Genomic DNA, 113,668 nt, shown 5'->3' with positions numbered 1-113,668 from the left:
GTCGAGATCGAGCAGCCAGCGCAAGGTTTCGCTGGCGATCGCGCGGGCCAGGCCGCGGTCGCTCGGCGTCAAACCCTTGGCATACTGGCCTTCCGCCAGATCGAGCGATTCGCCCCGGCGCAGCACGGCGTCGAGCATCCGCAGCGCCGCGGTGCGCGCGGCCAGTCCCTGAATTTTCGCGCCTGCTGTTTTCGCCATGCCGCGCGCCATATCGGCGATTGCAACCGAGCGCCAGCGCACCCATTTCGGGCGCCATGGAACGAGCCACCAAGCGCCCCGAGAAATTCGACAAGCCGGCCCACTGGACCAACGCGCCCGCGCCCGAACCCGCGCCCGCCACGGAGGAGGAGGTACTCAGCCCCACCCGCTATGGCGACTGGGTCAAGGACGGCGTGGCGATCGATTTCTAGCGGACGCGTCTACAGCGGCCGGAAGGTGACCTTCAGCCCGTCCTTGGGCTTGGGGATCGGCCACGGCTGCCACTCCGGATCATACCCCTCGGCAATCTCGATCCGGTAGCGCTGCAGCAGCTGCGCCATCAGGATCTTCACCTGCATGTAGGCAAAGTGCAGTCCCAGGCACATGTGCGCCCCGCCGCCGAACGGGATCCAGGCGTACTTATGCCGCGCCTTCACCTTGTCGGGGGTGAACCGCATCGGGTTGAAGGTTTCCGGGCTGTCCCAGTATTCTTCCATGTGATGGGTCAGGTGCGCATTGAACCCGCACTGCGCACCGGCCGGGATGCGGATGCCGTTGAATTCGAAGCTTCTCAGCGCGCGGCGCGGGATCGACGGAACCGGGGCGATCAGCCGCAGCGATTCCTTGAACGCCATCTCCATCAGTTCGAACTTGCCAAGGTCGTCGTAGGTCGCGCCGCGCGGAGTGCCGCTGGCGTCGGGACCGCCGGTGACCGCGAACACCTCCTGCCGCACTTTCTCCTGCCACTCGGGGTTCTGCGCGAGGTGGAACACCAGGCTCGTCGCGCTGGAAGTGATGGTGTCGTGCGCCGCCATCATCAGGAAATTCATGTGGTCGACCACCTCGTCGACCGGCAGCAGGCTGCCATCGTCACGGGTCGCGGTGGCGAACTGGCTGAACATGTCCTGCCCCACGCCCTCGCCCGCGCGGCGTTTCAGCGTTTCGCGGGTGAAATACTCGACCAGGAATTCACGGCCCTTCACCCCGTTGCGCATCTGGGTGAACGGCAGGGGCTTGCGCACCGGGGTGATCGAGGCGGCGACCATGTCGACGAACGCCTGGTTGATCTTGTCCGCCTCCGGCCCCCACGGCACGCCGATGAAGCTGTCGGCGGCCAGCTCCAGCGTGAGCTGCTTGATCGCCGGGTAGAACAGCATCGGGCCGGTCCACTTGGCGACTTCGGCGGCGATCCCGCGGTCGAGCGCGCCGGCATAATGGCGCATCGGTTCGGGCTTGAAGGCGATCGACAGCGCGCGCCGGTCCATCCGGTGGTGATCGAAATCGAGCAGCATCAGCCCGCGCGGGAACAGCTTGTGCAGCGCCGGGCTCCACCCCTGTTCGCTGGAGAAGATCTTGTCGCGATCGAACAGCAGCAGTTCGTTCGCCTCCGCCCCGATCAGCGAGACGTGCCAGTGGCCCAGGTTCCGGTTCTTGTAGACCGGGCCGTACGTGCGGAACATGCGCCAGGCGAACCCGTGCGGGTCCTTCAGCATGTTGAACAGGTTGCCGATCACCGGCGGCCCCGCCTCGCCCGGAATGTGCGCCACATCGGCATCGGACAGCCGGCCTTCCGACCAGTGGGAGGGCGAAGTTTCCTCGCTGACGTGCGGCGATGCGACAGGCTTGGCAAGCGTGGCCATGGCAGGCTCCTGATAATTGACAGGAGTGTAAGTGAGCTACACCCAGCCTGCAAGTTCGCGCCGTACCAGCGCCTCCAGCATCGCCATGCCTGGTTCGCGGTCGTTCAGGCAGACCAGGGTGGTGAACTCCTCGCCGCCGGCTTCCAAGAACGTCTCACGCCCCCTGATCGCCAGCTCCTCGAGCGTTTCCAGGCAATCGGCCGAAAAACCCGGCGCGGCGATCGCCAGCCGCTTCGTGCCGCGGCGAGCCTCATCCACCAGCACGACGTCGGTTGCCGGTTCCAGCCACTTGGCCCGGCCGAAGCGGGACTGGAACGTGGTCACGATCCGCAAGTCCGGCCGGCCCAGCTTCGCTTCGAGCAGCCGCGCGGTCTTGCGGCAATGGCAGTGGTATGGATCGCCCAGTTCAAGCGTGCGCTGCGGCATTCCGTGGAAGCTCAGCAGCAGGACCTCGGGCGAAATGCCAGGTTGCATCAATTGTGCGCCGAGATCGGCCGCCAGAGCGTCGATATAACGCGGGTCGTCGTAGTATGCGGGCAGCGTGCGCAGCGCCGGTTGCCAACGCATTGTCCGCAGCTTGTCCGCAGCCTTGTCCACCACCGTCGCCGTAGTCGCGGCGCTGTATTGCGGATAGAGCGGGGCGAGCAGGATCCGGTTGCAGCCGGCATCCATCAGCGCCTGCAAGGCCACCCCGATCTCCGGCTTGCCGTACCGCATGGCATGGCTGACCGTAACGGTTTCCCCTAGCCTTTCCTGAAGCTTAGCCGCCTGCGCAGCGGTGATCGCCGCCAAGGGAGAGCCGTTCTCGGTCCACACCTGGGCATAGGCATGCGCGCTCTTTTTGGGCCGCGTCGTCAGCACCGCGCCGCGCAGGATCGGCTGCCAGATCAGCGGCGGGATCTCCACCACCCGCCGGTCGGAAAGAAATTCCGCGAGGTAACGCCGCACCGATCGGGCATCGGGCGCGTCCGGGGTGCCGAGATTGACCAGCAGCACCCCGACTTTGCCGGTTTCAACCCGGGGATGTCCCGCTGGCTGGTTCATATTCCCTCCGATAGCAATGGCAGGCGGCGCAAGCGCAGTCCGGTCGCAGAGTGCAGCGCGTTGGCGATCGCGGGAGCGGCGATCACCGCGCCGATTTCGCCGGGGTCGGCCGGCTCGCCGTCGCCGGCGATGATCTCGACTGAAATATCAGGACAATCCGCGAGCCGCGGCAGGGCCAGCGCGCCAAGGCTGCTCTCGGTCGGCAGCCCGTCGGAGAACGAAATCGCCGACCCGGTGGCAAGGCTGGTGCCGAACACCAGCCCGCCTTCGATCTGCTGGCGGGCAATATCCTGATTGACCACCCGCCCCAGGTCCACCGCAGCGGACAGCTTGCTCACCCGCACGCCGCCCTCGCCAGCCCGGGCGGTGGCGACGCAGGCGATGCGTGCGACCGCCTCGCCAGTCGCAGGATTGCCGATCCGCCAGCACGCCAGCCCGTTTCCGCTCTGCCGCGCACCGCCGTCCCATTGGGCCAGGCGAGCCGCCCGCTGCAGGCATTCGGCCAGCCGTGGATCCTCACCCAGCAGCGCCATGCGAAACGACAGCGGCTCGCGCCCCACGCGGGTGGCGAGTTCGTCGATGAAGCTTTCAACGATGAACGCAAGATACCCCGCCGCATTGCCGCGCATGCGCCCGGTCGGCAGGCCGATATCGACCGGCACGTGATCGATCGCGACGGCCGGAATCGCGTAAGGGCTGAGCGCGCCTTCGAACGCCAGCGGATCAGGGTCCTCCGCCGCATCCAGCGCGGCGAAGGCGGTCTTGTTGCCGAACAGGCGCTCGCCGAATTCGCGCGTCGTGGCGGGCATCGCTACCCGCAGGCGCAGCGCGCCGGGCGTGCCGTCCTCCCGCGCGGTCCACGCGCTGGCCAGGCAAGCAAGCGGCGACCGCGGGCGCCCCGCCACCATCTCCTGCCAGCGCGACCATACGAGTTGAACCGGTGCGCCGACTTCGGCGGCGATGACCGCCGCCTCGATCGCGTGGTCATGCTCCAGCCGCCTGTCGAAGCTGCCCCCAGCGCTCATCGGATACAGCACCACATCGGCGGCGGAGAGCCCGACCGCCTTCGCGGCCGCAGCCTTAGCAGCGGCGGGGGCCTGGCTTGCAAGCCAGAGCTCCAGCCGCCCGTCGGCGACCCGCGCGGTCGCGCTGGCGGTTTCAAGCGTGGCGTGAGTGGCCGGCGCAATTTCATAGCGGTACGTAACAGTGGGCTCGCCGAGATCGCGGTCGCCCTCGCCGCGCGTGGCGATCCGCCTGGCTTCGCCGTTGGTAAGCGCTTCGTCGAGCCGCTGGTCAATGATTCCGCTGTCGGCACGGTTCTCTGTCCGCCAACGCGGACGCAGCGCCGTCAGCGCCTGTTCGGCAGCCCACCAGGTATCCGCCACCGCGGCGATCCAGCGGCGCGATTTGACCACCTGGCGCAAGCCCAGGGTACGGGCGCCAGCCTTGCTGTCATAGCCGCTGAGCACGGCGTCACCCACCGGGCCGTGACGTATCGCGGCATAAAGCATGCCAGGCAGGCGCACGTCGCCCGCGAACTGGAAACCGCCGTCCACCTTGGCGGGCAGATCGAGCCGCGGGTAGGCAAGGTCCTGCGACACCCCCATCGCGATCGGCCGTTCGCTGTAGGGAGCAGGTCTCAGCGGCGGCGGATCGGGGGCGTCGAACCGCGCTGCTTCCTCCGCCAGCGTGGCGAACGAGAGCTGCCTGCCGCCGTGCAGAACCAGCCCCCCTTGCGCCTCGCACTCCTCATAATTCACGCCCCAGCGCTCGGCCGCGGCCATGCACAGCATCGCGCGCGCCGCGGCGGCCGCTTCGCGCGCCGGGCGCTCGTAAGCGGCGAGGGAGGTGCCGTCCGCCGTAGCCATGAACCCGTTCTCGCCCGCCCAGCGACGGGTGACGAGATCGCCGGGCTCATCCGCAAGCCCCGGTGCAAGGGGCAGCCATAGCGGCGCCCACTTCGCGGCCAGCGGCAGGTTGGCATACGCGCCCGAGACCGGCGCCGGCTCCACCGCCACCTGCCGCCAGTCGGCGCCCATTTCGGCAGCGACGATCTGCGGGATCAGGGTGGTGATCCCCTGCCCCATCTCCAGCTGCGGGACCGCCACCGTCAGCACCCCGTCGCGGGCCAGTTTGAGCCAGGCGCCGAACGCCCATTCGCCCCGCCCGGGGGTCAGCGGCACGCCATAGTCGCGCGGCCACAGTCCCCAAGCCACGAGCAACCCGCCGCCGACCGCGGCTCCCGCGAGCAGGCCCCGGCGGCTTAACTGCATTGTCAGGCGGAACCCGGCCCGGCCCGCTGATCGAGCCACTGACCCAGCTTGGCGGCGATCGCATGGAACGCGTCCGCGCCCTCTCCGTCGCCCGCGGCGGGAGGCGTTCCGGCATCGCTCGCCTCGCGCACCACCAGGCTCAGCGGAATGCGTCCCAGGAACGGCAGGCCCGCCTCCGCCGCCGCATCCTCGACCCCGCCGCGCCCGAACGGATCGCTCGCTTCGCCGCAATGCGGGCAGACATAGCCGGACATGTTCTCGACCAGCCCGATGATCGGGACGCCGCCCTTGCCGAACAGTTCGGCTGCGCGCTGGGCGTCGATCAGCGCCAGGTCTTGCGGCGTGGAGACAATGACCGCACCTGCAGGCTTGTGCTTCTGCAGCATGGTGATCTGCACGTCGCCGGTGCCGGGCGGCAGGTCGAGCAGCAGGACTTCTGTATCGCCCCAGTGGGCGTCGACCAGCTGGCCGAACGCGCCGCTCGCCATCGGACCGCGCCAGGCGAGCGCCTTGCCCGGCTCCACCAGATGGCCCATCGACAGCATCTTGACCCCGAAGCGGCTGTCGATCGGGATCAGCTTGTCGTTTTCCGCCTGCGGTCGCTGCCCTTCGGTGTCGAGCAGCGTCGGCTGGCTGGGACCATAGACGTCTGCATCGACCAGCCCGACCCTGCGGCCGCTGCGCGCCAGCGCCACCGCCAGATTGGCGGTCAGCGTCGACTTGCCGACCCCGCCCTTGCCCGACCCCACGGCAACGATCACCGGGCCGCTGCGCACCGGCTTGTCCGCCATGATTGCCACCCGCACCTCGGCCACGTCCGGGGCCGAGCCGAGCACATCCTTCACCGCCGTCTCCAGCGCATCGCGCTCGGCTGCGCCCAGCCCCGATCCATCGAGGATCGCGGTCACCCTGCCATCGGTCCACTTCAGCGACTGCACGCGGGCCGCGACGGGTTGCGGCAGGCGCGCGGTCAATGTTGTCTCGTCCATCAGGGCCGGCGCACTAGCACCAATTTCGCCGTCACCACCCCTGTTTTTCCGGCCGATGCTACCTATAAGTGGAAGCATGGACATCAAGGATGGGATGGGGCGCCTGGTCGGCCTCGCCATGGCTGGAAAAAGCCCGTGGGGCGGAAAGCAGCCGGGGGACAAGCCTGAGCCGGACAAAGGCGGCCCCGGCGAGACGGCGGGATCGGGCGATGGTCCGCCGAAAGCGAAGGGTCCGCGCAACCCGTGGTTGCCTTCGGCCGATGAGCCGCGTCGCTCCGCGAGTATCGAGGACATCTTCAAAAACCGCGGTCCCGAAGGTCCGCGCCGCACCGGCGGCGGCGGTCCGGGCTTCCGCCTTCCCGAGCGACCTGGCGGTAAGAGTTGGTTCCCGCTTGCCGTCGGGGCGATCGCGCTGGTGTGGCTGGGCATCTCGGTCGTCCATCAGGTGGGCCCCAAGGAACAGGGGATCGTCACTACGTTCGGAAAGTATTCCAGCACCATGCAGCCGGGCCTGAATTTCTCGTGGCCCTGGCCGATCCAGCAGGTCGACATCGAGGAGGTCAGCGAGTTCCGCATCGAGCAGATCCCCGAGGGATCGGCGCAGAAACTGATGCTGACCGGCGACCAGAACCTGGTGGATCTCAGTTACATCGTCCGCTGGACGATCAAGGATCTGAAGCAGTTCCGTTTCCAGCTCGATGCGCCTGAGGAGACCGTCCGCGAGGTGGCCGAGGCGGCCATGCGCGCGTCGGTCGCACAGAAGACCCTCAACGATGTGCTGTCCGGTTCGGGTCGTGCCGACATCGAGCAGAGCGTGCTGACGCGGATGCAAGGCATCCTCGATGCGTACAAGTCGGGCATCGCGGTGCAGGGCGTGCAGATTCGCAAGACCGACCCGCCCAAGGAAGTGGAAGAAGCGTTCAAGGACGTGTCCGCCGCGCAGCAGGACGCCGACGCCGAGATCAACCGCGCCGAGGCCTATGCCCAGCAGATCCTCGCTCGCGCGCAAGGTGACGCGGCGTCGTTCGACAAGATCTATGCCGAATACAAATTGGCGCCCGAAGTGACCAAGCGGCGGTTGTATTATGAAACCATGGAGCGGGTCCTGCGCCAGAACGACAAGACGGTGGTCGAGACGGACGGCGTCCAAACCTACCTGCCCCTGCCTGAGCTCAAGCGCCGCTCGCAGAGCGCCAGTCCCCCGGAGGCCCAGTAATGGAAGCGTTCTGGCAAACCCACCGGACGTCGCTGATCGCAGTCGCAGTCGCCGTGGTCGCGTTGATGTCCACCTTGATCGTCGTGCCCGAAACCCAGCAGGCGGTGATCATCCGAACCGGTGAGCCGGTGGCGACGGTCAATCAGTTCAAACCCGATCAGCCGTTCGGCCGCACTAACGCAGGTATCTGGTGGCGCATTCCGTTCGTGGACCGGGTGGAGCGCATCGACAAGCGAGTCCTCAGCGTCGACATGGAGCCGCAGACCGTGCTCTCGACCGACCAGTTGCGGCTGAACGTGGATGCCTATGCCCGGTACCGGATCATCGATCCGATCAAGATGGTGCAGACCGCCGGCAACCTGGCGACAGTCGAATCGCAGCTTGGCCAGGTGCTGTCGTCGGTCGTGCGGCAGGAACTCGGACGGCGCAGCTTCACTGCGCTGCTCGCCGCTGAGCGCGGAACCACGATGGCCAACATCCGCACCAAGCTGGACGTGCAGGCGCGCAAGTACGGCGCCCAAGTCATCGACGTGCGGATCAAGCGCGCCGATCTGCCCGACGGCACGCCGCTCGAATCCGCGTTCCGCCGGATGCAGAGCGCACGGCAGCAGGAAGCCGCCACGCTGCGCGCGCAAGGGTCGAAGAACGGCCAGATCATTCGCGCCGAGGCCGAGGCACAGGCTGCCAAGATCTACGCCCAGGCGTATGGCAAGGACCCGGAGTTCTACGATTTCTACCGCGCTATGCAGAGCTACGACACTACCTTCGCGGCCGATTCCAAGTCGTCGAGCACGATCATCCTGTCGCCCGACAACGAGTATCTGAAGCAGTTCCGCGGAAACAACTGACGAGCCGGCGGATGTTCAATCGCGGTTCAGCCCCGCGGGCGTGATTTCACGCCGATACCGAAACTGGGGGAACACGGCGGAGGCGCCTGCGCTTCCGTCACGCAAGAGGAAGCAAAGGACGTTATGCGCGTGCGATATTCTTACGGACTGACCTCGGCGCTGCTGATCGGAGGCGCCGCGATCTCGCTGGTCACCGGCAACCCAGCCGGGGCTCAGGTGGCTCAAAACGACGACAGTCAAATGGCGCGCGTGGTCCCCCGTGCCGGAGCGCCCGAAAGCTTCGCCGACCTGACCGCGCAGTTGCAGCCGGCGGTGGTCAACATCTCCACCCGCCAGCGAATCCAGGTGCAGGCGCAGCAGAACCCGTTTGCCGGCACCCCGTTCGAAGGGCTGTTCGGCGGACGCGGCGGCAACGGCGGCGCGCAGCAGCCGACTACCCGCGAGGCGCAATCGCTTGGTTCGGGTTTCATCATCTCGGCCGATGGTTATGTCGTTACCAACAACCACGTGATCGCGCCGCAGGGCCGGGGCGAGGTGGCAGAGATCACGGTCACCACCCCCGACGGAACCGAATACCCTGCCAAGCTGATCGGCAACGACGCCGCGTCCGACCTGGCAGTGCTCAAGATCGGCCGTCCGGAGCCGTTTCCGTTCGTCAAGTTCGGCGATTCGCGGCAGGCGCGGGTCGGTGACTGGGTGATCGCCATCGGCAATCCGTTCGCGCTCGGCGGCACCGTCACCAGCGGGATCGTGTCGGCGGTGTACCGCACCACTGGCTCTGGCACTGCTTACGATCGCTACATCCAGACCGATGCGAGCATCAACCGCGGCAATTCGGGCGGCCCGCTGTTCGACATGCAAGGCAACGTCATCGGCATCAACAACGCGATCTTCTCGCCGTCCGGCGGCAGCGTGGGCATCGGCTTTGCCATCCCTGCCGAGATCGCGGCGCCGATCGTGCAGAAGCTGCGGTCCGGCGTCGAGATCGAGCGCGGATACCTCGGTGTCTCGCTGCAGTCGGTCGCGGGTGACCTGGCCGATTCACTCAACCTGCCGCAGAATCGCGGCGAATTCGTCCAGTCGGTCGAGCCTGGTCAGGCGGCGGACAACGCCGGCATTCGCCCAGGCGATGTCGTCACCAAGGTGGGCGGCAAGGACGTGACGAGCGATCAGACGTTGTCGTTCCTGGTGGCGAACACCGCGCCCGGCACCCGGCTCCCGATCGAAATCCTGCGAGATGGGCAACGGCGCACGGTGAACGTGACCGTCGGCAAGCGCCCGACCGAGGAGGAGCTTGCCCAGTCGCAGTTGTTCAATAGCGAAGGCCAGGCGGAAGACGACCCGAGCGGCTCAGCCGGCCGGGGGGACGCGTCCCTGGCGCAGAGCCTTGGCCTGCAGTTGTCGCCGATGACGCCGCGCTATGCGCAGCAGCTCGGCGTTTCGGCCGAGACGGACGGGCTGGTCATCCTGGACGTCGCGGCCGGCTCCGATGCCGGCAACAAGGGTCTGCGTCCCGGCGACATCGTGGTGAGCGCAAACTATCGCGAGGTCGATACGGTGGCCGCGCTGGGTTCGATCGTGTCCGCCGCGCAAGCCGCGGGACGCGAGACGGTGTTGCTGCGCATCCAACGTCGCGGCCGGCCGCTGACTTACGTGCCGATCCGCATCCGCTGAATTTTGCTCGCACTGAATGAAGGGCCCCGCCCGGCATATGCCGAGGCGGGGCTTTTCATTAGAACGGCGGGCGTTGACTGGCGGTGGGCTGGGGCGCCGGAACTCTGAGCCGGGGCGGCGGCGGTGGCGGGCCACTGCCCCCCGTCGCGCTGTTCAGGAAGTCGTCGCTTGCCGCCTGGGTGCCTTCGTCGCTGGGCTGCGGGCGACGTACCGGCGGCAACGCCGGTCCCGGCCCGCCTTGTTCACCATTGGCCGGGAAAGGATCCTGTTTTTGTCCGGGCGCGCCCGATGCCGGCCTTTGCGGCTCGATCAGATTGCCGCCCTCGTCGATGTAATAGTAGTCGTCGGGGTCCCCGTACATCTGCTCGTCGTCCGGCTCGAGCTGCCACTCCGGCAACTTGAGTTCGGTGTTGAACTGCTCGACCGGCCGATCGCGCACCGCGTACTTCATGTACGCCGCGAACGCTCGCGCGGGGGCAGTGCCGCCCTGCAAACCGCCAACCGCCTTGGCATCGTCGCGGCCCATCCACACGCCGGTGGTGATCCCGCTCGAAAAGCCCAGGAACCAACCATCCTTATTGGAGCTGGTGGTACCAGTCTTGCCTGCCACGGGACGTCCGATCTGCGCGGAGCGCCCGGTGCCGGTGCTGACCGCCGTCTGCAGCAGGTCAGTCATGCCGGCCGCGACGTAGTCCGGCACCAGCCTGGTCGAGTTCTTCGCCTCGTGCCGGTAAAGCACTTCGCCGCCTGTGGTGGTAACCTTCACGATGCCGAACGGTTCAACGCTGTTGCCGCCTGCCGACACCGCCGCGAACGCGCGGGTCATGTCGATCACCCGTGTCTCGCTCGATCCCAGAACCATGGCGGGATAAGTCGAGATGGGTGTCGAGATGCCAAACCGGCGCGCCATCGACGCCACGGTGCCGAAGCCGACCTCGTTGCCGAGCTGAGCGGCAACGGTGTTCTTGGAATAAGCGAACGCGGTGCGAACGTTGATCTCACCCGCGTAGCTGCCGCCGGAATTACGCGGACTCCAGCCGTCGATCGTCACCGGCACGTCCTTGACGGTGTCTTCGGGCGTGTAGCCCGCCTCCAGCGCGGCAAGGTATACGAACAGCTTCCACGCTGAACCCGGCTGCCGCAAAGCTTCGGTCGCGCGATTGTAGTTGGTCGCCACGTAATCGGTCCCGCCGACCATCGCCAGGATCGCGCCGTCACGGTCGATGCTGACCAGCGCTCCTTGCGCGCCGCTGGGCACGTTGGACTTGATCGCGGTCGCCGCCGCTTGCTGCATGCCCGTATCGAGCGTCGTCCAGACCTCGATCGGCTCGAACGTTTCCGGCAGCAGGATGTCGAGCTGCGGCAGCGCCCAGTCGGTGAAGTAGCGAACCGAGTTCTGGCTTTCGTCCTTTTTCAGTTTCACCGCGCTGGGATCGACTGCGGCCTCGCTCGCGGAAATGCGACCCTGTTCCCGCATCAGGCCGAGCACCACGTTGGCCCGCCCCACCGCGGCGTCGACGTCGGCGGTGGGCGAAAACCGGCTTGGCGCCTTGACCAGACCGGCGATGATCGCTGCTTCCGCCGTCGAAAGCTCGGTCGCGTCATGGCTGAAGAACTTGCGGCTGGCCGAGTCCACCCCGTAAGCGCCACCGCCGAAATAGACCTTGTTGAGGTACAGCTCCAGGATCTGCTGCTTGGAGAACTTGGTCTCCAGCGCCATCGCCAGGATCGCCTCGCGCAGCTTGCGGTCGAACGAACGGTTGGAATTGAGAAACAGGTTGCGCGCCAGCTGCTGCGTGATGGTCGAGGTCGCCTGAAGCCGCTTTTCGCCGCTGAGCCAAACATAAACCGCGCGTGCCAGGCCGATCGCATCGACCCCGGGATGCGAGAAATACCGCCGATCCTCGACCGAGATCATCGCATCTTTCATCACCTGCGGAATCTGGCTGCTATCGAGCCACTTGCCATAACTCGGCCCCAGCTCGACGATCTCGGTTCCGTCGCGTGCGCGCACGACGATGGTCTGCCCGGGCTGCGTCGCCTTGAGAGCGGAATAAGTCGGCAGCGAGCGCGCGGCGAACAGCACCGCGAGGCCAAGGAACAGCGCGCCGAGCAGCGCGGCCGCGCCGCCCCAGATGACGCCGCTGCGCAGCCACAGGCGCCAGCCGGTCCGCTCAGTGGCCCTCTTGCCGGGCCGATTGCTCGTATGCCGCCTGCGCTGCGTCTCCGCAGCGGCGCGCCGGCTTCCTCGCTGAGCCATCTATCGTCCCGACACCCTCATCACGCGAGGGTGCATAGGCGAGATGGAACCCGGCGTGAACGGTTATTGCGCGCCGCCTCCGGCGTCACTGTCCTGCGGGGTGAAATCGAGCGAGGCTGAATTGATGCAATAGCGCAGCCCGCCGTGGTCGCGCGGCCCGTCGGGGAACACGTGGCCCAGGTGCCCGTCGCAATTGGCGCAGGTCACTTCGGTCCGGACCATCCCATGGCTGAGGTCGCGGTGCTCCTGGATCGCCGAACCCTCGGCCGGGGTGTGGAAGGCCGGCCAGCCGCAGCCGCTGTCATACTTGCCATCGCTGTCGAACAGCTTTTCGCCGCACCCGGCACAGCGGTATTCGCCGGCGCCATAGTTCTTGTCGTACTTGCCGGTGAAGGCACGCTCGGTGCCTTTCTCGCGCAGGATGTGAAACTGCTCAGGGCTCAGCTTTTCACGCCATTCGGCAGCGGACAGGTTCTTGAAATCGATCGTCATCGGGAGGTCTCCTTCCCGATCATATGGGGTGCACGCTCGAGCCGCTCAACCGTCGACCTGCGCATAGTGGACGGGCGGCTGGATCACCTCCATTCGCTCGGTCAGCAGCGGGCGGAAACTCGGCCGGCTCTTGAACACCGAGTACCAGCCCCGCGACTGCTCGTGCCCGGTCCAGTCGATGCCGCCAAGATAATCCGCGACCGAGATCTGCGCCGCCGCGGCGAGATCTGCCAGGCTCAACGTCGAACCGGCCAGCCACGCCCGCGTATCCACCAGCCAGTCGATATATTCGAGATGCTCGTGCGCCAGCTTCATCGCTTCGCGGAGCACCTTGGAATCGGGCGGCTGGCGCAGGACGATGCGCTTCTTCATCCGTTCGTGCAGCAGCGGCGCGGTGACATCGCCATAAAAGTTTTCATCGAACAGCGCGACGAGCCGGCGGATTTCGGCCCGGTTCGTCGCGGTGCCGTTGATCATCGCCGACCGGTCGACGGTTTCCTCGAAGTATTCGCAGATCGCCCGGCTGTCGGCCAGCACGACCCCCTTCGCCTGATCCTCCAGCACCGGGGTGCGACCGGCGGCATTGAGCCGCCAGAATCCATCGGAGGGATCCCACGGGTTTTCCCGCCAAAGTTCGTAACCGACCTGCTTCTCCGACATGAGCAGGCGCACCTTGCGGCTGAACGGGCAGAGGGGAAACTGATAGAGGCGCCACATGGCCGCCGGTCATGCACCACCCCGGCAGCGGAATCTACCGTGGCGACGGAGAATACCCGCGGGAAATCGTCAGCGGTTACCGGCCTGGTCGACCGCGTCCTGCATTCGTGCCGCCATCTCGCGCAACGCCGGGATCATCGCCGACACGCCGCCCGCCATTCCGGCGACCGCATCCATCGCGCGGGGCAGCTTGTCGTGGATCTGGGACGGCACCGTCTCAGCATCTGGAGAGACGTGCCGCAATGTCAGGTTCGGGTCGATATCGCGCGGGTCATCCCCAGCAGCCTCGGCCACGGCGCGCGCCAGCGGAGCCAGCGGCACGTCGAGCAAGGCTTCACTCGCGGCAGCCATGCCCTGGGCCACGCTTTGTTGAAGCACCGGGTCCCGCAGCATGTCCGCCACCCGAGCGGCGTCCTCCTCGGTATGGTCCTGCGCCAGAACAGGGGCGGGGACGACAAGCGCGGCCAGCAGTGCTGAAGCAGCGATCATGCGCATGGGCTTCACCTTTCAAGACAAGACGACGTCGCAGTAATCTAAAGTCGGGCCACTTGCCCGCCGCTGAACGCCCCGCTCGGCCCGTCGCGTCAAAGCCCCGATGCGTCGAGAAGCAACAGGCAGGGGGTCATGGCGGCATCCAGTGCACCGGGCGCCGCAAGCGCTGTCGCCTGCTTCCGTGTCCGGATCGCCACCAGGTCACGGCTCCAGCCGGTCTCATCCATGATCCTGGCGGATGCTTGCACCATAAACTCGCGTCCCCGCTCGCTCAGCGCCGGCCACTGTGCGCCTTCTCCGCGCGTCTGCATCGCCGCGCCGAGCGCAAAAGCGGCCGAACACTTGAGCGCGCTTGCCTGGGGCAGGGACAGCGGCGCAGGTTCGGGCGCGGCATCTGGAACAGTCTGGGCCGCGAGCGGGGAGGCGGCGAAGAGAGCGATCGGCAGAAGGCGAAGGGTCATGCCGCAGCCTCTAACCGGGTGATCCTGAACCGCGCCAGTCCGCATTGACGGCGCTTGCCCGCCGCGTCATCGAGCCCGTCAAAGGAGAACCGACCCATGGCCGACCACCCCGCTTGCCACCTGCTGATCGCCGGCGAGGCGCTGTCGGGCGAAGGCCGCGACACCCAGGACATCGTCGATCCGGCCACCGGGGAGGTGATCGGCAGCGTGCCGCACGCGACCTCCGCAGACCTCGACCGGGCGCTCGAGGCGGCGCAGCGGGGGTTTCGCACCTGGCGCGATACGTCGGCCGATCAGCGGACCGCCATCCTGTTGAAGGCGGCCGCGTTGATCCGCGAACGCGCCGCCGCGATCGGGGAGGCGTTGACGCGCGAACAGGGCAAGCCGCTGAAGGAGGCGATCAGCGAGACCGTCTATTCGGCCATACTGCTGGAATTCTACGCGCAGGAGATCAAGCGGATCTATGGCCGCACGCTGGTGCGCCCCGCCGGCCAGAGGGTCGAGGTGCAGTACCATCCGGTGGGCCCGGTCGCAGGGTTTGCCGCCTGGAACTTCCCCTCGCTCAACGTGATGCGCAAGATCGGCGGCGCGTTGGCTGCCGGTTGCTCGGTCATCGTCAAGCCGTCGGAAGAAACCCCCGCTGCGGGCCTGGCGCTGGTGCAGGCATGTATCGACGCAGGCGTACCGGGCGATGCGGTGCAGTGCGTGTTCGGGGTGCCCAACGATGTCAGCACGCACCTGCTGGGCTCCCCCATCATTCGCAAGGTGACCTTCACCGGCTCCACCCAGGTCGGCAAGCACCTGGCGAAGCTGGCGGCGGACGACCTGAAAGTCGCGACGATGGAGCTGGGGGGCCATGCACCGGTGCTGGTGTTCGCCGACGCGGATATCGACCGGGCGCTCGACACGATGGCCGCCAATGCGTTCCGCAACGCCGGGCAGGTGTGCGTCAGCCCCACGCGCTTCCTGATCGAGGAGCCGGTGTTCGAACAGTTCCGCGACGGCTTCGTCGAACGAACCGAGGCGCTCAAGGTAGGGAACGGGTTTGCCAAGGATACGGACATGGGGCCGATGGCATCCAGCCGCGGACTCGAGCGGATGGAACAACTGATCGGCGATGCCCGCGACCGTGGCGCGCACGTGCTGACCGGCGGTGAGCGGATCGGCAACCAGGGGTTCTTCCACCACCCCACGGTGCTGGCCGAGGTGCCGGTGGATGCGACGATCATGAACGAGGAGCCGTTTGGCCCGATCGCGCTGCTCAACCCGGCGGCCGGGGAGGACGCGATGATCGCCGAGGCCAATCGGCTCCCCTATGGCCTGGCGGCTTATGCCTGGACGAAGGACCCGGCCCGGCGGCGGCGGCTGGCGGCGGAAATCGAAACGGGCATGCTGGCGATCGATACCGGCAGCGTCTCGGCTGCCGACGCGCCGTTCGGCGGCGTCAAGTGGTCGGGCTATGGCAGCGAGGACGGACGCGAGGGCGTGCTCGCCTGCATGGTGCCCAAGACTGTCCACGAAGGCTAGGGTCCCGGGGCTACCACCACGATCGACCTTGCCCTTGCGGCGCGTTCGGGTAGCAAAGCGCAACTGACAACCGGAGGAGGAAAACGATGTACAGCCACATGATGGTCGGCTCGAACGATATCGAGCGGTCCAAGAAGTTCTACGACGCGACCTTCAAGGCAATCGGCGGACGCGAAGGCATAGTCGATCCCAAGGGCCGGCTGATGTACCTCTACAACAACAGCGCGTTCCTGGTCACCCAGCCGATCGACGGCCAGCCGGCGACCGCGGGCAACGGCTGCACGGTCGGGTTCTCGATGACTCCCGAACAGGCCAATGCCTGGCACAAGGCAGGCGTCGAAGCAGGCGGCACCGCGATCGAGGATCCGCCGGGCGAGCGCGAAGGTTCGGGCATGTACCTTGCCTACCTGCGCGATCCCGACGGCAACAAGCTGTGCGCGCTGCACCGCATCCAGCAGTAGCGTGTGTGCGCGGTGAGGTCGGCCTGCTGGCGGACCTCGCCGCGCTCCACATTCCGTATGCGGCGCATGAGCACGCGGCGGTCTTCACCGTCGCCGAAAGCCGCGCGCTCGATGCCGGCATCCCCGGCGCTCACACCAAGAACCTGTTCCTGAAGGACGCGGCGGGCGCATTCTGGCTGGTGACCGTACCGGCGGAAGCGCGGATCGATTTCAGGGCGCTGCCGCAAGCGATCGGCTGCAAGCGGGTCAGCTTCGCCAAACCCGAAGCCATGCAAAGCCTACTCGGCATCACGCCCGGATCCGTGACGCCCCTCGCGATGATCAACGCCGTGCCAGATAGCGTCACGGTCGTGCTGGACGAGGGACTCGCGGCGGCTGGGCGGATCAACGTCCATCCGCTGCGCAACACCGGCACGCTTGGCCTGTCGGGCAGCGATGTCCTGCGGCTGATGCGGCACTGGGGGCACACCCCCGTCATCGCTGCGATACCGGTGACTGGTTAGCGGCGCCGGAAGCGGAAGTACCAGACCTCGTGGTTGTAGACGGTGCGCGCCTTGTGCTCGTACCGCGTCTCGGGCCAACCGGACGGGCGGTTTTCCCAGTTTGCGCGTCCGTCGACCACCCACTCGAAGACGTCGGTGAAACGGCGCATCACCATCAACGCGTGGCGCAGGTATACCGCGTGATCGGTCCCGAAGCGCAGTTCTCCCCCTGGCTTGAGCTTGTCCGCCATCATCCGCACCGGCCCGTCGTTCATCATCCGGCGCTTGGCGTGGCGCGCCTTGGGCCACGGATCGGGGTGCAGCAGGTAGAGCATCGTCAGCGCCCCGTCGGGCACCCGCGCGAGCGCCTGCAGCGCGTCCCCGTGCTGGATGCGGACGTTGGCCAAGCCGCCGTCGCGTACATGCACCAGTGCCTGGGCAACGCCGTTGACGAACGGTTCGGCGCCGATGAAGCCGTGGTCGGGCAGCAGGTCGGCACGATAGGCAAGGTGCTCGCCGCCGCCGAAGCCGATCTCGAAATGCAGGGGGCGATCATCGCCGAACAATCGCGCCGAGGTGACCTCCCCCTCCTCCGGCACCGCGATCTGCGGCAGGAGGGTATCGACCAGCGCCTGCTGCCCGGCCCGCAGCGGCTTGCCCTGGCTGCGGCCGTAAAGGCGGTTGAGCGTGGTCGGGTCGCCGGGTTTATTCGCGGTCATCGCCGCGCGCCTAGCCTTACTTGAACCAGGCGGTCCAGACCCCATTGGCGCCGATCAGCGCCGACACGGGGCCAGCTGGGACCGCCATGACCTGCGCCGGGATGTGCCCAGCGCTGCCCAGCGCCGCGACCGATCCAGCGCGGAGCCACCGCGCGTCCGAAAGATCAGGTTATTTCAGTTTTTCAGCCTTGCTATCGGCCCACTTCTTCCCGGCGTCGCCGCCCCATAACAGCCAGGCGATGAAGCCGGCGGACGGGTCGCTGTCCGAATTCCACTTGTGGCTATCGGTGTCCTTGTCGACCGCATGGCGCGCGAAGTAGCTGTGCATCGATTTCACGTCAGCTTCGCTCAACTCGCGGCGGTCGGCGAGCTGGTGCGCGCGTTCGACCCCCACTTCAGTGCCGCCGCGGCCGAATTTCTCGCGCAGGCGCAAACCGCGCCTCGCTGCCGATGCCATCCGCTGGGTCGGAGTAAAGGTCCGCTCTCCCGCCACCGGTCAGGCCTTGTCGAGCGCGGCGGGTTTATGCGCCGCACGCTTCCCCTCATCGGTCTCGACGATGTATTCGGGATTGTCTTTCGACGCGGCGACCTTGTGCCCCTTGATCGTCGTGGGAGACGTCGCCTTTCGCACCACCTTGCCGTGCGCGGTGCCGCCGTGGCTTTTCCAGGTGACCTTGTCGCCCTTGCTCAGTTCCTTCGCCATCGCTCGTGTTCCTTCACATCTTACCGAGCAACGGAGCGACTTGCGCACCGTTCCGGTGGGCGAACGAAAACCGCCCGGGGACCTTGGCGGCACCCGGGCGGCTCTTCCCCGTCCAAAAGGAACTGGTCGTAAGGCGGCGCTTAAGCGGCCTGCGCCTCGTCTTGCGGGTCGCGCAGCACATAGCCGCGGCCCCAGACGGTCTCGATGTAGTTCTCGCCGCTGCACGCGTGGCTCAGCTTCTTGCGCAGCTTGCAGATGAACACGTCAATGATCTTGAGTTCGGGCTCGTCCATCCCGCCATACAGGTGGTTGAGGAACATCTCCTTGGTCAGCGTGGTGCCTTTGCGCAAGCTGAGCAGCTCCAGCATCGCGTATTCCTTGCCCGTCAGGTGGACCCGCGCGCCGTCGACTTCGACGGTCTTGGCATCGAGGTTGACCGCCAGTTTGCCCGTGCGGATGACCGACTGGCTGTGTCCCTTTGACCGGCGCACCACGGCATGAATGCGGGCGACCAGCTCTTCCCGGTGGAACGGCTTGGTCACGTAATCGTCCGCGCCGAAGCCGAAGCTGCGGATCTTGGAATCCATCTCGGCGATACCCGAAAGGATCAGCACCGGTGTCTGCACCTTGGCGACACGCAGTTTCTTGAGCACGTCGTACCCGTGCATGTCGGGCAGGTTCAGGTCGAGCAGGATGATGTCGTAATCATACAGCTTGCCGAGGTCCAAACCCTCTTCCCCGAGGTCGGTTTGATAGACGTTGAATCCCTCGGTCGTGAGCATCAACTCGATCGCCCGTGCCGTCGTCGGCTCATCCTCGATCAGCAGTACGCGCATCGCCGGTCCCCCCTGAAATCCCACTGCCCCTGGTAACGCCCCGTCAACGGGTGTTGCCCTTGGTTAACCACAAAACATCTGAAGGAAAAAGGTTAACGAGGCGTAAAGGGGATTAACACTTTCTGGTGTGGCCCGTCGGACTCAGTGGGTCATCCAACGCCGGCGAGCTTCTTCTGCCGCCTTCGCTGGACGCTCGAGCCGATCCCCAGCGCCTCGCGATATTTGGCGACCGTGCGGCGGGCGAGATCGAAGCCCTTGTCCTTGAGCAGATCGACCAGGGTGTCGTCCGACAGGATCGCCTTCGGGTCTTCCGCCGCGATGAGCGCGCGAATCGCCGCCTTCACCGCCTCGGCGCTTGCCCCACCCTCCCCGTCCGAAGATGCGACGCCGCTGGTGAAGAAGTACTTCAGCTCGAACGTCCCGCGCGGGCAGGCGAGGTATTTGTTGCTGGTCACCCGGCTGACGGTGCTTTCATGCAGATCGATCGCTTCGGCCACCGCGCGCAGGGTCAGCGGCCTGAGTTCGGCCACCCCGCGGCGGAAGAACCCCTCTTGCCGCTTCACGATTTCCGCGGCGACCTTCAGGATGGTCCGTGCCCGCTGGTCGAGCGCCTTGAGCAGCCAGTTGGCCTCCCCCAGCTGTTCCTTCAGCCAGGCCTCGGCCGCCTTGCCGCCACCCTGTCTGAGCTGGAGATAATACGTCCGGTTGACGATCAGCCGCGGCAAGGTCGCCTCGTTCAACGCGATGTCCCACCCGCCGCCGGCGGGGCGGAGCAGAATGTCCGGCACCACCGCCGCCTCCCCGCCGCCGCCGAACCGCAGCCCGGGCCGGGGATCGTAGGCGCGCAGTTCGGCGAGCATGTCGGCGAAATCTTCGTCATCGACCTCGCACATGCGTTTCAGGCGGGCGACGTCGCCGCGGGCGACCAGGTCGAGATTGTCGATCAACCGGGCCATGCACGGATCGTAACGGTCGGCTTCGCGGGCCTGCAGCGCGAGGCATTCGGCCAGGGTGCGGGCGCCCACCCCGGTGGGGTCGAGCGATTGCACCACCGCCAGCGCGCGCTCCGCCTCGGCCAGCGGGACGCCCAGCGCGTCGGCAAGTTCCGCAAGCGTGCCAGTGAGATAGCCTGCTTCGTCGAGCTGGTCGATGATCGCCCGCGCGACGAATTCCTCGCGCCCGTCGCCCGCCGCGGCGCCGACCTGGGCGTGGAGGTGGTCGGCCAGCGTCGGGCCATCGGTGGCACCCCGTGCGTCGATCCCCGGCCCGTCTTCCCCGCCACCGGAGGAAGCGGCGCTCCACTCGTCGCCGGTGTCGCGGTCGCGGTCGAGCGCGCTCTCATCAAGGTCCAGCGCCGCCTCGCCGTCGCCGCTGTCGGCGCCAGCTTCGCGCACAAGAGGTTCAACCTCGCCTTCCGGAGCATCGTCGCGCCGAACCTCGCCCAGTTCGAGCAGCGGGTTGGCCTCCAGTGCCTCGCCGATGAACATTTCGAGCTCGAGGTTCGACAGCGCGAGCAGGCGGATCGCCTGCTGCAGTTGCGGCGTCATCACCAGCGATTGGCTTTGCCTGAGGTCGAGGCGGGGACCCAGAGCCATCGATCGGCCTACAGGGTGAAGCTTTCGCCGAGATAGAGCCGGCGGACGTTCTCGTCGGCCACCAGCGCTTCGGGCGTTCCGGCGAACAGCACCTGCCCGCCGTAGATGATGCAGGCGCGGTCGACGATCTCGAGGGTCTCGCGCACGTTGTGGTCGGTGATGAGCACGCCGATGCCGCGGGTCTTCAGGTCCTTCACGAGGTCGCGGATGTCGCTGATCGACAGCGGGTCGATCCCGGCGAAGGGTTCGTCGAGCAGCATGATCGACGGCTTGGCAGCCAGCGCCCGGGCGATCTCGCACCGCCGCCGCTCGCCGCCCGACAGCGCCATCGCGGCGCTGGTGCGCAGCCGCTGGAGCCCGAACTCGTCGAGCAGCCGGTCAAGCTCGGCCGCACGGGTCGCCCTGTCGGGCTCCACCAACTCGAGCACGCTGTTGATGTTCTGCTCCACGGTCATGCCGCGAAAGATGCTGGTCTCCTGCGGCAGGTAACCGAGACCGAGGATCGCGCGGCGGTACATCGGCAGCCGGGTCACGTCCTCGCCATCCATCAGGATGCGGCCCGAATCGGGGCGGACCAGGCCCATGATCGAATAGAAGCAGGTCGTCTTACCCGCGCCGTTCGGCCCCAGCAGGCCGAGCACCTCACCCTTGCCCACCGTCAGCGAGATATCGGTCAGCACGCTGCGCTTGTCATAGCTCTTGGCGATCGAGATCACTTCCAGCCCGCCGTTCGGCAGGGGCGCGGTGGCATCGGCCGCCGGTATCGGGGCGGGCGCCGGGGCAGGATCGGTAGCAAGCGTGGTCATCGCCCCAGCATGTAGCACCCCACGAAAGCGTGAAAAGCCCGGTTGGCAGGATTCGTGCATGGTTCGCGGCGGGACGCTTGCCGAATCGTGCGCGGACACCGCCCTTGCGCTTGGCCCACGAATTTGAGACAGTTCCCGCCGGAGAGAGAACTGGGGAGAACAGGGCGATGCCCAAGGCGATCGAGCGCAGCGAAGCGCTGCATCCCACGCATGCGGGCCGTCTGCGCAAGAGCGGGCGGCAGCGCCTCGATTGGCGCAAACGCATGAGCGACAATGTCGCCTATGCCCTGCTGGTCTACACCGGCCTCCAGATCTTCGTCACCGTTCACGCGCTGAAGTCCGGTGCCGACTCGTCATCGATGATGCCCTACCTCGCGCTGGTCGTGCTGGTGGCGGCGATCATTCCCGCCTGCCGCGCGTTCGAAGGCCGCTGGCTGGGCATTTCGGACGAAGCCGCCGCCGATCCGGGATACCGGGGTGCTTATCGCCGCGACCAGGCGCTGCTGTGGATTGTCGCCATCGGCCTGCCGTTTGCACTGACCGCGCTGTTCAAGACGCTGTCGTCGGTCTTCTAGCACCGGCTCTCCTGCGCCCGTTGCTGGGCGCCACTTGCCGCGGAGTTTGCGGCACCCTAGCTGCCCCTGCATGCAATCATCCCTTCTGCTCGACGCCGCCAGCGCGCTGATCGACCACGCCCGCCGCTGCGGCGCCGACGCGGCCGACGCGACCGGCCACACCTCGTCAGCGCACGGCGTCAGCGTCCGGCTGGGCGTGCTGGAGGACATCGACCGGTCGGAAAGCGCGCAAGTGGGCTTGCGAGCTTTTGTCGGCCAGCGGTCGGCCAGCGTGTCCACCAGCGACCTGTCGCCCGCCGGACTGAAGGAACTGGCCGAGCGGGTGGTGGCGATGGCCCGCCATGCGCCGGAGGATCCGTTCGCCGCGCTCGCCCCCGAAGCGGCACTGGCGCGGGGCCCCTTTCCCGACCTCGCCATCACGGATGCGAGCGAGCTCTCCGCCGAGGAGCTGCGCGATCGGGCCCGCGCAGCCGAGGACGCGGCGCGCGCGGTGTCCGGGGTGCGCAACAGCGAGGGCGGCAGCGCGAGCGTGGGGCGCGGCGGATCGGTGCTGGTGACCAGCACCGGCTTTGCCGCCGCATTCGAAGGGACCAGCCACGCGCTGTCGGCCAGCGTCATCGCCGGCGAAGGCGACGGGATGCAGCGCGATTACGCGGCGCGCAGCGCGCGCCACCTGGCGGACCTGCCGGACCCTGCCGAGGTGGGCCGCCTGGCGGGTGAGCGCGCGGTCGCCCGGCTGGCTCCGGCCACGCCTTCCAGCGGAGCGATGCCGGTGGTGTTCGATCCCCGGGTATCGGCCTCGCTGGTCGGCCACCTGCTTGGCGCGATGGCAGCGCCCTCGATCGCGCGGCGGGCCAGTTTCCTGGTCAGCCGGGAGAAGGAAACCCTGTTCCCGGACGCCATCCGGATCGTCGAGGATCCGCTGCGGCCGCGCGGTCTACGCTCGCGCCCGTTCGATGGCGAAGGCATCGCCTGCACGCCGCGCGCGTTGGTGGAATCCGGGCGGGTGACCGGCTGGCTCACCAACGTCGCCTCGGCGGCGCAACTGGGGCTGCCCCTGACCGGGCACGCCTCCCGCGGCGGCGGCGGCACGCCGGGGGTGAGCCCCAGCAACGTCGACCTGCTGGCGGGCGGCGAGACGGTCGAAGAACTGATCGCCGACATCGCCGACGGCGTGCTGGTCGATTACCTCATCGGCCAGGGGATCAACCCGGTGACCGGGGATTACAGCCGCGGGGCTGCGGGCCGGCGCATCGTCAATGGCCGGATCGAAGGGCCGGTGGCCGGGTTCACGATTGCGGGCAACCTGATCGACATGTTCGCGTCGATGCGCGCGGCCAACGATCTTGAAACGTACCGCGCGATCAACGCGCCCACGCTGCGGATCGACGGGATGACGGTCGCCGCCGCCTGATCAGGTGGCCGAAGGCTCGATCGGGTTCCGCTTGTACCGTTCGATCGCGTCCACGACCGCGCGGCGGGCGTCGGCCGCATCGCCCCATTTGCCCACCCGCACCCACTTCTCGCGTTCGAGATCCTTGTAGTGGGTGAAGAAGTGCTCGATCTGCTGGAAGATGATCGAAGGCAGGTCCTGCCGTTCGGCCACGTCCGAGTAATACGGAAAGGTCGTGTCGATCGGAACGCACACGAGCTTCTCGTCCCCGCCGTGCTCGTCTTCCAGGTTGAGCACGCCGATCGGCCGGGCGCGCACGACGCAGCCGGGGATGAACGGGCTGCGGCTGATGACCAGCGCATCGATCGGGTCGCCGTCATCCGACAGGGTATGCGGCACGAAGCCGTAGTTCGCCGGATAGCGCATGGGCGTGTGCAGGATGCGATCGACGAACAGCGCGCCCGACGCCTTGTCGAATTCGTATTTCACCGGCTCGCCCCCTGTGGGCACCTCGATGATCACGTTGAGGCTTTCGGGCGGATTGTCGCCCACGGGAATCTTGTCGATCTGCATGGCGCGCGCTCTAGCGGCGCCGATGGTGCGCCGCAACAAGGTTGATCCTCAGTTCGCGGCTTTCGCCGCCAGCAGCCGGTCGAGCGGCTGCTCGCCCGGCGCGGCGGGTTCGAGCCAGGGATAACGCAGCCCGCCCCGGTAATCGAGCGTGATGGTGTCGTAGAGATCGCCGCGCTTTACCAGCAGCGCGATCGGCGCCTTCGACCGGGCGGCGGCGGTGATCGCGTCCTTCATGCCTTGCGCGCTGTACGCCTCGCCGCCGACCGCGACGATCTTTGCGCCGTTGACGATGCCGGCGTTGAACGCCGGGCCATCCCACCGGGTGGAGGTGACTGTGCCGTCCTTGTCGAGGTTGAACCCCAGCGAATAGGTCAGCTCCAGCCCCTTGCCGTGATCCATCGCCCCCTTGTCGAACGGATTGGGGGTATCGCGCCAGACCAGCCGATAGCCTGCCATCTCGATGCCTTTGGTGGGCGCAGGCTGGCCGGGCGTGAGCAGGCGGGTCGTCAGAAACCCTGCCCAGTCGTATGGGTGCACGCCGTTGAGCGCGGTGACCACGTCATCGAACGTGTAGGTCAGCTGGCCCCAGTCGCCATCGCGCATCCCGAAGAACGCCCGTGCGAAATCGTCGAGGCCCCTGCTCCCGCCGGTGCCCTGGCGGATGATCTGGTCCGCTTCGAGCCAGACGAGCGAGCTTTCGACATAGTAGTCTTCGCTCCGCTGCAGCGAACTGTACGGGTGCGGCCGGCGGGCGGCCATGATCGGATCGTTGGTGGTATCGCCGACATCGCGCCACGCGCGGCCCGGCTGCCCTTCGCTGTACACCGCCGCATCGCGCGCCATCCGCCCCAGGATCGTCTCTTTCTTCTGCAGGCCGGAACGCGCAGCGAGCACGTTGCCCCAGAACTGGGTCTGCCCTTCGTACAGCCACAGCAGCGATCCCTGCATCGGGGTGCGGTAGTCGGGCGTCCACAGATCCGCCGGGCGGCGGTACTTGCCGTTCCAGCTGTGCACCAGTTCGTGAGCGATGACGTTGTGGTCCCAGTCCATCGCGTCCCAGTCGGTGAACGAGGTCGGCTCGTACTGGTTTTCGGAACTGCGGTGATGCTCCAGGCCGATGCCGCCCATCCGCTCGGTCAGCGCCAGCAGGAACGTGTATTTGTCGAAGTGGCGCGCGCCGAACAGCGCATCCGCCTCGATCACCAGCTTGTTGAACGTGGCAACGTTCTGCGGCGCGATGGCGAGCTGCGCGGGCTTGTCCGCCACCACGTCCAGCCGCACGTCCTCACCGATCGGCCAGGACTGCGCGTGCTTGCCGGCGAAGATCGGCGAATCGACCAGCGTTTCGTAATCGGTCGCCGCCCAGGTGACCTTGTCACCGACCCGCTTCTGCCCGTCGAGCGCGGTGAAGACGCTCCACCCGGCGGGCACCGTCACCGTGGGCCGCACCGCGATCCGGCGGGTGTAATGGCCGGCGGGGTACAGGCTCATCTTCTCCCACTGCAGGTTGAGCATCTCCTGCGTCATCGTCACCCGCCCTTCGGACCCGGTGACGGGCGAGGTGTGGACGAAGCTTGCCACCACGCTGCGCGCTCCGGCAGGCAGCGCCAGCTTGAAGGCATAGACGTCGAGCGGATCGCGCCGCCACGCGACCGGCTTGCCGCCCACGGTGAAACGGATGTCCGATAGCAGGCTGATCGGCCCGCGCGCGGCGTGGTTGCCGGGGAGCCATTCGGGGTAGAGCAGCGTCAGTTCGCGGGTGCCGGGGCTGAGCGGGATCGTCTGGGTGACCCGGTACACCGCGCGGCGGGTGTCGGTCGCGTCGATCGCCAGGTCGATCGTCCCGCCGGGCCAGGCGGTATCGACCGGCAACGGCGTGCCGTCCGCCACCTGGACCGCCACCGGCATCGACCGGTTAGCGTCCTGGGCGGAGGCGGGGGTTACGAAAGCGAGGGCGAGGAGCGGGAGCGCGAACCGGTTGATCATGCGGCAAGTCTGTGTCGGATGCGCGGACGCGGCGCAAGCGGCTGCTCGACGAGCGGCTTTCCCGGCAGACACGAACAGGCTAGTGCGCGCCGCGAAATGAGCCAGAAAACTCCGCAAGCCATCCGCGGCACCCAGGACATCTTCGGCGCCGAAGCCGAGGCATTCGCGTTCGTGGTCGAAACGTTCGAGCGGGTGCGCAAGCTCTATCGCTTCCGCCGGATCGAGATGCCGGTGTTCGAACGCACCGAGGTGTTCGCCCGCTCGATCGGCGAGACCACCGACATCGTGTCGAAAGAAATGTATTCGTTCGAGGATCGCGGCGGCGAGAGCCTGACCCTGCGCCCGGAATTCACCGCCGGCATCGCCCGCGCATTCATCACCGACGGATGGCAACAGCACGCCCCGCTGAAGATCGCCACCCACGGCCCGCTGTTCCGCTATGAACGCCCGCAGAAGGGCCGCTACCGCCAGTTCCACCAGCTCGACGCCGAGATCATCGGCGCCGCCGAGCCGCAGGCCGATGTCGAGCTGCTGGCGATGGCCGACCAGCTGCTGAAGGAACTGGGCATATCCGACGGGGTGACGCTCAACCTCAACACGCTGGGCGATGGCGACAGCCGCGAGGCGTGGCGCGGGGCGCTGGTCGATCACTTCGCGGGAGTGCGCGGGGAGCTGAGCGAGGAATCGCAGGAACGGCTCGACAAGAACCCCTTGCGCATCCTCGACAGCAAGGACCCGCGCGACCAGGCGTTCGTCGCCGACGCTCCCAAGATCGACGATTTCCTGAGCAGCGAAGCGCAGGACTATTTCGCAAAAGTATGCGCCGGGCTGGACGCCGCCGGCGTCGCGTGGACCCGAAACCCGGCGCTGGTGCGCGGGCTCGACTACTATCGCCATACCGCGTTCGAATTCGTCACCGACCGGCTGGGCGCGCAAGGGACGGTGCTCGGCGGCGGGCGCTATGACGGGCTGATCGAGAGCCTCGGCGGGCCGCACACCCCGGCGGTCGGCTGGGCCGCGGGAATCGAGCGGCTGGCGATGCTGGTGGGGGAGCGTCCGCAGGAACGGCTCGATGTGGCGATCATCCCGCTCGACGAAGATGGCCTCGCCGATGCGAACCGGATCGCGCGCGACTTGCGCGGTCGCTGGAACACGGTGGAAGTATTCGCGACCGGCAAGATCAAGAAGCGGATGAGCCGTGCCAGCGAAGGCGGCGCGCTGCTCGCCGTGCTGATCGGGGAGGATGAACGGCTGGCAGGCGAAGTCACCGTGCGCGACCTCCACGGCGGCGAACAGGTGCGCATGCGGCCCGCAGACTTGCGCGACGCCGTGGCGCAAGCGCAGAACGCCGACTGGCTGCGCGGCCTGGAGCGTGACGGGATCACGCCCCCCGACGAGCCTGATTTCGGATGACTATCCCCGCCGAACGGCTCAACCAGATCCGGCACCGCTTTTCCGAGCTCGAGGCGCGGCTTGGTTCGGGCACGCTGGAGGGCGCGGAGTTCGTCGCCGCCAGCCGCGACTATGCGGAACTGGAACCCGTGGCGCGCACCGCCGAGGAGGTGCTGCAGATGCGCGCCGAACTCGCCGAACTGGAAGCGCTCGACGACAGCGACCCGGAAATGCGCGCGCTGGCGGAAGAAGAGGCCCAGCGCCTGCGCACCGCCCTGCCCGCCGCCGAGCGGGCGCTGTCGATCGCCATGCTTCCGCGCGACAGCGCCGATGCGAAGCCTGCGATGCTGGAAATCCGCGCTGGCACCGGGGGCGACGAGGCCGCGCTGTTCGCGGCCGATCTCTACCGCATGTACGAACGCTTCGCCGCGGAGCAGGGCTGGCGGGTCGAGCCGGTCAGCATGAACGCGTCCGACATCGGCGGGTTCAAGGAAATCGTCGCCAACGTCGCCGGCAACGGGGTGTTCGCCAAGCTCAAGTTCGAAAGCGGCGTGCACCGCGTCCAGCGCGTGCCGGTGACCGAAAGCGGCGGGCGCATCCACACGAGCGCGGCGACCGTCGCCGTCCTCCCCGAGCCGGACGAGGTCGATGTGCAGATCGAGGACAAGGACCTCAAGATCGACGTCTACCGCGCGTCCGGCGCCGGCGGCCAGCACGTTAACACCACCGACAGCGCGGTGCGCATCACCCACCTGCCGACCAACACCGTGGTCACCTGTCAGGACGCCCGCAGCCAGCACAAGAACAAGGACAAGGCCATGCAGGTCCTGCGCGCCCGCCTGTTCGAGGCGCAGCGCGAGGCGACTCAGGGCGCCGAGGCGGAAGCGCGCAAGGCGATGGTCGGCAGTGGCGACCGGTCCGAACGCATCCGCACTTACAACTTCCCGCAAGGCCGGGTGACCGATCACCGCATCGGGCTGACGCTGTACAAGCTCGACGAAGTGCTCGCCGGGCCGGGCCTTGCCGAACTGGTCGATGCGCTCACCGCCGAGGACGAGGCCAAGCGGCTTGCCGCTTTGGGCGAATAGGCTGGGCGGCGCATGACCACCGTGGGCGAGGCGCTCCGCGCGGCGGCGGAGCGACTGGCCGTCACCTCGGACACCGCCCGGCTCGATGCCGAACTGCTGATGGCGCACGCGCTCGGCTGTTCGCGCACCGACCTGTTGCTGCGCCACCTGCGCGATCCGGCGCCGGCCGGCATCGCTGCGTTGATCGACCGGCGCGCGGGGCATGAGCCGGTCGCCTACATCACCGGCACCCAGGACTTTTACGGCCGGACCTTTTCCGTCTCTCCGGCAGTGCTGATCCCGCGCGGCGACAGCGAGACCACGGTCGTCGCGGCGCTGGAGGCGCGGCCGGCCGCGCGGCGGGTGCTCGACTGCGGGACCGGCTCGGGCGCGCTGTTGCTCACCCTGCTGGCCGAAATTCCGCAGGCGCTCGGCACCGGCATCGACCGGTCCGCCGAGGCGCTGGAGATCGCCCGCCGCAATGCCGCCGCGCTGGACCTGACCGCGCGCGCGCGCCTGGTCGAGGCCGACTGGTCGCGGGCCGGCTGGTCCGCCGGGCTTGGCCAATTCGACCTGGTCATCGCCAATCCGCCTTACGTAGAAGATGATGCGACGCTGGATGCGACGGTGCGCGATCACGAGCCGCACGGGGCGCTGTTCGCCGGGCCGGACGGGCTGGCGGACTATCGCACGCTGATCCCGCAGCTGCCCGCGCTGCTGGAACCAGGCGGGGCGGCGGTGGTCGAGATCGGCCACGCGCAGGCGGCCGCGGTGAGCGCGATCGCGCACGACGTGGGCTTTACCGCGGAACTGCGCCGCGACCTTGCCGGGCGGCCCCGCGCGCTTATCCTCCGCCGCGGCTGAGTTTGGGCTTGGCAAACGCGCCTGCGATAGCTACCTCTTTCCCCAAGCCCAGCGGTTTGCGGCGCGTTCGCCACCCGTATGCGGCCCAGCTCCAACATTTGCATGATCTTTTCGGGTTCGGCCCGTGGACAAGGCAAAGCAGGGCACCGCGCACCGATTTCGCGCGACGAGGGGTCATGAGGACGGTTTACCGGCGCGCGGAGCGTCGGCCGATCCACCAGAAGGAAGAGTTTTTCCTTGAACAACAATAACAACAGCAATCGCGGCAATAACAACAACCGGCGCCGTGGTCGGGGCAACCGCCAGCAGCAGGGCGGCGGCAACCAGAACCGGATCGACAGCCGCGCGCGCGGCAATGCGCCGCAGATGCTCGATAAATACAAGAAGCTGGCGCAGGACGCGCAGCATCACGGCGACCGCGTGCAGGCCGAATATTACCTGCAATTCGCGGATCACTATTTCCGGGTGATCGCCGATAACCGCGTACGCCAGGAAGAGCCCCGTGGCGGCCGCCGCGATGAGCGCGACTTCTCGAACGAGGAAGATGGCGACGAGGACGATTTCGGCTCCGCGCGCAATGCGCGTGACGATCGCCCCCGGGAAGATCGTCAGCGTGACGATCGCCCACGTGAAGATCGGCAGCGCGACGATCGCCCTCGTGAAGATCGTCAGCGCGACGACCGTCCCCGAGAAGATGGTCAGCGCGACGACCGCGCCCGCGGCGGCAAGGACCGCGGCCGGGGCGCAGAGCGTCAGCGCCGTCCGCGCGAGGACAACGACGGCAACCGCGAGCAGGCCGAAGGCGAGCGTGCGGTCGAAGGTGACAGCGCCGCAGCCTACGAGCCGGCCGAGAACCCCTTCGTCCGTCCCGCCCGCGAGCGCACCGCCCGCCGGCCACGCACCCGCGCCACTGAAGGCACCGACGAAACCGAAGAGATGGTCGGCGACCGCGGCGAAATCGATGCCGCCGCCCTGCCCCCGTCGATTTCCGCCGGCAGTCCAGTCGCCGACACGGACGGTGAGGCTGCGCCCGCTACGCGCAAGCTGCCCCCGCGCCGGCGCCGCAAGGTGGCTGACGAAGCCGGCGAAGGCGACAACCTGACCGCGGTCGGCTGAGTTCAGCCCGATGGCCGCCGCAGTGCGCGAAGGCCGTGTTCCGGTGGCGCGCGCATTCCTGGCGCATCCGCGGCTAAGCGGCCTTGCCTGCGGGCTGGTCGCCGCGCTTGGCTTTCCCCCGCTCGGCCTGTGGCCATTCACGCTGCTCGGCGTCGCAGGGCTGGCCGCCCTGCTCGCGCGCACGTCCGGTTGGCGGCAGGCGGCGTGGATCGGCTGGCTGTTCGGGCTGGCGCACTTCACCTTTGCCAACAACTGGATCGCGACCGCGTTCACCTATCAGGCGAACATGCCGGCGGCGCTCGGCTGGGCGGCGGTGCCGCTGCTGGCCGTCTATCTCGCGGTCTATCCCGCGATCGGCGCGGCCATCGCCCGCACGGTCGGGGGCACCCGGCCCGTGCCGCTGGCGCTGGCGCTGGGGGGCGGCTGGATCGTGTCCGAATGGCTGCGCAGTTGGGTGTTCACCGGTTACGCATGGGATCCGCTGGGCCTCGCGTTGCTGGGTCCGTTCGACCGGCCGGGCCTCGCCGCGCTGCTGCCGTGGCTCGGCACGTACGGCTTGTCAGGACTGACGGCGCTGATCGGTGGCGGCCTGGCCGCGCTGCTGGCGATCCGCGCCTGGTGGCGCGCGCTCGCCGTGCTCGCGCTGACGATGGTCGGGATGTACCTGCCGGCGCCGCCCAGCCGAGAGGGCACGCTGGCGGTCACGCTGGTCCAGCCCGGGTTCCGGCAGGAGGAGCTCGATCGCCGGGACCTGTACGAACGCCAGTTCGCGGACCTGGCGCGCATGACCGCGCCGCGCCGCGATGCCGGGCAGCGGCTGGTCCTGTGGCCTGAATCCGGCCTGCCCGACTACCTGCGCGACGGCTATCCGCGCCACTACTACCTGGGCGCGACCGCGGGCGCCGATCCACGGTTCGCCCGCACCCGCATCGGCCAGGTGATCGGTCCGGGCAGCTTGCTGATGACCGGCGCGGTGGACCTGGAGATTGCCGACGGACGCGCCGTGGGCGCGTACAACGTGGTCACCGTGCTGGACCCGGCGGGCAACATCCGCGGCAGCTACAGCAAGGCGCATCTCGTGCCGTACGGAGAGTACCTGGCGCTGCGCTGGTTGCTCGAGCCGCTCGGCGCGTCGCGCCTCGTCGCAGGAAGCTTCGACTTCATCCCCGGTCCCGGTCCACGCACGCTCGACCTCGGCGCCTATGGCCGCGCCGGCATCCAGATCTGCTACGAGATCATCTTCTCCGGTCAGGTTGTCGATCGGGCACACCGGCCGGAATTCATCTTCAACCCGTCGAACGATGGCTGGTTCGGCCACTTCGGCCCGCCGCAGCACCTCGCGCAGGCGCGGATGCGGGCGATCGAGGAAGGGCTGCCGGTGCTCCGCGCGACGGTCAACGGCATCAGCGCGGTCGTCGATGCCCGCGGAGTGGTGCGCGCGCACCTGCCCACCATCCATGTGCCGGGGCGCATCGACACCGTGGTTCCGCCCGCGTTGCCGGCCACGCTGTTCGCGCGGACGGGCAACGTACTGCCGCTTGCATGGGCGATACTGATCCTAGCCGCCTGCGTGCTTGTCAGGCGCAGGCGCGGCGGCTACGCGGCAGACATCATATAAAGCTTTCCTTATATGGAGAACTCCAGCCGATGCGCGCCGATTACCTGTTCACGTCCGAAAGTGTCTCTGAAGGCCATCCGGACAAGGTCTCTGACCAGATTTCCGACGCGATCGTCGACCTGTTCCTGTCGAAAGACCCCGAAGCCCGGGTGGCGTGCGAGACGCTGACCACCACGCAGAAGGTGGTGCTGGCGGGCGAGATCCGCTGCAAGGGCGTGTACGAGAACGGCCAGTGGGCCGATGGCGCGCTGGACGAGATCGAGCGCACCGTGCGCGATGTCGTGAAGGACATCGGGTACGAGCAAGACGGCTTCCACTGGCAGACGCTGGACTTCCAGAACAATCTGCACGGGCAGAGCGCACACATCGCGCAAGGCGTGGACGCGGGCGAGAACAAGGACGAGGGCGCGGGCGACCAGGGCATCATGTTCGGTTTCGCCTGTGACGAGACCCCCGACCTGATGCCGGCGACGCTCGATTACAGCCACAAGATCCTCGCCCGGATGGCGGCCGACCGCCACTCCGGCAAGGCGCCGTTCCTGCAGCCCGACGCCAAGAGCCAGGTCACCCTGCGGTTCCGTGATGGCCAGCCGGTCGCCGCGACCGCTATCGTCGTCTCGACCCAGCACGCCGAAGGATACGACGAAGGCGCGCAAGAGGCCGAACTGCACAACTATGTAAAAGCCGTCGTCGCCGACGTGCTGCCGCATGAATTGCTGACCAACGAAACGGTCTACCACATCAACCCGACCGGCAGCTTCGTGATCGGCGGGCCCGACGGCGACGCCGGGCTGACCGGGCGCAAGATCATCGTCGATACCTATGGCGGCGCGGCCCCGCACGGCGGCGGCGCGTTTTCAGGCAAGGACCCCACCAAGGTCGATCGCTCGGCCGCCTACGTCACCCGTTACCTGGCCAAGAACGTGGTCGCCGCGGGCCTGGCGCGGCGCTGCACGATCCAGATCGCCTATGCGATCGGCGTGTCACAGCCGCTGAGCTTGTATGTCGATACCCACGGCACCGGCACCGTCTCCGATGAGAAGCTGGAGCAGGCGATTACCGCTGTTGCGGCCAAGCGGCTTGGCGGGCTGACCCCGCGCGGAATTCGCGAAGGGCTCGGCCTCAACAAGCCGATCTACCGCAAGACGGCGGCTTACGGGCACTTCGGGCGGACCCCCACGGGCGAGGATTTCCCGTGGGAGAAGACCGATCTCGGCGACGCGCTGAAGGCGGCGACCGCCGCCTGACCCGTCTGTCTAGGCGCGCAGTTCGCGCACCGCGGCCAGATCGTCGTGGAGCGTGCGACCAGCGCGCCAGTAGTGCGCCGCCGCCAACCACGACATCAGCGCCGTACCCGCCATCGCGTAACCGAGCGCGACGTCGCTTGGCAGCCCGTCCGCGGCCAGGCGGTCGCTCAGCCATCCGACCAGCACCGGCCCCAGCCCGCCGACCATGCCGGTGAAGATGTTGACCAGTGCGTGGCCGGTCGCGCGCATCCGCGGGTCGAGCAGGTTCTGGATCGTCCCCGCGGTCGGGCCCAGAAACGTGAACAGCAGCAGCGTCGATACCGCGCTGAGGGCGAACAGCGAGGTGAAATCGCTGCGGGTCATCGCCAGCGCGAACAGCGGCGCGGCCAGCAGCAGGCACAGCGCCGGGAACTGTCCGTAAGCGCCGGGGAAGCGCGGAGCCAGCCGGTCGACGATCGTCCCGCCAAGCGCCACCGAGATCGCCGCCGGAACGCTGGCGGCAAGCGCGGTCATCAGCCCCGCTTCGCCCACCGGCAGGCCGAACCGGCGGGTCATGAGCGCCGAGAAGAATGCGATCAGCCCGAACCCCACCATCGAGGCGAGCGCCGATCCGATCACCAGATGCTTCACGCTTTTCAGGCGCGCCATCCGGGCGATCACCGCCTTTAGCGGGGGCACGCGCTCGTCGGTCACGGTGTCGTGCCCGCCGCGCGCCGGCTCCTTGACGAACAGCCAGACCAGCAGCGCCAGCAGGATGCCGGGCAAGCCGGTGACGATGAACGCCCAGCGCCAGCCCCATGCCTGCGCCACGAACCCGCCGCCCGCCAGCCCGATCATCGCGCCGAGCGGCGCCGCCAGAAGGAGGATCGACATCGCGCTCGCACGGCGGTTCGGCGGGTAATAATCGGCGATCACCGACTGGTTGGCGGGCAAGCCGACCGCCTCGCCGATCCCCACCGCGACCCGCGCGGCGAGCAATTGGGTCCACGTGCTGACCGCGCCGCTCGCGGTCGCCGCCACCGACCACAGCAATGTGCCCACGGCGGTGAAAGAGAGCCGCCGGCGGCTTTCCGCCAGCCGCGCGACGAACACGCCCAGCACGATGTTGAGCGAGGAATAGGCAAAACCCAGCCAGCCGATCTGCTCGTCGTTGAGGCCGAATTCCGCTTTCAACGGCTCGACCAGCGCGTTCACCACGACACGGTCGACGAAACCGATCGTCCCGATCGCGGTCAGCAGGATCAGCGCAAGCGTGGGCGAGCGCCGCCGCCAGCGGCTCAAGCGAGCGACCCGCTCAGCCGCTCGACCGCCTCGACGAATTCCTCGCGGAACGCCTGCACCACCGCGCGGGCCGGGCGCACTTCCTCCACCAGGCCCACGCCCTGCCCGACGAAGTAACTCACCAGTTCGCGCGCCTGGGGGTTCCCGGCCTCGGCGGCGCGCTCGATCCGGGCGAACGCGGGTTCCGACACCATTCCCATCAGCGGCATCGGCAGGGTGCCCGGACCGTCCGTGGCATCCCACGCCTCGTGCCACGCGGTGCGGAGCTGGCGCGCAGGCTTGCCCGTGCGGCTTTTCGAGCGGACCGTGTCGCGGCTGCGGGCAGCGACCATCCGGGCGCGGAAGGTCTCGCTGGTTTCCGCCTCGGGGGTGGCGAGCCAGACGCTGCCGGTCCACGCCCCTTGCGCGCCGGCCGCCATCATCGCCGCCATCTGGCCGCCCGTCATGATGCCGCCCGCGGCAAGCACGGGGGTCGCGTGGCCGGCCTGCTCCAGCGCGCGGACCACTTCGGGGATCAGCACCAGCGTCGAGACTTCGCCGCAGTGCCCGCCCGCCTCGCCGCCTTGCGCGACGATGATGTCCACCCCTGCCGCGGCCTGCCGCAGGGCGTGTTCCTTGGCGCCGACCAGCGCCGCCACCGGCACGCCGCGCCGCTTGCCCTCCGCCACCATTTCAGGCGGCGCGATGCCGAGCGCGTTGGCGATCAGCCGGATCGGGTGGCGAAAGGCGACCTCCATCAGCGCGAGGCCGTTTTCTGGCGTGATGCCCATCCGCTCACGCAGTTGCGGCACCTCGGCGCTCGCCTCGATCCCGTAGCGCGACAGGATGTCCGCGGCGAACCGGGGGTACTGCGGATCGATCGCTGCCGCTCGCTCGCGGTTATCGCTGAAGCCGGCGACCCGCGGGTCGATCGTTTCGGGCACCAGCACGTCGACCCCGTAAGGGGCCCCGTCGACGTGCGCGTCGATCCACGCGAGCTCTTCCTCCAGCTGTTCGGGCGAAAAGCGGGTGGCGCCGAGCACGCCGAACCCGCCCGCCTTGCTGACTGCCGCTACCACATCGCGGCAGTGGGAAAAGGCGAACAGCGGGAACTCGGCGCCGGTCAGGCGGCAGACGGCGTTGTTCATGCCGCGACCGCCACGTCGTACTTCGCGGTGGTCTTGGCGGCGATCTCGTCGGCGGTGACCCCGGGTGCGGTCTCCAGCAGGCGGAACGGGCTGGCGTGGTCGGGCCGCTGGAATACCGCGAGGTCGGTGACGATCATGTCGATCACGTTCTTGCCGGTCAGCGGCAGGGTGCACTGCGGGATGAACTTGGGGCTGCCGTCCTTGGCGGTATGTTCCATCACCACGATGATCTTCTTGACCCCGGCGACCAGGTCCATCGCCCCGCCCATGCCCTTGATCATCTTGCCGGGAATCATCCAGTTGGCGATGTCGCCCCCTTCGCTGACCTCCATCGCACCCAGCACGGTCAGGTCGATGTGCCCGCCGCGGATCATCGCGAAGCTGGCAGCGCTGTCGAAATAGGCGCTATTGGGCAGTTCGCTGATGGTCTGCTTGCCGGCGTTGATCAGGTCGGGATCGACCTCGTCATCGTAGGGAAACGGGCCGATGCCGAGCATGCCGTTCTCGCTCTGCAGCGTGACGTGCATCCCCTCGGGGATGTGGTTGGCGACCAGCGTCGGGATGCCGATGCCCAGGTTGACGTAAAAGCCGTCCTGCAGCTCCCGGGCGGCGCGGGCAGCCATCTCGTCACGGGTCCAGGGCATCGCGTATTCCTTCAGCTTGGTGAGGGGGAGGTCAGGGGTTGGGGAATGAGGAACCAGCCCTTGCCGATCAACGCTTCCAGCGGCGCGGCGGCGGCGGGGTTCTTGAGATACTGGAACAGTTCGTCGAAATCGGCGCGCTCGTCACCCGCCAGGGCGACGACGCAGAATTCCGCCGCGAAGTCCGCCAGGCGGGTCTGCTTGCGCTCCTGCGGATAGCGCAGGAGGACCAACTCATCCCGGCCCGCGGGATCGAGGCCCGCCGCGATCAGCGCCTTGCGCACCGCGCCCGCCTGATCGGCAGTGTTCGCGGTGGTCCACGCCACTGCGACGCCTTGCGCGCGCAAGCTCGCCAGCGTGCCGGCCAGCAGCGGGTCGCCGCGCAGCGCGCCGGACGGGTCCAGCAGGCTTTCGCCCGGGTCAAGGTCGATCAGCACGGCGGCGGGCAGGGCCGCGCAGGCTTTCGTCGCGGGCCTCAATGTGCCGGGGCTGACCAGCAACGCCGAACGCCGCTCGCTGCTGCTCTCCGGCAGGGCACCTTGCGCGGCAACATAAGTGGCGAACTGATCGTAGGCGGCGATCCGGGGCTGGACCGGGTCGAACCGCGCAAGATCGATGACCTGCGCGCGGACCGCGCCTGCAAGGCTGGGGGGCGGCAGACCGGCCGCGTTGGCAACAGGAGCAACGGTGGCGGGGGCAGCGTCAGCGGACGTCAGTTCAGGCGCGACTTGCTGAGCGGCGGCGAGGGATACTTCAGGTGCGGCGCGATCGCCCCTGCCCGCCGCCAGCCCGCCCGCCGCCAGTACCGGCAGCGCGGCCGCCACGCAGCCTGACATCAGCAGCGCCGACGCGGCAAGCAGGCAGATCGACAGCGGCGCGCGCACGGATCAGCCGCTCAAGCGACCCGCTCGCGCGTCGTGCGGAACTCGATTTTCTTGTCGTAGGGCGCGCCGACGATCATCCGCTGCACATAGACCCCGGGCAAGTGGATGCAGTCGGGATTGAGGCTGCCGGCGGGGACCACTTCCTCCACTTCGACGATGCACACCTTGCCGCAGGTCGCCGCGGGCAGGTTGAAATTGCGCGCGGTCTTGCGGAACACGAGGTTGCCCGTCTCATCCGCCTTCCACGCCTTCACGATCGCCAGGTCCGCGAAAATCCCGTGTTCGAGGATGTAGTCCTCGGGACCATTGGGACCCGCGAACGATTTCACTTCCTTACCTTCGGCCACTGCGGTGCCGACCCCGGTCTTGGTATAAAAGCCGGGAATGCCCGCGCCGCCGGCCCGCATCCGCTCGGCCAGAGTACCTTGCGGGCAGAACTCCACCTCCAGTTCGCCGGCGAGATACTGGCGCTCGAATTCCTTGTTCTCCCCGACGTAGCTGGAGATCATCTTCCTGACCTGCCGGGTGCGCAGCAGCTTGCCGATGCCTTCGTTGTCGATGCCCGCGTTGTTCGAGCAGAACGTGAGGCCGGTGACGCCGCTGTCGCGGATCGCGTCGATCAGCCGGTCGGGCACCCCGCACAGGCCAAAGCCGCCGCTGGCGATCAGCATGTCGTTGCGCAAAACCCCTTCGAGAGCGGCGGCGGCGGTCGGGTAGAGCTTGTCCATGCGCGGTCTTTAGATGCTGCCCCGCCCGCTGTCACGGGGCGGCGAAAGGCGATCGCATCTACCGCAGTGCGTCATAACGCTGACACAAACGCGTGGACACTTTCCCTTTCTCCTTCCTAAACAATAGCTTAAATATCGAGTTGCGTATCGCGCAACTGTCCATGTCTTTTTCGCACTTGCACAAAAACGGCGCCCTCCGCATATCGGCCCGGCCTTTTCAGGCATCCTCTCCCAAGACTTCCAAGGCCCGGCGGGTATATCCCTCCGGGCCTTTTTTTCGTCGGCGGCTGGCGTGATGGTTGGCCGATTGGGGCACCGAATGTCTTGCCGTTCATTGGCAAAGCATGGCCGGCTTCCTAGCTCTGGGAGGAACGGGATAGAGCGACAGGAGGGTCCAACCCGATGGCCGACAACAACGCGCCCAGCGCGACAGACGATAACACGATCCGCCTCCAGGTCGCCGCCGCGCGGCAGGAAGAAAGCGGTCAGGGCATTGCCCGGATGCCGCGCAGCGTCTTCCAGGCGCTCGGCATCACCGAAGGCGATGTGGTGGAGATCAGCGGGAAGCGGACCACCGCCGCCATTGCCGTGCAGGCGTACGATGAAGACCAGACGCTGGAGGTGATCCGCCTCGACGGTCTGCAGCGCGGCAACGCCGAGACCGCGTCGGGCGAACACGTGATGATCCGCCGGGCAGAAGCCCGGCCGGCGACCCGGGTGGTGTTCGCGCCCGCGCAGCGCGAGATGCGGCTGCAAGGCCCGACCGAGGCACTGAAGCGCAATTTCTTCCGCAAGCCGCTGACCGCGGGCGATGTGGTCGCGACCACTGGCCAGCAGCCGGTCAACAACATGCCGCCCGAAGTGCGCCGGATGTTCAACGCGCCGGCCTATGCGCTCACCCAGATCCGGCTGACCGTGGTCTCGACCACGCCGAAGGGCATCGTCTGCATCGACGAGAATACCGAAGTCGAACTGCGTTCCGAATTCGAAGAGCCGCGCGATGGCCGGGCCGTGGTCAACTATGACGATGTCGGCGGGATCGGCGACACGATCCAGCAGCTGCGCGAGATGGTCGAGCTGCCGCTGCGCTACCCCGAACTGTTTACCCGCCTGGGCGTCGATCCGCCCAAGGGCGTGCTGCTGCACGGCCCGCCAGGAACTGGCAAGACCCGGCTCGCGCAGGCCGTCGCCAACGAAAGCGACGCCACCTTCATCAGCATCAACGGACCCGAGATCATGGGTTCAGGCTATGGCGAGAGTGAAAAGCGCCTGCGCGAGGTGTTCGAGGAAGCTGGCAAGAACGCGCCTGCGATCATCTTCATCGACGAGATCGATTCGATCGCGCCTAAGCGCAGCCAGGTCGCCGGCGAAGCCGAGAAGCGCCTCGTCGCGCAGTTGCTGACGCTGATGGACGGGCTGGAGGCGCGCTCCAACATCGTGGTTATCGCCGCCACCAACCGGCCTGACGCGATCGATGAAGCGCTCCGCCGTCCAGGCCGGTTCGACCGCGAGATCGTGATCGGCGTGCCTGACGAGAAGGGCCGCCGCGAGATCCTGGCGATCCATACCCGCGGGATGCCGCTGGGCGACCGGGTCGATCTCGACGAGCTGTCGCGCACCACGCACGGGTTCGTTGGCGCGGACATCGCTGCGCTCGCTCGCGAGGCGGCGATCGAAGCCGTCCGCCGGATCATGCCGCGGCTCGACCTCGATGCCCGCGAGATTCCGCCAGAGGTGCTCGAAGACCTGATGGTCACGCGCGAAGACTTCTTCTCCGCATTGAAGCGCGTGCAGCCGAGCGCGATGCGCGAGGTGATGGTCCAGGTGCCCAACGTCGGGTGGGACGACATCGGCGGTCTGGCCGAAGCGACCGAGAAGCTGAAAGAGGGCATCGAGCTGCCGCTCAAGAATCCTGAGGCGTTCCGGCGGCTGGGTATCCGCCCGGCTAAGGGGTTCCTGCTCTATGGCCCTCCAGGCACCGGCAAGACGCTGCTGGCCAAGGCGGTCGCCAAGGAGGCGGAGGCCAACTTCATCTCGATGAAGAGCAGCGACCTGTTGTCGAAATGGTACGGGGAAAGCGAGCAGCAGATCGCCCGCCTGTTCCAGCGCGCCCGGTCGGTCAGCCCGTGCGTGATCTTCATCGACGAGATCGACAGCCTGGTCCCCGCGCGCGGATCGGGTCAGGGCGAGCCGGCGGTCACTGGGCGGGTCGTCAACACGATCCTGGCCGAGATGGACGGTCTTGAAGAACTTCAGTCAGTGGTGGTGATCGGCGCGACCAACCGCCCGACGCTGGTCGATCCGGCCCTGCTTCGCCCCGGCCGGTTCGACGAGCTGGTCTATGTCGGCACCCCCGACAAGGCGGGGCGTGAGCGCATCCTGGGCATCCATGCCAAGGACATGCCGCTCAATGCCGACGTCGATCTCGGCAAGATCGCGGCCGATACCGAACGGTTCACCGGCGCGGACCTGGAAGATGTGACCCGCCGTGCCGGCCTCAACGCGCTGCGCCGCGCGGGCGGCGATGTGCAGGATGTGACTGCGGCGGACTTCGCCAAGGCGCTGGATGATTCGCGCGCCACCGTGACTCCGGCGATGGAGGAGGAATACAAGAAGCTGCGCGGCGAGCTGAAGAAGCGGGCGGCGGAGACCGGCTCCGGCATCGGCTTCATCAGCGAAGGGATGGTCACGCCGACGCGCGAGTACAAGCACGCGCCCGCCGCGATCGACCGCAAGGACGACGGCGACTAGCTGCCCGAGCCGGCGGCGACGGCGGCGTGGAGCAGCGCCTTTGGCTGCTCCCGCCGCAGCCAGTCGAGCATGTGTTCGCGCAAGGCGCTGCGCAGTTCGAACAGGTCTCCGACCGTGGCCGCGCTGACCGACAGGCGTAACTCCATCGAACCGGGCCGCGTCTCGGTGACGTAGACCGCGCCGGTGCGCTTGTCCCATTTGGGCTGACTGGCCAGGAACCGCTCGAACTCCGCGCGGATCGGCGCGACTTCGGCCGCCTGGTCGAGGTGGAGGAACACCGGCCCGGTCAGCAGCTCGCTCATCCGGGTCCAGTTTTCGAAGCTGTTTTCCAGGAACCGCACGGTGGGCACGATCGCCACCCGCTCATCCCACATCCGCACCACGACAAAGCTCATGCGGATTTCCTCCACCCGGCCCGAGAACCCGTCGATCACCACAAAATCGCCCAGGCGCAGCGGTTCGGTCAGGGCCATCTGCAAGCCGCCGATCAACGACTTCAGCGCCGGCTGCGCAGCCGCGCCGACCGCCAGGGCCGCCAGACCGGCGGAGGCGAGCAGGGTCACGCCCACTTCGCGCACGCCCGGCAGCTGGAACAGCACCAGCCCCACGGTGATAAAGACGATGACGAACGTCGCGGTGCGCGACAGGATCGCGACCCGCGTGCGGCGGCTGCGCGCGGCGGCGATATCGGTCGAGATCTCCGCCCGGTGTTCCAACGCGGCAGACAGCGCCCGCACCACCGCGTACGCAATCCAGCCGAGCAGCGCGGGCACTACGAACTTGCCGACCACGTTCCAGACGCTCGCCACCCACACATCGGCCTGAGCGGCCAGGGACACCGCGACCGCCGTGGCGGCCCAGCGCGCGGGGCTGCGCACCTGATCGACGATCACGCCATCGACCGGGGTTTCGGTACGGCCGGCTATCCGGCTCAGAATGGCGAACACCAACCGGTGCACCACCGCCGCCACCAGCAGGGCGCCGCCCAGGACGACGGTAGCGTGGAGAACTTCGGCCCAGTCGAGGCTGTAGCGGGAGGGATCCAGGTCACGGAACATCGCCGGGGACTTATGACCCGGCGGCGGGGGACACAACCCCGCGGGCGCCTAGCCCGACAGGGGGAAGCGCATCGCCACGTGCACGCCCCCGGGGGTGAACTGGCGCTCGATCGTTCCTCGCAACTGGCGCGCTGCGCTGGTCATCAGCAGGCTGCCGAAACCGGCGCGTTCAGGCTCCGCGACGCATCCCGGCTGTTCCTCGCGCCAGTCGATCTCCAGGTCGTCGTCGACGCGGCGCCACTCCACGGTCAGCGCTCCGCCCTCCGACCAGCAGCCGTACTTGACCGCATTGGTGGCGAGTTCGTGCAGCACCAGGCCAAGCGGCGTGACTTGGCGCGCGGGCAGCGCGGTTTCCGGGCCGTCGAGCGTCGCGCGGCGCTCGGACGACAGGTACGGTTTGACCGCCGTCTCGATCAGCGCGCGGAGCGAAGCGCCCATTTCGGGCGATCCTTGCGTCACTTCATGCGCCGCGAGCAGCGCGTGGATGCGATCGGCGATGCTGTCGACCACCGGCTTGGCCTCGGGCGCGTCCTTGGCGCTCATCCGGACGATCGCCAGGATCACCGCGAACAGGTTCTTCACCCGGTGGTTGAGTTCGCGCGCCAGCAGGTCGGCCTGATCCCGCGCCTGCGCCACCAGCTCCGCCTGCGCGGCTTCCGCATCGGCCCGCGCGGCCCGCGCGACGAGCCGGTAGCCAAGCGCGAGCGCGACCAGCAGCAGCGCCGAAAGCCCGATGAGCAGGGGCACCACGCGCCCTTCCGCCGCGGCGGTCTCACGGGTCGCGAGCGCGAGCTGTTCCTGCTCGATCCGCTCCAGCTCGCGGAACGCCATGCGCAAGCGCTCCATGACCTCCTGCCCCTCGTCGGTCAGCACCCGGTTGCGCGCCTCGAGGACCTGCCCGCTCGACACCAAGGCCACCGATTCAGCCATTTCGCCGAACTTCGAGACCGTCAGGTTCTCGACCTGGTCGATCAGCTCGGCCTGCCGGGGATTGGCATCGTTTCGGACAAGCTGGCGCAGCCGCGAGAACGCCGGCCCGTACTGCTCACGCGCCAGGTGGTACGGCCCCAGATAACGCTGATCCAGAGTGATAAGGTAGCCACGCTGGCCGGTTTCCGCGTTCAGCACCGCCCGGTTGATGATCGCCAGTTCGGCCAGAACATTGCTCGTCTGCCGCGCCTCCGCGCGTTCGCGCCGCTCGGACTCGACCGTTTGGAAGATCAGCACAACCGCGCTCAGCAGCGATACCGCGACCAGCGTGAACGCGATCAGGTTGGCGCTGCGCGCCAGCGCGCGGCGAAAGACCGGGCCGCGCCCGTCAGTGCTGTGCGATGCGTCCATAAAGATCGACTAAGCGCGAATCGGGGGCCGGGCTAGTGCGCCGCGCCCCAGCTCGTGCCGGTGCCGATGTCGATTCCCAACGGCACGTCAAGCGCCACTGCGGGCAGCGCCGCCTCCGCCATAACCCGCTCGATGACCGGCCGCGCCGCCTCGACGTTGCCCTTGGGCAATTCGAACACCAGTTCGTCGTGGACCTGCAGCAGCATGCGCACGTGCCCCAGTCCCGCATCCTTAAGCGCGGGCATCATCCGCGCCATCGCGCGCTTGATGATGTCAGCGCTGGTCCCCTGGATCGGCGCGTTGATCGCCGCCCGTTCCGATCCCGAGCGTTCATTCGGGTTCTTGGAATTGATCCGCGGGAACCAGGTTTTGCGGCCGAACAGGGTTTCCGAATACCCCTTGTCCCGCACGCTCTCCAGCGTGGTGTGGATGTAGTGCTGGATGCCGGGAAAGCGCTGGAAATAGGTGTCGATGATCGCCTGCGCCTCGTCCGCCTCGATCCCCAGCCGGCCGCCCAGCCCCCAACGGCTGATGCCGTAGAGGATGGCGAAGTTGACGGTCTTCGCCTTGGCGCGCGTATCGCGGTCGACCGTGCCGAACATCTCGAGCGCGGTGCGCGAGTGGATGTCCTCGCCGCCCGAGAATGCCTCTTTCAGCGGGGGGACATCGGCCATGTGCGCGGCCAGCCGCAACTCGATCTGGCTGTAATCGGCAGCGAGCAGCACGTGCCCCTCCTCCGCGACGAACGCCTCGCGAATCTGGCGGCCGATCTCGGTCCGGATGGGAATATTCTGCAGGTTGGGATCGGTCGAGGACAGCCGCCCGGTCTGCGCGCCCACCAGGCTGTAGCAGGTGTGCACCCGGCCGGTGGCGGGGTTGATCGCCGCCTGCAACGCATCGGTGTAGGTGTTCTTAAGCTTGGTCAGCTGGCGCCATTCGAGCACCTTGGTGGCGACTTCCGCCCCCTGCGCCGCGAGCCCTTCGAGGATCGCCTGGTCGGTCGAATACTGGCCGCTCTTGCCCTTGCGCCCGCCCTTGTAACCCAGCTTGTCGAACAGGATGTCGCCGAGCTGCTTCGGGCTGCCGATGGTGAATTCGGCGCCGCAGCAGTCCCACACCTCGCGCTCGATACGGGTGATCTCGCGCGCGAATTCATCGGACAGTTGCGCCAGGCGCGCGCGATCGACCTTGATCCCGTGCCGCTCCATCTGCGCGACCACCGGGATCAGCGGGCGATCGACCCGGTGATAGACCCTGGCGCCGCCCTCGGTGGCGAGACGGGGCTTGAGATGCTTCCACAGCCGCCAGGTGACGTCGGCATCCTCGGCCGCGTACTGCGTCGCCTTGTCGAGCGGCACTTCGCCGAACGGGATCGACTTCTTGCCGGTCCCGCAGATTTCCTTGAACGTCAGCGTCGTGTGACCCAGGTGGCGCTGCGACAATTCGTCCATCCCGTGGCCGCCGCCGATCCCGTCAAGGCTGCGACCCGCGTCGAGCGCGAAGCTGACGATCATCGTGTCGTCGATCGGCGCCAGATCGATCCCGGCGCAGCGCGACAGAATGTTGATGTCGTATTTAATGTTCTGCCCGACCTTGAGGACCGCCGGGCTTTCCAGCAGCGGACGCAGCGCATCGTACGCGGCCTGCCGTTCGATCTGCACCGGCCGCTCGGCAAACATGTCGCTGCCGCCGTGCCCGAGCGGAATGTAGCACGCGTCGTTCGGGCCGAGGGCGAGGCTGATCCCCGCGAGTTCCGCCGTCATCGCGTCGAGGCTGCTGGTCTCGGTATCGATCGCCACCAGCCGCGCGGCGAACGCGCGCTCGATCCAGTGCATCAGGCGTTCGAGGCTGGTGACGCATTCATAGGCGGTGCGGTCGACCGGCGGATAATCGGGCAGCGGCTGGCGATTGCCGTCGGGCGCGGCGGGCGCCCCGGCATTCTGTGCCTTGGCCGGGTTGAGCTGGGTGGCGCGTTCCGGGCTGCCCTTGCCGCCGTCGAGCCGCTTCAGCAGGCTGGTGAAGCCGTGTTCGGACAGGAAAGCCGCGAGCGGCTCCTTCGGCACCGTGTCGAGCTTCATGTCGTCGATCGGGATCGGCAGGTCGCAGTCCTCCTTCAGCTGCACCAGCGTGCGGCTGAGTTCCGCCATCGCGCGCCCCTCGATCAGCCGCTCGCGCAGCTTGCCGGCCTTCAAGGACGGCGCGGCGTCGAGCGCGGCGGTGAGGCTGCCGTGATCCTGGATCAGTTTCGACGCGGTCTTGGGCCCGATCCCGAAGATGCCCGGAATGTTGTCGACGCTGTCGCCCATCAGCGCCAGCACGTCGCCCACCAGTTCGGGCGGGACGCCGAACTTCTCGACCACCTCGGGGATGTCGATCCGCTGGTTCTTCATCGTATCGAGCATGTCGATACAACCCCCGCCCTCGGCACATTTGCCGACCAGCTGCATCAGATCCTTGTCGCTGGAAACGATGGTGACGTCCCATCCCCGGCGGGTCGCCTCGCGGGCGTACGAGGCGATGAGATCGTCCGCCTCGAGATCGTCCTCCTCGATGCAGGGCAGGCTGAACGCGCGGGTCGCGTCGCGGATCAGCGGGAATTGAGGCACCAGGTCGTCAGGCGGCGGCGGGCGGTTGGCCTTGTACTGATCGTACAGTGCGTTGCGAAAACTGGTCGACCCCTTGTCGAGGATTACCGCGAGATGCGTCGGCCCATCCGCCTTGTTGAGGTCTTCCGCCAGCTTCCACAGCATGGTGGTGTACCCGTACACCGCCCCCACCGGCGTGCCGGCAGGGTTGGTCAGCGGCGGCAGGCGATGATACGCGCGGAAGATGTAGGCCGATCCATCGACCAGATAGAGATGCTGCTTGTCTGCCATCGCCGCCCTGCTAGCAGCGCGCGGCCTGGGCTGACAGCCGCTTTTGCGGAACTTCCAACCCGGCGGCACAGCGGTGGCCCGCCCTAATTGCGGCAACAATTTGGCAAAAAGGCTTGCGCTGCCACAAAGCCGCCACTATTTGGGTGGGGCACGGTGTCTCACCGAGCATTCAGAGCTGTTCAAAGGAACAACGAACTATGCGTAAGATCATTCTCGCCGCCGCCGCTGGCGCCGCCGCCCTCACCCTGTCGGCTTGCTCGGAAAAGACCGAAGACGCCGCTGCGACGACCGCCGATTCGGCTATGGCCGACACTTCGGCGAACGCTGAAGCCGCTGGCGAAGCCGTTGACGCTGCTGCCTCGGACGTCGCGACCGGCGCTGCCGAAGCCACCGACGCTGCCGCTGCTGGCGCTGCCGCTGCGGAAGCCGAAGTGCAGAACGAATCGACCACCGAAGCTGCGGTCGACTAAGCTTTCGCACTCGCGAAACAAACACGAGGGCGGTGCCGCAAGGCGCCGCCCTTTTGCTTTGCCGGACGTACGCAGAATGAGCGCGCCGCCTGCACTATTTTCAAGGGTCAGCCGGCGCTGTCACCGGCAGCGAGAGTCAGCGCGTCGGGACACAACGGCCGCGACACCGGAGAGACGTCAGTAGCTGGCCGAAGCGTACGCGCGAGCGGGCTGCGTCGCGTAACCGTCGTACAGCGCGCGGGCGATGTTGGCGATCTTGGCCTCGCGCGCGGGGCGCGAGCCTTGACCGGTCACGTAGATCGCCACGGCGATCGCGCGGCCATCGGGGGTGTTGATGATCCCGATATCGCTGGACGTATTGTTGAGCGAGCCGGTCTTGTGCGCCACTTGCGCGCCGCTGGGCAGCATCGCGGGAATGCGGCGGGTGCCGGTCTTGCAGCGGCTCATCGCGCCCAGGATCACCTGACGGCTGCGGTCGGTCAGGAACTTGCCCTGGTACAAGCCGGTGAGCAGGCTGACCATCGCCTGGGGCGTGGCGCTGTCACGGACATCGACGCTGCGTGCCGGATCGATCTCGCCATCGTCGCGCACCAGGGTGGCGATGTCGCGGGTGAGGTTGAATTCGCCGATGCCGTTGCGCTGCGCCCAGGAATTCACCGCCGCCGGTCCGCCAACCGCCGCGAGGAGCGCATCGGTCGCCGGATTGCTCGACCGGGTGATCATCATCTCGATGAGATCGACCGCCTTGTAGTACTTGCCCGGCACCACCGGCGCCTTGCTGGAGGAGAACCGTGCCGAGGCAACGGGCACCATCAACGGAAATTCGCTGGTGAGCGAGAAACGGCCGCGCTCGACCCCTTCCATGAAGGTGGCGGCGATGGCGATCTTGCTGGTGGACGCCATCGGGAAGCGCTGGTCGCCCAGCACCGACACCTGCCGACCACTTGCCAGGTCGACCGCGTAGACGCCGATCCGGCCATTCGAACCATCAGCGATCCGCGCGACCATCGCCTCGATTGGACTGCGCGCACCCGCGTCGTAGCTCAGCGGTTTGCGGACCTCGGTCCCCAGGACCGCGTCGAACGTGTTCGCGAAGTCGGCCTCAGCCGCCTGCGCGGAGCCGAAGCTCGTGAAACCCAGCGCCAGCGCGGCGCACCATTTTCCGATACGGTTCATCGCCATGACCCCCAATATGATCCCGTCATGCTTTGCATCTGATTAACGGGAACCAGCGCCGAGGCACAACGTGCGCGCGACGAGGAGTGTCTGCCGCGCGACACAAAGCACCCGCGGGCGGGAACTTGGGGTCAGATCATTAAAACGAAACTGCGCCGGAGAGAGATATAGCTTCGAATGATCCTCGAAGCGCACCAGCCAAACGTGACCGGAATGGACGATGGAACTCCGCGTGGTAGCCGTCTGCGCGCGGCGGGTCAGGCCGCGCGCACCCATAAATGTTTACGCCAATGCGAGCGCCCGTTCGATCGCCTCGAGCGGCTGATTGGTCAGGTCCTTGGCCACCTCGCCAACGATCCGGTCCTTGACCACCTGATGGCACTGCAAGCGGATTTCGCCGAGGGTCTTGGGGTCGGCGGCGATGACCAGGGGGTCGGTCTCACCATCGTGCGTCGCCTTTTTGAAGAAATCGGCGATCGCCGCCCCATGCGCGAGTTCATCGATGTTGCTCGACGAGCCGGCCGTGTTCGCAGCCTCGTGGTGGCGCACGCCGGCGCTGAAGTTGGTCAGCAACAGGTCCTGCTCGCTGACCTTTTCGAGCTTGGGCTCGAACGGCTGGCCGACATTCCGCATGATGATCAGCCGCTCTCCGTTGGCGAGGGCGACGAGTGCGTGGTGCGGAATTTTCATGTCGGGGGGTCTCCTTGTGGCTTCGCAGGGATCAACGGGCGGCCCGCCCCTTGGTGCCCGTTAACATGCCGCTGACGCATGCCTGCTAGGGGTTTTCGCTCAGGAGACCGATCATGAAATTCGTAATGCTCAATTCGCGCGGCGGCGACTATCTCGTCGTGGCGCAGAACATCGCCTGGCTGCGAACGGATGAGAACGGCCAGACCAAGGTGGGCATCGTCGGCGGGCAGCCCCTGTTGGTGACGGGTTCGATCGACGAGGTCGCAGCCACCGTTCTCACCGCATAGATCACGTCAGGATCAGGGCGCGCAAAGGAAACGGGCCGGGGGATCGCTCCCCCGGCCCGTCTTTTTATCTAGGCGGACCGCCCGGGCAGGACCCGGGTGGACCGACAGCGTGGACTTAGAAGCCCATGCCGCCCATGTCGCCCATGCCGCCGCCGGGCATTCCGCCCATCGCCGGCTTGTCGTCGGGCTTCTCGCTGATCGCCGCTTCAGTGGTGATCAGGAGGCCGGCGACCGAGGCCGCGTTCTGCAGCGCGGTGCGCACGACCTTGGTCGGGTCGATCACGCCGGCGGTGACGAGGTTCTCGTAGGTATCGGTCTGCGCGTTGAAGCCGATGTTCTCGTCGTTGCCGTCGATCAGCTTGCCCGAAACGACCGCGCCGTCATGGCCCGCGTTCGAAGCGATCTGGCGCACCAGCGAGGTGAGCGACTTGCGGACGATGTCGACGCCGCGGGTCTGGTCCTCGTTGGCACCGGTCAGGCCTTCGAGCGCCTTGGCCGAGTACAGCAGAGCCGTGCCGCCGCCGGGGACGATGCCTTCTTCAACCGCCGCGCGGGTCGCGTGGAGGGCGTCGTCGACGCGATCCTTGCGCTCCTTCACTTCGACTTCCGAAGCGCCGCCGACCTTGATCACGGCCACGCCGCCGGCGAGCTTCGCCAGCCGCTCCTGCAGCTTTTCACGGTCATAGTCGCTGCTGGTCGCATCGATCTGGGTGCGGATTTCGCCCACGCGCGCCTTGATGTCGTCGGCCGAGCCGGCGCCATCGACGATGGTGGTGTTGTCCTTGTCGATCGACACGCGCTTGGCCTGGCCGAGCATGCCCACCGTGACGTTCTCGAGCTTGATGCCGAGGTCTTCGGAAATCATCTCGCCCTGCGTCAGGATCGCGATGTCCTGCAGCATCGCCTTGCGGCGATCGCCGAAGCCGGGAGCCTTGACCGCCGCGACCTTCAGGCCGCCGCGCAGCTTGTTGACCACCAGGGTCGCCAGCGCTTCGCCTTCGATGTCCTCGGCAATGATCAGCAGCGGACGGCCCGACTGCACCACGGCCTCGAGGATCGGCAGCATCGCCTGGAGCGACGACAGCTTCTTCTCGTGGATCAGGATGTAGGGGTTATCCAACTCGACCGTCATCTTGTCGGGGTTGGTGATGAAGTAGGGGCTGAGATAGCCGCGGTCGAACTGCATGCCTTCGACGACATCGAGCTCGAACTCGAGGCCCTTGGCTTCCTCGACGGTGATCACGCCTTCCTTGCCGACCTTTTCCATCGCTTCCGCGATCTTGTTGCCGACTTCGGTGTCGCCGTTGGCCGAGATGATGCCGACCTGGGCGATCTCGTGCGAGCCGGACACTTCCTTCGAACGGCTCTTCAGGTTCTCGGTGATCTTCTCGACCGCCATGTCGATGCCGCGCTTCAGGTCCATCGGGTTCATGCCGGCGGCAACCGACTTCATGCCTTCGGTCACGATCGCCTGGGCGAGCACGGTGGCGGTGGTGGTGCCGTCACCGGCGTTGTCGTTGGTGCGGCTCGCGACTTCCTTGAGCATCTGCGCGCCCATGTTCTCGAACTTGTCCTTGAGTTCGATTTCCTTGGCGACGGTGACGCCGTCCTTGGTGATGCGCGGCGAGCCGAAGCTCTTGTCGATCACGACGTTGCGGCCCTTGGGGCCCAGCGTGACCTTTACGGCATTGGCGAGGGTGTCGACGCCGGCGAGAATGCGTTCGCGCGCGTCGCGCGAAAAGCGTACGTCCTTGGCAGCCATTGGTGTTTCTCCTGAAAGTCTTGGGTAAGTGAAAAGCGGTGGGGGTCAGGCGATCAGCCGACGATCCCCATGATGTCGCTTTCCTTCATGATCAGCAGGTCTTCGCCGTCGAGCTTGACCTCGGTGCCGGACCACTTGCCAAACAATACGCGGTCGCCGGCCTTGACCTCGAGCGGGTGAACCTGGCCCTGGTCGTTACGCGCGCCGGTGCCGACGGAGACGACTTCGCCTTCGCTCGGCTTTTCCTGGGCGCTGTCGGGGATGATGATGCCGCCGGCGGTCTTGCTGTCAGCCTCGATACGGCGGACAAGAACGCGGTCGTGCAACGGACGAAATGCCATGTCGCTAAGCCCTTTCGGTTGGTGAATGCTCTTGGCACTCTCGATGCAAGAGTGCCAGCGCCTGGGCATTTAGTGCGCCATCCCGAGGCGTCAAGCAGCGCGGGGCTTATAAATCGTCAGTCGGCGCGCGCGGTCAGCCCGATCCGGTCGCGCAAGGCCCATCGCCAGGTCAGCAGCGCGGCCGAGAATACCAGCCCGATCGCCAGGCCCACCCACACGCCGAACCCTTCGAGCGGGGTGAAGAAGCCGAGCCAGATCGCCGCGCCGAACCCGGGCACCCAGTAGCTGAAGATCGCGATCGCCATCGGCACGCGCGTGTCCTGCACTCCGCGCAAGGCGCCCGCCGCGACCGCCTGCACCCCGTCGAACAATTGGAACGCCGCGGCCATAATCATGTAGCTGACCGCGAACCGCACCATGGCGGCATTCGCGGGCGCCGCAGGATCGACGTAGATGCGCAGGAGCAAAGTCGGCATGAACAGCATCGCCGCCGCGGTCAGGCACATGAAGCCAGCGGCCACCGCGATGCCGATCCAGCCCGCCCGGCCGATCGCGTCCCGATCGCCCGCGCCGAAATGGTAACCCACCCGAATGGTCGCGGCCTGGCCGATCCCGAACGGCACCTGGAACGCCAGCGCCGCGATCTGGAGCGCGACCGTGTGGCCGGCGAGTTCCGATTCTCCGATCCGCCCCATCAGCAGGGCCGCGCCGCTGAACAGCCCCGCCTCCGCGATGATGATCACCATCACCGGCGTGCCCAGGCGAGCGATCTCGCGCAGCCGGGTCCACTCAGGGCGCCACCAGTTGCCGAGGATCCGGTATCGGCGGAGACGCCGGTCCGCGCCGATGGCGACGACATAGCTCGCCAGCACGAACAGCGAGGTGAACACGCTGGCAAGCGCCGACCCCTCAAGACCGAGCGCCGGTGCGCCCAGGTTGCCGAACACGAACATCCAGTTGAACAGCAAGCTCGCGCCCAGCGCCAGTGCAGTGATCGCGGTGGCGAAGATCGGCCGGCCGAGAGCGGAGACGAAGTTGCGCAGCACGCTCGCCATCACCATCGGGATCATCGCCCACATGATGATCTGCAGGAAGTCCCCCGCGCGCCGGGACAAGGCGGCGGACTGTCCGCTGGCGAGCATCAGCGCTTCGCCAAACCAGCAGATCGCCATGCCCACGCCGCCGGCGACCACTGCCAGCCACAACGCCATGCGGACCGAGCGGCGCACTTCGCGCACGGCGTGCCGGCGCCGGCCAAGTTCTTCCGCGATCAGCGCCGCGACGATTCCGGTCAGCCCCGAGAACGCCCACATCAGCAGACCGAACAAGGCGATGCCCAGCGCCGAGGCGGCGAGTTCGCGTTCTCCCAGCCGGGCGACGAAGATCACGTCGACCGCGTGGACCAGCATCTGCAACAGGTTGGCGAGCGCCAACGGCCAGGCGAGCGCGAGGGTAGCCGCCAGCTCGGCGCGCCAAAGTCCGTTTCGGGCCGAGGGGGCTGCGTGCGCCATAAAGCCGGCCCGGATAGGCGCGCGCCGCGATACAGGAAAGCGCCGGATCGGGCGCGCGCCCGTTTGCCTTCAGCTTGCGGCAAGCTTGCCACAGCCAGGGGCCGGGCGATGACGATCAAGCTCTCTCTCGCCGCTGCGCTCGGCGCAGCCGCAATCGCTGCTCCCGCTCATGCGGGTGAACTCTACGGCGGCGTGTACCGGCATGCGGTCGCCACCCCGTTCACGCTCGATACGCAGGAAGGCGGCGTCGACGTGCAGGTCGGTTACCGGCTGGACCCGGTTCTGCCGGTAGTGGGGATCGAGCCCTACGTATTCGGGTCGGTCAACAGCGAGAGCGGCGGGACCGACTTCGTGGGCGCGGGCATCAGCCGCAAGTTCAGCCTGGGCGGCGTGTATGTGCGTCCGGGCGTAGGGCTGGTGCTGCACAACGCGCCGTCGCTGCGGGCCAATCCGGCCACCGGCGTGCGCACCGATCTTGGCAGCAGAGTGCTGTTCGAGCCGGAAATCGCCATCGGCCTCGCGGTCGCGCCGCGGGTCAGCGTGGAGGCAAGCTGGGTGCATATCTCCAACGCGCGATTGTTCAATTCACAGCAGAATCCCGGCATCGATTTGATCGGCGTGCGCGCCAACCTGAAGCTTTGACGGCCACACGGTAAGCTTTACATGGCGGAGGGCGCACTCCCGCGCCTGGAACGCCGCATCGCATGCTCCGCTGTGCCCTTGCCGCATCGGCGATCGTTTTGCTCACCGCTTGCGGACAGGCGGCGCGCGAGAGCGACAACCCCGCGCCCGATGCGTCGCCGGGGACCGGTGGACAGGCTTCCGGATCCGTGGTGGCGCAGGCTCCGGCCGCGTTCGGTCAGTGCACGGTCTGCCACACGACCGAGCCGGGCAAGCACCTGGTCGGGCCGTCGCTCGCGGGGGTCTATGGCCGGCCGGCCGCCTCGGCCGCGGGCTATCCCTATAGCGCCGCGCTGAAGCAGGCGGGGCTCACCTGGGACGATGCGTCACTCGGCCGTTTCCTGGAGGCGCCGATGCGGGCGGTACCGGGCACCAGAATGGCTCATGCCGGTCTGAAGGATCCGGCCGCGCGCGCCGCGGTGATCGCTTACATGAAGGTCTTGTGATGGAGGCCGCGCACGGGACCAGCCACTTCCTGCGCGACGGGGTGGTGATGCTGGGCTTCGCGCTCGGCTTCGTGCTGCTGTTCCGCCGGCTCGGGCTGGGGGCCACGCTGGGCTACCTGGTCGCGGGCGTGGTGATCGGGCCGCAAGTGCTGGGCCTGATCGGCGATGCCGAATCGATGATCGGCTTTGCGGAACTTGGCATCGTGCTGCTGCTGTTCATCGTCGGCCTGGAACTGGCACCGGCCCGCCTGTGGGCGATGAAGCGCGAGATCCTGGGCCTCGGGCTGGTGCAAGTCGCGCTGTGCGGCATCGCCCTGACCGCCGCGATCGGCCTGGCCACCAACTTCAGCTGGGCGGCGGCGGTCGCGCTCGGCATGCCGCTGGCGCTGTCCTCGACCGCGCAGGTGCTGCCGATGCTGCAATCGGCGGGGCGGCTCAAGACGCCGTTCGGAGAGCGGGCGTTCTCGATCCTGCTGTTCCAGGACCTGTCGATCATCGCGATGATCACCGTGGTCGCCGCGCTGTCGCGCAACCCCGCCGACGCCGGAGGGCCGCCGGGCTGGCAGCTGGCGTTGATGACGCTCGCGGCCATCGCCGGGCTGATCATCGCGGGCCGGTTCCTGGTGCGCCCGCTGTTCCGCCTGATCGGCGGGCTGGGCGAGCGCGAGATGTTCATCGTCGCGGCCCTGTTCACCATCGCCGCGTGTGCCGGAACGATGGAACTGCTCGGTCTGTCGACCGCGCTGGGCGCGTTCCTCGCCGGGGTGATGCTGGCCGACACCCCGTACCGCCACGAGCTGGAGACCGACGTCGAGCCGTTCCGCTCCATCCTGCTCGGCCTGTTCTTCCTGGCCGTCGGCATGATGCTCGACCTCCAGGCGATCGCCGACCGGCCAGTGTTCGTGGCCGTGGCCGCGATCGGGCTGATCGCGATCAAGGCGTCGGTGATCGGCGGCATCGGCATGATCATCGGCATGGGCTGGCGCAACGCGCTCGCCCTGGGCCTGCTGCTGAGCCAGGGCGGCGAATTCGGGTTCGTGATGTTCGCCCAGGCACAGGCCGGCCTGCTGATCAGTCCCGAGGCGGCGAGCCTGTTCGGCGCGGTGGTGACGCTGTCGATGGCCTCGACCCCGTTTCTGATGATGCTCACCGCCCCGCTGCGGCGCGCGGCCCAGTCCACCGAGCAGCGCGAAGAACCCAGCGACGACGGCGCGGGCGCCCTGGTCATCGGCTATGGCCGGTTCGGCCAGACGGTCGCGCAGATGCTGATGCTGAGCGACATCAAGGTCACCCTGATCGACATCGACACCGAAATGATCGACGTCGCCGGCACCTTCGGTTCCAAGGTCTACTTCGGCGATGGCACCCGGATCGACCTGCTGCGGCAGGCCGGGGCGGCGGACGCCGAGGCGCTGCTGTTCTGCCTCGATGGCGCGCAGCTTGACGCGGGCGTGCTCGGCGCGGTGCGGGAGGCCTTCCCGCGCCCGAAAATCTTCGTCCGCGCGTTCGACCGCCGCACGCTGATCGACTTGCGCGACGCCCCACACGACTTTGCGGTGCGCGAGGTCATGGAATCCGCCGTTACGATGGCCCGCGCAGCGCTGGAGATGCTGGGCGAAAACCTCCAGGATATCGATGCCGCGGAGCAGGAGTATCGGCGCAACGACGACGAACGGCTCGATGCGCAGCGCGCGGCGGGCGATTATGGCGCGGCCCGGGAGATGGTCATCAGCCACCAGACCGAACTGGCGGCCCGCGCAAGGCTGCGGATTCCGGGTCGCCCCACAAACCGTACAGGAGCAGGACGATGAGCAACGACAGCCGCGAATTCGACATCGTGATCTACGGCGCCACCGGCTACACCGGCCGCCTCGTCGCCGAGCATTTCGTGCGCGAATACGGCAGCCGGCCCGACGCGCCGAAGTGGGCGATGGCCGGGCGCAGCAGAGACAAGTTGGCAGAGGTGCGCGACTTGATCGGCGCGCCGGCCGACACGCCGCTGGTCATCGCCGACGCGAGCGACCCGGGCACGCTCAACGCGCTGTGCCACCGCACCCGCGTGGTGCTGACCACCGTCGGCCCGTACCAGGTGTATGGCAGCGAACTGGTCGCCGCCTGCGCACGCTCCGGCACCGACTATGCCGATCTGTGCGGTGAGCCGGCCTGGATGCGCGAGATGATCGACGCGCATCACGAACACGCCAAGGCGAGCGGCGCGCGAATCGCCTTTTCCAGCGGGTTCGATTCGATCCCGTTCGATCTCGGCGTGCTGATGCTGCAGAAGGAGGCGGTCGCTCGCTTCGGCACGCCGGTTCCGCGGGTGCGCTGCCGGGTGCGCGACATGAAGGGGACGTTTTCGGGCGGGACCGCGGCCAGCCTGACCGCCACGATGAAGGCGGTGGCGAAGAACCCGCGGCTCGTATCGCTGCTGTCGAGCCCGTTCGCGCTTACTCCGGGGTTCGAAGGACCGGACCAGCCGGCGGGCATGATCCCGCACTATGAGGATGACCTGGGCCGCTGGGCCGCGCCGTTCATCATGGCGACCATCAACACCAAGAACGTCCACCGGACCAACTTCCTGAGCGGTTTCCCTTACGGCGAAGACTTCCGCTACGACGAGATGATGCTGACCAGCCCAGGAGAGGCCGGCAAGGCCGCCGCCAACGCGGTGGTCGAGCTGCTCAAGAACCCGTTCGGGGCCAAGCCGCCCGCGCCGGGCGAAGGCCCTACGCCTGAGGAGCGCGAAAACGGGCACTACGATGTGCTGTTCGTGGGCGAGATGCCGTCCGGCGAAAAGCTGCGCTATGCCGTCAAGGGCCGCTACGATCCGGGATATGGCTCGACCAGCCGGATGCTGGGCGAGACCGGCATGGCGCTGCTCGCAAGCGACGCGCCGGGGGGAATCGGCACGCCAGGCTCGATCCTGGGCGAAGCGCTGGTCGAGCGGCTGCGCGACCATGCGGAGATCACCTTCGCGGTGGAGGAATAGCCGCGCCCGGCACCTTTGCCAGCGTCGATGCGTTGAGGGTCGCATAAGGGGAAAGGAATACCGCCATGTCCACTATCGCCGCCGTCATCGGCCGCCTGATGCTCGCGCTGATCTTCGTCGTCTCCGGCATCCAGAAGATCATCGACCCGACGCCGACCGCGCAGATGCTCGTCTCGAAAAGCCTGCCGGCCACGCTGGCGATGCCGACCGGGATCTTCGAACTGGTCGCGGGCCTGCTGCTCGCGCTCGGGATCATGACGCGGCTGGCGTCGTTCCTGCTCGCCGGCTTCACCCTGCTGACGGTATTCTTCTTCCACAACCAGTTCGGCGATCCCATGCAGGCGACGCAGGCGTTGAAGAACACCGCCATCGCCGGCGGGCTGCTGGTCGTGTTCGCATATGGGCAAATGCGCTGGAGCTATGATCACATGCGCGCCAACCGGAAAGGCGAGCTCGCCGCGCGCGAGGCGGACGAGCGCGCGCGCGAGGCGGAACTGCGGGCCGCACGGGCAGAGGGCGCGGCGACTGCCGCCGGCGTCCCCCTGACTGACGCGGACCACCACGGGCGCACCAAGCGCCGGTGGTTCTGAACGCTCCTGCCGCTGCGCGCCAGCTAGAGGCTGGTGCGCAGCGACAGCCTGAAGCTGCGACCCGGCAGCGGGACGAAATCCTTGGTGAAGCTGACGTGCCGGCGGCCTTCGGTGTCGAAGATGTTGTCGACCGCCGCCAGCACGCTGATGTTCTGCCGCCCGCTGAAGGGGCGCCAGGCGATCGAGGCATTGACGAACGCGAAGCTGTCGGTGCGTGTTTCGAACGGCGCGGTGCGGTTCTGCGCCGCGAACCATTCGACTTCCCCCCGCACGTCAAACGCGCCGCTTTCGAGCGCTAGGGCGCCGGACAGGCCGAGCGGCGGGATTCGCGGCAACGAGGTGCCGTCCGCCAGCTTGGCCCGGACGTATTCGCCGCGCGCTTCGGCCATTAGCCGCGCGTCCGGGCTGAAGGTGGCGACCGGCAGCTTAACCTCGCCCTCGACCCCGAAGTAGTCGGCATCCCCCTGCCGATAGGCAAACACCGGCAGGTCGTCTTCCTCCTCGCCGGTCTCGTCGAGGTAGATGAAGTCGGAGAACCAGTTCTTGAACACCGCCACGCTCACCTGGGCAGGACCCACCGCCCCGCGAACATAGCCTTCAAGCCCCCACGCCTTTTCCAGCGTCAGGTCGGGATTGCCCACTTCGAACGCCTGCGTGGCGATGTGCGGTCCGCTGGCGAACAGCTCCTCGCCCGCCGGCGCCCGCGCCACGCGCGTACCGTTCACCCCCGCGCGCAGGCCCGATCCCAGACCGAGCGACACGCCGAGCGCGCCCGAGAAGGCATCGAACGAGCGTGACAGGCCAAGCGTGCGCGCGCTGACGTTGCTCTTCTCATAACGCACCGCGCCCTCGATCTCGAACGGGCCGTTGCCGTATTCCTGCAGGGTGAAGAAGCCGATCTGCTCGCTCTGGTTCGGCGCCACGAAGGCCTCCTCCCCCACCGCCGAGAAGTCGCGGAAGTAGTATTGCGCGCCGAACGATCCGCGCAGCGCGCCGAGATCGGTCTGGACGAACTCGAGCCGCGCCTCCAGCCCCTCGATGTCGAACACGGTGCCGACTTCGGCGCCCTCGAATTCGGTGTGGGTGTAGTCGCTGTATCCGACGCGGGTCAGCAACCGGTCGACGAACCCGCCGCCAATCGCCAGATCGCCCCGGAAATCGGCCCGGAACTGGCGCAGGTCGATCGACACGCCGGCCTCCTGCTCGCCGGCATCCCCGGCCTCTTCGCCCTCTTCATGATGGTGGTGGTGACCCGCGCCCGGTCGTTCGGGCACGCCGTAGCGGCTGTCGTACCAGCCGGCCGAGATTCCCATCGTGCTGTCGCCGCGGAACAGCGCCAGCCCCGCGTTCGCGGACCATGCACGGGGGAAGCTGTTGGGTAGCGTACCGCGCTGGTCGGCGGCTTCGCGCAGCTCGTCCGCTTCGTCCAAGTGGCCTTCCGCCTGCTCCTCGGACGCGGCGGCCAGCAATTCGGCGCGGAGGGCCTTTGACGCGACGAAGCCCGGCACGGTCAGGTCGCCCGCATCGCGGAACGCCCCATCGGCATGAAACACGAACCCGCCACCCAGCGGCGCATCGACCGACCCGCCGAGGCTATATTCGTCATTCACCGTTGCATAGCCGGCGAGCGCGTCGACGTGGATCGCCTCGTCGGGCACCCGGCGCGGGATGCGTTTGTCGATCACATTGACCGCACCGCCGATCGCCTGGCTACCATAGAGCAGCACCGCCGGCCCGCGCAGCACCTCGATCCGTTCGGCTGTCAGCGGATCGATGCTGACACCGTGATCGTCGGAGGTGTTCGAGGCGTCGAGCGCGCCGATCCCGTCGAACAGCACGCGCACCCGCTCGCCGGAAAAACCGCGCAGGACAGGCCGCGCCACCCCGGGCGCGAAGCTGGACGAGGTGACCCCGGGCAGGTCCTCCAGCACATTGCCGATCTGCCCGGTCAGGTTGCGCTGAAGTTCCAGCCCTTCGACCACGCTGGTGCCGGCCAGCACATCGAGCCGTTCGAGACCCGGCGCGGTGACCACGATCTCCCCAGTCGGGTCGGTTTGCCGGGTATGCAGGTCATCGACCACCGCCCCGCGCGTGGCCGGGACGCCGGATGGCGGTCCCGCTGTCTGGGCCATGGCCGGCTGACTGGTGAGGGCGACGGCAAGTGCCGACAACGATACGCGCGCGGAAACCAGAGGGGCCATGATCATCCTGATGTTTGGACCGAAGGCACACGCAAGCCTTGCGTGTGATGAAATATCATCGCGCCATAGGGATGCGCCAGCGGCTTGCGCAAGCCCCCCTCGCGATCAGCGGAGGCTGCCGGCCGATCAACGGAATCCGGGATCGCAGGGATGCTGAGGAAGCCTGGAGCGGGCGAAGGGAGTCGAACCCTCGACCTTCTGCATGGCAAGCAGACGCTCTACCACTGAGCTACGCCCGCTCAGGCGTGTGTCGTCCGTACCGGGACGACCGAAGGAGCATGCCCCTCCGGTGGGAGGCGCGCGGTTAGCAAAGCACCGATGGGGCCGCAAGCGCTATTTGGCCTCAGGCGTTTTCGCTTCACAATCCGCCGCGAACGCCCACATTGACGCGGTACCGGCGTGCCGGCTCAACAGCCAAGGGGATAGATACGTGGCCAGCATGGGGCTCAACCTAGAAGAGCAGAAGGCGGTCGACGCGTTCCGCAAGAACATCGTCGAGCCCTCGATGACCAACCTGGTGGTGCTCGATTTCTGGGCCGAATGGTGCGGTCCGTGCAAGGCGCTAACCCCGGTCCTGGAAAAGGTGTGCGGCGAATACGCCGACAAGGGCGTGGTCCTGGCCAAGGTCAACGTGGACGAGGAGCAGTTCATCGCCGCGCAATTCCAGGTCCGCTCCATCCCGACGGTCTATGCGATGTTTCAGGGACAGCCCGTCGCTGACCTGACAAATGCGCGCACCGAATCGCAGCTGCGCGAAATGCTCGACCAGCTTCTTGCCCAATTGCCGATCGGCGCGGCGGAGGAAACCGCGCCCGAGATCGCGCAGTTCATCGAGATGGGCGAGCAAATCCTGGCCGAAGGCGACGCCGAACGCGCCGCCGGCATTTTCGCCCAGGTGACCGAGATGGCGCCCGACAATGCCCCTGCCCGCGCCGGTCTGATCCGCGCGCTGGTCGCCGCCGGCCGCACCGATGAAGCCCGCGCGGCCAGCACCGGTCTGGATGAGGCGCTGGCTGGCGACCCGGCCGTGAGAGCCGCGCTCAGCGCGCTGGAGCTTGCGGGGGAGCGCGTCGACGACAGCGAATTGCAGGCCCTGCGCGCCTCTGCCGCCGAACGTCCGACCGACATGGATGCGCAGCTTGCCTTTGCGGAAGCCGCCTACGCCGCCGGTGAACGCGACGAAGCCTCCGGCACCCTGTTGGCGATGATCCAGCACGATCGCGAATGGAGCGACGGCGCGGCGCGCGCGCGGCTGCTGAAGATTTTCGAAGCGGTGGGCCTGGAAGATCCGTGGGTCGTCACGACCCGGCGCAAACTGTCGCGCGTACTGTTCGGCTAGCCGTGCCCACGCGCCTGTCCATCTTCCCCATCCCAGGTGCGATCCTGTTTCCGGGTCTGCATCTGCCGCTTCATGTGTTCGAGCCGCGGTACCGCGCGCTGGTGGGCGATGCGCTGGCTCGCGATCGGCGGGTGGCGATGATCCAGCCGCAGCGCGCCGCCGACGACGCCCCGCTGTACGAGGTCGGCTGCGTCGGCAAGATCGAGGAGGTCGAGGCGCTCGACGACGGGCGGTACAACATCGTGCTGACCGGCGAGGCCCGCTTCCGGGTGCTGCGCGAACTCGATGTGTCGACCCCCTTTCGCCAGGTCGAAGGCGAACTGCTGCCGGAAGACGAGCAAGCCGCCCTCGCCAGCGTCGAACGCGCAGGGTTCGAACAGGAGGCGCGGCGGTTTGCCGAAGCGCAGGGCTATCTGGTCGATTGGGATTCGGTGGCCCGGCTCGACGACCGGACACTGATCGATGGGGTCAGCCAGATCGCGCCGTTCGATGCCGCCGCCAAGCAGGCGCTGCTCGAATGCCCGTCCTTGACCGAGCGGTGCGAATTGCTGGTCCAGCTGATGCAGTTCTTCGGCCATGGCGACCCTGAAGAAGGCCGCGTGACGCTGCAGTAGGTTACAGCGCGAAGCTCTGCTTCAAGCCATCGATCACGTATTGCGCGGCCAGCGCGGCCAGCAGCACGCCCAGCAGGCGGGTGATCACCGCTTCCACCCGCGCTCCGAACAGCTTCATCAGCGGGCTGGCTGCGATCAGCGCCAGCAGCGTCAGCACCAGCACCGCCGCGAGCGCGGCGAGAACCATCGCGGTGTTTGCCATGCCCTGCGCCTTGGCCGTCAACAGCATGATCGACGCGATCGCGCCCGGTCCTGCCAGCATCGGCATGGCCATGGGGAAGACGGACACGTCCTCGATCTGCGTGCCCTCGTGCTCCGCCGCGACCCGCTCGGCGCGCTGTTCGCGCCGTTCGGTGCGCTTTTCGAACACCATGTCGAGAGCGATGAGGAACAGCATCAGGCCTCCGGCGATGCGGAAGCTGTCGAGTTCGATGTGCAGCGCGCCGAGCAGGTCCTCTCCGAACAGGGCGAACACCACCAGGATCGCCCCGGCGATAAGGCACGCCCGCACCGCCATGCTGCGCGACTGGGCCGGTGTCGCGCCCTTGGTCAGCCCGGCATAGATCGGCGCACACCCGGGCGGGTCGATCACCACGAACAGGGTGATAAAGGCGGAGAGGAACAGCTCGATCATCGCCGGATCAGCAGCTTGGCCTGGTGCCGTTGGCGGGCACGGCCGGCGCCTTCGCCACCTTGCGGAACACCTCGTGCATCGCGCCGTCCTGCATGGCGCTCAGCACCAGGGTCCGGCCGCAATCGGCTCGCAGGTCGGTAGTCCACGACAGCGTGGCGTCGTCCGACTGACCGGACGCCCATGTCGCGGCGCGGCGCGCCTTGGCGACACGCGCCACGCGGTTGGAACGGCCCTCGGGACAATCGGCGACCCGCGCGGCAATCATCTCCGGTTCGGCATAGCCCGCTTCGAGGTCGAAACCCTGATCGAGCACCCAGCGGTAGTCCCCGTTGTCCTGCCGCTGCCAGATGGTCACGAAGCGAGTGCGCTTGCCGGTCGGGTGGAGCGCGGGACCGGTCGACAGCGCGAAGCTGCCATCGCAGCTGGACCACACCTGGTCGGGTTCCCATTCGATCGCCTTGGCGGGGTCGGGCGCATCCTTCAGCGCGGCTTGCACGTTTTCCCATTGCGGCCCCGGCCATTGCGCGTCCCTGGTCGCGAACTGGCGAAAGGCGGTCCACGTCCCCTGGTCCTTCGCCGCGCGGGCGAAAGCGAGTTCGGTCGCGATCACCTCGCTGGGATTCGCGATGGGCCGCAGCGGCCGGTTCGTGCCGGTCGGGCCGGCAGCGCAGCCTGCGAGCAACAGTGTCATGGCCGAGGAGAAGGCCAGCGCGGCAAATGTCTTCATGGGACGTTTCCTACACCTTCGCGCACCGCTTGTCTGTCCCGCCTGCGGTCAAAGCCCCGCCGGCGCCGGGATACCAGCGATGCGGTGCGCGGCGACGATCGTGTTGCGCAACAGCACGGCGATGGTCATCGGTCCGACCCCGCCCGGCACCGGGGTGATCGACCCGGCGACTTCGCTCGCTTCGGCAAATGCCACATCCCCGACCAGCCGTCCGCGCGCCTCGCCCTCGGCGGGAGGGAGCCGGTTGATGCCGACGTCGATCACCGCCGCGCCCGGCTTGATCCAGTCCCCGCGGACCATTTCGGGCCGGCCGACCGCCGCGACCACGATGTCGGACCGGCGGACCAAGTCGGCAAGGTCTCGGGTGCGGCTGTGCGCGACCGTCACGGTGGCGTTGGCGTTGACCAACAGCTGCGCCATCGGTCGCCCCACCAGCTGCGAGCGGCCGATCACCACCGCGTCCTTGCCCGACAGATCGCCCAGCCGATCCTGCAGCAGCAACATGCAGCCGAACGGCGTGCACGGAAACAGGCCCGGCCGCTGGTTGGCGAGCGCGGCGATATTGGGATCGGTCAGCCCGTCCACGTCCTTCGCCGGATCGATCAGCGCGATCACCGCCTGGTCGTCGAGCGCGGCCGGAAGCGGCAGCTGGACCAGGATGCCGTCGACCGCCGGATCGGCGTTCAGCCGGCGGACGAGCGCCTCAAGCTCGGCCTGCGCGATGTCTGCCGGGACCCGGTGTTCGAAGCTCGCCATGCCGGCAGCAAGCGTCGCCTTGCCCTTGGATGCGACGTAGACCTGGCTGGCCGGATCGTCGCCCACGAGGACCACCGCGAGCCCCGCCTTGCGCCCTGCCTGCTGTTCGAACGCGGCGGCCGCTGCGGCCACCCGCTCGCGCAGGCGGCCCGCGAATGCCTTCCCGTCGATGACCTCGGCGGCCATCAGACGCCCCCGACGCTCTCGAGCACGATGATGATCGCGTAGATCAGCAGCAGCAGGACCATCGGCGAGAAATCGATCGCGCCGGTATCGGGCAGCAGGCGGCGGATCGGGCGCAGGATCGGCTCGAACAACCGGGCGATGGCATCGTGCACCGCGACAAAGAAGGTGTTGTCGCGCCCGATCACGTTGAAGCTGAACAGCAGCCCGATGATGAACCAGATGATCACGAGCATGTTCGCCGCGTTGGCGAGCATCATGAAAATGTCGATCAGGACGTCCATCGGTTCCTCAAGGATGTGCAGGGTTGCAAGTTGCTCTAGCCAGCGCAGCGGGGTGTATCAACCGGGCAATACGGCCTAAGCCGCATGGATCAGCGTACCGACGCCGGTAGCGGTGAAGAATTCCAGCAGCATCGCATGCGGCACCCGGCCGTCGAGCACCACCGCCGCCTCGCAGCCAGCCTCCACCGCCTTCACGCAGGTCTCCAGCTTGGGGATCATCCCGCCGGTGATGGTCCCGTCGTCCAGCAGCGCGGCGACATCCGCCGGCGTGAGATCCGCCAGCAGGGTCCCGTCCTTGCCCAGCACGCCCGGCACGTCGGTCAGCAGGAACAACCGCGCCGCGCCCAGCGCCGCCGCGATCGCGCCGGCCATCGTATCGGCATTGATATTGAAGGTCTCGCCGCCCGCGCCCGCGCCGATGGGGGCGATCACCGGAATCATCCCCGCGGACACGGCGGTATCGATCAGGGCGGTGTCCACCGTCGACGGCTCACCTACGAAGCCCAGGTCGACCGCCTGTTCGATGCGGCTGTCGGGATCGGTCACCGTGCGCGTGACCTTGGTCGCGGTGACGAGGCCGCCATCCTTGCCCGACACGCCCAGCGCCTTGCCGCCGGCCTGCGCGATCCAGCCGACCAATTCCTTATTGATCGCACCCGACAGGACCATCTCGGCCACTTCGGCGGTCGCCTTGTCGGTGACCCGCAACCCGTCGACGAACGTGCTCTCGACCCCCAGTTTCTTGAGCATCGCCCCGATCTGCGGCCCGCCGCCGTGGACGACCACCGGGTTGATGCCGACCGCCTTCAGCAGCACGATGTCTTCCGCAAAATCGCGCGCGGCGGCCGGATCGCCCATCGCGTGGCCGCCATATTTCACCACAAAGGTGCGGCCGGCGTAGCGCTGCAGATAGGGCAGCGCCTCGATCAGCACTTCGGCCTTGGCCAGCGTGGTGTGGGTCTCGCCGGTCATCGTTCGTCCTTGGCAACGCTGAAAAGGGGGCGGGAGGCGGTATGCTTCGGGCGCTTAGCGATTGCGCGGGACAAGGGAAAGCGTCCGGGTTGCCCGGCCTCCCCAATATGGATAGGGCCCGCTGCAAGAAAAAAGAGCACGGGTCAGCAAGTGTACGAACAATTCCGGCAGCGCCTCGCCGCTGCCTACGATCAATGGGGCGCCAGCCGCGGCACCACCCCCGCATCCTTCTTCGACCTCATGGACCAGGCGATCGAGTTCCACTCGGTGCTGGAACGCGCCTTTCCCTGCGATTCGGTCAGCGGACCGTTCAGCGGCAAAGCGGCGGTGATCGGGTACTGGACGGCGCTGGCGGAAAGCTGGGAAATGCTATCGAGCAAGACCGAGGCGATCGTGTCCGAAGGCGACAGGGTGGTATGGATCGGCCGTGTGCACTGGCGCCACCGCCGGACCTTGCGCACGCTGGAAACGCCCAAGATCGACGTGTGGACCGTCTGGCAGCACCGCGCGATCCGCTATTACGAGATGGTCGACAGCGCCAGCTATGGCCGGGCGATCGCGGCACAAGAAGAGAGCGTGCACCAGGCCTGACGCCCGCGCGGTGCAGCCAGCGGTTTTGCCGCTACTGCGAAAACAACAGCAGACTGTGACCGCCGCCTGAAATCAGCACTCCATTCTGCTCGGTCCGGACCACGGTGGTCGCCGCGTCCAGCGCGCGCATCACGTGGGACAACCGCGGCAAAAGTCCGATCGTGCATACCGGTTCGGGCGGCGTGCCTGGCGGCGGCGGCGGGCCCGCGCCGGCCGGGGGGCCAAACTGGATGCCGGTCCCGCTGATACGATAGCTGCGAATGAAGCGGGCACAGCGCGGCTCCCACCAGAGTTCGTCCGCGTTGCCGCTCAAGGCCAGTCCCACCGGCTCGTTGAAGTCCGCGCCGTCGATGCCCGCGACCCGCCATTCGCCCGCCAGGCTCGTCACCAGGGCGGCTGCCGGTCCAGCGGCGGGGGAAGATGCGGGGGACGCGGCCGGGGGCGCGGCGGCGCCGGTGGATTCGGGCCGGTTCGCGCTGTCGGACGCTGGGGTTGGCGTGGGCGCCCCGTCGGGAGCGCACGAGGCCAGCACCGCGCTGGAAAACAGGACGATCGGGAGTCGCATGACCGCGGCAACGTGCGCCGGGGCGCGGCAAAAGAAAAGCCCCGCCGGATCGCTCCGGCGGGGCTTCATCTCACGCGTGTCCGCGACGATTACTCGCCTTCGGTCTCGGCCTCGACCGGAGCTTCGTCGCTCTGCAGCAGGTAGTCCCCGGCATCCGCATCGGTGCCGTGGGTCTCCCCCTCCATTGCGCCGAGCGGATCGTCGCCGATGGCCGCTTCCGGGCCCTGAGCGAGTTCGGCTGCATGCTCCTCTTCAGCCGAGTTCGCCGCGATCAACGCTTCCTGGGTCTTCTGCCAGGCGGCGCGGAGCGAGGCATCGCGGCTGTTGGCGGCAATCCGCATCCGGTTCATGCCGGCGCCAGTGCCCGCCGGGATGAGCCGGCCGACGATGACGTTCTCCTTGAGCCCGATCAGCGAGTCCTTCTTCCCCTCGACCGCCGCCTGCGTGAGCACGCGGGTGGTTTCCTGGAAGGAGGCCGCCGAGATGAACGAGCGGGTCTGCAACGAAGCCTTGGTGATGCCGAGGAGCACCGGCTTGCCTTCGGCCGGGGTCTTGCCCTTGCCCAGCTTGCTGTTGAGCTCGTCCATCTCCTCGCGGTCGACTTCCTCGCCCGGCAGCAGCACGGTGTCGCCGCCGTTCGTGATCTCGACCTTCTGCAGCATCTGGCGAACGATCACCTCGATGTGCTTGTCGTTGATCTTCACGCCCTGGAGCCGGTAGACTTCCTGGATCTCGTCGACGAGGTACTCGGCCAGCGCCTCGATCCCCATGACTTCGAGGATGTCGTGCGGGTTGGGCGAGCCCGAGACCAGCGTGTCGCCCTTCTTGACGTTGTCGCCTTCCTGGACGTCGATCACCTTGGTCTTGGCGATCAGGTACTCCACCGGATCGCCCTCTTCCGGAACGATCGCGATCTTGCGCTTGGCCTTATAGTCACGGACGAACTCGATCCGGCCGCTGATCTTGGCGATCACCGACACGTCCTTGGGCATCCGCGCCTCGAACAGCTCCGCCACCCGCGGCAGACCGCCGGTGATGTCGCGGGTCTTGGCCGCTTCGCGCGACGCACGGGCGAGAATGTCACCCGCGGCCACTTCCTGACCATCGTCGACCGACAGCGAGGTACCCGGAGCCAGCATGTAACGCGCCGCTTCCGTCTCGTCGCCGGCTTCGTTCAGCAGGGTCAGGCGGGGACGCAGATCGTCCTTCTTCTTGCGGCTCGACGCACGCAGTTCGGTGACGACGCGCTGGGCGATGCCGGTGGCGTCATCGACGCGCTCTTCCATGGTCTGACCGTCGATCAGGTCCTGGAAGCGCACGATGCCCGACTGCTCGGTGATGATAGGCAGGGTGAACGGATCCCACTCGGCCAGGCGCTCGCCTTCCTTCACCTGGTCCCCGTGGGTGTGCATCAGCACGGTCCCGTAGGGCACCTTGTGAATTTCGCGCTCGCGCCCTTCGGCGTCGATCACCACAATCTCGCCGTTGCGGGCGAGGCTGAGGATGCGGTTCCGCTTGTCGATGATCGTCGGCATGTCGCGGTATTCCACCCGGCCGTCCGAGATCGCCTCGAGGTGCGATGTCTCGTTGACCTGCGCCGCGCCGCCGATGTGGAACGTGCGCATGGTCAGCTGGGTGCCCGGCTCACCGATCGACTGCGCGGCGATCACGCCGACCGCCTCACCGATGTTGACCGGCGTGCCGCGAGCGAGGTCGCGCCCGTAGCAGGTGCCGCAGACGCCCTGTTCGGCCTCGCAGATCAGCGGCGAACGGATCTTGGCCGACTGGACTTCGGCCGCCTCGATCGCGGTGACCATCGGCTCGTCGAGCAGGGTGCCCGCCTTGACGATGACTTCGCCGGTCTTGGCGTTGACCAGATCTTCCGCGGTGGTGCGGCCGAGGATGCGCTCGCCGAGCGAGGCGATCACCGAACCACCCTGCACGATCGCGCGCATTTCCAGCGCCCGTTCGGTGCCGCAGTCGTCGACGATCACGACGCAATCCTGCGAAACGTCCACCAGACGGCGGGTAAGGTACCCCGAGTTCGCCGTCTTCAACGCCGTGTCCGCGAGGCCCTTGCGGGCGCCGTGGGTGGAGTTGAAGTATTCAAGAACGGTCAGGCCTTCCTTGAAGTTCGAGATGATCGGGGTCTCGATGATCTCGCCCGAAGGCTTGGCCATCAGGCCGCGCATCCCGGCAAGCTGCTTCATCTGCGCTGGCGAACCACGCGCACCCGAGTGGCTCATCATGTAGATCGAGTTGATCTGCGCTTCCTTGCCGTTCTCGTCGACCGGCTGCGCGCGGATTTCGTCCATCATGGCATTCGCCACCGTGTCGCCGGTCCGGCTCCACGCGTCGATCACCTTGTTGTACTTTTCCTGCTGGGTGATGAGGCCGTCCTGGTACTGCTGCTCGTAGTCCGCAACCAGCGCCTTGGCTTCCTCGATCAGCCCTTCCTTGGCGTCGGGGATGATCATGTCGTCCTTGCCGAAGCTGATGCCCGCCTTGAACGCGTTGCGGAAGCCGAGGCTCATGATCGCGTCGGCGAACAGCACCGTGTCCTTCTGGCCGGTGTGACGATAGACCTGATCGATGACGTCACCGATCTCCTTCTTGGTGAGAAGGCGGTTGATGACCTCGAACGGCACGGTGTGCTTCTTGGGCAGGCATTCGCCGATCAACATGCGGCCGGGGGTGGTGATCACCCGCTTCATGTATTCCTTGCCGGCCTCGTCGACCTGCGGAACGCGCGTGATGATCTTGGAGTGCAGCGTGACCATCTTGGTCTCGAGCGCCTGGTGTACTTCGGCCATGTCCGAGAAGCGCGGCAGCCGCTCGATCTGCTCGCCATTCTCGCCGTCGATGAACTCGGGCGTCTTTTCCTGGCGTTCCATCGACAGGTAATAGAGGCCCAGGACCATGTCCTGCGAAGGCACGATGATCGGCTTGCCGTTGGCGGGCGAGAGGATGTTGTTCGTGCTCATCATCAGCACGCGCGCTTCCAGCTGTGCCTCGAGGCTCAGCGGAACGTGCACGGCCATCTGGTCACCGTCGAAGTCGGCGTTGAACGCGGCGCAGACCAGCGGATGCAGCTGGATCGCCTTGCCTTCGATCAGCACCGGCTCGAACGCCTGGATGCCCAGGCGGTGGAGCGTCGGCGCGCGGTTGAGGAGAACCGGGTGCTCGCGGATCACTTCGTCCAGGATGTCCCAGACTTCCTTGCGCTCCTTCTCGACCCACTTCTTCGCCTGCTTGAGGGTCATCGACAGACCCTTGGCGTCGAGGCGAGCGTAGATGAACGGCTTGAACAGCTCGAGCGCCATCTTCTTCGGCAGGCCGCACTGGTGCAGCTTGAGCTCCGGTCCGGTGACGATCACCGAACGGCCCGAATAGTCGACGCGCTTGCCGAGCAGGTTCTGGCGGAAGCGGCCCTGCTTGCCCTTCAGCATATCGGACAGCGACTTCAGCGGACGCTTGTTCGCACCCGTGATCACGCGGCCGCGGCGGCCGTTGTCGAACAGCGCGTCGACCGCTTCCTGCAGCATGCGCTTTTCGTTGCGGACGATGATGTCCGGCGCGCGCAGTTCGATCAGCCGCTTCAGGCGGTTGTTGCGGTTGATCACGCGGCGGTAGAGGTCGTTGAGGTCGGACGTCGCGAACCGGCCACCGTCGAGCGGCACCAGCGGGCGCAGCTCGGGCGGGATGACCGGGATCACTTCCAGGATCATCCATTCCGGGCGGTTGCCCGAATCGATGAAGCTTTCGACGACCTTCAGCCGCTTGATGATCTTCTTGGGCTTCAGCGTCGACTTGGTGGTCTCGAGCTCTTCGAGCAGCGCGTCGCGCTCGCCCACCAGGTCGAGGTCCATCAGCATCGTCTTGACCGCAGCCGCGCCGATGTCGGCGGTGAACGCGTCCTCGCCGTACTCGTCCTGCGCGTCGAGCAGTTCATCCTCGGTGAGGGTCTGGAACTTCTCGAGCGGGGTCAGGCCGGGCTCGGTGACGATGTAGGCTTCGAAATACAGCACGCGCTCGAGCTGCTTGAGCTGCATGTCGAGCAGCAGGCCGATGCGCGACGGCAGCGACTTCAGGAACCAGATGTGCGCGACCGGCGCGGCCAGTTCGATGTGGCCCATCCGCTCACGGCGGACCTTGGTCACGGTCACTTCGACGCCGCACTTCTCGCAGACGACGCCCTTGTACTTCATGCGCTTGTACTTGCCGCACAGGCATTCGTAGTCCTTCACCGGACCAAAGATGCGCGCGCAGAACAGGCCGTCACGCTCGGGCTTGAACGTGCGGTAGTTGATGGTTTCCGGCTTCTTGATCTCGCCGAACGACCAGCTGCGGATACGCTCGGGCGAGGCGATGCCGATCTGGATCTGGTCGAACGTCTCGGGCTTGGCGAGCTGGTTGGTGAATTTGGATAGTTCGTTCATGGTTCTTGTCCCTTACGGGTGAATTCCTGTGCGCGGGCTGAAGGGGAGCCGGTTGAAGGCTCTTGGGCTCCCCTCCCGATTACTCCGCCGCGATGGCCAGACCGTCGCCGTCCTCGTCCTCGCCGAGCGAGGAGAGTTCGACGTTGAGGCCGAGGCTGCGCATTTCCTTGACGAGCACGTTGAAGCTCTCCGGAATGCCGGCCTCGAACGTGTCGTCACCCTTGACGATCGCCTCGTAGACCTTCTGCCGGCCGACCACGTCGTCCGACTTCACGGTGAGCATCTCCTGCAGCGTGTAGGCGGCGCCGTAGGCCTGGAGCGCCCAGACCTCCATCTCGCCGAAGCGCTGGCCACCGAACTGCGCCTTGCCGCCCAGCGGCTGCTGGGTGACGAGGCTGTACGGCCCGATCGAACGCGCGTGGATCTTGTCGTCCACAAGGTGGTGCAGCTTCAGCATGTAGATGTAGCCGACGGTCACCTTGCGGTCGAACGCCTCGCCCGAACGCCCGTCGTAGAGCGTGACCTGGCCCGAAGTGTCGAGCCCGGCCTGCGCCAGCATCGCCGACACGTCCGCCTCGCGCGCACCGTCGAACACCGGGGTGCCGAACGGGACGCCGTTCTTCAGCGTGCCGGCCATCTCGACGATATCTTCGGCCGAGCGGCTGTCGATATCCTCGTGATACTGCTCGCCGTAGACTTCCTTGAGCTTCTCCACGACCGCGGTCGGCGGTGCTGCCGCGGTGGCATCCGGGTTCGCCTCGCGCCATTCCTCCAGCGCCGCGGTGACCTGCTGGCCAAGACCGCGGGCCGCGAGGCCAAGGTGCGTCTCGAAGATCTGCCCGACGTTCATGCGCGACGGCACGCCCAGCGGGTTCAGCACAAGATCGACCGGAGTGCCGTCTTCCATGAACGGCATGTCCTCGGCGGGCAGGATGCGGCTGATCACACCCTTGTTGCCGTGGCGGCCGGCCATCTTGTCGCCCGGCTGCAGCTTGCGCTTCACCGCGACGAACACCTTGACCATCTTCAGCACGCCCGGCGCGAGTTCGTCGCCCCGCTCCAGCTTTTCCTTCCGGTCTTCGAAGCGTTCGTCGATGACCTTCACGGCCTCGTCGTACTGGGTCTTCACCGCTTCGATCTGCGACTGGCGCGCATCGTCGGCGACGGCGAACTTGAACCATTCGAAGCGGTCGATGCCTTCGAGCATCTCGTCCGAAATGGTCTCGCCCTTCTTGACGCCCTTCGGCGTGGCGCTGGCGACCTGGCCGACGAGCATCTCGCGCAGGCGGTTGTAGGTCGCCCGGTTGAGGATCGCGCGTTCGTCCTGGCTGTCCTTGCGCAGTTGCTCGATCTCTTCGTTCTGGATCGCGCGGGTACGGTCGTCGATCTCGATGCCGTGGCGGTTGAACACCCGCACATCGACGATCGTGCCGGTCACGCCCGGCGGAAGGCGAAGCGAAGTGTCGCGCACGTCGCTGGCCTTCTCGCCGAAGATCGCGCGAAGGAGCTTTTCCTCCGGCGTCATCGGGCTTTCACCCTTGGGCGTGATCTTGCCGACCAGGATGTCACCCGGCTGCACTTCGGCGCCGATGTAGACGATGCCCGCTTCGTCGAGGTTGCGCAGCGCTTCCTCGCCGACGTTGGGGATGTCGCGGGTGATGTCCTCCGGCCCCAGCTTGGTGTCACGGGCCATGACCTCGAATTCGTCGATGTGGATCGACGTGAACACGTCGTCCTTCACGATCCGTTCGGAGATCAGGATCGAATCCTCGTAGTTGTAGCCGTTCCACGGCATGAACGCGACGAGGCTGTTGCGGCCCAGCGCCAGCTCGCCGAATTCGGTCGAGGGACCGTCGGCGATGATGTCGCCGGTTTCCACCGTCTCGCCCACCTTCACCAGCGGACGCTGGTTGATGCAGGTCGACTGGTTGGACCGCTCGAACTTCTGCAGGCGGTAGATGTCGACGCCGGACTGGCCCGGCTCGACGTCGCCGACGGCGCGGATCACGATCCGGGTCGCATCGACCTGGTCGACGATGCCGCCCCGGGTGGCGGAGATCGCCGCGCCCGAATCGCGCGCCACGGTCTCTTCCATGCCGGTGCCGACGAACGGCGCCTCGGCGCGAACCAGCGGCACCGCCTGGCGCTGCATGTTCGAACCCATCAGCGCGCGGTTGGCGTCATCGTTTTCCAGGAACGGGATCAGCGACGCGGCGACCGAGACGAGCTGCTTGGGCGACACGTCCATCAGCGTGATCTGGTCGTTGGGCAGCATCACGAACTCGCCGCTCTGGCGGGCCGAGACGAGATCCTCGACGAACGAGCCATCCTCGTTGGTTTCGGCAGACGCCTGCGCAACCGCATGCTTCTGCTCTTCCATGGCCGACAGGTAGACGACCTCGCTGGTCACCTTGCCGTCCTTCACCAGGCGGTACGGCGTCTCGATGAAGCCGTACTTGTTGACCCGGGCAAACGTGCTGAGCGAGTTGATCAGACCGATGTTCGGGCCTTCCGGCGTCTCGATCGGGCAGATCCGGCCATAGTGCGTCGGGTGCACGTCGCGCACTTCGAAGCCGGCGCGCTCGCGGGTGAGACCGCCCGGCCCCAGCGCCGACACGCGGCGCTTGTGGGTGACTTCGGACAGCGGGTTGGTCTGGTCCATGAACTGGCTGAGCTGCGAGGAACCGAAGAACTCGCGCACCGCGGCGACCGCGGGCTTGGCGTTGATCAGGTCGTTCGGCATCACGGTCGACACGTCGACCGAGCTCATCCGCTCCTTCACCGCGCGTTCCATGCGCAGCAGGCCGACGCGGTACTGGTTCTCCAGCAGCTCGCCGACCGAACGCACGCGCCGGTTGCCGAGGTTGTCGATGTCGTCGACTTCGCCCTTGCCGTCCTTCAGGCCGACGAGTTCCTTCACCACCGCCAGGATGTCTTCCTTGCGCAGCGTGGTGACGGTGTCCTCGGCATCGAGGCCGAGACGCATGTTGAGCTTGACGCGGCCGACGGCCGACAGGTCATAGCGCTCGCCATCGAAGAACAGGCCTTCGAACAGCGCTTCGGCGGTTTCCTTGGTCGGCGGCTCACCCGGACGCATGACCTTGTAGATCGCCTCCAGGCCCTCGTCGCGGTTCTCGGCCTTGTCGACCGCCATCGTGTTGCGGATCCATGGACCCGTGTTCACGTCGTCGATGTCGAGCAGCTCAAGCCGGTCCACGCCCGCCTTATCGAGCGCTTCGAGATTTTCCGGCGAGACTTCGTCGCCCGCCTCGATCCAGATGCGACCGGTGGATTCGTCGATCAGATCCTTGGCGGCGAAGCGGCCAAAGATTTCCTCGGTCGGGATCAGCAGTTCGGCGAGACCGTCCTTGGCCGCCTTGTTCGCGGCGCGCGGGCTGATCTTGGTGCCGGCGGGGAACACTTCCTCGCCAGTCTTCGCGTCCACCAGCGGGAACGCCGGCTTGGAGCCGCGCCATGCGTCGGGGCTGTAGGGGATCTTCCACCCGTCGCCAGCCTTGCCCGACACCCGCTCCCACGACATCGTGTCGTAGAAGTGGTCGAGGATATCCTCGCTATCCAGGCCGAGGGCATACAGCAGCGAGGTGACCGGCAGCTTGCGCTTGCGGTCGATGCGGACGTTGACAATGTCCTTGGCGTCGAATTCGAAATCGAGCCACGAGCCGCGGTACGGGATCACGCGTGCGGCGAACAGCAGCTTGCCCGAAGCGTGGGTCTTGCCGCGGTCATGGTCGAACAGCACACCCGGCGAACGGTGCATCTGGCTGACGATCACGCGTTCCGTGCCGTTGATCACGAACGTGCCGTTGTGCGTCATGAGCGGCATGTCGCCCATGTAGACGTCCTGCTCCTTGATATCCAAAACCGAGCGGGTTTCGGTTTCCGTGTCCACCTCGAACACGATCAGGCGCAGGGTCACCTTCATCGGCGCGGCATACGTGATGCCCCGCTGACGGCATTCGGTGATGTCGTACTTGGGATCCTCGAGCTCGTAGTGCACGAAATCGAGCTCGGCCGTGCCGGCGAAATCGCGGATCGGGAACACCGAGCGCAGGGTCTTCTCCAGGCCCGAGACGTAACCGGTCGCCTTGTCCGAACGCAGGAACTGCTCATAGCTCTCGCGCTGAACCTCGATCAGGTTCGGCATCTGCACGACTTCGTGGATGTCGCCGAAGATGCGCCGGATGCGTTTCTTGGCCGTGCCGGTCTGCTTGCCGCGAGTGGGAGCCGGGGTCTTTGCCCCAGAGTTCGCCTTCGTTGCCATGGAGGAAATCGCCTCTGTATTGCGCCGCGTGATGCGGCGTGCCGTCAAATCTCGTGCGCGGGCGAGAATCGCAGGACGCAAAAAGACGCAGGCCAGGCGCACCGATCCCGGTGGCTGCTGCGTATCAGTGCATCGCGATTATGGATTCGCCGCTTCCATCCTGGGTCCGTCGCCGCGCATCGCCGGACCGTGCTCGAAGCGAGCGGTCACGCAGGCATATACGCATCGCACCACGCCAAGTCAAATTTGGCACAGCCGATTCGCTCCCATCGCCAAGCGGTCGGACATTCCGCCACCTGGATTTTCCGTTATTCAATCAGCATATTATCGTTTTTCAATATTTATCGATTGACGATATGTCATCCGTTATTTATCGATATTCGACATCAACCATATTGGAGAACGAGAAATGACCCGCACCGCCAACAGTATCTTCGCCGTCGCGGCCGCACTCCTGCTGACAGTCGTGACCTTCCAACAAACGGTGTCGGTGCCCGTCCAGGCTGCTCCTGTCTTCGTCGCCCTGGCCTGATCCGCCCGCCGCAAAAGGAACTCACCATGTCATTCAGACCAAAAGACCCGCTGCTCGCGATTGCCAAGGCGATAGTGTGGTTGTTCACGGGCGTATTCGCTTTCTGTGGCGCGCTGCTGCTGCTGGTTTCCCCGGTCGTCGTGGCGATGCAAGACCGCGTGTTGGCGGAAATTGCCAAGAATGGCGTCACCGCCGATGCCAGCATCATCGGCGCGATCCTGCTGATGCTGCTTTCGGCCGCCGCCTTCATGGCCTTGCTGGTCTGGTTCCTGGTGAACCTGCGCCGGATCATCGAAAGTGTCGGTGACGGCGATCCCTTCATTCCCGTCAACGCCGACCGTCTGTCGCGAATGGCCTGGATCATGATCGGCGTGCAACTGGCCGCTTTGCCGCTGGGCGCGATGGCGATGTACCTTGAGACGGTGATGGGGGACGCGGACAGCATGCATGCGCAGGCCGAATACGGCCTCGATTTCGGAGCCATCATCCTGGTCATCGTTCTCTTCGTTTTGTCCCGCGTGTTCCGCCAGGGCGCGGCCATGCGCGACGACCTGGAAGGAACTGTGTGATGCCAGCCGAAGAAGGAACCAGTATCGTGGTCACTCTGGACGACCTGCTCCACGACCGCCGCATGACGCTGACGGAACTCGCCGAACGGGTAGGGCTGACGATCGCCAACCTGTCGATCCTGAAGACCGGCAAGGCCCGCGCGATCCGCTTTTCCACGCTGGAGGCGATCTGCCGCGAGCTCGATTGCCAACCGGGTGACCTGCTTTCCTATCAGCCCCACGCGTGATCCGCACGGCGGTCCCGCCTGGCCGCTGTGCCGGCCCGGCGGGAACGTTGTGCAAATGCGGCGATTTAGTGGCGAACGTAACCGGAGTTGTTCTGATGAATAAGCTTGTCCTGACCGCCGCCCTCCCCCTCGTCCTCGGCTTGGCCGCATGCGGCGACAGCACGCCTGAAGCGGCCGACGGCACCGCGACCGACGCCTCTGCCGCGACCATGTCGGATGATGCCCTGGCAACCGACACCAGCGTGGTGGGGCCGACCGACACCAATCCCGGCACCGCTGCAACCGCCAGCGGAGCCACCGGCACGACCGCCGCGCAGCGCGCCGAAGTAGCCGACGAGACCGCAGAGGACCTGGAGGAGCGGGCCGACCGCGTCGAGCCGACCAACGAGGCCGAAGCCGATCGCCTCGAAGCGCAGGCCAAGGCGCTCCAGCAGGAACGCGACGCCCAGCGTTAGGCTGGCCGTTCGACGCGCGCGGCTTGACTCCGCGGCGCGATGCTCTAGAGGCCCGCCCCGTCCGGCGGGCCTCTTTGCGTATGCGAGAGACTGGCGGACGTCCGTCCAAGACAGCTGGTGCCCCGCAGGGGGCTTAATCGTCCAGCCTAGGCGGGGAAACGAGATTTACCGGCGGCAGCGGCAACGCCCCGCCTCTCACGTGCTTCGGCGCGCTCCTTCCCCATCGATGGACTCGAGCCACCGCGCATGCGCGTGCGTGGCAACGTGAGCCGGTCGCGGGCGCCCACGGGCGTGCGCGATCATGAGTAAGGAGCAAGGCATGGATCGTTCGCAGAAAGCCGATTCGGTCGCATCGCTCAACGCGGTCTTCAACGAAGTTGGCGTGGTGGTCGTCACCCGCAACCTCGGCATGTCGGTGGGTCAGTCCACCGGCTTGCGCACGAAGATGCGGGAAGCGGGCGCGACTTATAAGGTCGCGAAAAACAGTCTGGCCACGATCGCCCTGAACGACACCCCCTACAAGGGCCTCGAGACGTATCTCGAAGGTCCCACGGGCCTCGCCTGGTCGACTGACCCGGTGGCGGCGGCGAAAGCCGTGGTGGACTTCGCCAAGACCAACGACAAACTCGAAATCGTCGGCGGTTCCATGGGTGGTCAGTTGCTCGACGAAGCCGGGATCAGGTCGCTTGCGGCCCTCCCCAGCCTCGACGAGCTGCGGGCAAAGCTCATCGGCCTGGTCAATGCACCTGCCACCAAGGTGGTGCAGCTGGTCAACGCCCCCGCGAGCAAGCTCGCCCGTGTATTTGGCGCCTATGCCGCCAAGGACGCGGCGTAACCGCTGTTTATCGAACGCGAATATTAATCGGGGCCCTGTCCCCAACCCAATCTGGAGTGAAACACGATGGCCGACATCGCCAAGCTTGTTGAAGACCTTTCGACCCTCACCGTCCTCGAAGCCGCCGACCTCGCCAAGGCGCTGGAAGAAGCCTGGGGCGTGTCCGCTGCCGCCGCTGTTGCGGTTGCCGCGCCCGCTGGCGGCGACGCCGGCCCGGCTGCTGAAGAGCAGACCGAGTTCGACGTGATCCTGACCGGTGACGGCGGCAAGAAGATCCAGGTGATCAAGGAAGTCCGCGCGATCACCTCGCTCGGCCTGACCGAAGCCAAGACCCTCGTCGAGAGCGCCCCCAAGGCGATCAAGGAAGGCGTCAACAAGGCCGAAGCCGAAGACATCAAGAGCAAGATCGAAGCTGCCGGCGGCACCGTCGAAATCAAGTAACGATCTCTCGTCTCTGACGAACTCGAAGGGCGGTCCGGCAACGGGCCGCCCTTTTTGTCGTTTCTCGACAAGTCACCGCCCGGCGGTTCGTCCTGCCACGATCCAGGCGGCCGCGCGCCCCAGCGCACCCACCAGCACGGCCGAGCCGATCCCGATCGCTGCTCCTGCGGCGACGTCGCTTGGATAGTGCTTGCACCCGGGAATCCGCCCCGCGGCCACGCCAGCGGCCGCGGCTTCGGCCGCCAGCGCATGTTGGGGATAGACCGCTGCGAACGCCGTCGCCGACGCGAATGCGCCCGTCGCGTGGCCTGAAGGAAAGCTCGACTTTTCCTTGCGGGTGTCATGGCCCTCGCGCGGCTTGTGCGCATCGCCGGGCACCGGATTGCGGGGGCGCGTGCGCACCACGCGCTCCTTCACCCAGTCCTTTGCCAGTGTCGCGACCTCGTGCGCCGCGAGCATGCGGATCCCGGCACCGATCATCCGCGGATCGCGCCGCAGCAGGCCTACGGCGATCACGCCGCCTGCCACCACCCGCATTTGCGCCTGGTCACCAACCTTGCTCACCCAGTCGATCGCCTTGGCGGGGGCGGAATGGCGATAGGGCAGCACCAGGGCGCGCACGCGCTTGTCGAAGGCGAACACGGTTTCGCCTACGGACGAAGGATCTGGGGAGTGGTTCATCTCCACGCACAACCAGCCTCGGGCGTGATCGTGCCCGGCGATGCCGGTGCAATCGCAGGTGTCAGAGGCGCGGCAGTGTCACCCCGCGCTGCCCCATGTATTTGCCCGCGCGGTCGGCATACGTGACCTCTGGCCGCTCGTTCCCTTGCAGGAACAGGAACTGGCACGCGCCTTCGTTGGCGTAGATCCTGGCGGGCAGCGGCGTGGTGTTCGAAAACTCCAGCGTGACGTGCCCTTCCCAGCCGGGTTCCAGCGGGGTCACGTTCACGATGATCCCGCAGCGGGCGTACGTGCTTTTGCCCAGGCAGATCACCAGCACGTCGTCCGGCACGCGGAAGTATTCCACCGTCCGGGCCAGCGCGAAACTGTTGGGCGGGATCACGCAGACATCCGTCTTGCGATCGACGAAGCTGTTGGACGCGAAGTCCTTGGGGTCGACGACCGCGGAATCGACGTTCGTGAAGATCTTGAACTCGTCGGCCACCCGCGCGTCGTAGCCGAACGACGACAAGCCATACGAGATGCACCCGTCGCGCCGCTGCGCCTCCACGAAGGGTTCGATCATCCCGCGGGTGGTGGCCGCTTCGCGAATCCAGCGGTCGGACAGAATCGACATACCCGGGTGATCCCCCAGGCGGCCGGGCAGGGCAAGCGTGCGCCCGGGGTTATTCCCCGAAGCGCACGCCAACCGCGTCAGAACTTGACGGTCCCGGTCACGAACACCTGCCGCGGGTTGCCGTAGAAGGCGGTCAGGGTGCCCTCGCGACCGAGCGCGGGAACCGGGTTGCCGTTGTTGAGCACCGGCACCCCGGTGACCGCATTGGTGGCGATGAACGGGTACCCAGAGGTGATGTACCGTTCGTTGGTCAGGTTCTTGCCGTAAACCCCGAGCGAAAAGCGATCACCGCCCCAGCGATACGTCACGCCGGCATCGAGGAGTTGATAGCCTTCCTGATCGAGATAGGGGTTGGCGATCTCGAACTGCTGGGTGCTCGACCGGTGCGACACGGTCAGGTTCGCCGACAGGTCGCCCGCGCCCACGGGCACGTCGGCCCCCAGCGTTGCCGATGTGGTGAACTTGGGCGTGTTCTGGATCCCGCGGAACGGGGCCAAATTGGTTTCGACGCCGGCGATGATCGCGACATATTCGAGATACTTGGCATCGATGTAGCCCGCGGTCCCCGCCAAGGTGATCCGCGATCCGGGACCGGCGAAGTCCTGCGCGATCCGCGCGAAGATTTCCGCCTCGACGCCCTTGAAGCGGGCCTTGCCGGCGTTGGTGGTCACGCCCGCGAAGCCTTCGAAGATCCCGTCGCCATTGGCGTCCACGCCAACCGAGCCCGGTATCTGGACGTTGGTGTAGTCGGCGTAGAAGCCGGTCAGCGCATAGGTCAGCGCCCGGTCGAACAGCGAGCCCTTCACGCCGACTTCGTAGCTGTCGACCGTTTCCGGTTCGAACAGGAAGAAATCGTAGATCTCGGCGTAGCTTGGCGGGCCCGCCACACTATCGGTGTTGGGCGTGGTGTTGGCGCTGCCGCGCGGATCAAAGCCGCCACCCTTGAAGCCTTGCGAGTACGACGCATAGACCAGCAGGTCTTCCGTGGGCTTGACCGACACCGACACGCGCGGGGTCCACTTCTCGAAGCTCGCCTTGCCGGTGAAATCGGTGATCGCCGGGCCCAGGTTGAACCCGTTGCCGCCGAACTGCGGCGAAGGGAGGTTGAGCCGGTTGGCCTTCAGGATGATCGAACGACGATCGTCCTTGGTATACCGCAGCCCGCCCGAAACGCTCAGCCAGTCGGTGACGTCGAAAGTGAAATCGCCGAATGCGGACCAGGTTTCGGTATTCACGTCGCCGCTGGTGAACTGGCCGAAACTGGATGCCAGCGGCACGCCGATCAGCGGCCCGGTGGTGGCGAGGATCACGTCGAACTGGGTCAGCGCGTTGGCTTCCAGATAGTAGAACCCGACCAGGCCGTTCAGCCGGTCGCTGTTATACAACAGCTGGAATTCCTGGCTTGTCTGGTCGTTGAAGTAGATCCCCGGCACGTCGACATCGACCGTCGGCAGCGAGTCGAAATCGATCGGGACGTAGCTCTTGTCCTCCCGCCAGGCGCTGATGCTGCGCAGGGTGAAACTGTCCGACAGTTCGGCCGTGACATTCATCATCAGGCCGTACGCCTTGATGTCCTGGTCAGGCACGGTCAGGCTCGCGCGGGTATCATAGACGTTATCGAGCACAGGGGCGCCCGACAGCGCGCCGGGCAGCAGGCGGTGGCCGTTGCGCGGGTTTGACTTGTCGTGGGTGTAATCACCGGAAATGCGCACGAACAGGCGGTTGTCGGGCGATTCGAATTCGACTGAGGCGCGCCCCGCCCAGACATCCTTGTTGTAGTTTTCGATGCCCAGGTTGAGGTTGTCGCCGAACCCGCCACGGCTCAACCGCGCGCCCGAAGCGCCGAACTTGAACATGTCGCCGAGCGGCACCGCGACGCTGACCACCGCATCGGCCTGGTCGTAGCTGCCGTAAGTTGCCCGCAGCTTCACCTCGACATCGTCGGGCAGGCGGCGCGAGACATACTTGATCGCGCCGCCGATGGTGTTGCGACCATAGAGCGTGCCCTGCGGCCCGCGGAGCACCTCGATCCGCTCAACGTCATAGATGTCGAGCACGGCGGCCTGCGGGCGGTTCAGATAGACGTCGTCGAGATAGATGCCGACGCCCGATTCGAACCCGCCGACAGGGTCCTGCTGGCCGACGCCGCGGATGAACGCCGACAGGGTCGAGTTTGTGGCGCGGCTGTTCTCGATCGTGACGTTGGGCGTGGTGTCGCCAATGTCGGTGAGGTCGAGCGAGCCGCTCTCCTCGAGTGCCTCCGCCCCATAAGCGGTGACCGCGATCGGCACGTCGAGCAGGTTCTCTTCCCGGCGGCGCGCGGTGACGACGATCGCGCCATCGTCGGCATCCGTCAGGCCGGTGGCCGCCTCATCGCTGGACACATCCTGGGCGGCCGCAGGGGCGGCGGCGAACCCGCCGATGAGCAAGGCGCCGGCAAGAGCAATGCGGCTGGCGCGGACAGGCAGATCGATCATGGCAAGGCTCTCCCGAATGGACCCGCGCTCGTAATGGCGCGTGTGTCGATGCCTCTTATTGAAACCTGAACCACCTTTCAACTTTTTTCATTGCGCCGGTCCCGCTTGCGGCATACTCGTTGCGCGATGGCAACAGGTCCCGACCCCACTCTAAACATGCCGGTCGCGGCCAGCCCGGGCAAGGAACCGCGCACGGCGCGAGGGCGCGAGACCTTGCGCAAGCTGCTCGACGCCGCAGCGAAAGAGTTCGGCGAACTGGGTTTCCACGCCGCGTCCATCAGCGGGATCACCCGCCGGGCGGGCACCGCGTTGGGCAGCTTCTATACCTACTTCGACAGCAAGGAGGCGATCTTCTCCGCGCTGGTGAAGGACATGAGCGAAAGCGTGGCGGCTATCGTATCGGCACAGGTGCCGCCCGAAGCGGCAGGGCTGGACCGTGAGCGGCAGGCGCTCGCCGCGTTCCTTGGCTTCGCGCGCGAGCACAAGGAAATCTACCGCATCATCGACGAGGCCGAGTTCGCCGATCCGGCCAGCTACCGCGCGCATTACGAAGGCACTGCCGCGCGCATCGCCGCGCGGTTCGATCAGAACGTGGCGGCGGGCACCATGTCCCCCGGCGACAACGAAGTCCGCGCCTGGGCGACCATGGGGATGAACGTGTTCCTCGGCCTGCGGTTCGGCGTGTGGGATCAGGACCGCTCGATCGAAGAGATCACCGCCGGGGTCGAAAGCCTGCTCCGCGACGGGATCGCCGCGCGCTAGCTTGCCAGCAGGCTGGCGTTCCCGCCGGCTGCGGTCGTGTCGATCGTCACTACCCGTTCCGTGGCAAAGCGCAGGACGTAGTGTGGCCCGCCCGCCTTGGGCCCGGTGCCTGACAGCCCCTCGCCGCCGAACGGCTGGCTTTCGACCACCGCGCCGATCTGGTTGCGGTTGACGTAGAGGTTCCCCACGCGCGCCAGCCGCTCCACCGTCCGGCGCGTTTCCGCGATCCGGCTGTGGAGCCCGAGCGTCAGGCCGAAGCCGGTGGCGTTGATGTCCGCGATCACCCGCTCCAGCTCCCCCCCGGCGAAGCGCGCGACGTGCAGCACGGGGCCGAAATTCTCGCGCTTCAGGTCGCGGATCGACGCGATCTCGATGATCGTCGGCGCCACGAAGCACCCCTTCGCCAGCCCGGGCGGCAAGTCGCGCCGCCACACGGTGCGCCCCTCGGTCGCGCGCCGGGCCACGTGCCGTTCCAGCGCCGCGCGGGCATCCTGGTCGATCACCGGGCCGACATCGGTGTCGATGTGCGCCGGATCGCCGATCACTAGCGCTTCGAACGCACCGCGGATCATCTCCAGCACGGCATCGGCGACGTCGTCCTGCAGGTACAGCACGCGCAGCGCGCTGCACCGCTGCCCGGCGCTCTGGAAGGCGCTGGCCACCACGTCGCGGGTGACCTGTTCCGGCAGGGCGGAGCTGTCGACGATCATCGCGTTCTGGCCGCCGGTCTCGGCCACCAGCGTCGCGATCGGTCCTTCGCGCGCGGCGAGGCTGCGGTTGATCGCCTGGGCGGTCTGGGTCGAACCGGTGAAGGCGACACCCGCTACGCGCGGATCCGAGGTGATCAGTTGTCCCACCTCGCCCGCGCCCGGCAGCAGTTGCAGTACCTCGGGCGGGATGCCGGCATCGTGACACAGCCGGATCGCCAGGGCGGCGATCAGCGGGGTCTGCTCGGCGGGCTTGGCGACGACCGTGTTGCCGGCGGCGAGCGCCGCCGCGGCCGGGCCGATGAAGATCGCCAGCGGGAAATTCCACGGGCTGATGGTCGCAAACACCCCGCGTCCCGCCAGCGTCAGGCGATTCTCCTCCCCCGTCGGCCCCGGCAGCGGGATCGGCGCGGAGAACAACCGCCGTGCCTCGCCGGCATAGAAGCGCAGGAAATCGACCGCCTCGCGCACTTCCAGCACGCCATCGACCAGGGTCTTGCCCGCCTCGCGCTGACACAGCGAGATGAACTCCGCCATGTGCGCCTCGAACGCATCGGCCGCGGCGTCCAGCAGCAGCGCGCGCTTCTCCCCGCCCAGCGCGTTCCAGCCCGGCTGGATGGCCTCGGCCCGGCGGATCGCCTCGGCCACCTCGGACGCGGTCGCATCGCGCCGGACCCCCACCTGGTGCGCGGTGTCATGCGGCGAGGTGATCGGCGCGATCTCGCCCGCCTCGGCGGCGTGCAGCGTCGGCGCGGCCTCCCACTGACGGCTGGCGAGCTCCTGCAAGCGGGCCAGCAGCGGTTCGCGCACCAGCGGGTCCGACAGGTCGACGCCCATGCTGTTCGCCCGCGCGCCGAAGATGCGCGACGGCAGCGGGATCGCCGGGTTGCGCCTGGGCTGGATGCCCGCGAGTTCGGCGACCGGATCGCCGGTCAGCTCGGCCGCCGGCACGTCGGCATCGGCCATGCGGTTGACGAAGCTCGAATTGGCGCCGTTTTCCAGCAGCCGCCGGACGAGGTAGGCCAGCAGGTCCTTGTGCCCCCCGACGGGCGCGTAGATCCGCACCGGGGTGCGGGCGTTGCCCTCGATCCGCGCGAGTTCGCCGTAGACGTCCTCCCCCATCCCGTGGAGACGCTGGAATTCGAAACCGCCGGCGGTGGCGCGCTTCGCCGCGAGCGCCTTGATGGCGCCGATGGTGTAGGCGTTGTGCGTGGCGAAGGCCGGAAAGATCGCGTCCTCGGCCTCCAGCAGCTTTGCCGCGCAAGCAAGGTACGACACATCGGTCGACAGCTTGCGGGTGAACACCGGATAATCGCCGTAGCCACCGACCTGGCTCAGCTTGATCTCGGTATCCCAGTACGCCCCCTTGACCAGCCGGACGAACAGCCGGCGACCGTGCCGCCGCGCCACCTTGGCCGCCCAGTCGCACACGTGCACGGCGCGCTTCTGGTATGCCTGCACCGCGAGCCCGAAGCCGCTCCAGCCGCCGCTCTCGCCGGTGTCGAACAGGCTGTCGTCGGCGACCAGCGCCTCGATGATGTCCAGCGACAGCTCGAGCCGCTCGGCCTCCTCGGCATCGATGGTGAAGTGCATGCCGCCGTCGCGCGCCTTGGCGGCGAGATCGCGGATCATCGGCACCAGGGCCGCCTTCGCCGCCTCCGCATGGAGGAAATCGTATTTGGGATAGAGCGCCGACAGCTTGACCGAGATGCCGGGCGACTGCTCCCACCCTTGCGCGGTCTCGCGCGACAGGCGAGCGATCGCCGCCTCGTAGCTGCGGCGATAGCGCTCCGCGTCGGCAAAGGTCATCGCCGCTTCGCCCAGCATGTCGAAACTGTGCTGAAGCCCGCGCGCGCGTTCGGGGGCGGCGCGCTTCAGCGCTTCGTCGATGGTGCGGCCGAACACGAACTGTCCGCCGAGGATCTTCATCGCCTGCAGCGTGGCGGTGCGGATCACCGGCTCTCCCAGGCGGCCCATCGCGCGCCTGAGGGTCGCACCCATGCCGCGCTGGTGCGCCTCGGGCGGGTCGAGCACTTCGCCCGTCAGCATCAGCGAAAAGGTCGCGGCGTTGACGAAGGTGGAACTCGATTCGCCGAGGTGCTCGCTCCAGTCGATGTCGCCGATCTTGTCCTTGATCAACGCGTCGGCGGTGCGGGCGTCGGGCACCCGCAGCAACGCTTCGGCGAGGCACATCAGCGCGATGCCCTCCTCGGTCGCCAGGCCATACGTCTGCAGGAAGGCGTCGAGTCCGCTCGCCTTGCGGGCCCGTGCGCCCACGATCAGCTGCTCCGCGATGCGCGCCGCATCGGCATGGACGGCGCTGGCGGGAGCGGCCATCCGGAGGCGCTCGGCAACGCAGGCTTCCTCCTCCTGCCGGTATGCGAGACGGAGCGGCTGGCGGTCGATAGGCGCGGGCATGGCGCGCGCCCTGCACCCGCGCATCGCCGCGATCAAGCCTTGCGGAAAGCCGCCGGACAGTTGGGCCACTCGCGCGGGGCGATCAGCCGGAAATCTCCGCGATGATGGCGGGCACATGCGGCAGCAACTCGCGCGCGAGGTAGCCGATCGGCGCCACCTCGCTGGCGGCCCTCTCGCCCGCGGTGCCGTGGACATACACGCCCCACGCTGCGGCGGTGAATGCGTCCGCTCCGCGCGCCGCCAGCCCGCCGATCACCCCCGCCAGCACATCGCCTGACCCGCTGGTCGCCAGCCCGTTGTTGCCGCCTTCGAACCGGACGCAGTCACCCGCCGGAGACATCACGATCGTCCGCTCACCCTTCAGCGCCACCACCGCGCCGAACTCCCGCGCCACCCGCGCGGCGATTCCGCGTGGATCGTCCCGCACCGCCTGGATCGGAACGTCGGCGAGCTTGCACATCTCCCCCGCGTGCGGCGTCATGACGGTCCTGCCGCCGCGCGCCGCGATCTGGCTGCGCAAGCCAGCCGCGGAGGTCATCGCCCCTGCGTCGAGGATGATCGGCAAGTCGGCGGCCGCCTGCCCGATCACTTGCGCCACCAGCCGCTCCGCCTCGTCGCTCGCGGCCATGCCGGGACCGAGGACGAGCGCATCGCACTGGCCCAGCCGCTCGCCCAGCACATCGGCGGCGTCCGCGCTCAGCTCGCCGTCGCGGCTGGCCGGCAGCGCGATCATCGCGGTTTCGGGCATCCGCACCGCCAGCGGGATCGCCGCCGCATCCACCGTCGCCAGCCGCAGTTTGCCGGCCCCGGCCCGCAACGCCGCTTCTCCGGTCAGCAACAGCGCGCCCGGCACGAACGCAGAGCCGCCGACGATCAGGGCGCACCCACGCGCGTGCTTGTCGCCGCCGTGCGAGATCGCCGGCAGCGGGTGGGCCCGCAGCCATGCCGGGTCGAGCCGCTCCATCAGCCGCGCGCGCCGGCGATCTGGTCGGGTTCGCTGGTCACCGGCGTCGCCTGCTGCTGCATCGGCGCGGTGACGTTGTAGCGAGCGAGCACCAGCTTGCCGGTCGCCCCGGCGTGCGGATCGAGCCGGTATTCGGTGATCGAGCAGTTGGCGACGTTCGCCTCCCGGTCGATGGCCAGGATCGCCGCCTCGTCCAGCGTTTCGATGATGTAGCGCAGGCACAGCACCACCACCTGATGCGTGAAGATCATCACCCGCTGCCCGCGATAATGCAGCGAGATCGTATCGAGCACCGATCGCAGGCGCAGGATCACATCGCACCAGCTCTCGCCGCCGGGCGGCCGGTGATAGAACTTGCCCAGCAGGCGGCGGAACTCGGCCTGGTCGGGAAAGACGTTGGCGATGCCCATCGTGGTCAGCCCGTCGAGCACCCCGAATTCCTTCTCCCGCAGCCGCTCGTCGAAACAGATCGGCTCGTGCGCGTGAGTGCCCCCGGCGGCGCGGAAGTGCTCGCCGGTCTGAAGCGCCCGCAGATAGGGCGAGGACAGCAGCACTTCGGGCCGCTCGTCGGCAGGCATTCCGGCAAACCAGTGGCCCAGCGCGGTCGCCTGCTCGCGGCCAAGGTCGCTCAAGGGAACATCGGCGTCGCGGTTGTGCAGCGCGATGCGGTCAGCCTCCGCCTCGTGCGCGACGTCGCGCGCGACATTGCCGGCGCTCTGCCCATGGCGGACGATGATGAGTTGGGACGGCCAGTTCACGCCCCCTCAAGCGCTCGGAGCGCGCTGACGGTTCCGCCACTGGGAGATGGGGGGTGATCATGGTGCGCGACGCAGTCCAGAGCGAACGGGTCTCTTCTTGATTTCCCTGATTAACAGGGATTTACAGGGATAATCTATTTTTTCGGGCTAGCTGGGTCAAACTAGGGCGTTTGAATCGGCGGAAATCGGCCAGTTTGCTAAGCAAGTTCCCTAGTGAGAGAACAGGGAAAACTGTTCGAACGAACAGGGACGTCTCGCCGGTCGAACAGGGAAGGATAACCGGCGGTTTAGCGAAAGCTTTTCGGCACCCCGGCTGCTGAATCCGGTATTTTGGGCTGTTTCCGGAAACCGGTCAGTCTCATACCATCATCAGGCCGCCTGCCGGTGGCACAAGCGAGCACGAGAGCTGTTCAAGCGTAACCAAAGAGCAGGCGCATTTTTGACGCACTCACCTACCTCCCGTCTGGTCGACTGGTTCTGGTCCAGGCCCTACCTGCTGCTCACGTTCACCGCCCTTTTCTGGGCCGGCAATTCGATTGTCGGGCGTGCCGCGCGGGATGTGGTTCCACCAGTGGCGCTCGCCTTCTGGCGTTGGGCGCTTGCATTGGCGCTGCTGCTTCCATTTGCATGGCCGCATCTACGGCGCGATCTCCCCGTCCTGCGCCGAAACTGGATCTGGGTGGTGGCGCTGGGCACGCTGGGGATCGGTGCCTTCAACACCCTGCTCTACACGGGCCTGCGCTCCACGACGGCGCTTAACGGGATGCTTCTGCAATCGCTGCAGCCCGCCTTGATCGTATTGCTTGGCGCGATAATTTTTCACGAAAGGGTTCGTGTTCCCCAGGTGCTCGGCGTCGCGCTTTCGATCGGTGGCGCGTTGATGATCGTTCTTGCCGGTGATCTGAGCCGCCTCAGAGCGATGGCTTTCAATCCGGGGGATCTCGTGATCTGCGCCGCAGTGGTGGTCTGGTCGTTCTACGCGGTGCTTCTGCGCAAGCGACCGGCTGTCCACCCCTTGAGCTTCCTGGCCACGACTTTCGCCATGGGCCTTGCAGCACTCTTCCCCTTTTACCTGGGCGAGATTGCGAACGGCCGCCTTATCGTCAACACGACGGACAGCTGGCTCGCGATTTCCTATGTCTGTGTGTTTCCCTCGCTGATCGCCTACTTGTTCTTCAATCGCGGCGTTGAGCTGCTGGGATCGGCCCCTACCGCACTTTACCTCAACATCATGCCGGTGATCGGGGCTGTTCTCGCCTATGTTCTTTTGGCCGAGCCAATCCGCTGGTTCCACTTTCTGGGCATGGGCCTGATCGGCGTCGGCATTCTCTGCGCCTCGAACGAGGCGCGCGATCGGATCATGCGGATCTCAGCGTAACTCAGCCGCGGTAGCGAGCGCCTGTCCGACCCGGTGCGTGCCGCAAGATATTCCAGCCCCGGCGGTGACGCGAACGAGGAGTTATCAACGCACGGAACTACCTTCGATGAGGCGCTCCAGCCCGCGCGCTACCGAATGCAGTGCTCCCTCGGCGGCATAGGCCCTGACGCCGGTCTCGGCCTCGATACGATCCGCGATCATTCTATCGAGTGCACCACCACCAGTAAGGATGATGCCATCCTCCAGAATGCCTTCCGATAGCCCCGGCGGCGTTTCACTTAACGCGTCGCGAACGATGTGGACGATTTGTTCAACGTGTTTCAGCCAAACCGGCAGCACCTCGGCCGCCGGCATCTGCACAGTTCGAGGGAGACCAGTGGCCATTTCCAGGCCGCGAACCTCTACCCAATCCTTCTCCCCATCGCCAGCCAGCACGTTCGAGAGCTGGATCTTCAGTGCCTCGGCAGAAGAATGGCCGATCTTGAACCGGTGGTGTGAAGCGAAATAGTCGATCAAAGCCTGATCGAGCGCTTCGCCCCCACCTCGGGCCGCCTTGCTCAGGCAAACTCCTCCCAGCGAGATCACAGCTACTTCGGTGGTTCCCGCACCGCAGTCCACGATCATCCGGCCGCGGGGCTCGGCAATATCCAGGCCAAGTCCGATCGCTGCTAGAAGAGGTTCGGAGAAAAGCCGCGGTCTTGCGAAACCGGCGTCCATGGCAGCAGTTTCAAGCGCCCTCCGCTCGCTTTGCGTTGCGTCTGCCGGAATCCCGATATCGGGTCTGATTTTCCCGAACCTGCGCAGGGGTCCGACCGACCGCCGCACGAACTGGAACAGCTCGCGCGTGGCGACCATGTCGCTCAGAACACCGTTTCGAAGCGGGCGGACGATCTTGAGCGGCTTCGCAACCCGGCCTACGAAATTGCGCGCTTCTGTTCCCGCAGTGACAAACCGCGGGACGGCATCGTAGGCTTGGAAGCAGCACACGGTGGGCTCATCGTACACGATGCCTGCTCCCGGCGCGACGACGATCGTGTTGGCCGTGCCAAGATCGATGCCGAGAGTGCGCTTTCGCGTTGCGGAAGGTGAGTGTGAAATCATCAGGGCAGACCTAGCACCTCAAACGTCAGGACACACGCCGCAACTCGGCTCATTCATCACGGGCTGGTTACGCGGCGAGAGCGAACGAGTCCGCACGAGCCAGTTTCCACGCCGAGCTGTAGAAATCGCGATTGTGGTCGCTGGTGAGCAATTCGCCGTCGCTAAGATACATGTGCAGCTGGGAAAACATCCTGATCTCTGTGAGGCTCACTCTGCGGACAAGATGGTGGGGTCCCACCTCACTTGGATGGACGAGCCCGGCGGCTGCTAGCATCTCCGACAGCGCCCGTAGGGTGTTGCGGTGGAAATTGTAGACACGTTCGGCCTTATCCGGGACCACCAGGGCGCGCTGGCGCAATGGGTCTTGCGTCGCCACGCCGACGGGACACAGGTTGGTATTGCAGGTCAGAGACTGAATGCACCCGAGTGCGAACATGAACCCCCGACCGGCGTTGGTCCAATCGGCACCGAGCGCGAGCGCGGCGGCAATGTCGAACGCGCTCACGATTTTGCCCGCCGCGCCAACGCGGATCTGGTCGCGCAGGCCGGCGCCCACAAGTGTGTTGTGAACGAACAGCAGGCTCTCGCGCATCGGCATTCCAAGATGATCGGCAAATTCCAGCGGCGCCGCACCGGTCCCGCCCTCGGCACCATCAACCACAATGTAGTCGGGCAGAATCCCTGTGATCCGCATCGCTTTGACGATGCCCATGAACTCCCAAGGCTGGCCGACACACAGCTTGAAGCCGATCGGCTTGCCGTTCGACAGCATCCGCAATTGGCCGATGAATGCCATCATCTCCAGCGGCGTCGAGAACGCGGGATGAAACGCCGGCGACACGCAGTCCTCACCTTGGCGAATGCCGCGAGTCAGAGCGATTTCAGCCGAGACCTTGGAGCCCGGCAGGATTCCGCCATGCCCCGGCTTGGCCCCCTGGCTGAGCTTGATCTCGATCATCTTGACCTGGGGACTGGCCGCCTGTTCGGCGAACCGTACGGGATCGAACTGCCCGTCCTCGGTGCGGCAGCCGAAATAGCCGCTGCCGATTTCCCAGATCAGGTCGCCGCCGTGCTCACGGTGGTAGGGGCTGATGCTACCTTCACCCGTGTCGTGCGCGAAGCCGCCCATCTTGGCCCCCTTGTTGAGGGCGAGGATGGCGTTGGCGCTGAGCGAGCCAAAACTCATGGCCGAAATGTTGAAGATCGAGCCGGAGTAAGGCTGCGTGCAGTCCGCCCCGCCGATGGGCACGCGAAAGCCCGCCGGATCGCCTGCCGCGACCGGTCGTACAGAATGGGAAATGAACTCGTAACCGTTGAGATAGACGTCGGTCAGAGTCCCGAATGCACGTTCGCTGCTATCGTTTTTGGCGCGCGCATAGACCAGACTGCGTTGCGCGCGGGAGAATGGCACCTTCACCTGATCATCTTCCATCAGGTACTGGCGGATTTCGGGGCGGATCTCCTCGAAGAACCAGCGAAAATGGCCAAGAATCGGATAGTTGCGGCGCACCGAATGGAGCGGCTGGCTGAGGTCGTGAATCCCCACGCCGACAAGCGCCCCGGATACCAGGAACACAGCGACCGCCCATACTGACGGCAGAGCGATTCCAGAGACTGCGAGCGCGACGATGCTGACACCGAAAGCGGTAAAGCGGGCAAAAGACACGAGAGGGCTCCGTGAGTGTTGTCCGGCGCGCCGGACAACGGCGATGCCGTGCGGCTCGATGGCCGCGAATGGAATGTCGACTTTGGATTGGGGCTGAGGCCAAGGCGGATAGGTTCGCCGCTCGTCGAATGGTTGGGCCTTCCTCAGACGGCTACTCCACAGAGGTTTTCTTGGTCCAATCCGAACAAGAAACCCGTCATTGGCGTGCGAAGCGAGCTGCCGTTTGGCCCACCTTCTACGTTTCGCTCGGCTTCACGCGAAGGATAGTGAGGGTTCGCGGCCGTCCGTCGGGACAAGGCCACTCGATTGTGCTTCCCACGCGCATCCCGAGCAACCCGGCGCCGACCGAGGTCAGAACGGAGATGCGGCCCTTTTCGATGTCCGCTTGGCCTGGCAGTACGAGCGTCACCGTGCGTTCGGACCCGTTGATGCCGTCTGCGAAGGTCACCTCGGAGCTAATAGCGACGATGTCGGGGAGAATATCACCACTCTCGTGAATATGGGCGCGGTCGATCTCGTTGAGGATCAGGGCGCTCAATCTCGGATCGTGCGCCTCCAGCCGGATCGCCAGCTCGGCGACCAAGTCATAGTCGACGCTCGTAATGTGGATCGGGGGCGCCTCGTCGGACGCAACAGTTCTCAGGGTCATTTTCGATTTTCCGGCTGAAGATGCGTGGGTGAAGATTTGACGCGCTCCGCCTCAAGCGAGCGTCGGCCCCCAAGCCGCTTCAGATGAACGAGCGGCCTGGGGACCAACTGCATGCGAGCAGTTGTCCCGAATGATTCCAGAACCGGAAATAAGGTGCCCAAGGGTCCATGGGCTTCATGTTGGACCCCTTGTCGACATTGTCAATGAATGCGACTGCTACGCGAACCAACGCGCGGCCAACGGCTCGATGCGCTCGAATTAGCATAAAAGCTTCTTGGGTTGGGTCGTCTAAGAGGACACCGGGGTGGCTAGGCGGCTGCAAAGTCGAGCGGGATACAAAAAGTCTTGGAGAGATTGTTGGTAGTTTCTGTCGGAATGATGCCGAGAGCATGCCAGATGAAGATGGACGAGGAGACCACCGCTGCGCCAATCCAGGCATGAATGGGAGCGTGGCGATACCTTGACCCGGTGCTTCTGGTAGATCGGCGCGAAGCATCCCCTCCTTCAGCTGAACGAGCGTATTATGCGCCTGTGCCAGCCGGCCCACCAGCTGGATTTGCTCTGCCGTTACCGTCTGCATAGGGTCGCTCGCGGAAAGGCAGCTTACGGCGCTGCGGCCACCGATAGCGGCCAGTCCGCTTCCGGCCCAATTGCGGACGTCCGTTCGCGATCATAGCGTCGCGAAATGTTTCGCTCGGTCGTCATTTGTATGTTGCTCCTTGGAGCATGCGGCAGAGGCCAACAGAACGAACTCGCAACGGAACCAGCTTGGAAGACTGCTTACTCAGCCCGTGAGTGCCTCGCCTTATCCGAAACCCTCATCGAGCGATGTGGCGGCAGCATCGAACGGGCATCGCTCATTATGAGCCGCAATCCGGCTATCTGTGAACCTTCTGGCCCGCCACAAAAGTTAGCAGGGATGTGGGAGCTTGGCCTAGAGCATTCAGCGTTCTTCGAGGGTGCCAACGACTTGCGAGAGGTTATGCGGGCATTCGAAATAGGTGAGTTTGACTACACGTGGCTCAATGTTCGCGACATAGCACAAAGACCTGACGAACTCGCGGCCGCTCAAGGAGCAGGAGGGCGAGTTTACCAGATTCAACTCATCGGACGCCGGTCACCCTGCCCAAGCGGTTTTGGGCACATGGGAGCATACCCCCGTGAAGCTCTACTTCAGAAGCTGTTGTCGCAGGAGGCGGTTCATCTGCCATGATCGAATGGCGGCTTTCCACCCACGTGCCGACGCTTCATTTCGATCGCGTAGCGCCGGGAAGCAGCCATCCCAGCTAGTGGGATGGCCGCTGCAACGTCAGATATCGGTGTGCTCGGCGAGCGTAAGCGCGTCTTCAATGTCGACGCCAAGATAACGGACCGTGTTCTCGATCTTGGTGTGGCCAAGCAGGATCTGCACGGCACGAAGATTGCCAGTCGCCTTATAGATCATTGACGCCTTAGTCCACCGCAACGAGTGCGTGCCGTATTCAGCGCGTCGCAGGCCAATCGCGGTCACCCACTCATCGACCAACCGAGCATATTGTCGTGTGCTTATGTGATGCGTGCGGTCAATGCGGCTGGGGAAAGCGTGCTCATTTAACGAGCCACCACATCGTTCGAACCAGGCGAAGAGGCTAGCTCGCACATCGCTGGTCAGTTCGAATTGCACAGGTCGTCTGTTCTTCTGCTGAATCACCATCGCTCGTGTCCGCACCTCGTAGCCAGCAACCAGGTTCCGGGCGGTCCATATTGGATTTACCCGAAGTATCGCGCCTCGCTCGGCAACCCACTTCTTCTCGAGGATGTGCTCGTCCGCCATCCCAAGCTGCGGCTGTATGTCATGCACGCCGGAATGCCATTCACGGATGAAATGATCGCCGTCCTTTACTCGCATCCTCAGGTCTACGTGGACATCTCTGCTGACAACGTTGGTGTTAGCCGCGCTGAGTTCTGGGTGCACCTGCGCCGGCTGGTGGAAGCGGGCTATGGCAAGCGGGTAATGTTCGGCAGCGATCAGATGGTCTGGCCCCAGGCCATCGAGGTGGCGGTCGACAGCATCACCACTGCACCCTTCCTCAGCGAAGAGCAGAAGCGCGACATTCTCTATAACAATGCGGCGCGCTTCCTAAGGCTGTCGAAGGAAGAGATCGACAAACACCACGGACGATGATGTCCGCTTCCCCCCGGACTGCGCCGTAGCTGGCGAGTGGCTCGAAGCCTGAAAGCAGACCAGCCGCAATCGACCCCATGGCAGACACCTGCCTTTCAAGTTCCTGTGTTGGCCAACGACTTGAGACTGCGCCGACCGCATGGTCTGCCCCTTGTGATCTCGCCGACAATACGAGAGACTTGGGGTTTCTGCCGGAGAGAGAGCGTTTGGCGCGAGATACTCGTCGCATAATGCCGCACAAGGACCACGGTTGGCACGTCAAGCGCGACGGCGGCAAGCAAGCAAGCGACGTCACCGAACCAAAGCCGAAGCGGAAAAGATCGGCCGGGAGATCAGCCGCAACCGAGGCGCGGAGCTCACTACCAAAACAAGGACGGACAGAGCGGCAGTTCGGCAGCCACGGGAATGACCTCCGCGGGATGGGCTAACTCCAGGACCGACTGCCCACTTCTCCAACGCAAGCCACCAGGGGTCGCGTGACAGTCACGGAGAGAACACATGGGATTATCGCGCTGAATGTCGGCGGCGTTGCGGGCTGACGGGCCAGCGTGGTGATGAACCGATGCCTCAATGGGCGTCTTCTGGAACATCATCGTTCGCATAGTCGGATCGCTGATCGGCAACCTGATCGCCGGCCCGCTGTTGGGGTTAAGCGGCAGTGTGCAGGAGTTCTCGCTAACTGGGCTGATCGTTGCGTTTGTCGGCGCGGCGATTCTCCTCGGAATCGTGAATCTCGTGCAGCGCAAACAAATTCGCTAATCGGGACGGGTGGGCGCTCGCGCCCACCCCCCTTGCAAACGCAACTAGCGGCGTCCTCCAAGGATCGAGCCGAGCACCCCACCGAGCCCGCCGCCCAGTCCGCCGCTTCCGCTTGCGCCTCCCATACCGCCGAGCACCTGGCCCAGCAGATCGCCAAGACCGCCGCCTTGACCCGGTCGGCTGGACTGAGATGACAGGTAGCCCGCGACGAGCATGGCGACGATCGGCAGCATTTTCTTCAGCAGCGCGGGATCGAGCCCGGTTGATTGCGACGCTTCGCCCGCCACCTCGCGGCTGACTTCCTTTGAGCCGAATATCTCGCCGAGAATGTCATTGCCCTTGCTGACCGGGGTCGGTGCCGGGCTGACGACGTCGCGCGTCAGGTTGCCGCCGCCGAGCGATTCTAGGACAGCGCCGAGCCCGCCGAGCCCGCCCATGTCAGCGCCCCCGGCACGCTGCCCGAAACCGCTCAGCACCGAGGGCAGCAGCGCCGCCGCGCCGCGCTGGGCTTCGGCTTCGGAAATCCCGAGTTGGCCGGCGATGGCTTCGATGCCGCCTTGCGAGCGAAGAATGTCGTTAAGGTCCATGGTCGTCTCCAAGGGTAGCTGATGGTTCGTTTTAGGCGCATGCCGGCGCTTGGCAACTTGGCGAAACGGCGCTTGCCATGTGCGGGACCGAAGCGCACGGTCGCGCTCCCCCAAGAGGAGTCACCCCATGAGCATCTTCGGAAAAATCAAGGACGCCATCTTTCCCAAAGCGCGCGCCGCGACGCCTCCCGCCGGGACCGGCGCCGCTGGCGGAAGCCTCTCTCCGCAGCCGCAGCAGACCGCACCCGCTGCGGTTTCCGAAGTCGACGTGGAGCAAACTCTGGCGGCGATGGCCCAAAGCAAGGATCTCAACTGGCGGTCGTCGATCGTCGACCTGATGAAGCTGATCGGCGTCGATTCAAGCCTCGATAACCGCAAGGAGCTGGCCCGCGAGCTTGGCTACACCGGGGAGCTCGACGGCAGCGCAGAAATGAACATCTGGCTGCACAAGGCAACGATGCGTGAGCTCGCGGCCAACGGCGGCAAGGTGCCCGCCGAACTGCTGGACTGAAGCCGGCCGGCCGACCCCGCCGCGTGGCGGGGCCGGCTTGCTCGATCAGCTTCTTACCGGGCAACGGCCATCGGGCCTTGCGCGGCATCCGTGTAGACCTGGTAGCTTTCGCCGCCGGAGCAGGTGGCGATGATGGTGCCGTCAGCCCCGCGTTCCGCGCTCGACACGGCGGCGCAGGTTTGGCCGCTCGCGGCGATGACCTCGCGGGCAATTCGCGAAGGCAAACCTTCAGGTGCCGCCTTCATCGTGGCGGAGTCTTGGGCTGCGGGTGCCACCATCGACGTGGCCGAAGCGGTTGCCGTCGGTGCCGCCACTTCGGCCGGCTCGGAACCACAGGCGGCCAGCGCGGCGCACAGGCCGATAAGTGCGATCTTACGAACAATCATGTCATGGCTCCATTCTTGGGGGTCTGGTCCCATCCACAGCCAGCGCTTCTCATCCGCTAGCGTCTGCGCAGCGTGGGCCATTGGCCGGCATAGTCAAGCGCCGGGGTTCGCCGCTTGCCATTGCTCGCACGAAGTCCATACCGTCACGTTCATCCCAGCCGATGGAGACCGACATGGCAATCGCGAAAGTAATCGAGATCATTGCAAGCTCGAACAAGGGCATCGAGGATGCGGTCGCCAGTGGCATCGCCAAGGCATCCGAGACCATCCAGGGCATCGAGGGCGCGTGGGTGAAGGACACCAAGGTAACGGTAAGAGACGGCAAGGTCAGCGAATGGCGCGTGATCCTGTCCGTTACGTTTATCGTTCAATAGCCCAGGTTGAACAGAACGGCCAATCGCTAGTCTCGGCATTATCGGCCGAAGGTCTGTTTTCCACCCAGTTCGTGACCTATACCAGAGGACGGCGCGCGAGGAGCGGACCAGCCGCAGACGACCCATTGCTGTCATCGTTTCTGGCGCTAGCTTAGCGCTATGCCTTGGCCGTTCGTGATAGACGTAAACAAGTTCTCGTCGGTCCCTCTCAAGGGGCAGTGATGCTGCGTTACGAGAGAGACAAGCGTTTACTGGCGATGGGCTACGCTGCCCTGGCCGGTGCGGTCGACGCCATCGGTTTTCTGAAGTCAGGCGGTTTGTTCGTATCTTTTATGACCGGCAACTCCACCCGGCTTGCGGTCGGGCTGGCCGAAACCGCACCCGTGGGCGCAGCGGCGGCCGCACTTATCGCTCTGTTCGTCACGGGCGTTATACTAAGTGTGGTCATCAGCGAGAGCGTGATCGCCCGTTACCGTAAGGTCACCGCCACACTTGTCGTTGCTACCGTCCTGATTGCCGCCGCAGCGGCCGACAGCTTCGGCTCTGACAGGTTGGCCATTGCCTGCCTGTGCATCGCGATGGGTGCTGCCAACGCCATATTCAGGCGCGACGGGGAAGTCAGCATTGGGGTCACCTACATGACCGGCACGCTTGTTAAGCTGGGGCATCGATTGGCTGATGCGTTGCGAGGTTCGCACGAAGCTTCGTGGTTGCCATACCTTCTGCTCTGGCTTTCCCTTGTGGCTGGAGGGATTACCGGCGCCCTCGGGTTCGTGTTGGCGGCTAATGCCAGTCTTTGGGGCACCGCAATCGCGTCCATGTCCCTTGTCATCGCCACTTGGTGGGTCACTAGAGAACGAGAGCCGCCTGGCATCAGTTGAGCAGCGTTGCTTTAGGAAGCTGTGTCCGCTTCCCACCCAGTATCAGACGTAGCGGCTCGGCTCCGCTGCGCCTTTAAGCAGCCCGTCTGCTACGCACGCACGCTGCCAAAAATCTGCCGGTCAGCAAACGACCCCATTGCGGACATAGGTCGGCTGGCGCATTCTCATGCAGCTTCGCAAGTTAGGCATGGGGACACACGCGATGAGCCTGAAACGCCGAGAGTTGCTTGCCGGGGCTCCAGCGGCGGGTCTCATTGGCGTTCTCCCTACGCGAAGCCGGGACGGAGCCATCGGACAAGACGGGTCCGACATCTACCAGGTCGACGATGTGTCTACTATCATGGCAGCGGCCCGCGAGATCATCAAAGAAGATTGGGTCGGCGTTCTGATTACCATCGACGCGAGCGGTATGCCTCGCGCTCGTCCTGTCGGCGTCAATGATCCTACCGACGACTGGAGCTTGTGGATCTCGACACGGCGAGGAAGCCGCAAGACCGGACAGATCGAGGCCAATCCGAAGGCCGCGCTTCACTTCGGCTTCGATGACATTGAGAACGGCACGAAGAGCAGTTTCTACGCCAGTTTCCTGGGCCTGGCGTCGGTGCATACTGACCCGCAGTCCATTGCCGCACACGGCCCGCCGGAACAGTATCGGGCGCAATGGCCTGCCTATCCCGAGGACTTGGCGCTGATCCGGTTTGCGCCACAGCGAATGGAAGTCATGGGAAAAGGCATCATGCCCGATCAGCGACACTGGCAGCCTCAAGGGCTGATGCTACCGCCCAGGGCATAGTATCCGCTTTCCACCCAATGCCGGACATTCGAACTGATACCGCGCGTTCTCGGAAGCAGTCGCTCGCGCGGGCACGACTTGAACGACAGAAGCTGGGCCGCTTACTGCCAGTCCGCTTTTAGTTGGCAGAGTGATAAAAGCCGCCATCGCGCTTGCAACCTAATTCGAACATCTCGAGGTTGCCAATCGGAGCGCTTCGCAAGCCCACGGGAACGTCAGCAATGCTGCTCTTTCTCGCACATGTGCGTTTTCCGCTCGCACCTTGGGTCCTAGCCGTACATTGCATTGCGTTCCGGACGGGCTCATCGTTAGGGGACATGAAAAGACCCGGCCAATCAGGATCAGCACGTTGACATCGCCGAGGTCCAAAATACGCCTTTTTGCCGTCCTGGGCGTGTTGGTCGCTTCGGTCGCCGTAAGTGGGTGCGCTGCCGTCGGGATCAAGCACCCGGTTGGCAACAACGCCGTACCTCAACCCGCCAAGGCGGTCGACCTGACAAGATACTCGGGGAAATGGTTTGAAATTGCGCGGTACGAGCAAAGCTTCCAAAAAGGCTGCGAAGGGGTATCGGCCGATTATACGCTTCGCCCGGACGGGACGATCGGCGTGCTCAATCGATGCCGCAAGCCCGACGGGAAGGTGAAAGAAGCCAAGGGCCGAGCAAAGGTCGTCGATCGGGCGACGAACTCGAAGCTCAAGGTCAGTTTCTTCGGGCCATTTTTCGGCGATTACTGGATCCTGGATCACGCGGATGACTATCGATGGTCGCTCGTCGGCGAACCATCGGGCCGATATCTCTGGATCCTTCACCGCATGGCGACCCCGCCGGAGGCGGAGCGCGAGGCGCTGATCAATCGCGCCCGCGCGATGGGGTACGATACGACGATGCTCAATAGGAGCAAACAACCCTAGCCTGGAAAGGCTGGCACCTGCATGCCCGGCCGCGCGTTTGAGCATCCGTCGAATAATCAGGTCTGCGCGGCCAATGCAGTGGTCCAGGTCATGGCAAGGACCGGCGCGCGCGAAGAAATCGCAACCGTCCCACCTATTCGGGGCATATCCATCCAGCGATGTGAATGGCGAGCACCTGCAGCGTTCCGCCGCTTACCGTAGAAAAAAATGCGCCTCGGCCTTACTGTGATTGCGGTTCTGTGGAGCGTCCCGGGTTTTGCTCAGCCAGGGCAGGCTCCCGGGGAAGCGACCGGCCGGCCGCCAGTGGACGAGGGATGGTCGGTCACGGTGGGAGCGGCCCCCGTTGTCGGCCCCGCTTGGCAGGGGTCCAAGGACTACGTGCTGTCGATCTATCCCGATCTCCGGGTCAATTACGGTGAGGTCTTCTTCGCTTCGATCCCCGACGGCGTGGGGCGCGATCACCGCGTTCTCCAGCTTCGAGCGACTTGGCGGAGTGGCGAAGAACTGTCCCCTTGTCGTGGAGCGCGGACAGGCCACGCAATTCAGGGCAGGAATAGGTTACGGTTACCGCTTCTGACTGCGCGGCAGGAGCGCTTGGCCTCAGCATGCCATCGACATTGAAGTGCTCGTGAAAGCAAGGCTGCGGCGGAAGGCCAAATCGTAGCTGTGCTTCAATCGAGCAGGTCGAAGACGAGCAGAAGAACTGACAGCAGCAAGCCGGCGTAGACGATCGGCAATGGACAGTTGAACACACCTTCCGGCACTGGCCCGCCAGCGCGCTTGATCTTGATCAGCGCCGCATTGACCCCTGCGAAAATCACCAGCGTCCCTCTTGCCGCCCATTCCGCCAGTCCCTCGAGCGGGACCAGCACCGCCAGCAACAGGATCGCGCTTATCGCGGCCGCAGTGGCGACCAGCGGTGTGCGGGTGAACCGGTTCACACGCGACAGCGGACCGGGAAGGCTGCCCTGGCTGGACAGGCCGTAGAGAACCCGCGCGATCATGATCATGTGGACCACGATGCCATTGAGCGTCGCCACGATGGCGATCACGCTCATGAACTGTGGCGGCCGACCAGTGATCCTCTCGAACACTGCCGCAAGCGGGGCGGAAGACCGTGCGAGTTCTTCCGGTGGCACCGCCGTGACCGCGGTCCAAACCACCAGTGCATATAGCAGCGCGGTAATTCCCAAGGTCGCAAACAGCGCCCTGGGAAGCGTGCGTCCGGGGTTCTTGATCTCCTCCGCCACGTTGACGATGTGCTCGAACCCGACAAAGGCGAACACCGCGATCAGCGTGGTGCCGCCGAGCGCCATCCACGCGGACTCTTCGCCGGGCGAAGGGATCATCTCAGGCAAGCGCGCAAAGTCAGTCGTGCCTTCGGTCAGGCCGGCGCCAATGATCACCAGCAGACCACCGACTTCCACTAAAGTCATCAGGCCTGCGACCGCGATAGACTGGGTCGTTGCCAGGCAGGCCACCGCTCCCATCAGGATAACGACGCCAACGATGATCGAGGTTGGCGGCAGATCGAGGAAGACCGCAACGTAGCCCGCGCTGCCAGAACTGATCGTAGCACCCGAAATGGTCGCCGTGATGATGACCAGCAGGCCCATGCCTAGGCTCAACCACCGGCGATGAAAGGCTCGCTCGACATAGGCCGCCTCGCTAGCGCTCACCGGCATCCGGGTACCAAGCTCGGCGAAAGAGGCAGCGGTCATGCCCATGGCAATCGCGGCTAGAAGGAACCCGAGCGGCGCGTGCATCCCGCTGCGACCCGCTGCCACGCCGACAAGAACGTAGATCCCGGCGCCGATGGTTACGCCTACCCCATACAGGACGGTGTGTGTGAGGCTCAGCGATCGGACAAGACCCGTCGCGTTGCTCTGGACGCCGGTCACATGCGGTTCGGGGGCGATCGTCATTGGGCCCTGACCAGAAGCGCAGCGAAGGCGTAAATTCGAGTCTTAGGCGGCCTGCGCGGTTCGCTTGGGTGCTGCGTCGTGAAGAAGTCTCTTCGCGTCATGACCGGATAATCCGGCCATCCATGAGTTCGACACGGCGTCGACACTGCCCCGCGATGTGTTCGTCATGCGTTGAGATCAGGAAGCTGGTGTCCATCGTTTCGTTTATCGATCGCAGCAATTCCATGACATGATCCGCCGCCGCGCGGTCGAGGTTTCCGGTCGGCTCGTCCGCGAGTACAAGAGCAGGGCCGTTCATCAGAGAGCGCGCTACCGCGACGCGCTGACGCTGCCCCCCGGACATCGCCCCGGGGCGGAAGTCGCGGCGATCCGCTAGGCCGACCGCGTCCAACAGTTCGGCCGCCCGATCCCGCATCGCGCCGGTTACCCGTCCGGACGCGCAGGCCGCGGGCATCATCACGTTCTCTACCGCCGAGAGGTCGGGGAGAAGATGGTGAAACTGGAAAACAAAGCCGAGGTGCTTGCTGCGAAACTCGGTTCGCTGCGCGGCGCTGGCGTGCATGAGATCGACTCCCAGCATCTCGTGAGAGCCGTTAGTCGCCCGCATCAGCGTGCCAAGGATGCTGAGCAAGGTGCTTTTTCCCGAACCAGACGGACCCAGCAGCGCAGTCATTTCACCCGAGTTGATCGACAGATCGATGCCTTTGAGAACAAGTACCTCGCTGTCCCCCTGACCGAAGTTCTTGGTGAGAGCTCCCACGCGAAGGATCGGATCGCTGCTCATGCGCCGATCGCCTCCACCGGGTCGACCTGCGCCGCGTTGCGAGCCGGCAGGATTGACGCGAGAATGGCGGCCAGCGTGGTCAGCGCAATCGCCAGGAGGAAATCCCCCTGCTGCCGGTCTATCGGCAATCCGCCGCTGCTGATCTCGGTTACCGGGGGCAAGGGCAACAGGGCGACCCAGGCGCACGCCGCTCCGACCAGCGCGCCGATGAAGCCGATGAGCGTTCCTTCCAGAACGAAGATCGAGATCACCAGCGATTTACTGGCTCCCATCGCGCGCATGATACCGATTTCGGACTGGCGCCTCACGATGGACAGCAACATCGCGCTGGCGATACCGACGACAATCGTGATGAGCGAAAAGGCCTTGATGATCGTCCCGGTGCGCGCCTGGGCATCGAGACCCTCGAACAGTTGACTGTTGTCCTCGGTCCAGGCGGTTGTCTTTAAACCGGTCGAGCGGCGCAGATGCGTCGCGATCTTGGCGGCATCGGTCGCGGGCTCGACCTTTACTTCTATTCTGGAAATCCCGGTAGGAAGATCGAACAGCGCGCGTGCGGCTGTGAAGTTCATGTAGACGGCCTGGCGATCGGCGCTGGCGATGCCCAGACTGAAAATACCGCCGATCCGGAAGCTGCGTGATCGTCCGCGATCGGAGTTCAAGCGCACGACCTGCCCGACCCGCAGCCCAAGGTCGCTCGCAAGCCTGCTGCCGATCAGTATGCCATCGGGCGGCAGATTGCTGCTTCCCTCCGAAAGGGCGCCCCTGATATCGGCGATGACCGACAGCTTGTCCTGCATCACCCCAATTACACCGACTGGTGCGACGGCCTGGCCGCGTTCAACGAAGGCCGACCCCCTGATCTGCGGTGATACCGCCGTGACACCCGACGTCTTCTCTATGATTGGTATCGCCGGCTGCCAGATCGCTATCTGATTTCTACGGCTGAGATCCTTCTGAAGAACCGATTGAACACCGCGCACCGTGGACAGAATCACCGGGTCTCGATCCGGCATCTCAAGGACGACATGGGGAATGCTCCCCACCGTTCGTAACGTAAGCAAAGTGGCCAGCCCGCCGATGAGCGCGCTCATGAAGATGAACACGCCGACACCCAGTGCGACACCTGCCATCAGCAGTGCCGTTTGCCCCGGATGGCTCAATAGATGGCGGGTGGCGAGCTTGACGGCATAGGGGTTCATGTCATTCGGTAGCCGTGACCTTCTCGCCCGGTGCGGCCGAATCCGGATCAACGAGAATCCGCTCACCGGCCTTCAGTCCGCTAGTGACAATGACCTCTTCGGCGGGCCAGTCGACAAATTGGATCCGACGCTCGGTCACTGCACCATCCTGGTCGACAAGTCTCACCGTCGCGCCGCTGCCGCTCTGAATAATGGCGCTACGTGGCACGCTGATGGCGCGGCTCCTTGTTTCGATCAGCAGGTTCACTGTGACCGTCAGACCAGAAGGCGCATTCACAGCCTCGTCGATCAGCTCCAGCCGGACATCGCGCGCGCCCGTTGCTGGATCGACCCGTGGCTCCACATGGGCAACGACTGCCTTCAATTGTTCGCTCTGACTGGGCATATTGACCCGAGCCTCCATCCCGGGGCGGATTTCCGCGGCATAGATTTCGTCGATCTCTGCGGTCACCTCAGGACTCGAAAGGTTTGCCAGCCGATAGATGATACTTTCCAGTCCGACTGTCTGGCCCGGGTCGACAAGCCGCTCAAGGATCACGCCGGCAAACGGCGCGCGTAAGACCCGTCGCTCACGTTGTTCGCTGACCTGAGTCACGCCCGCCCGGCGGCGGTTCAGTTCCCGTTCCCCTTCCACCACCGCGAGGCGCCGTGCTTCGACGTCGCGTTTGGTGGCAAATTGACCAAGCGCTTCGAACCGTCGGAGATCTCTGCGGGCTTGGGCAAGCGTCGCTTCCTGCGTGCGTACCGATGCTTCCGCCTCAGCGACGGCAGCCAGTTCGGGGGCGTCGTCAATTCGGGCGATAACCTGCCCATTTTCCACGCGATCACCCACATCAAACGGCAGCGCGATCAGTTCGCCCCCTACGGATGAACGAATATCAACCTGGAGACGCGGCCGAATGCGACCATTCACCGCGAGGATGCGCTCGGCCCGGGCAACCTTGGCAGTGAGCGTGAGGACTTCCTTTTCCCGGGGTACCAGGAACCAATAGGCCGCTGCCACCATCGCAATGACGGCCAGGGTCGCTAGCGCCGCTTTCCTTGTGGTCATAGTGATCCGGTCAGATGTGTTCGGAATTTCTGCTCTGGCCGAGCATGGGCACATGCCGATCTTCGCGTCAAATCACTCACCGATGTTTGCTCGCTTGCTGCGCCTGCTGATGATCGCGCAACCTTGGGGGCGGAGATTTGGACTGCCCGCATAGCTGCTCGCGCACAGCGAAAGCGGATCCCATGATACCTTGGGTTCCTCGATTAGAGTTACGTCTAATTGCCGAGCCGCTTGTAGCGGCGTAGCTCTGTTACATGACATCAAAGCTGTGACTCGGCGCTGATGATTGGAGCGCGCCAGACTCGTAGCAGAGGTCACTTTTTCGCGCGTAGGTTAGTGCGGCGTATCTCCAAGAACCGACGTGATCGGCAAATGCAACCCGCTTTGGGCTGTCGGTGGTTCTCTAAGGCAGAAGCAGCCCTCGCGTCTAAGGCGTTTGCTGCGTTCGGCGGAGGGTCAAGATATAGGCGGCGATGTCATCTAGGTGTTCGGCGGGAACCTCGAAGTACATTTCTTCCGGGAAGTTTTTATGGTTGCTCAGCCAAGTTGCCAGTGTAGCTTTAGTCAGTTCGGGACCGTTGGCGATAGCCGCGAACGGGGGAGCCGCAGGCAGCGGTGACGTCTCGCTGTGAGTCACCGAGTGACAGTCTGCGCAGCGATCCTGGACGAACTTCTGGCCCCGCCATTCGGCGGTTCCGCGCTGTAGCGCGCCCTCGACGCTAGCGTGCGTCGCAGGGCGGGAGACGGCTTGGCAGCTACAAAGCAAGCCCAGCGTAACCGGAATAAGGATTCGTCTCATGCTGCTGAAGCTAAGTGCTCGCGGTGTGAACGCAAACGTTAAATTCGCGCAAACTGAATCATGTGAGTGAACCATGTGCTAGACGACCGCCCGCAGAGCTAAGTAGCCAGTCCCGCCTCCGTCGCATCACTTAGGTGGGTTCCGCTAGGGATTATATCCCAATCCCACTCCACCGTGGCTGCGCTTAGTTGCGTTAAGTCGGACCCGGCTGCTAAGTCTCAGGCCACCGAACCGGTTGAACGAGGTAGGGGATCGATGGAAGCAGTACTCGGCCGCGTCGGCATATGGTTTGGAGTGTTGTTGCTCGCCGTCGCTGGGATCGCCATGTCACGCGACAGCGGTTACGCCGCAAGCATGACGATCGTCGCGCTCGTCGCATTTGCATTTCTTTGTGCCACCGCGGCGAGGTTCGATCCGCTCGCCAAGGCGCAAAGCCTCTTCCGCATGCCAACCGATCCGTCGCGCTACGATGACGATCCGGTGCGATGGGGGGTAATTGCAACGGTTTTCTGGGGTATTGTCGGCTTCTCAGTCGGACTGGTCATCGCTCTGCAGTTGGCATTTCCGTCGCTCAACATCGAGCCGTATTACAACTTCGGTCGCCTGCGCCCACTGCATACGTCGGGTGTCGTGTTTGCCTTTGGCGGCAACATTCTCATCGCGTCGAGTTTCTATGTTGTGCAGCGAACCTGCCGCGCGCGCCTGGCCTTCCCTGCGCTCGCTCGGTTTGTGTTCTGGGGCTACCAGATGTTCATCGTCCTGGCGGCGGTGGGCTACCTTTACGGCGTCACTCAGTCGCGCGAATATGCCGAGCCAGAATGGTTCGTGGACCTGTGGCTCACAATCGTCTGGGTCGTGTATTTCATCGTCTTCGTCGGCACACTCGCCAAGCGGACCGAACCTCACATTTACGTGGCGAACTGGTTCTACCTGAGCTTTATCATCACCATCGCGATGCTGCACATCGTTAACAACCTCGCGATACCGGTGTCGATCTGGGGTTCGCGTTCTTACTCGGCGTTTTCCGGCGTGCAGGACGCACTCGTTCAGTGGTGGTACGGCCACAATGCAGTCGCATTCTTCTTGACCGTGCCATTCCTCGCGATGATGTACTACTTCGTGCCCAAGCAGGCGCAGCGGCCGATTTACTCCTACCGCCTGTCGATCCTGCACTTCTGGTCCCTGATCTTCCTCTACATTTGGGCCGGGCCGCACCACCTGCATTACACCGCGCTGCCCGACTGGGCGCAGACGCTCGGCATGGTGTTTTCGGTGGTGCTGTGGATGCCGAGCTGGGGCGGCATGATAAACGGCCTCATGACTCTCAATGGCGCATGGGACAAGGTGCGTACCGATCCGATCATCCGCATGATGGTCATCGCGCTCGCATTCTACGGCATGGCGACTTTCGAAGGCCCGATGCTAAGCATTAAGGCTGTCAATTCGCTGTCGCACTATACCGACTGGACGATCGGTCACGTCCACGCAGGCGCGCTCGGCTGGAATGGCATGATCACTTTTGCAGCTGTGTACTTTCTCGTGCCCAGACTGTGGCAACGCAAGCGACTTTATTCCCTACGGATGGTCAACTGGCACTTCTGGCTCGCGACCTTGGGGATCGTATTCTATGCAGCGTCGATGTGGGTAGCCGGCATCACCCAGGGCCTCATGTGGCGTGAATACGGTGCCGACGGATATCTGGTGAACACGTTCGCCGACACCGTCGCAGCGCTCCATCCCCTGTACATCATGCGTGCGTTTGGCGGTCTGCTCTATCTCGCAGGGGGAGTGGTGATGGTCGTCAACGTCTGGCGCACGATCGAGGGTCGCTTGCGGGAAGAAGCTTCGATGAGCGATGCGCCCTACAACCCTGAAGCCGATCGCCCGATCGTCGCTCAGCCTGCCGAATAGGGACCGTCATGTTGAACGTCGCCCAGCGTCACAAGAAGCTCGAACGCAACATAACCCTGTTGGCCTCATGCGCGTTTGTCGCGGTAGTGATCGGCGGTGTCGTGGAGATCGCTCCCTTGTTCTGGATCGACAACACGATCGAGAAGGTCGAAGGTATGCGCGCATACACCCCGCTCGAGCAAGCGGGGCGCGACATATATGTGCGCGAGGGTTGCTATACCTGTCATAGCCAGATGATCCGCCCGTTCCGCGACGAGGTCGAGCGCTATGGTCACTACAGCCTGGCCGCCGAGAGCATGTACGATCACCCGTTTCAATGGGGATCTAAGCGGACCGGGCCCGACCTTGCCCGGGTCGGCGGCCGCTATTCCGACGAATGGCACGTGCAGCACCTCATCGACCCGCGATCGGTGGTTCCCGAAAGCGTCATGCCGACATACGCCTTTCTCAAGAACACCGACCTCGACGCCCGCGACACAGGAGCCAGCCTCACCGCGCTGCGGCGTGTCGGCGTACCCTATACCGATCGTGACATCGAGCAGGCCGAAACCGATCTCAAGGTGCAAGCCGATCCCAATGCGGATGCAACCGATTTGCAAGTGCGTTACCCCAAAGCGCAGGCGCGCGATTTCGACGGGGATCCGGAGCGTTTGACCGAAATGGACGCGCTGGTCGCCTATCTCCAGATTCTCGGCACGCTTGTTGATGTGAACAGCGCTGCAGCCCAGGAAGAGCTCGCTCAGGAGGGGCCACGATGAGCGACCATTCGACATACGAGGCCCTGAGGCATTTTGCGGACAGCTGGGGCCTGCTCATCATGGTCATCCTTTTCGCCGGCCTGATCGCGTGGCCTTTTCGTCCATCGGCGCGCCAGCACAACCGCGAGGCGGCCGAGCTAATCTTCAAGGACGACGACGATGGCGAATAAGCGCATCGACGAGCCAACCGGTACGGAAACCGTTGGTCACGAATGGGACGGGATCGAGGAACTCGACACCCCCATGCCGCGCTGGTGGCTGTGGAGCCTCTACGCCACCATAGTGTGGGGCATTGTTTACGTGGTCCTGTATCCTGCTTGGCCGCTGCTGCGCACGGGAACCGAAGGGCTGCTCGGATGGTCGAGCCGCGGGCAACTGGCGAAGGAGATAAACGCGGAAGACGAACGGCGGGCGCCGCTACTAAGCGCCTTGTCGCGCATCCCCATCGAACGTTTGCCGGAAGACAGCAAGCTTATGCGAGCCGCCATCGACGGTGGACGCGCGGCGTTCCGGGTCAACTGCGTACAGTGCCACGGCGCAGGCGCCGCCGGCGGCAATGGCTATCCCAATCTGAATGACGACGAGTGGCTTTGGGGCGGAGATCTCAAGGCCATAGAATACACCCTTGTCTATGGAATTCGGCAGCCCGGAATCGACGAGACCCGGTCGAGCATGATGCCAGCGTTCGGGCGTGACGAATTGCTGACTCCTGCGGAGATCTCGACAGTTGCCGACCAGGTCCTCTCGTTCAGAGGAAAGGGGAAGGCTACCCCAGCGGGCGCGACACTCTACGAGAACAATTGCGCGAGCTGTCATGGCCCTGGGGGTGAGGGAATGCGGGAGTTCGGCTCGCCGAACCTCACCGATGCGATCTGGCTCTTCGGCAAGAGCAAGGACAGCGTGGTAAGCCAAATTCACAATCCCAGATTGGGGGTAATGCCCGCTTGGGGTAACCGCCTCGATCCGGTGACTATCAAGATGCTGGCGGCCTACGTACACTCGCTGGGCGGCGGTGAGGATTTCGTGGAGGTCGCCAAGGACCCGGCGATCACGGTCGATGAGCAGCCCTGAAGCGCCCGACACAAGACGCGCAGTCGCCAAGCCCGACAAGCCGGTCAGCCTGACTGTCGCAAACCCTAACACGGGCAACTTGCGCCACGAGCCGCACCAACCTCCCCGCGAGGGCTTGCCGGAGAAGTTGTTCGAGAAGCGGCGCGCGGTGTTCCCGCAGCGGGTCCACGGCTTCTATCGCAATCTCAAGTACGTGATCCTGCTAATCACGCTCGGTATCTATTATGCGACGCCATGGATTCGCTGGGATCGGGGGCAATACGCCCCCGATCAGGCGGTGCTGGTCGATATCGCCAATCGCCGGTTCTATATGTTCGGCATCGAGATCTGGCCGCACGAATTCTATTTCGTTGCCGGTCTGCTGATCATGGCCGGCATGGGGCTGTTCCTGGTAACGAGCGCTGTCGGCCGCGCATGGTGCGGCTATACCTGCCCTCAGACGGTTTGGACCGACCTGTTCCAGCATGTCGACCGGCTTGTGGATGGTGATCGCAACGCGCAGACGCGCCTCGCGCGGGCACCCTGGGGGGCCGCGAAGATCGCCAAGCGCGCGCTGAAGTGGTCCATTTACCTTGTGATCAGCTTCTGGACCGGCGGCGCTTGGATCATGTACTTCGCGGACGCGCCGACACTCGTGCGAGATTTCTGGAGCGGTCAGGCCGCTTCGGTCGCTTACGTTACGGTCGCGATCCTCACGTTCACCACCTTCGTTCTCGGTGGCTTCCTCCGTGAGCAGTTTTGCATCTACATGTGTCCCTGGCCCCGCATCCAGGCGGCGATGATGGACGAGCGTTCGCTCACTGTCACGTACAAGGACTGGCGCGGCGAGCCACGCGGCAGCGTGAAAAAGGCGAAAGCCGACCCCGCCCACTTCGGGGACTGTGTCGATTGTCTGCAATGCGTATCGGTATGTCCGACGGGGATCGATATCCGCGAAGGCCCGCAGGTCGGGTGCATAACCTGCGCGTTGTGCATTGATGCGTGCGACCGGGTGATGGCGGAGGTAGGTCGCCCCCGCGGGCTGATCGATTACGTGACGCTGGAAGACAGTCGACGAGAGGCAGCGGGGGAAGAGCGACGTTTGCCATGGCGCAATCTCGTCCGGCCGCGCACACTAGTCTACCTGGGCGGCTGGGCAGCCATTGGTCTAGTAATGCTGTTCGCTTTGGGGGCGCGCAGCCATCTCGACATCTCCGCAGCGGCCGACCGCAACCCGCCCTTCATGCTGATGAGCGACGGCTCGATCCGCAACGCTTTCACGCTCAAGCTGCGCAATATGGAAAACCGTCCTCGGACGGTCGAGATCGCGCTGAACGGGGTGCCTGGCGCGATGATGTGGAATGACGAGGAGTCTCGCAACGCGGCGGCGCGGACCATGCGGCTGCAACTCGCACCGGATGCCACGCGCACGGCCCGTGTCTACGTCATCGCGCCGCCGGACACGCCGGGGCAAGAGCTTGGCTTCCAGCTTCGGTCCCTCGACAAGGAAGGCGCTTCTGACGAGGCGCAGGCGCAGTTCGCGGCACCCGGGGCGACCGAATGAAGGGGGAATTCACCGGACGCCATATGGCTGCGATACTCGTCACCGGCTTCGGCGTGGTCATCGCCGTCAATGTGCTGATGGCGTCGCTCGCAGTGGGTACCTTCGGCGGGGTCGTCGTCGACAACTCCTACGTGGCAAGCCAGGAATTCAACAAGTGGCTCGCCCGCGCCGATCGCTCCCGCTCCCTCGGCTGGGAACCCAGCGTGAACCACCGGGCGGACGGGCGCGTGGAAGTCAGCTTCGCAGACGATGCCTCTCCGGACGTGCTCATCGCGACGGCGCGACATCCGCTCGGCCGGCTACCGGACACCGCTCTGATGTTTCGAAAGGTCGGAGCGGGACAATTCGTCAGTGAGGCGCCGCTAACCACTGGCCGATGGACGTTGCGGCTTTCCGGGCACGCGCACGAGCAGGTCTGGCGTCGTGAGGTTTCGCTGCCATGACGTCTTTCGAACCCATTTCCCCCGATCAGCGTGAATGGACCGAAAGCCGGTTCACTGTCCCGAGCATCCATTGCGCCGGGTGCATCGGCAAGATCGAGCGCGGTCTGGGCGCGGTCGCGGGAATTGATCGCGCGCGGGTCAACTTCTCGACTCGGCGCGTGCTGGTGCGCCATGAGCCGGCCCTGTCAGAAGGCGAACTCCTTGCCGAATTAGGCAACCTGGGCTTTGAGGCCCAGCCGAGCGTCTCCGAACTTGCCCTACAGGACGATACAGAGACCCGACTGTTGCTGACCGCGCTCGCCGTTGCGGGCTTTGGCATGATGAACGTCATGCTCCTGTCCGTCAGCGTCTGGTCCGGCGCGATTGGAGCGACCCGTGACCTGTTCCACTGGTTGTCTGCGTTGGTCGCGGTCCCTGTAGTGGCCTATGCCGGACGCCCATTTTTCCGCTCGGCCGTGACCGTCCTGCGCAAGGGGCGCACCAACATGGACGTGCCGATCTCGATCGGCGTACTCCTCGCAACGGGCCTCAGTATCTTCGAGACGGCGACTGGAGGGCCGCATGCCTATTTCGACGGCGCGGTTATGCTCCTTTTCTTCCTCCTCAGCGGGCGCGTCCTCGATGCCATGATGCGGGATCGAGCGCGTGCTGGCATCGGGGCGCTGCTTGCTCGGATGGGGCGAGAAGCGACGATTGTCGGCACCGATGGCTCAAGCAAGCGCGTGCAAGCGGAGCGGATCGAACCAGGAATGCTGATGCAGGTTGCTGCGGGAGAAGCGCTGGCGGCCGATGGAGAAGTGGTCTCGGGCAAGGGACTGCTCGATGCCTCGATGCTGACCGGCGAAAGCGTGCCGATCTCCGCCGTTCCCGGCACTACAGTCTATGCCGGGATGGTGAACCTCGGACAGCCGTTCACCGCGCGGGTCACCGCAGCGGCTGACGACACCGCTATTGCGGAGATTGCCCGGCTGATGGCGGAAGCCGGTCAACCCCGGTCGCGATATGTCCGGATCGCCGATCGGGCCTCGCGCCTCTATGCTCCCGCCGTACACACCTTGGCCCTTCTCAGCCTGATCGGCTGGCTGATGGCGGGCGCGGGCTTGCACCAAGCGTTGCTGATCGCCGTGGCGGTGCTGATCATCACCTGTCCCTGCGCGCTTGGTCTCGCAGTGCCGGTGGCGCACGTTGTCATCGCGGGCGCCTTGATGAAGGGGGGGGTGCTGGTAAAAGATGGCAGCGCTCTGGAGCGACTGGCAGAGGTCGACTATGCGGTGTTCGACAAGACCGGGACACTCACTCTCGGCGAACCGCGCCCGGAGGTTCTCGATTTTCTGAGCACCCGTGAAAAAGCTATCGCGTTAGGGCTTGCACAGAGCAGTCGCCATCCGCTCAGCCGCGGACTCGCCGCGGCGCTCCGCGCGGAGCAGATCATGGCTGCCCCCTTGGAGGACATCAAGGAACTATCCGGGGAAGGCATTACGGGGGTCGCGCGAGACTTGGGTGCCGTTGCCCTGACTCGGAATGACCATGCCAAGCGATCTTCGTGCGAGCTTCGCGTCGGGAAAGCCCGCCATGTGATTACATTCAACGATCCGGTGCGTCCGGATGCGCGGGCGACGATCGAGATTCTTTCGACCATGAATATCGCGGCGAGCGTGCTATCAGGCGATGCGGCGGGACCCGTCGCCGAGGTCGCTGGAAAACTCAGTTTACCCTGCATCGCCGGAGTGCGTCCGGCGGGCAAGCTCGCCTGCCTCGAAGAACTCAGGGTATCAGGTAAGAAGGTTCTTATGGTCGGCGACGGCCTCAACGACGGCCCCGCTCTTGCTGCGGCGCACGTCTCGATAGCGCCGGCTAGCGCGAGCGACGTGAGTCGCCAGGCTGCCGACGCTGTATTTCTGGGTGACAGCATCCTGCCCGTTGCGCGAGCCGTCAACGCGGCCCGCAAGACGATGCGCATAGTGCGGCAGAATTTCACTTTGGCGGTGGGGTACAACATTCTAGCGGTGCCGCTAGCAGTCGCCGGTTTCGTCACACCCCTTGTTGCCGCGCTGGCGATGTCGTTGAGTTCGCTGATCGTAGTGGGCAATTCACTCCGTCTCGCGCGAGCCGCCTAGTGACTAGCCTCGCTATCTTAGTTCCGGTCGCGCTCGGGCTAGGTGCCCTCGGCCTTGCGTCGTTCTTCTGGGCGATGCGCCACCAACAGTTCGAAGATCTCGATGGCGCCGCTAGACGGGTGCTGATCGAAGACGAGGAGGAATAGGAGTTGTCATGCCGATCTGGTTTTTCCCCGCGCTGCTCGCCCTGTCGGCCGTGGTCTCTATAGCGGCCGGCATTTGGCTACTTCTTCACGCCCAAGCAGTGGCAGTGTTGTTCCGCGACCGTGGAGACGTGGTGCCCGGGCCTAGCAGATCACGCGCCTCGCGCGGCTCTGTTATCTTGGCGCTGATACTGTTCAACCTCGGATGGGTCGCGAGTGTTGCTATCTGGAGCTACGCAATCTCGGGTCAGGCTAATGAGGTGATCGATCAAAAGAGAGTGGAATAAGCCGCGCGAACACAAACTACCTTAGCGAAGCGCGTCAGCTTCTAAGGCCCATCTTCAAAGTTTGGAATGACGTCTTTTGGGCGCAAAGCGGACGGGCAGAATGAACTCGACTTCGTACGGCAACAGAGCATTGCTGTTCTTGTGAATTGCGGCCTGCTGGACCGGCCGCTGCCCTGACTGGCGCGACCGGCAGGGCCTTGGGTGGTGGGGCGGCGAAGGCGCTGCTCCGAGATGGAGAACCACCCATGACCCACAAAACGACCGCGAGGCGTCAGCGCCGCATGGCGCGGCAGCCGAAGGACGGAACCTTCGAAGCACTAGGTGCCATCGCAGTCGAGCACGTGCCGCCTGCAGCTCATGAGAGCGGCGGAGCAAAGAAGAAGAGGAACAAGGCAGACACTGTCCTCGCCCTGCTGGCGCGCCCCGATGGAGCTACGCTTGACGAGCTTGTCGCTGCAACCGGATGGCTTCCCCACTCTGCCCGCGCAGCACTGACCGGCCTCAAAAAGAAGGGCCACGCTATCGAGCGGACCGCGGTCGACGCCGTCA

At 65.9% G+C, this 113,668-nt stretch carries 107 protein-coding genes, 1 tRNA gene and 1 pseudogene (2 of these 109 only partly in view); 51 read left to right on the top strand and 58 right to left on the bottom strand.

The window, feature by feature from the left end:
* A protein-coding gene (locus E0504_RS01940) for an RsmB/NOP family class I SAM-dependent RNA methyltransferase (protein WP_373693858.1) crosses the window boundary here: on the bottom strand, positions 1-210 show its 5' end (the start). Its footprint begins 1,041 nt before the window's first position; 210 of the gene's 1,251 nt are visible here — the first part of the coding sequence; the start codon lies at positions 208-210; its stop codon lies off the left edge, out of view.
* 44 nt (positions 211-254) lie between these two features.
* On the opposite strand from E0504_RS01940, the gene E0504_RS01935 reads away from it, so the two are divergent.
* Positions 255-410, top strand: a complete 156-nt coding sequence (locus E0504_RS01935) for a DUF1674 domain-containing protein (protein ID WP_131621361.1) — start codon at positions 255-257, stop codon at positions 408-410.
* A 9-nt stretch (positions 411-419) separates the two neighbouring features.
* Here E0504_RS01935 and E0504_RS01930 read toward each other — a convergent pair whose 3' ends face one another.
* The 4 genes from E0504_RS01930 to E0504_RS01915 are packed head-to-tail and all read right to left on the bottom strand — an operon-like array spanning position 420 to position 6,144.
* On the bottom strand, positions 420-1,838 hold the full coding sequence (locus E0504_RS01930) for a cytochrome P450 (protein WP_131621359.1): 1,419 nt from the start codon (positions 1,836-1,838) through the stop codon (positions 420-422).
* Between the two features lie 36 nt (positions 1,839-1,874).
* A complete protein-coding gene (hemH, locus tag E0504_RS01925) occupies positions 1,875-2,882 on the bottom strand; it encodes a ferrochelatase (protein ID WP_131621357.1) in 1,008 nt (335 codons plus the stop codon).
* Entirely contained in the window at positions 2,879-5,155 is a 2,277-nt protein-coding gene (locus E0504_RS01920) for a molybdopterin cofactor-binding domain-containing protein (RefSeq protein ID WP_131621355.1), read from the bottom strand. Before E0504_RS01920 ends, hemH begins: the two co-directional genes overlap by 4 nt.
* Positions 5,156-5,157: 2 nt before the next feature.
* Positions 5,158-6,144 (bottom strand): Mrp/NBP35 family ATP-binding protein, encoded by a 987-nt coding sequence (locus E0504_RS01915; RefSeq protein WP_131621353.1) that lies wholly within the window; start codon positions 6,142-6,144, stop codon positions 5,158-5,160.
* Positions 6,145-6,220: 76 nt separating this feature from the next.
* On the opposite strand from E0504_RS01915, the gene hflK reads away from it, so the two are divergent.
* The 3 genes from hflK (at position 6,221) to E0504_RS01900 (ending at position 9,882) form a co-directional block, all read left to right on the top strand.
* Entirely contained in the window at positions 6,221-7,360 is a 1,140-nt protein-coding gene (gene hflK, locus E0504_RS01910; protein WP_207912084.1) for an FtsH protease activity modulator HflK, read from the top strand.
* Positions 7,360-8,208, top strand: coding sequence for a protease modulator HflC (hflC, locus tag E0504_RS01905; protein WP_131621351.1), 849 nt, complete (start codon positions 7,360-7,362; stop codon positions 8,206-8,208). Before hflK ends, hflC begins: the two co-directional genes overlap by 1 nt.
* A 123-nt stretch (positions 8,209-8,331) precedes the next feature.
* On the top strand, positions 8,332-9,882 hold the full coding sequence (locus E0504_RS01900; protein ID WP_131621349.1) for a Do family serine endopeptidase: 1,551 nt from the start codon (positions 8,332-8,334) through the stop codon (positions 9,880-9,882).
* Between the two features lie 58 nt (positions 9,883-9,940).
* On the opposite strand, the gene E0504_RS01895 is transcribed toward E0504_RS01900, so the two are convergent.
* The 5 genes from E0504_RS01895 to E0504_RS01875 all read right to left on the bottom strand — a co-directional run bounded on the left by E0504_RS01895 (position 9,941) and on the right by E0504_RS01875 (position 14,304).
* The gene (locus E0504_RS01895) at positions 9,941-12,142 is read right to left on the bottom strand and encodes a transglycosylase domain-containing protein (RefSeq protein ID WP_131621347.1); all 2,202 of its coding nucleotides are present in this window, start codon (positions 12,140-12,142) and stop codon (positions 9,941-9,943) included.
* A gap of 63 nt (positions 12,143-12,205) precedes the next feature.
* Positions 12,206-12,634 (bottom strand): peptide-methionine (R)-S-oxide reductase MsrB, encoded by a 429-nt coding sequence (gene msrB, locus E0504_RS01890; protein WP_131621345.1) that lies wholly within the window; start codon positions 12,632-12,634, stop codon positions 12,206-12,208.
* Positions 12,635-12,679: 45 nt separating this feature from the next.
* Positions 12,680-13,351: a glutathione S-transferase family protein gene (locus E0504_RS01885; protein WP_131621343.1), complete on the bottom strand. Its 672-nt coding sequence runs from the start codon at positions 13,349-13,351 to the stop codon at positions 12,680-12,682.
* 69 nt (positions 13,352-13,420) lie between these two features.
* Complete coding sequence (locus E0504_RS01880; protein WP_131621341.1) at positions 13,421-13,846, bottom strand: hypothetical protein; 426 nt, start codon at positions 13,844-13,846, stop codon at positions 13,421-13,423.
* Between the two features lie 89 nt (positions 13,847-13,935).
* Complete coding sequence (locus E0504_RS01875; protein ID WP_207912082.1) at positions 13,936-14,304, bottom strand: hypothetical protein; 369 nt, start codon at positions 14,302-14,304, stop codon at positions 13,936-13,938.
* A gap of 96 nt (positions 14,305-14,400) precedes the next feature.
* On the opposite strand from E0504_RS01875, the gene E0504_RS01870 reads away from it, so the two are divergent.
* The 3 genes from E0504_RS01870 (at position 14,401) to E0504_RS01860 (ending at position 16,795) form a co-directional block, all read left to right on the top strand.
* Complete coding sequence (locus E0504_RS01870; protein ID WP_131621339.1) at positions 14,401-15,831, top strand: NAD-dependent succinate-semialdehyde dehydrogenase; 1,431 nt, start codon at positions 14,401-14,403, stop codon at positions 15,829-15,831.
* 86 nt (positions 15,832-15,917) lie between these two features.
* Positions 15,918-16,292: a VOC family protein gene (locus tag E0504_RS01865; protein WP_131621337.1), complete on the top strand. Its 375-nt coding sequence runs from the start codon at positions 15,918-15,920 to the stop codon at positions 16,290-16,292.
* 5 nt (positions 16,293-16,297) lie between these two features.
* Positions 16,298-16,795, top strand: a complete 498-nt coding sequence (locus tag E0504_RS01860) for a prolyl-tRNA synthetase associated domain-containing protein (protein ID WP_131621335.1) — start codon at positions 16,298-16,300, stop codon at positions 16,793-16,795.
* Here the strand turns inward: E0504_RS01860 and E0504_RS01855 are convergent.
* From E0504_RS01855 to lptB, 6 genes are all read right to left on the bottom strand, one after another.
* On the bottom strand, positions 16,792-17,493 hold the full coding sequence (locus E0504_RS01855; protein WP_131621333.1) for a tRNA (guanosine(46)-N(7))-methyltransferase TrmB: 702 nt from the start codon (positions 17,491-17,493) through the stop codon (positions 16,792-16,794). The genes E0504_RS01860 and E0504_RS01855 overlap by 4 nt on opposite strands.
* A gap of 169 nt (positions 17,494-17,662) precedes the next feature.
* On the bottom strand, positions 17,663-17,926 hold the full coding sequence (locus E0504_RS01850; RefSeq protein ID WP_207912081.1) for a hypothetical protein: 264 nt from the start codon (positions 17,924-17,926) through the stop codon (positions 17,663-17,665).
* A gap of 63 nt (positions 17,927-17,989) precedes the next feature.
* Positions 17,990-18,196 (bottom strand): DUF2945 domain-containing protein, encoded by a 207-nt coding sequence (locus E0504_RS01845; RefSeq protein ID WP_131621331.1) that lies wholly within the window; start codon positions 18,194-18,196, stop codon positions 17,990-17,992.
* A gap of 140 nt (positions 18,197-18,336) precedes the next feature.
* A complete protein-coding gene (gene ctrA / locus E0504_RS01840) occupies positions 18,337-19,032 on the bottom strand; it encodes a response regulator transcription factor CtrA (protein WP_131621329.1) in 696 nt (231 codons plus the stop codon).
* Between the two features lie 149 nt (positions 19,033-19,181).
* Entirely contained in the window at positions 19,182-20,627 is a 1,446-nt protein-coding gene (gene rpoN, locus E0504_RS01835; RefSeq protein ID WP_131621327.1) for an RNA polymerase factor sigma-54, read from the bottom strand.
* A gap of 8 nt (positions 20,628-20,635) precedes the next feature.
* Complete coding sequence (lptB, locus tag E0504_RS01830) at positions 20,636-21,433, bottom strand: LPS export ABC transporter ATP-binding protein (protein ID WP_131621325.1); 798 nt, start codon at positions 21,431-21,433, stop codon at positions 20,636-20,638.
* 167 nt (positions 21,434-21,600) lie between these two features.
* Between lptB and E0504_RS01825 the strand changes: the two genes are divergently transcribed.
* Together E0504_RS01825 and E0504_RS01820 are read left to right on the top strand one after the other, a co-directional pair.
* Positions 21,601-22,008, top strand: coding sequence for a hypothetical protein (locus E0504_RS01825; protein ID WP_207912080.1), 408 nt, complete (start codon positions 21,601-21,603; stop codon positions 22,006-22,008).
* 70 nt (positions 22,009-22,078) lie between these two features.
* On the top strand, positions 22,079-23,422 hold the full coding sequence (locus E0504_RS01820) for a TldD/PmbA family protein (protein WP_131621323.1): 1,344 nt from the start codon (positions 22,079-22,081) through the stop codon (positions 23,420-23,422).
* Here the strand turns inward: E0504_RS01820 and ppa are convergent, their stop codons facing one another.
* Entirely contained in the window at positions 23,423-23,974 is a 552-nt protein-coding gene (ppa, locus tag E0504_RS01815) for an inorganic diphosphatase (RefSeq protein ID WP_131621620.1), read from the bottom strand.
* A 48-nt stretch (positions 23,975-24,022) separates the two neighbouring features.
* Positions 24,023-25,960, bottom strand: coding sequence for a M61 family metallopeptidase (locus E0504_RS01810; RefSeq protein ID WP_131621321.1), 1,938 nt, complete (start codon positions 25,958-25,960; stop codon positions 24,023-24,025).
* A gap of 96 nt (positions 25,961-26,056) precedes the next feature.
* Between E0504_RS01810 and hisS the strand changes: the two genes are divergently transcribed.
* From hisS to metK, 6 genes are all read left to right on the top strand, one after another.
* Positions 26,057-27,373: a histidine--tRNA ligase gene (gene hisS / locus E0504_RS01805; protein WP_131621618.1), complete on the top strand. Its 1,317-nt coding sequence runs from the start codon at positions 26,057-26,059 to the stop codon at positions 27,371-27,373.
* Positions 27,370-28,440, top strand: coding sequence for a peptide chain release factor 1 (gene prfA / locus E0504_RS01800; RefSeq protein ID WP_131621320.1), 1,071 nt, complete (start codon positions 27,370-27,372; stop codon positions 28,438-28,440). The genes hisS and prfA overlap by 4 nt, the downstream gene beginning before the upstream one ends.
* Before the next feature lie 12 nt (positions 28,441-28,452).
* Positions 28,453-29,283 carry a peptide chain release factor N(5)-glutamine methyltransferase gene (gene prmC / locus E0504_RS01795; protein ID WP_131621318.1) on the top strand — a complete coding sequence of 277 codons (831 nt, stop codon included), beginning with the start codon at positions 28,453-28,455 and terminating at the stop codon, positions 29,281-29,283.
* Between the two features lie 237 nt (positions 29,284-29,520).
* A complete protein-coding gene (locus tag E0504_RS01790) occupies positions 29,521-30,399 on the top strand; it encodes a DUF4167 domain-containing protein (protein ID WP_131621316.1) in 879 nt (292 codons plus the stop codon).
* Between the two features lie 10 nt (positions 30,400-30,409).
* Complete coding sequence (gene lnt / locus E0504_RS01785; RefSeq protein WP_131621314.1) at positions 30,410-32,017, top strand: apolipoprotein N-acyltransferase; 1,608 nt, start codon at positions 30,410-30,412, stop codon at positions 32,015-32,017.
* A 29-nt stretch (positions 32,018-32,046) separates the two neighbouring features.
* The gene (gene metK / locus E0504_RS01780; protein WP_131621312.1) at positions 32,047-33,264 is read left to right on the top strand and encodes a methionine adenosyltransferase; all 1,218 of its coding nucleotides are present in this window, start codon (positions 32,047-32,049) and stop codon (positions 33,262-33,264) included.
* 9 nt (positions 33,265-33,273) lie between these two features.
* Here the strand turns inward: metK and E0504_RS01775 are convergent, their stop codons facing one another.
* Genes E0504_RS01775 through E0504_RS01755 form a run of 5 tightly spaced genes read right to left on the bottom strand, consistent with a single transcriptional unit; the run spans position 33,274 to position 37,925 of the window.
* On the bottom strand, positions 33,274-34,545 hold the full coding sequence (locus tag E0504_RS01775; RefSeq protein WP_306769205.1) for an MFS transporter: 1,272 nt from the start codon (positions 34,543-34,545) through the stop codon (positions 33,274-33,276).
* Entirely contained in the window at positions 34,542-35,672 is a 1,131-nt protein-coding gene (locus tag E0504_RS01770; protein ID WP_131621309.1) for a nitronate monooxygenase family protein, read from the bottom strand. The genes E0504_RS01775 and E0504_RS01770 overlap by 4 nt, the downstream gene beginning before the upstream one ends.
* Positions 35,669-36,316, bottom strand: a complete 648-nt coding sequence (locus E0504_RS01765; RefSeq protein WP_131621307.1) for a CoA transferase subunit B — start codon at positions 36,314-36,316, stop codon at positions 35,669-35,671. Before E0504_RS01765 ends, E0504_RS01770 begins: the two co-directional genes overlap by 4 nt.
* Before the next feature lie 11 nt (positions 36,317-36,327).
* Positions 36,328-37,197 carry a hypothetical protein gene (locus E0504_RS01760; protein ID WP_131621305.1) on the bottom strand — a complete coding sequence of 290 codons (870 nt, stop codon included), beginning with the start codon at positions 37,195-37,197 and terminating at the stop codon, positions 36,328-36,330.
* A gap of 11 nt (positions 37,198-37,208) precedes the next feature.
* Positions 37,209-37,925 carry a CoA transferase subunit A gene (locus tag E0504_RS01755; protein ID WP_131621303.1) on the bottom strand — a complete coding sequence of 239 codons (717 nt, stop codon included), beginning with the start codon at positions 37,923-37,925 and terminating at the stop codon, positions 37,209-37,211.
* A gap of 402 nt (positions 37,926-38,327) precedes the next feature.
* On the opposite strand from E0504_RS01755, the gene E0504_RS01750 reads away from it, so the two are divergent.
* A complete protein-coding gene (locus tag E0504_RS01750) occupies positions 38,328-40,676 on the top strand; it encodes a CDC48 family AAA ATPase (protein WP_131621301.1) in 2,349 nt (782 codons plus the stop codon).
* Here E0504_RS01750 and E0504_RS01745 read toward each other — a convergent pair.
* The 3 genes from E0504_RS01745 to polA form a co-directional block, all read right to left on the bottom strand.
* Positions 40,673-41,647: a mechanosensitive ion channel family protein gene (locus tag E0504_RS01745; RefSeq protein ID WP_207912077.1), complete on the bottom strand. Its 975-nt coding sequence runs from the start codon at positions 41,645-41,647 to the stop codon at positions 40,673-40,675. The two genes, E0504_RS01750 and E0504_RS01745, sit on opposite strands and share 4 nt — an antisense overlap.
* A gap of 135 nt (positions 41,648-41,782) precedes the next feature.
* Positions 41,783-43,075, bottom strand: coding sequence for a sensor histidine kinase (locus E0504_RS01740; RefSeq protein ID WP_131621298.1), 1,293 nt, complete (start codon positions 43,073-43,075; stop codon positions 41,783-41,785).
* A 32-nt stretch (positions 43,076-43,107) separates the two neighbouring features.
* Positions 43,108-45,951, bottom strand: coding sequence for a DNA polymerase I (polA, locus tag E0504_RS01735; RefSeq protein ID WP_131621296.1), 2,844 nt, complete (start codon positions 45,949-45,951; stop codon positions 43,108-43,110).
* A gap of 197 nt (positions 45,952-46,148) precedes the next feature.
* Here polA and E0504_RS01730 point away from each other — a divergent pair, with 197 nt between their 5' ends.
* Positions 46,149-46,421 (top strand): hypothetical protein, encoded by a 273-nt coding sequence (locus tag E0504_RS01730; RefSeq protein ID WP_131621294.1) that lies wholly within the window; start codon positions 46,149-46,151, stop codon positions 46,419-46,421.
* A gap of 177 nt (positions 46,422-46,598) precedes the next feature.
* On the opposite strand, the gene E0504_RS01725 is transcribed toward E0504_RS01730, so the two are convergent.
* Positions 46,599-47,603: a serine hydrolase gene (locus E0504_RS01725; protein ID WP_131621292.1), complete on the bottom strand. Its 1,005-nt coding sequence runs from the start codon at positions 47,601-47,603 to the stop codon at positions 46,599-46,601.
* A 276-nt stretch (positions 47,604-47,879) separates the two neighbouring features.
* Positions 47,880-48,287: a host attachment protein gene (locus E0504_RS01720; RefSeq protein WP_131621290.1), complete on the bottom strand. Its 408-nt coding sequence runs from the start codon at positions 48,285-48,287 to the stop codon at positions 47,880-47,882.
* A gap of 113 nt (positions 48,288-48,400) precedes the next feature.
* Between E0504_RS01720 and E0504_RS50170 the strand changes: the two genes are divergently transcribed.
* The gene (locus E0504_RS50170; RefSeq protein WP_165938378.1) at positions 48,401-48,574 is read left to right on the top strand and encodes a hypothetical protein; all 174 of its coding nucleotides are present in this window, start codon (positions 48,401-48,403) and stop codon (positions 48,572-48,574) included.
* A 115-nt stretch (positions 48,575-48,689) separates the two neighbouring features.
* Here the strand turns inward: E0504_RS50170 and groL are convergent, their stop codons facing one another.
* From groL to E0504_RS01705, 3 genes are all read right to left on the bottom strand, one after another.
* Entirely contained in the window at positions 48,690-50,336 is a 1,647-nt protein-coding gene (groL, locus tag E0504_RS01715) for a chaperonin GroEL (RefSeq protein WP_131621288.1), read from the bottom strand.
* 53 nt (positions 50,337-50,389) lie between these two features.
* A complete protein-coding gene (gene groES / locus E0504_RS01710; RefSeq protein ID WP_131621286.1) occupies positions 50,390-50,677 on the bottom strand; it encodes a co-chaperone GroES in 288 nt (95 codons plus the stop codon).
* Between the two features lie 116 nt (positions 50,678-50,793).
* A complete protein-coding gene (locus tag E0504_RS01705) occupies positions 50,794-52,188 on the bottom strand; it encodes an MATE family efflux transporter (protein ID WP_131621284.1) in 1,395 nt (464 codons plus the stop codon).
* 108 nt (positions 52,189-52,296) lie between these two features.
* Between E0504_RS01705 and E0504_RS01700 the strand changes: the two genes are divergently transcribed.
* From E0504_RS01700 to E0504_RS01680, 5 genes are all read left to right on the top strand, one after another.
* Positions 52,297-52,830: an acyloxyacyl hydrolase gene (locus tag E0504_RS01700; protein WP_131621282.1), complete on the top strand. Its 534-nt coding sequence runs from the start codon at positions 52,297-52,299 to the stop codon at positions 52,828-52,830.
* A 62-nt stretch (positions 52,831-52,892) separates the two neighbouring features.
* On the top strand, positions 52,893-53,315 hold the full coding sequence (locus E0504_RS01695) for a cytochrome c family protein (RefSeq protein WP_131621280.1): 423 nt from the start codon (positions 52,893-52,895) through the stop codon (positions 53,313-53,315).
* Positions 53,315-55,126 carry a cation:proton antiporter gene (locus E0504_RS01690; RefSeq protein ID WP_131621278.1) on the top strand — a complete coding sequence of 604 codons (1,812 nt, stop codon included), beginning with the start codon at positions 53,315-53,317 and terminating at the stop codon, positions 55,124-55,126. Before E0504_RS01695 ends, E0504_RS01690 begins: the two co-directional genes overlap by 1 nt.
* Positions 55,123-56,304, top strand: coding sequence for a trans-acting enoyl reductase family protein (locus tag E0504_RS01685; protein ID WP_131621276.1), 1,182 nt, complete (start codon positions 55,123-55,125; stop codon positions 56,302-56,304). The genes E0504_RS01690 and E0504_RS01685 overlap by 4 nt, the downstream gene beginning before the upstream one ends.
* A gap of 65 nt (positions 56,305-56,369) precedes the next feature.
* On the top strand, positions 56,370-56,894 hold the full coding sequence (locus E0504_RS01680; RefSeq protein ID WP_131621274.1) for a DoxX family protein: 525 nt from the start codon (positions 56,370-56,372) through the stop codon (positions 56,892-56,894).
* 23 nt (positions 56,895-56,917) lie between these two features.
* On the opposite strand, the gene E0504_RS53360 is transcribed toward E0504_RS01680, so the two are convergent.
* Together E0504_RS53360 and E0504_RS01670 are read right to left on the bottom strand one after the other, a co-directional pair.
* Positions 56,918-59,095: a TonB-dependent receptor gene (locus E0504_RS53360; RefSeq protein ID WP_131621272.1), complete on the bottom strand. Its 2,178-nt coding sequence runs from the start codon at positions 59,093-59,095 to the stop codon at positions 56,918-56,920.
* A gap of 164 nt (positions 59,096-59,259) precedes the next feature.
* A tRNA-Gly gene (locus tag E0504_RS01670) sits at positions 59,260-59,334 on the bottom strand.
* A gap of 200 nt (positions 59,335-59,534) precedes the next feature.
* Here E0504_RS01670 and E0504_RS01665 point away from each other — a divergent pair.
* Together E0504_RS01665 and E0504_RS01660 are read left to right on the top strand one after the other, a co-directional pair.
* A complete protein-coding gene (locus E0504_RS01665; protein ID WP_131621616.1) occupies positions 59,535-60,434 on the top strand; it encodes a tetratricopeptide repeat protein in 900 nt (299 codons plus the stop codon).
* A gap of 2 nt (positions 60,435-60,436) precedes the next feature.
* The gene (locus E0504_RS01660) at positions 60,437-61,048 is read left to right on the top strand and encodes an LON peptidase substrate-binding domain-containing protein (protein WP_207912074.1); all 612 of its coding nucleotides are present in this window, start codon (positions 60,437-60,439) and stop codon (positions 61,046-61,048) included.
* Between the two features lies 1 nt (position 61,049).
* Here the strand turns inward: E0504_RS01660 and E0504_RS01655 are convergent, their stop codons facing one another.
* From E0504_RS01655 to argB, 5 genes are all read right to left on the bottom strand, one after another.
* The gene (locus tag E0504_RS01655) at positions 61,050-61,682 is read right to left on the bottom strand and encodes a MarC family protein (RefSeq protein WP_131621268.1); all 633 of its coding nucleotides are present in this window, start codon (positions 61,680-61,682) and stop codon (positions 61,050-61,052) included.
* A 7-nt stretch (positions 61,683-61,689) separates the two neighbouring features.
* A complete protein-coding gene (locus E0504_RS01650) occupies positions 61,690-62,409 on the bottom strand; it encodes a hypothetical protein (RefSeq protein ID WP_131621266.1) in 720 nt (239 codons plus the stop codon).
* 48 nt (positions 62,410-62,457) lie between these two features.
* The gene (gene folD / locus E0504_RS01645; protein WP_131621264.1) at positions 62,458-63,351 is read right to left on the bottom strand and encodes a bifunctional methylenetetrahydrofolate dehydrogenase/methenyltetrahydrofolate cyclohydrolase FolD; all 894 of its coding nucleotides are present in this window, start codon (positions 63,349-63,351) and stop codon (positions 62,458-62,460) included.
* On the bottom strand, positions 63,351-63,632 hold the full coding sequence (locus E0504_RS01640) for a YggT family protein (protein ID WP_131621262.1): 282 nt from the start codon (positions 63,630-63,632) through the stop codon (positions 63,351-63,353). The genes folD and E0504_RS01640 overlap by 1 nt, the downstream gene beginning before the upstream one ends.
* Before the next feature lie 75 nt (positions 63,633-63,707).
* Positions 63,708-64,604 (bottom strand): acetylglutamate kinase, encoded by an 897-nt coding sequence (gene argB / locus E0504_RS01635; protein ID WP_131621260.1) that lies wholly within the window; start codon positions 64,602-64,604, stop codon positions 63,708-63,710.
* A 9-nt stretch (positions 64,605-64,613) separates the two neighbouring features.
* Here argB and E0504_RS01630 point away from each other — a divergent pair, with 9 nt between their 5' ends.
* Entirely contained in the window at positions 64,614-65,195 is a 582-nt protein-coding gene (locus E0504_RS01630) for a nuclear transport factor 2 family protein (RefSeq protein WP_131621258.1), read from the top strand.
* Positions 65,196-65,226: 31 nt separating this feature from the next.
* Here E0504_RS01630 and E0504_RS01625 read toward each other — a convergent pair whose 3' ends face one another.
* The 3 genes from E0504_RS01625 to rpoB form a co-directional block, all read right to left on the bottom strand.
* On the bottom strand, positions 65,227-65,583 hold the full coding sequence (locus E0504_RS01625) for a hypothetical protein (protein WP_131621256.1): 357 nt from the start codon (positions 65,581-65,583) through the stop codon (positions 65,227-65,229).
* A gap of 266 nt (positions 65,584-65,849) precedes the next feature.
* Entirely contained in the window at positions 65,850-70,199 is a 4,350-nt protein-coding gene (gene rpoC / locus E0504_RS01620; protein WP_131621255.1) for a DNA-directed RNA polymerase subunit beta', read from the bottom strand.
* Positions 70,200-70,278: 79 nt separating this feature from the next.
* Complete coding sequence (gene rpoB, locus E0504_RS01615) at positions 70,279-74,481, bottom strand: DNA-directed RNA polymerase subunit beta (protein ID WP_131621253.1); 4,203 nt, start codon at positions 74,479-74,481, stop codon at positions 70,279-70,281.
* A gap of 409 nt (positions 74,482-74,890) precedes the next feature.
* Here rpoB and E0504_RS53355 point away from each other — a divergent pair, with 409 nt between their 5' ends.
* From E0504_RS53355 to rplL, 6 genes are all read left to right on the top strand, one after another.
* A complete protein-coding gene (locus E0504_RS53355; protein WP_306769204.1) occupies positions 74,891-75,013 on the top strand; it encodes a hypothetical protein in 123 nt (40 codons plus the stop codon).
* Between the two features lie 26 nt (positions 75,014-75,039).
* On the top strand, positions 75,040-75,582 hold the full coding sequence (locus E0504_RS01610; protein WP_131621251.1) for a DUF2975 domain-containing protein: 543 nt from the start codon (positions 75,040-75,042) through the stop codon (positions 75,580-75,582).
* A complete protein-coding gene (locus E0504_RS01605) occupies positions 75,582-75,809 on the top strand; it encodes a helix-turn-helix transcriptional regulator (protein ID WP_131621249.1) in 228 nt (75 codons plus the stop codon). The genes E0504_RS01610 and E0504_RS01605 overlap by 1 nt, the downstream gene beginning before the upstream one ends.
* A 95-nt stretch (positions 75,810-75,904) precedes the next feature.
* A complete protein-coding gene (locus E0504_RS01600) occupies positions 75,905-76,264 on the top strand; it encodes a hypothetical protein (RefSeq protein ID WP_131621247.1) in 360 nt (119 codons plus the stop codon).
* Positions 76,265-76,583: 319 nt separating this feature from the next.
* Positions 76,584-77,099, top strand: coding sequence for a 50S ribosomal protein L10 (gene rplJ, locus E0504_RS01595; protein WP_131621245.1), 516 nt, complete (start codon positions 76,584-76,586; stop codon positions 77,097-77,099).
* Positions 77,100-77,165: 66 nt separating this feature from the next.
* Positions 77,166-77,540: a 50S ribosomal protein L7/L12 gene (gene rplL / locus E0504_RS01590; RefSeq protein ID WP_131621243.1), complete on the top strand. Its 375-nt coding sequence runs from the start codon at positions 77,166-77,168 to the stop codon at positions 77,538-77,540.
* A 72-nt stretch (positions 77,541-77,612) separates the two neighbouring features.
* Here rplL and E0504_RS01585 read toward each other — a convergent pair whose 3' ends face one another.
* From E0504_RS01585 to E0504_RS01575, 3 genes are all read right to left on the bottom strand, one after another.
* Positions 77,613-78,182 (bottom strand): phosphatase PAP2 family protein, encoded by a 570-nt coding sequence (locus E0504_RS01585; protein WP_165938375.1) that lies wholly within the window; start codon positions 78,180-78,182, stop codon positions 77,613-77,615.
* Positions 78,183-78,282: 100 nt separating this feature from the next.
* Positions 78,283-78,837 carry a dCTP deaminase gene (gene dcd / locus E0504_RS01580; protein ID WP_131621614.1) on the bottom strand — a complete coding sequence of 185 codons (555 nt, stop codon included), beginning with the start codon at positions 78,835-78,837 and terminating at the stop codon, positions 78,283-78,285.
* Between the two features lie 77 nt (positions 78,838-78,914).
* Positions 78,915-81,314 (bottom strand): TonB-dependent receptor, encoded by a 2,400-nt coding sequence (locus tag E0504_RS01575; protein WP_131621239.1) that lies wholly within the window; start codon positions 81,312-81,314, stop codon positions 78,915-78,917.
* Positions 81,315-81,440: 126 nt separating this feature from the next.
* Between E0504_RS01575 and E0504_RS01570 the strand changes: the two genes are divergently transcribed.
* Positions 81,441-82,076: a TetR/AcrR family transcriptional regulator gene (locus tag E0504_RS01570; RefSeq protein WP_131621237.1), complete on the top strand. Its 636-nt coding sequence runs from the start codon at positions 81,441-81,443 to the stop codon at positions 82,074-82,076.
* Here E0504_RS01570 and putA read toward each other — a convergent pair.
* From putA to E0504_RS01555, 3 genes are all read right to left on the bottom strand, one after another.
* The gene (gene putA / locus E0504_RS01565; protein WP_207912072.1) at positions 82,073-85,201 is read right to left on the bottom strand and encodes a bifunctional proline dehydrogenase/L-glutamate gamma-semialdehyde dehydrogenase PutA; all 3,129 of its coding nucleotides are present in this window, start codon (positions 85,199-85,201) and stop codon (positions 82,073-82,075) included. The genes E0504_RS01570 and putA overlap by 4 nt on opposite strands.
* Before the next feature lie 82 nt (positions 85,202-85,283).
* Positions 85,284-86,165 carry an NAD(P)H-hydrate dehydratase gene (locus tag E0504_RS01560; protein ID WP_131621235.1) on the bottom strand — a complete coding sequence of 294 codons (882 nt, stop codon included), beginning with the start codon at positions 86,163-86,165 and terminating at the stop codon, positions 85,284-85,286.
* Positions 86,165-86,923 (bottom strand): histidine phosphatase family protein, encoded by a 759-nt coding sequence (locus tag E0504_RS01555; protein ID WP_131621233.1) that lies wholly within the window; start codon positions 86,921-86,923, stop codon positions 86,165-86,167. The genes E0504_RS01560 and E0504_RS01555 overlap by 1 nt, the downstream gene beginning before the upstream one ends.
* Positions 86,924-87,362: 439 nt before the next feature.
* On the opposite strand from E0504_RS01555, the gene E0504_RS01550 reads away from it, so the two are divergent.
* Positions 87,363-88,301: a DMT family transporter gene (locus tag E0504_RS01550; protein WP_165938374.1), complete on the top strand. Its 939-nt coding sequence runs from the start codon at positions 87,363-87,365 to the stop codon at positions 88,299-88,301.
* 84 nt (positions 88,302-88,385) lie between these two features.
* On the opposite strand, the gene E0504_RS01545 is transcribed toward E0504_RS01550, so the two are convergent.
* The 4 genes from E0504_RS01545 to E0504_RS01530 all read right to left on the bottom strand — a co-directional run bounded on the left by E0504_RS01545 (position 88,386) and on the right by E0504_RS01530 (position 93,557).
* Positions 88,386-89,402: a rod shape-determining protein gene (locus E0504_RS01545; RefSeq protein ID WP_131621229.1), complete on the bottom strand. Its 1,017-nt coding sequence runs from the start codon at positions 89,400-89,402 to the stop codon at positions 88,386-88,388.
* A gap of 67 nt (positions 89,403-89,469) precedes the next feature.
* Positions 89,470-91,008 (bottom strand): FMN-binding glutamate synthase family protein, encoded by a 1,539-nt coding sequence (locus E0504_RS01540; RefSeq protein ID WP_373693857.1) that lies wholly within the window; start codon positions 91,006-91,008, stop codon positions 89,470-89,472.
* A gap of 295 nt (positions 91,009-91,303) precedes the next feature.
* On the bottom strand, positions 91,304-91,717 hold the full coding sequence (locus tag E0504_RS01535) for a GreA/GreB family elongation factor (protein ID WP_131621225.1): 414 nt from the start codon (positions 91,715-91,717) through the stop codon (positions 91,304-91,306).
* Positions 91,718-93,026: 1,309 nt separating this feature from the next.
* The gene (locus E0504_RS01530; RefSeq protein WP_373693853.1) at positions 93,027-93,557 is read right to left on the bottom strand and encodes a tyrosine-type recombinase/integrase; all 531 of its coding nucleotides are present in this window, start codon (positions 93,555-93,557) and stop codon (positions 93,027-93,029) included.
* Between E0504_RS01530 and E0504_RS51155 the strand changes: the two genes are divergently transcribed.
* Both E0504_RS51155 and E0504_RS01520 read left to right on the top strand, forming a co-directional pair.
* On the top strand, positions 93,465-93,881 hold the full coding sequence (locus E0504_RS51155; RefSeq protein WP_373693856.1) for an amidohydrolase family protein: 417 nt from the start codon (positions 93,465-93,467) through the stop codon (positions 93,879-93,881). The two genes, E0504_RS01530 and E0504_RS51155, sit on opposite strands and share 93 nt — an antisense overlap.
* Positions 93,882-94,435: 554 nt before the next feature.
* Positions 94,436-94,640: pseudogene (locus tag E0504_RS01520) on the top strand (GlsB/YeaQ/YmgE family stress response membrane protein).
* A 44-nt stretch (positions 94,641-94,684) separates the two neighbouring features.
* Here the strand turns inward: E0504_RS01520 and E0504_RS01515 are convergent.
* Positions 94,685-95,227 (bottom strand): DUF937 domain-containing protein, encoded by a 543-nt coding sequence (locus E0504_RS01515; protein WP_131621221.1) that lies wholly within the window; start codon positions 95,225-95,227, stop codon positions 94,685-94,687.
* A 127-nt stretch (positions 95,228-95,354) separates the two neighbouring features.
* Between E0504_RS01515 and E0504_RS01510 the strand changes: the two genes are divergently transcribed.
* Entirely contained in the window at positions 95,355-95,738 is a 384-nt protein-coding gene (locus E0504_RS01510; RefSeq protein WP_131621219.1) for a DUF3597 domain-containing protein, read from the top strand.
* Positions 95,739-95,791: 53 nt separating this feature from the next.
* Here the strand turns inward: E0504_RS01510 and E0504_RS51150 are convergent, their stop codons facing one another.
* Positions 95,792-96,124, bottom strand: coding sequence for a hypothetical protein (locus tag E0504_RS51150; protein WP_207912069.1), 333 nt, complete (start codon positions 96,122-96,124; stop codon positions 95,792-95,794).
* A 173-nt stretch (positions 96,125-96,297) separates the two neighbouring features.
* Here E0504_RS51150 and E0504_RS01500 point away from each other — a divergent pair, with 173 nt between their 5' ends.
* The 4 genes from E0504_RS01500 to E0504_RS01485 all read left to right on the top strand — a co-directional run bounded on the left by E0504_RS01500 (position 96,298) and on the right by E0504_RS01485 (position 99,085).
* The gene (locus E0504_RS01500) at positions 96,298-96,498 is read left to right on the top strand and encodes a dodecin family protein (protein ID WP_131621217.1); all 201 of its coding nucleotides are present in this window, start codon (positions 96,298-96,300) and stop codon (positions 96,496-96,498) included.
* Positions 96,499-96,719: 221 nt separating this feature from the next.
* Positions 96,720-97,379 carry a YoaK family protein gene (locus tag E0504_RS01495; RefSeq protein ID WP_131621215.1) on the top strand — a complete coding sequence of 220 codons (660 nt, stop codon included), beginning with the start codon at positions 96,720-96,722 and terminating at the stop codon, positions 97,377-97,379.
* Positions 97,380-97,581: 202 nt separating this feature from the next.
* Positions 97,582-98,172, top strand: coding sequence for a pyridoxamine 5'-phosphate oxidase family protein (locus tag E0504_RS01490; RefSeq protein ID WP_165938372.1), 591 nt, complete (start codon positions 97,582-97,584; stop codon positions 98,170-98,172).
* 349 nt (positions 98,173-98,521) lie between these two features.
* Positions 98,522-99,085, top strand: a complete 564-nt coding sequence (locus tag E0504_RS01485; RefSeq protein WP_207912068.1) for a lipocalin family protein — start codon at positions 98,522-98,524, stop codon at positions 99,083-99,085.
* A gap of 671 nt (positions 99,086-99,756) precedes the next feature.
* On the opposite strand, the gene E0504_RS01480 is transcribed toward E0504_RS01485, so the two are convergent.
* The 5 genes from E0504_RS01480 to E0504_RS53995 form a co-directional block, all read right to left on the bottom strand.
* Positions 99,757-101,010 (bottom strand): APC family permease, encoded by a 1,254-nt coding sequence (locus E0504_RS01480; RefSeq protein ID WP_131621211.1) that lies wholly within the window; start codon positions 101,008-101,010, stop codon positions 99,757-99,759.
* Positions 101,011-101,107: 97 nt separating this feature from the next.
* On the bottom strand, positions 101,108-101,794 hold the full coding sequence (locus tag E0504_RS01475) for an ABC transporter ATP-binding protein (protein WP_131621209.1): 687 nt from the start codon (positions 101,792-101,794) through the stop codon (positions 101,108-101,110).
* Positions 101,791-102,996 carry an ABC transporter permease gene (locus E0504_RS01470; protein WP_131621207.1) on the bottom strand — a complete coding sequence of 402 codons (1,206 nt, stop codon included), beginning with the start codon at positions 102,994-102,996 and terminating at the stop codon, positions 101,791-101,793. The genes E0504_RS01475 and E0504_RS01470 overlap by 4 nt, the downstream gene beginning before the upstream one ends.
* 1 nt (position 102,997) lies before the next feature.
* The gene (locus tag E0504_RS01465) at positions 102,998-104,047 is read right to left on the bottom strand and encodes an efflux RND transporter periplasmic adaptor subunit (protein ID WP_165938371.1); all 1,050 of its coding nucleotides are present in this window, start codon (positions 104,045-104,047) and stop codon (positions 102,998-103,000) included.
* Between the two features lie 427 nt (positions 104,048-104,474).
* Complete coding sequence (locus tag E0504_RS53995; protein ID WP_373693852.1) at positions 104,475-104,846, bottom strand: c-type cytochrome; 372 nt, start codon at positions 104,844-104,846, stop codon at positions 104,475-104,477.
* 255 nt (positions 104,847-105,101) lie between these two features.
* On the opposite strand from E0504_RS53995, the gene ccoN reads away from it, so the two are divergent.
* The 10 genes from ccoN to E0504_RS01415 form a co-directional block, all read left to right on the top strand.
* Positions 105,102-106,757, top strand: a complete 1,656-nt coding sequence (gene ccoN / locus E0504_RS01460) for a cytochrome-c oxidase, cbb3-type subunit I (protein WP_131621203.1) — start codon at positions 105,102-105,104, stop codon at positions 106,755-106,757.
* Between the two features lie 8 nt (positions 106,758-106,765).
* Positions 106,766-107,515 (top strand): cytochrome-c oxidase, cbb3-type subunit II, encoded by a 750-nt coding sequence (gene ccoO / locus E0504_RS01455; protein ID WP_131621201.1) that lies wholly within the window; start codon positions 106,766-106,768, stop codon positions 107,513-107,515.
* Positions 107,512-107,685 carry a cbb3-type cytochrome c oxidase subunit 3 gene (locus tag E0504_RS01450; RefSeq protein WP_131621199.1) on the top strand — a complete coding sequence of 58 codons (174 nt, stop codon included), beginning with the start codon at positions 107,512-107,514 and terminating at the stop codon, positions 107,683-107,685. The genes ccoO and E0504_RS01450 overlap by 4 nt, the downstream gene beginning before the upstream one ends.
* The gene (gene ccoP / locus E0504_RS01445; RefSeq protein ID WP_131621197.1) at positions 107,675-108,586 is read left to right on the top strand and encodes a cytochrome-c oxidase, cbb3-type subunit III; all 912 of its coding nucleotides are present in this window, start codon (positions 107,675-107,677) and stop codon (positions 108,584-108,586) included. The genes E0504_RS01450 and ccoP overlap by 11 nt, the downstream gene beginning before the upstream one ends.
* A complete protein-coding gene (gene ccoG, locus E0504_RS01440) occupies positions 108,573-110,129 on the top strand; it encodes a cytochrome c oxidase accessory protein CcoG (RefSeq protein WP_131621195.1) in 1,557 nt (518 codons plus the stop codon). The genes ccoP and ccoG overlap by 14 nt, the downstream gene beginning before the upstream one ends.
* Positions 110,126-110,572: a FixH family protein gene (locus E0504_RS01435; protein WP_131621193.1), complete on the top strand. Its 447-nt coding sequence runs from the start codon at positions 110,126-110,128 to the stop codon at positions 110,570-110,572. The genes ccoG and E0504_RS01435 overlap by 4 nt, the downstream gene beginning before the upstream one ends.
* Positions 110,569-112,689: a heavy metal translocating P-type ATPase gene (locus E0504_RS01430; RefSeq protein WP_131621191.1), complete on the top strand. Its 2,121-nt coding sequence runs from the start codon at positions 110,569-110,571 to the stop codon at positions 112,687-112,689. Before E0504_RS01435 ends, E0504_RS01430 begins: the two co-directional genes overlap by 4 nt.
* Positions 112,689-112,835, top strand: a complete 147-nt coding sequence (ccoS, locus tag E0504_RS53990; protein WP_131621189.1) for a cbb3-type cytochrome oxidase assembly protein CcoS — start codon at positions 112,689-112,691, stop codon at positions 112,833-112,835. Before E0504_RS01430 ends, ccoS begins: the two co-directional genes overlap by 1 nt.
* 8 nt (positions 112,836-112,843) lie before the next feature.
* Entirely contained in the window at positions 112,844-113,119 is a 276-nt protein-coding gene (locus E0504_RS01420) for a hypothetical protein (RefSeq protein ID WP_131621187.1), read from the top strand.
* 245 nt (positions 113,120-113,364) lie between these two features.
* Positions 113,365-113,668 carry the 5' portion of a DUF3489 domain-containing protein gene (locus E0504_RS01415; protein ID WP_131621185.1) on the top strand. 35 nt of this gene lie beyond the right edge of the window, so the window shows 304 of its 339 coding nt (coding positions 1-304); its start codon is at positions 113,365-113,367; its stop codon lies beyond the right edge, outside the window.

Source organism: Parafrankia sp. BMG5.11, from assembly GCF_004337455.1.
This window is presented reverse-complemented; position numbering and strand designations above follow the sequence as displayed.

Bases quoted from the DNA above. Each gene is read 5' to 3' on its own strand.
- E0504_RS01935 (WP_131621361.1), top strand. From the start codon at position 255: ATGGAACGAGCCACCAAGCGCCCCGAGAAATTCGACAAGCCGGCCCAC.
- E0504_RS01930 (WP_131621359.1), bottom strand. From the start codon at position 1,838: ATGGCCACGCTTGCCAAGCCTGTCGCATCGCCGCACGTCAGCGAGGAA.
- hemH (WP_131621357.1), bottom strand. From the start codon at position 2,882: ATGAACCAGCCAGCGGGACATCCCCGGGTTGAAACCGGCAAAGTCGGG.
- E0504_RS01920 (WP_131621355.1), bottom strand. From the start codon at position 5,155: ATGCAGTTAAGCCGCCGGGGCCTGCTCGCGGGAGCCGCGGTCGGCGGC.
- E0504_RS01915 (WP_131621353.1), bottom strand. From the start codon at position 6,144: ATGGACGAGACAACATTGACCGCGCGCCTGCCGCAACCCGTCGCGGCC.
- hflK (WP_207912084.1), top strand. From the start codon at position 6,221: ATGGACATCAAGGATGGGATGGGGCGCCTGGTCGGCCTCGCCATGGCT.
- hflC (WP_131621351.1), top strand. From the start codon at position 7,360: ATGGAAGCGTTCTGGCAAACCCACCGGACGTCGCTGATCGCAGTCGCA.
- E0504_RS01900 (WP_131621349.1), top strand. From the start codon at position 8,332: ATGCGCGTGCGATATTCTTACGGACTGACCTCGGCGCTGCTGATCGGA.
- E0504_RS01895 (WP_131621347.1), bottom strand. From the start codon at position 12,142: ATGGCTCAGCGAGGAAGCCGGCGCGCCGCTGCGGAGACGCAGCGCAGG.
- msrB (WP_131621345.1), bottom strand. From the start codon at position 12,634: ATGACGATCGATTTCAAGAACCTGTCCGCTGCCGAATGGCGTGAAAAG.
- E0504_RS01885 (WP_131621343.1), bottom strand. From the start codon at position 13,351: ATGTGGCGCCTCTATCAGTTTCCCCTCTGCCCGTTCAGCCGCAAGGTG.
- E0504_RS01880 (WP_131621341.1), bottom strand. From the start codon at position 13,846: ATGCGCATGATCGCTGCTTCAGCACTGCTGGCCGCGCTTGTCGTCCCC.
- E0504_RS01875 (WP_207912082.1), bottom strand. From the start codon at position 14,304: ATGACCCTTCGCCTTCTGCCGATCGCTCTCTTCGCCGCCTCCCCGCTC.
- E0504_RS01870 (WP_131621339.1), top strand. From the start codon at position 14,401: ATGGCCGACCACCCCGCTTGCCACCTGCTGATCGCCGGCGAGGCGCTG.
- E0504_RS01865 (WP_131621337.1), top strand. From the start codon at position 15,918: ATGTACAGCCACATGATGGTCGGCTCGAACGATATCGAGCGGTCCAAG.
- E0504_RS01855 (WP_131621333.1), bottom strand. From the start codon at position 17,493: ATGACCGCGAATAAACCCGGCGACCCGACCACGCTCAACCGCCTTTAC.
- E0504_RS01845 (WP_131621331.1), bottom strand. From the start codon at position 18,196: ATGGCGAAGGAACTGAGCAAGGGCGACAAGGTCACCTGGAAAAGCCAC.
- ctrA (WP_131621329.1), bottom strand. From the start codon at position 19,032: ATGCGCGTACTGCTGATCGAGGATGAGCCGACGACGGCACGGGCGATC.
- rpoN (WP_131621327.1), bottom strand. From the start codon at position 20,627: ATGGCTCTGGGTCCCCGCCTCGACCTCAGGCAAAGCCAATCGCTGGTG.
- lptB (WP_131621325.1), bottom strand. From the start codon at position 21,433: ATGACCACGCTTGCTACCGATCCTGCCCCGGCGCCCGCCCCGATACCG.
- E0504_RS01825 (WP_207912080.1), top strand. From the start codon at position 21,601: ATGCCCAAGGCGATCGAGCGCAGCGAAGCGCTGCATCCCACGCATGCG.
- E0504_RS01820 (WP_131621323.1), top strand. From the start codon at position 22,079: ATGCAATCATCCCTTCTGCTCGACGCCGCCAGCGCGCTGATCGACCAC.
- ppa (WP_131621620.1), bottom strand. From the start codon at position 23,974: ATGCAGATCGACAAGATTCCCGTGGGCGACAATCCGCCCGAAAGCCTC.
- E0504_RS01810 (WP_131621321.1), bottom strand. From the start codon at position 25,960: ATGATCAACCGGTTCGCGCTCCCGCTCCTCGCCCTCGCTTTCGTAACC.
- hisS (WP_131621618.1), top strand. From the start codon at position 26,057: ATGAGCCAGAAAACTCCGCAAGCCATCCGCGGCACCCAGGACATCTTC.
- prfA (WP_131621320.1), top strand. From the start codon at position 27,370: ATGACTATCCCCGCCGAACGGCTCAACCAGATCCGGCACCGCTTTTCC.
- prmC (WP_131621318.1), top strand. From the start codon at position 28,453: ATGACCACCGTGGGCGAGGCGCTCCGCGCGGCGGCGGAGCGACTGGCC.
- lnt (WP_131621314.1), top strand. From the start codon at position 30,410: ATGGCCGCCGCAGTGCGCGAAGGCCGTGTTCCGGTGGCGCGCGCATTC.
- metK (WP_131621312.1), top strand. From the start codon at position 32,047: ATGCGCGCCGATTACCTGTTCACGTCCGAAAGTGTCTCTGAAGGCCAT.
- E0504_RS01770 (WP_131621309.1), bottom strand. From the start codon at position 35,672: ATGAACAACGCCGTCTGCCGCCTGACCGGCGCCGAGTTCCCGCTGTTC.
- E0504_RS01765 (WP_131621307.1), bottom strand. From the start codon at position 36,316: ATGCCCTGGACCCGTGACGAGATGGCTGCCCGCGCCGCCCGGGAGCTG.
- E0504_RS01755 (WP_131621303.1), bottom strand. From the start codon at position 37,925: ATGGACAAGCTCTACCCGACCGCCGCCGCCGCTCTCGAAGGGGTTTTG.
- E0504_RS01750 (WP_131621301.1), top strand. From the start codon at position 38,328: ATGGCCGACAACAACGCGCCCAGCGCGACAGACGATAACACGATCCGC.
- E0504_RS01740 (WP_131621298.1), bottom strand. From the start codon at position 43,075: ATGGACGCATCGCACAGCACTGACGGGCGCGGCCCGGTCTTTCGCCGC.
- polA (WP_131621296.1), bottom strand. From the start codon at position 45,951: ATGGCAGACAAGCAGCATCTCTATCTGGTCGATGGATCGGCCTACATC.
- E0504_RS01730 (WP_131621294.1), top strand. From the start codon at position 46,149: ATGCGTAAGATCATTCTCGCCGCCGCCGCTGGCGCCGCCGCCCTCACC.
- E0504_RS01725 (WP_131621292.1), bottom strand. From the start codon at position 47,603: ATGGCGATGAACCGTATCGGAAAATGGTGCGCCGCGCTGGCGCTGGGT.
- E0504_RS01720 (WP_131621290.1), bottom strand. From the start codon at position 48,287: ATGAAAATTCCGCACCACGCACTCGTCGCCCTCGCCAACGGAGAGCGG.
- E0504_RS50170 (WP_165938378.1), top strand. From the start codon at position 48,401: ATGAAATTCGTAATGCTCAATTCGCGCGGCGGCGACTATCTCGTCGTG.
- groL (WP_131621288.1), bottom strand. From the start codon at position 50,336: ATGGCTGCCAAGGACGTACGCTTTTCGCGCGACGCGCGCGAACGCATT.
- groES (WP_131621286.1), bottom strand. From the start codon at position 50,677: ATGGCATTTCGTCCGTTGCACGACCGCGTTCTTGTCCGCCGTATCGAG.
- E0504_RS01705 (WP_131621284.1), bottom strand. From the start codon at position 52,188: ATGGCGCACGCAGCCCCCTCGGCCCGAAACGGACTTTGGCGCGCCGAG.
- E0504_RS01700 (WP_131621282.1), top strand. From the start codon at position 52,297: ATGACGATCAAGCTCTCTCTCGCCGCTGCGCTCGGCGCAGCCGCAATC.
- E0504_RS01695 (WP_131621280.1), top strand. From the start codon at position 52,893: ATGCTCCGCTGTGCCCTTGCCGCATCGGCGATCGTTTTGCTCACCGCT.
- E0504_RS01690 (WP_131621278.1), top strand. From the start codon at position 53,315: ATGGAGGCCGCGCACGGGACCAGCCACTTCCTGCGCGACGGGGTGGTG.
- E0504_RS01685 (WP_131621276.1), top strand. From the start codon at position 55,123: ATGAGCAACGACAGCCGCGAATTCGACATCGTGATCTACGGCGCCACC.
- E0504_RS01680 (WP_131621274.1), top strand. From the start codon at position 56,370: ATGTCCACTATCGCCGCCGTCATCGGCCGCCTGATGCTCGCGCTGATC.
- E0504_RS53360 (WP_131621272.1), bottom strand. From the start codon at position 59,095: ATGGCCCCTCTGGTTTCCGCGCGCGTATCGTTGTCGGCACTTGCCGTC.
- E0504_RS01665 (WP_131621616.1), top strand. From the start codon at position 59,535: ATGGGGCTCAACCTAGAAGAGCAGAAGGCGGTCGACGCGTTCCGCAAG.
- E0504_RS01655 (WP_131621268.1), bottom strand. From the start codon at position 61,682: ATGATCGAGCTGTTCCTCTCCGCCTTTATCACCCTGTTCGTGGTGATC.
- E0504_RS01650 (WP_131621266.1), bottom strand. From the start codon at position 62,409: ATGAAGACATTTGCCGCGCTGGCCTTCTCCTCGGCCATGACACTGTTG.
- folD (WP_131621264.1), bottom strand. From the start codon at position 63,351: ATGGCCGCCGAGGTCATCGACGGGAAGGCATTCGCGGGCCGCCTGCGC.
- E0504_RS01640 (WP_131621262.1), bottom strand. From the start codon at position 63,632: ATGGACGTCCTGATCGACATTTTCATGATGCTCGCCAACGCGGCGAAC.
- argB (WP_131621260.1), bottom strand. From the start codon at position 64,604: ATGACCGGCGAGACCCACACCACGCTGGCCAAGGCCGAAGTGCTGATC.
- rpoC (WP_131621255.1), bottom strand. From the start codon at position 70,199: ATGAACGAACTATCCAAATTCACCAACCAGCTCGCCAAGCCCGAGACG.
- rpoB (WP_131621253.1), bottom strand. From the start codon at position 74,481: ATGGCAACGAAGGCGAACTCTGGGGCAAAGACCCCGGCTCCCACTCGC.
- E0504_RS53355 (WP_306769204.1), top strand. From the start codon at position 74,891: ATGACCCGCACCGCCAACAGTATCTTCGCCGTCGCGGCCGCACTCCTG.
- E0504_RS01610 (WP_131621251.1), top strand. From the start codon at position 75,040: ATGTCATTCAGACCAAAAGACCCGCTGCTCGCGATTGCCAAGGCGATA.
- E0504_RS01605 (WP_131621249.1), top strand. From the start codon at position 75,582: ATGCCAGCCGAAGAAGGAACCAGTATCGTGGTCACTCTGGACGACCTG.
- E0504_RS01600 (WP_131621247.1), top strand. From the start codon at position 75,905: ATGAATAAGCTTGTCCTGACCGCCGCCCTCCCCCTCGTCCTCGGCTTG.
- rplJ (WP_131621245.1), top strand. From the start codon at position 76,584: ATGGATCGTTCGCAGAAAGCCGATTCGGTCGCATCGCTCAACGCGGTC.
- rplL (WP_131621243.1), top strand. From the start codon at position 77,166: ATGGCCGACATCGCCAAGCTTGTTGAAGACCTTTCGACCCTCACCGTC.
- dcd (WP_131621614.1), bottom strand. From the start codon at position 78,837: ATGTCGATTCTGTCCGACCGCTGGATTCGCGAAGCGGCCACCACCCGC.
- E0504_RS01575 (WP_131621239.1), bottom strand. From the start codon at position 81,314: ATGATCGATCTGCCTGTCCGCGCCAGCCGCATTGCTCTTGCCGGCGCC.
- E0504_RS01570 (WP_131621237.1), top strand. From the start codon at position 81,441: ATGGCAACAGGTCCCGACCCCACTCTAAACATGCCGGTCGCGGCCAGC.
- putA (WP_207912072.1), bottom strand. From the start codon at position 85,201: ATGCCCGCGCCTATCGACCGCCAGCCGCTCCGTCTCGCATACCGGCAG.
- E0504_RS01560 (WP_131621235.1), bottom strand. From the start codon at position 86,165: ATGGAGCGGCTCGACCCGGCATGGCTGCGGGCCCACCCGCTGCCGGCG.
- E0504_RS01545 (WP_131621229.1), bottom strand. From the start codon at position 89,402: ATGATTTCACACTCACCTTCCGCAACGCGAAAGCGCACTCTCGGCATC.
- E0504_RS01535 (WP_131621225.1), bottom strand. From the start codon at position 91,717: ATGACCCTGAGAACTGTTGCGTCCGACGAGGCGCCCCCGATCCACATT.
- E0504_RS01515 (WP_131621221.1), bottom strand. From the start codon at position 95,227: ATGGACCTTAACGACATTCTTCGCTCGCAAGGCGGCATCGAAGCCATC.
- E0504_RS01510 (WP_131621219.1), top strand. From the start codon at position 95,355: ATGAGCATCTTCGGAAAAATCAAGGACGCCATCTTTCCCAAAGCGCGC.
- E0504_RS51150 (WP_207912069.1), bottom strand. From the start codon at position 96,124: ATGATTGTTCGTAAGATCGCACTTATCGGCCTGTGCGCCGCGCTGGCC.
- E0504_RS01500 (WP_131621217.1), top strand. From the start codon at position 96,298: ATGGCAATCGCGAAAGTAATCGAGATCATTGCAAGCTCGAACAAGGGC.
- E0504_RS01495 (WP_131621215.1), top strand. From the start codon at position 96,720: ATGCTGCGTTACGAGAGAGACAAGCGTTTACTGGCGATGGGCTACGCT.
- E0504_RS01490 (WP_165938372.1), top strand. From the start codon at position 97,582: ATGAGCCTGAAACGCCGAGAGTTGCTTGCCGGGGCTCCAGCGGCGGGT.
- E0504_RS01480 (WP_131621211.1), bottom strand. From the start codon at position 101,010: ATGACGATCGCCCCCGAACCGCATGTGACCGGCGTCCAGAGCAACGCG.
- E0504_RS01475 (WP_131621209.1), bottom strand. From the start codon at position 101,794: ATGAGCAGCGATCCGATCCTTCGCGTGGGAGCTCTCACCAAGAACTTC.
- E0504_RS01470 (WP_131621207.1), bottom strand. From the start codon at position 102,996: ATGAACCCCTATGCCGTCAAGCTCGCCACCCGCCATCTATTGAGCCAT.
- E0504_RS01465 (WP_165938371.1), bottom strand. From the start codon at position 104,047: ATGACCACAAGGAAAGCGGCGCTAGCGACCCTGGCCGTCATTGCGATG.
- E0504_RS53995 (WP_373693852.1), bottom strand. From the start codon at position 104,846: ATGAGACGAATCCTTATTCCGGTTACGCTGGGCTTGCTTTGTAGCTGC.
- ccoN (WP_131621203.1), top strand. From the start codon at position 105,102: ATGGAAGCAGTACTCGGCCGCGTCGGCATATGGTTTGGAGTGTTGTTG.
- ccoO (WP_131621201.1), top strand. From the start codon at position 106,766: ATGTTGAACGTCGCCCAGCGTCACAAGAAGCTCGAACGCAACATAACC.
- E0504_RS01450 (WP_131621199.1), top strand. From the start codon at position 107,512: ATGAGCGACCATTCGACATACGAGGCCCTGAGGCATTTTGCGGACAGC.
- ccoP (WP_131621197.1), top strand. From the start codon at position 107,675: ATGGCGAATAAGCGCATCGACGAGCCAACCGGTACGGAAACCGTTGGT.
- ccoG (WP_131621195.1), top strand. From the start codon at position 108,573: ATGAGCAGCCCTGAAGCGCCCGACACAAGACGCGCAGTCGCCAAGCCC.
- E0504_RS01435 (WP_131621193.1), top strand. From the start codon at position 110,126: ATGAAGGGGGAATTCACCGGACGCCATATGGCTGCGATACTCGTCACC.
- E0504_RS01430 (WP_131621191.1), top strand. From the start codon at position 110,569: ATGACGTCTTTCGAACCCATTTCCCCCGATCAGCGTGAATGGACCGAA.
- E0504_RS01420 (WP_131621187.1), top strand. From the start codon at position 112,844: ATGCCGATCTGGTTTTTCCCCGCGCTGCTCGCCCTGTCGGCCGTGGTC.